Origin of the sequence: Acinetobacter sp. IK40 (assembly GCF_035615075.1) — a bacterium.
In the GTDB taxonomy this organism is placed as follows: domain Bacteria; phylum Pseudomonadota; class Gammaproteobacteria; order Pseudomonadales; family Moraxellaceae; genus Acinetobacter; species Acinetobacter courvalinii.
Genome location: NZ_JANBOE010000006.1, coordinates 57,672 through 173,014, shown reverse-complemented (window position 1 = coordinate 173,014; position 115,343 = coordinate 57,672). Strand labels below are relative to the sequence as shown.

Here is a 115,343-nt window from a genome sequence, read left to right as displayed (position 1 = left end):
CTAAGTGTCTGTAACATATCCATAATTATTCTTCTGATTGATCGTCTACAAGTGGAAGTACAAAAATTTCAGTTTTAAATAAGTTATCTAACTCTTGCTCAAACTTCATTTCTAATGCTGACTCCAATGGATTTCTGTCATCACCATATTCGATAACAGCACGTCCATTTTTTTGATCAGCGTAAAATGCCATACCATTTGAATCCGTTTTACCTTGTTGCGTAGTTCCATCAGGCAAATGAATTGTATAAGGGATGTTAGGGCTAGGTGTCCCATCTGCATATACCTTTCTAAATTCAAGCAGATTCTTAGGCATTGAAAGAGCTGGAAAAATTGGCAAATTCTGTTTTACTGTACCTCCACCCATAAACAAATGCTGCCCCGCTTTCACCTCAAACTTGCCACCTGTAGTCGGGAAAATCCCTGAACCATTCAGCTTGAGTTGCGAACCTTGCGCAGTAAATACAATTTCTTTAGGGCTGGTAATTTCAATGCGGTCTTCGGTGGAAATAATCTGAATCCCTTGCTTGGCAAGCAAGTCCATACCATCCGATTGAGCATGTACCTCAAATTTACCTTTGGCGGCGACCTGCTTGATGCCATTCTGCGCTGCAAACAGGCTAATCCTGTTCTGAACATGAGCAACCAGATTCTTTTGCGTACTCAGGTTAATACTATCGCCCGCAATCTGATTGATCTGCCCATCTGCTGAAAGATGAATATCTTCATTAGTGCTGAGGCCAATTCTGGCAGGTGAATTTAACAGCAATAACGCTTTTTCAAATTTCGCAATCTTGTCCTGAATCTGATCAGCAAAGTCTTTTAGCTGATCAAGTGATTCAATTTCATCGGTTTGCTGGTTCTTGGCAACTTCGCTTAAGGCTTTGGCATTGCTTTGGTTGCCTTCGATCTGTTGCTTGGCTGGCTGCGCATCGAGATGTTCGCCTTGGGCCTGATCCTGTTTCTGCGTACTCAGCAACAAACCCTGACCTGCACGCACCGCACCCCACTGATCAGTACGCAATTCAAAACCTTCACCTCGGTCTTCACTTTCAGCCTTGTCTTTGGGATGGCTGAGTTTACCGAGATTCAGTTGGCTAGCAGCATGGCTACTTTGCAGTTGTGCACTGATCTGTCCAGTGGTGTCATCAAAACGTAACTGGTTAAACCCTTCGCCTTGAACTTCCTTGGATTTGATCCCTGCCAGTTTTTTGGTATCAGGCAGCTTGCCAGCATTGTCAAACCTGGTTGGGCTACGTTGTGCTTCATGAATTCGCCCCACCACATAAGGACGGTCAATATTACCGTCAAAGAAATCAATCACCACGATCTCACCAATTCTTGGCAAGAAACGTGCGCCGTAGCCTTCGCCCGCCCATGGGGTCAACACATCGATCCAAGCTGAATCAGTATCATTGTCATTGGCACCTGCGCCACCATCATGACTATGATCATCTGCCCGGGTAAACAGGAATCTAACTTTAATGCGTCCCCATTCATCGACATGAATTTCTTCACCACTTGGCCCGACCACTTTTGCCCGTTGCGGATGAGCTTCGGGACGATGCTGCTGTGGATTATATGCTGGAACGATCTTGATCTGACGGCGTTGTAAGGTAAGTTGATTGGCTTGGCGTTCTTGGGTATTGCCTGTATTGAACTGTTTAGGTTGCCACTGACTCTGTGCCAATAACTGATCAATTTGCTGATGTAAATCTTTAGGCAGATTGTTTTGATTATAGAAATGCTTGGCTGTAATCAGGAATTCCTTGTCTGCACCATCATGCTGATCAATTTCAGGATGGTCATGCAACTCAAACCAGTAACCCACTTGTGCGTCACGTAGAGTCGACTGGGCAATAAACTGCTTGGCCTGTGCATTATGGTAATGACTGAGATTTTGATTAAAACGTTCAACCTGTTGATTACCTGAAGGTGTTGCGCCATCTTCCTTGTTCAGGTCTTGCATCCATGCAGGCGTAAAGTGCCATGCATCTTCCAGCGCCAAGCGGGTTGCATCATGCTGTTCTGAATGTTGCTGGGTGGTAAGGACCGAACCGGTGCCTTCATCCATATCTAAGGCATCAGGCTGCCAACGGTTCACATACACCGAAGTCGGCTGTAAGGAACGGTTGCCGATAAAACTGGTAATCGAGTCAAATTGTTCCGTTGCACTGCTACGATGATACTGCACCTTGCGGCGATCCAGCGCCTGATACTGGGCATTGTCATCAATCAGTCTTAATCGCTGCGGCTGAATGCTGCTATTTGAATTCGGTACTGTCAGTTGCGCTTCATCAATCAGCCAGTTGATCCCTTCGCTCCGCATCAGGCGAGTCAGAAAATCATAGTCGCTTTCATTCTGTGACATGATAAATGGGCGAATATCGTAGTCTTGACTCAGCCCGCTTAAATCTAATGTCAGACTGGCGGCAAAGAGCGGGCTTTTCTGTTGCCACTCCTTAAACACCAGTTCAACAACGTCCCGCACACTTTTATTCATGAATACACGGGAGTTGCGGCGTTTATGCCACAGTGCGGTCGGATCTTGCAAAGTCAGTTTATAGACCGTCAGGCTACCATCCGATTGTCCTTGCAATGCTTGAGTAATAATGCCGGTGGTACGGAATAGTTGGCCTGTATCTGTGACCTGATCAACGGCAACCTGACTGCCAATAAATTGTTTGAGTGGAATGGTCGCATTGGTCGACAGACAGATGAGTTCAGCTTCAACCCCGGCATTGATTTGGTGCTGCCCATCAATACGCTGCAAAAAGACTTGCGTATTTAAATCCTGATTTGAAAATAAAATATGTAAGGCACGTTTTTGTGCAGTAAGCCCTAAGCTGTCTAAGGCTCGAAATATATTGTTCAACATCTTGTTATAGGCTTACGCTTAAATTTAGTGCATTTTACAAAGTATCGCGTTGCTCTGTCTATACGGTTCTGTCTATTTGTGACAATTTACGTCACTGAATTGATTATGCCTGAGTCGCTCCAATCAAGATCAAGCTTAAAAATAAACAAGCCCACCATGAGATGAGCTTATTCATCCGATAAAATAAACTAACAGTTGCCCTTTTTGGCTTGTCCCGGAGGACAGAAACGACCATTGCCATGCCCATCATAATAACGGCCATCATTGAGTCGTCCTTCCGGATCCACCACAATACTTCCTTCACGGGTATGTACAGCACAGGCAGTCAGTCCCACGCTGCCGAACAAAGTCAAGACTAATAAAAAATATTTCATAATCCCCTCCCTTTTTAATAAAAAAATAAAATTATTTTGTCCACTTTTCAATCCAGATTTTGTTATCAATATTTTTTGTATGATCTGTCATTCAAGTGCCTGTACAGGATACTGCTATTGATTTAAAAGGGCGTAAGGACGAGACGCTAAGCATGGTATGTATGTCATCCAGCTGAGATATAAGGCTAACTTACGCGATAAAAAAGTAGATTCTCATCGTGCATTGCCATATTCCTGATTGATGAATATCGGCTTGATTCGCTCTAGACCGGAACTCAGCGGCAACACGCATGCTGCAGCCAAGCGAATGATTTACATCTGGCGTTAAATTTCAATCTGGCTTCCCAACTCGACCACACGGTTGGTTGGAATATGATAAAAATCACTGACAGCACTGGTATTACGTTGCATGGAAATAAATAAACGCTCACGCCAAGGTGACATGCCTTCCCCCACGCTATGTACAATACGGTCACGTGAAATAAAGAAGCTGATTTGCATCACATCATATTCAAACTCTAATTGTTGATAGGCCTGAACCAAAGCTTGCGGTACATCCGGCTCATCTTTAAAACCATAGAAAATCCTGATGCGATAAAAATGCTCATCCAGGGTTTCAACGCTGATCCGTTGCTGTTGGGCAACGAAGGGTACATCTTCAACCACGACCGTTACCAGAATGTTGCGTTCATGCAAAACCTTATTATGTTTAAGATTATGCAGCATTGAATGCGGAACCACATTAGGCGTTCCGGTCAGAAACACCGCATCGCCCGGTACACGAGGGACACTATTCCCGATACTTTTCACAAATAATTCCAGTGATAAGGTATCGTGCTCAAGCTTGGCAAAAGTAAGCTCCCGACCTCGCTTCCAGGTCATGAGAATGATCATTGCGACAGCACCAATTAATAACGGTACCCAACCACCTGAGAATATTTTTAAAGAAGCCGCAGCAACCAGAACCGACTCAAGAATGAAAAATGGAATGATCAGCAGAAATACTTTAGGTAAGCTCCATTTCCATCCATAGTAAATAAAGACTGCCACCAAAATGGTGTCACACAGCATGGTCAGGGTAACCGCAAGCCCATAGGCGCTAGCCAGATTTGAACTGGTTTTAAAAATCAAAATCAGCACCACGATGGCAACCAGCAGCAACCAGTTCAGAAAAGGTACATAGATCTGGCCCGCCTCCTGATCAGAAGTGTGCTTGATACTTAACCGAGGTAAATAACCCAACTGGATTGCCTGACGTGCCAGAGAAAATACACCGGAAATAACCGCCTGCGACGCAATCACAGCTGCCATGGTGGCGAGTATGATCATCGGATACAAGGCCCAGCCCGGAACCAGCAGATAAAAAGGATTTTCGATTGCAGCAGGATTACGCAACAGCAAGGCACCTTGTCCTGCATAGTTTAAAACCAGACATGGAAGAACCACACTAAACCATCCAAAACGGATGGGTTGAGCACCGAAGTGTCCCATATCTGCATACAGCGCCTCGCCCCCTGTCACGGTTAAGACTACGGCGCCCATAATAAAAAATGACTGTACCGGATGGGTAAAGATAAACTGTATCGCCCAGTGCGGGCTAACCATCCCAAGCACCAAAGGCGTCTGTATCACGCTGACAATCCCGAGAATACCCAGTGACAGGAACCACAACAGTGTAATCGGGCCAAAGAACTTACCCACAAAAGCAGTGCCCTGTTTCTGCATTAAAAATAATGTCAGCACGATGACCAGCGCGATCGGCACAATAAAAGGATCCAGCACATTCGTGGCAATAGATAAGCCTTCAACGGCCGAAAGTACGGAGATGGCCGGGGTAATGATCCCGTCGCCAAAAAATAAAGAGGCGCCGATAAAACCAATCGCAATCAGATAAATCTTTTTATGATCGGAGATTCTGGCCTTGCGAAGGTTCAAGGCCAGTAAAGCCATGATGCCACCCTCGCCATTGTTGTCAGCACGCATCACGATGGCAATATATTTAATGCTGATAATCAGCATCAAGCACCAGAAGATAATTGAAAGAATCCCCAAGACATTGCCGGGCTGAATCGCCAGTCCATGCGCGGCATGAAAAGACTCTTTTAAGGCATATAAAGGACTGGTCCCAATATCCCCGAAAACCACGCCTAATGCAGCTAATGCCGTGGCAGGCAATGCTGTCTTTTTTACAGTACTTTGCATAATCAATGTTCTATATCAGGTTATGGCAGGCAATATTTTTAATGACGCGTGTTGTAACTAAGCTCGGTTTATATGGATTTTGCCAGTGCTCAACTTTATTGCTTAAGCATCTGCTGGATTTCGATCGAGCTATAGCCTCTTTCTTTTAGAATCTGAACCATCATTCGTTGTATTTCAACAGGTTCTTCAGGATACTTTTCAACCAAAGCCTCGGTTGTATAACCCGTAAAGACACTTTTTTGATTAAGAAGCATGTTATGCAGGTGATTACTTTGACTGTCGGTATTAAATAAACCCATTAACCTACCTATAGGAACGATCTTCAAAATGATATTTTAGTAATCTTCAAAACTCGGCGGCGTAAAATTTGCGTAAATTTTTTATTCTATTGACCCTATTCTTAAATAAGCAGCATCTATTTATTATTGCAGCCAGACGACTCTAGGTTTTCATTGACCGACTTAAATTTAACGCTTGTTCGGGACTTCTCAATTCAGCAAAGCCAAACTCATTTAAAGCATGCGTTAAACTCAATCAGCCCAGAAAACGTAAGCCAACCCCTGCAATGGTATAAATATATTTGGGACTGAGGGCTGAATCGCCAATTTTTGTTCTGAGTTTTTTCACCAGGATCCTCAGATAATGAGTGTCTTCTTCATGAGTAATGCCCCATAACTCGGTCATGATCTGTTTTTGCGTCACAATCTTGCCTTGATGACGAATCAGCAGCGCCAAGAGCTGAAATTCTTTTTTGGTCAAGGTAATTTCCTGACCTGCCAATTGCACCGTATGCTCGGCGACATCGACCCAAAGCTGGCCATCGTTAAAGATAATATTTTGTTCTAAGTGCTGCGGTTTATTGCGGAACATCACCCGGATACGGGCACACAGCTCCTGAATACTAAAAGGTTTGGTCACATAATCATTGGCACCGGCATCCAGTAACCTGATTTTTTGATTTTCATCCGGTCGCGCAGATAAGACGATCACGGGAATATCCGACCATTGCCGTAACTCTGTCAACACCTCTTGTCCTTCCATATCGGGCAAACCCAGATCAAGAATCAGCAGATCTGCACCACGGCTCGCCAGACTTTCCAGTCCTTTTACCCCATTCTCAGCGACATGGACCGAATAGCCTTGCGCGCGTAAAGCAATATCCAGAAATTTTCGAATTTGCGGCTCATCATCAATGATGAGAATAGAGGCATGCTGATTGAATGTGTGTGGCATAAAGAATGATTTTAATCCTGATGAAGTGGTAGGCGTATTCTAATTAAAGTCCCTTGAGCATGAACTCCCGCTAAAGCTTCTATACTGCCCATATGCGCCCCGATAATCGCTTTTACAATGGCAAGCCCTAAACCTGTTCCTGTTTTACCACGATCTCCACGTTGCATGGTATAGAACATATCAAAGATTTGTTCGCGTTCTTCTTCAGGAATGCCCGTCCCTTGATCCATAATATCAATCTGAAGCGCGTTTTCCTCCTGCCGAATCCGTATTTCCACTGGCACATGATCTGGTGAAAACTTGGCTGCATTTTCCAGCACATTAAAAATGGCCTGTTCGATCAAGGCAGGATGTACATACAGTTGCGGCAAGTCTTCCGGAATCTGAACATCAATACTGACCTGGGGTTGATAGCGTTTCAGTCGCTGGGTCGCTGAACCGATCAGTTCTTCCACCGCAATCCAGTCGCGACTCAAACTTAATCCCTGGTGACCGAGCCGGGTCATATCCAGCAGGTTCTGAATATAGCGGTCCAGTCGTTCCCCTTCGACATGAATGGTGTCCAGTAAACTTTCACGATCTTCTGCCGACATCTGCCCGGCATAGTATTTCAGGCTATCCGCCGAACCGATCATCGCTGCTAAAGGCGAACGCAGGTCATGCGAGACCGACGACAATAATGCCGAACGCAATTTTTCAGTTTCGGCGACAATGCGGGAGTTTTCCAACTGCAAAGACAACTGCACCCGCGACGTGGTTTGGGCAATATCATCAATCATCAGTTCAGCCAGCCGCTGCTGCTCAAAACTGATGGTGTCTGTGTTTTGACTAAACCGCAGTGCAATCACACCATAACCTCCGACCAGATTCAGCGGATTAAACCACCAGTCAGATTGGGTTAAGGTATTGGTAAACCGTCCACAGGCTTTGGCATTTTTCTGGGTCCAGTTTGCTGCAATCTGGTCTTTTTCATTTAATACACTGCTATCGCCTAATTCCTGCTCTCCGATTCTAAGCCAGACCGTCGCTGTTAAACAGCTCTCTAAATGTTGCTTGGCAACATTCATCACTTGCTCAATATCAACACAGCTAGACAGTTTCCGTTCCAATTCCTGCATTTGTAAGGAAACCGAATTGGCTGCACGTAAACTCAGCACCTGCGCACGTAATTGATTGGCTAAACGCCCAACCAGCAAGGCTGAAATAATGAAGATAATGATGGTCATGACCCCACGCTCGGCACTAATTCGAAGCGTAAACCGTGGTTCAATAAATAAATAGTTATATAACAAGAAGCAAGTCAGTACACTCAGAATGGTGATGAACATTCTGGCGCGCATCGCAACGATCAGCACGGTGACCACAAAGATTAAAGCCAGCTCGCTATAACCGATAAAATGATCACTCACGGTTGCCGCAATCAAGCCAAGTAAAACAATCAAAATACTTTCGATCATCTCGCGCGGATTGAAAGCCAGCCCCTGTTCAAACCAGGATGAGCGGACATGATCGCCCTGTGACTTGGCCTGATGATTTTGAGTTTTTAATGGTTGAACAAAGGTAATCTCAAAGGGATGCTGCTTTTCTAACAGCTGATCGGCAATATGGTCAGAAAACAGACGTTGCCAGAGCGACTTGCTTGGACTTTTCCCCAACAAAATATTGGATGCACCATAATCATAGGCTGCCTGCAAAATGGTCGATGCAATATGATTGCTATACAGCAAATAGGTATCGGCCCCCAGTTTTCTGGCTAAATTAAAGGCTTTAGTCACGGCAAAGGCTTGGGTATTGGCATTTTGGCTCTTTTGGATCGAGATTACGCTCCAGCTTGCATTGCGTCGTTCTGCAATACGATGCGCGCGCCGTACCAAATCTTCAGAAAATGCTGAACCGTCAATCGCCAACATGACATGATTTTGAATCGGGATGATCTGTCCCTGCGCAACAAACTTTTCCCGATAATCAATCTCAACCTGCCCTGCAACAGTCTGAATCGCCAAATCACGTAAAGCGGTTAAATGGGCAGGCTTAAAAAACCCCTGTAATGCATGGGGGGCAACATCGGCTAAATAAATCTTGCCGTGGTTCATCCGCTCTAATAGCTCAGGTACCGGCAAATCGACCAGACGAATGTCTTTCAATCGCTTGAATAATGCGTCGGGAACGGTCTCAGCCACCCGAATGCCCGTAATCTGGTACACCACATCATTCAGGCTTTCCAGATGCTGAATGTTTAAAGTGCTATAAACATCAATTCCTGCATCCAGCAATTCATTAACATCTTGCCACCGAAATTCATGCCGGCTGTTCGGTACATTGCGATGTGCGAGCTCATCCACCAGCACGATTTCAGGCTTTATTTTGAGGATCTGGTCAAGATCCATCTCTTCCAATCGGCGGCCTTGATATTCTAGCGCCTTTCTTGGAATCACATTGAGACCTTGAATCAGGCGCTCGGTATCAGACCGACCGTGGGTTTCAACCACGCCCACCACCACCTGCTGCCCTTGTTGCATCAGTTCATGGGCCCGGGTCAGCATGGCATAGGTCTTGCCTACACCTGGCGCAGCCCCCAGGAAAATGGTCAAACGTCCAGACTGTTCACGTTGACTATGCGCCAACCATGCATCTGCTTTGTTATTGCGGTCAATCTGCATAAATGTGACTCTATCAACGAGATGTAGATGACAATTGATCTAAGGCCAGATTGAGCTGTAACACATTGACCCGCGCTTGCCCATAGACACCGAACTGGGCCGGCTGAATCTGTTGTTGCACCAAATCCCGCAATTGTTGCTCTGCCAAATGGCGTTGCCCTGCTACGCGTTTCACCTGTAACAAGGCACTTTCAGGTGAAATGTCCGGATCAATCCCGCTGCCTGATGCAGTGATCATCTCATTCGGCACCTGTTGCTCTGAAATATGATGACGATGAGCAAATTGCACGGTTCTTTGCTTAATCTGTTTTTGTAACTCTGGATTGGAAATTGCCAAATTACTGCCTGCCATTGCATCGACATTGTAACTTACCGCACTGGGCCGGCCATGAAAATATTGTTCACTGCTAAAAGGTTGTCCAACTAAACGCGAACCTACAATTGTTCCATTTAACTCAATCAAACTACCATTGGCCTGCGTAGGAAAAATCAGTTGCGCGATAGAAACACTGGCCGTAGTGTACAAAAGTCCAGCCATTAAAAATCCCACCAAAACAAGCCCCATACCCGGACGTAGCATTGATTGAGCTTCGGTTGATAAGGGCAGATTTTCTAATGTATTCATTTTCATCTCCTAAATCCACAATGACACAACAAGGTCAATCAACTTGATCGCAATAAACGGAAAGATCACGCCGCCTACACCATAAATCAGCATATTACGGCGCAACAGTTGCAAGGCACTGGCAGGTTTAAACTGTACCCCTCTTAATGCCAAAGGAATTAACATCGGAATAATCAAGGCATTAAAAATCAAGGCTGAAATCACCGCACTGCTCGGACTGCCAAGTTGCAGAATATTCAGCACCGCAAGTTGTGGAATGGCTACCGCAAACAAGGCAGGCAGGATCACAAAATACTTGGAAACATCATTGGCCAAAGAAAAGGTGGTTAAGGCACCCCGGGTAATCAATTGCTGCTTGCCAATTTCCACCACATCGAGCAGTTTGGTCGGATCGGAATCCAGATCCACCATATTGCCCGCCTCTTTCGCGGCCTGCGTGCCCGAGTTCATGGCAAGACCAATATCCGCCTGCGCCAAGGCAGGTGCGTCATTGGTCCCATCACCCACCATCGCCACCAGTTTACCCGCTGCCTGTTGTTTACGGATACATGCCAGTTTATCTTCAGGTTTGGCCTCTGCAATATAGTCATCCACGCCCGCTTCTGCTGCAATCGCGGCGGCAGTCAACGGATTATCACCTGTCACCATGATGGTTTTGATGCCCATCTCACGTAACAGTGCGAAGCGTTGTTTAATCCCTGATTTAATCACATCCGAAAGCTCAATCACGCCCAGAATGCTATGGTTTGAAGCCACCACAAGCGGTGTTGCCCCTTTAGAAGCCACTTGTTCGACCCGGGTTTTAAGCTCGACGTTGTCTTTGATCTGTTGATGGGTAAAGTTCAGAATGGCATCGACAGCACCTTTTCGAATCTTTTGCCCATTGACCAAGTCAACCCCAGATAAACGCGTCGAGGCACTAAACTGGATAAATTCGGCATCTTTTGGCTCCTGAATGCTTTCCCCCAGTTCTTTCCCTAGGCTGATGACCGATTTGCCTTCAGGGGTGGGATCAGCAAAAGAGGTCAGCATGGCTGCTTGACGCAACTCGGTGGCTGTCACGCCCGCCAATGGATAAAAGGCGGTAGCCTGACGGTCACCATAGGTGATTGTTCCCGTTTTATCCAGCAACAGCACATCAATATCACCCGCAACTTCAACGGCTTTCCCTGACTTGGCCAAGACATTGGCTTTTAAAGCGCGATTCATTCCTGCAATCCCGATTGCAGGCAACAAGCCTCCGATCGTGGTTGGAATCAGACATACCAGTAATGCGATCAGCAATACCATGCTGATTTTGATCCCGACCATAGACCCAATAAAAGGTAAGGTGATGACCACCACAATAAAGGTGATGGTCATGATGTTGAGCAAGATACTCAGTGCAATCTCATTCGGTGTTTTCTGGCGATTGGCCCCTTCAACCAAGGCAATCATACGATCCAGAAAGCTATGACCAGCTTCATTGCTGACACGAATAATAATCTCATCGGACAGAACCTTGGTGCCACCAATTACCCCTGAACGATCGGTATGGGCTTCACGCAATACCGGCGCAGACTCACCGGTAACAGCCGATTCATTGATGGTGGCAAAACCCTGAATAATCTCACCATCCGCAGGGACAATTTCACCGGCTTTCACGATAACGAGATCATCTTTTTTGAGTAGATTGGCAGCAATGGTATTCGGTACCGCATTTAAATCGAGGATACGATTTGCGGTTAAGTTTTCACGGGCTTGACGCAATGATGCTGCTTGTCCACGCCCTTTGGCTTCTGCAACCGCTTCTGCATAATTGGCAAATAACACCGTGACCAGTAAAATCAGACTGAGGATCAAGCCAAAACCAAGACCGGCATGACCCAGCAAAGTCGCAACAATCGTTAGAATAGTTCCTATCCAGACACAGGCCATCACCGGGTTTTTAAAAGCATATTGTGGCAACAACTTATGAAAGGTCTGTTGAATAATTTCTTTATTCAAAATATCCATTTGTTGTGTCGCATAAGAATGTTTCATTGTGCTTGCTCCACGCTTAAACTTTTAGGGATAAATAATCTGCAATTGGCCCGATCACCAACACGGGCATGAATTGCAATACGGTCAGAATCAGCACGATCCCGATTAAAGTTAAAGCGAAGGTTGGGGATTCGATCTGTAAAGAACCTTTACTTTCAGCAGCTTGCGCTTTAGTTGCCAAACTGACTGCTATCAGTACAGGAATAATCAGTACGCTATAACGACCTGCCAATAACGCCACACTAGCACTCAGATTCCACCACAGCGTGTTATCGCCCAGACCTTCAAAACCTGAACCGTTATTGGCATAGGCCGAGACATATTCATAGAACACTTGGCTAATGCCGTGGAAAGCTGGATTTGAATTCCCTGTCATGGATGGAAAGGCAAGCGCGATTGCGGTCAAGCCCAGGATCACCACAGGTTGTAATAGAATTACCCATGCTAAAAGTTTGATTTCCCTGACTTCAATCTTGCGACCAAATAATTCAGGGGTACGCCCTGTCATCAAGCCTGCGATAAATACGGCAAGGAACAGATAAATAAAGAACTGTAATAGACCACAGCCGATCCCGCCCCAAATGGCATTGATCAGCATATTGCACAGTTCTACCAGTCCCGTTAGTGGTGAAGCCGAGTCATGCATCATATTGACTGAGCCATTATTCACTTGCGTGGTCAAACTTCCCCACAATGCCGATGCTTCGGCCCCGAAACGAACTTCCTTGCCTTCCATTAAGGCAGTATCTGGAATTAAGGAAGATTTTTCAGTCCACAGCATCAACAAGGTTGAGGCCAGCGACATCAGTAACATGCTGCCAAAAATCATCCACATTAATTTCTTACGTTGGATAAAGCGTCCAAGCATGAACACCACGGACAATGGAATCAGTAAAATCGCAATCATCTCGATCACATTAGACAACGGCGTTGGATTTTCTAATGGCACACTGCTGTTCGGTCCATACCAGCCTCCACCGTTACTGCCTAATTGTTTAATTGCCACCATCGGAGCAACAGGTCCCAGTGGAAGATGCTGGGTTTTAACGTCTGCCGTTTGTTCCAGAACCTGTGCGGTTGGACCAGCAGATAAAGTTGCTGGAACACCCTGAAATGTCAGCAATAAAGAAAAAATCAAGCCGAGTGGAATAAAGAACCGAAACAACGGGCGGATGATATCCATCCAGTAATTTCCTAGATTGATCGTCTGCCAGTCTTTTTTATGTGCTCCGTCCTTAAGCCCCGATTGCAGAAACAGAGCCCTCAACATGGCGACCAGTAAGGCCAGTCCAATTATGGGCGATAAATACTGCAATCCCACAATCACGGTCATTTGCGATAGGTAAGACAGTTGCGCCTGCCCTGAATAATGTTGCTGGTTGGTATTGGTCAGGAATGAAATGCTGGTATGTAACGCCAGATCCCAATTCATATTCGGAATATGATCCGGATTTAGCGGTAACCATGCTTGAGTCATCAAGATGGCGAGACTGGCTCCTAGCAGTAAAGCATTGCTGAGCACAAAAGCACCCAGATATTGCTGCCAGTTCATGCCGTTACGCTTGACACCGAGCACAGCATAAATCGGCTGTTCAATCCAGTTAAACAGCGCATCACTTTTCATTGGCTTGGCCTGCATCACATCGGCAAGATAAGTCCCGAGCGGATAAGCCAGCAGTAATGAAAGGACAAATACAGAGATAAATTCCCACATAGCAGATGCCATTTAATAATAGGTCAGCTTTAGTATGGAAATTGAAGGCGTAAATTCTCTATATTGAAAAAAGCCGAACTCGTAAATTTTGCGTAAATAAAAATCCCCCTCTACAATCTGCTTGGCGAAACTAATCGCGTCCAGCAAGTTGATGTTATTATTTTTGAGATACTTCAATTTCCATGTGGAGGAGCCTCCTCTATTGGACATGTTGTTTTATAAAGAGCAAATTAAATGAAAATTCTTATTGGATTCATTTTATCAATAATACTGAGTACGTCTTGTCTTGCAGAAACTTCCGACAGAATCTATACCGTGCAAAATTTAGAAGTTCACTATAAAGAATTCCAAGCATCTAAAGATAAATATCAGGCATTAGACTCTTTATTTAAGATGAACAATGCCATACTTGATCTGATGGAGTTTTTGCCAGCTCCTTTAAATCAATTACAGGAAAATGATCCAAAGGTTATTGAATATCAAGATGTCATGGGTAAATTACTCACGGAAATAAACGAAATAAAAAAATTATTTATCGCTGGAAAATTCGTGGAAGGTAAAAAGGCTACGAAAGACATGAATAAACTGATGACAATCGTCCAGGAAAAATATCGTCAGAAATAGTGAGTAAAGTAATTTTCTTTTGCTGCTTATTTCTGCATTCTGCTTGGCAATCCTTTTTGTGAATTTCGATGGATTTGTTAAGATGAGCTATGTGCACATTCAATCTCATCTTATTGCGTTTAACGTCATGTGACATAAAAAAGCTATACTTTTTTAAGCAATTCGGTCAGATTTGCACAGAATAATGAGGATGAATGATCACGCTCACCATCCAGAACAGATTTAACTAATTTTTAAGTTTCAAGGATTTAAAACGAATGAACAGCGCTGAAATCATGGCTGACCTAGATTCTCATACACCTATGATGCAGCAGTACCTCAAAGTCAAAACCGACTATCAACATGCTTTGCTGTTCTATCGTATGGGAGATTTCTACGAGCTTTTCTTTGAAGATGCTCACTTGGCCGCCAAACTGTTAGGAATTACCTTAACTCATCGTGGTAAGGCCAGCGGACAACCGATTCCGATGGCGGGGGTTCCGTATCATTCAGCGGAAGGTTATCTAGCACGTTTAGTCAAAGCTGGCCGTACAGTTGCGATATGCGAACAAGTCGGTGAGGTCACAGGTAAAGGCCCTGTTGAGCGTAAAGTTGTCCGTATTTTGACGCCTGGAACTTTGACCGATGATGCCTTGCTGGGCAGTTATCAATCTTCAAATCTGGTGGCGCTGTGCATTCAGCAAAATCAGATTGGTCTGGCTTTACTTGATCTCAGTGCTGGTATTTTTAAAGTCCAGCAGCAAGACTATAAGCCAGAGCAACTGGCAATTGAACTGGCACGTTTAATGCCGAGCGAAATCCTGATTGATGAAGATCTGATTGACCAAAATATTATTGAACAGATCAAGAAAAATCTGGACTGCCCAATTGCCAAACGTCCGAATGTCGACTTCAATTTAAATAATGCGCAAAAAACCTTATGTGATCAATTTTCAGTGTCGACCTTGTCAGGGTTTGGTCTTGATCCATTCCCGCTTGCCAGAGCTGCCGCTGCTGCCCTGATTCATTACGCAAAAGAAACCCAAAAAACCGCGTTACCGCATATCCGCTCCATCCAGATTGAGCAAAGTACTGACTTTATTGCACTTGATCCGATTACGCGCCGCAATCTGGAGATCATTGAGCCGTTATTTGAACATGGCACTTCACTGTTTCAGCTCATCAATGATTGCCAAACCGCGATGGGCGGACGTTTGCTGAGCCGAACCTTAATGCAACCGATCCGTGACACAGCCATATTGGATGCACGTCTTGATGCGACTGAACAGTTATTAAAAGGCTTTCATGAAGCCCCTGTTCGGCTGGTATTGAAAGAAATTGGTGATATTGAACGTGTGCTCAGCCGTGTTGCTTTAGGCAGTGCTCGTCCCCGTGATCTGGTACAACTCCGTCATGCCTGTGCACAGATTCCGTTCTTGCGTCATGCTTTAGCACCAGTATTAAAAACCCAGCAATCTAAATTACTTACACAGCTTGACCAAGAGCTGGGTGATTTTAAGAGTCTACATCAGCACTTGATGGCTGCGATTGTTGAAAATCCACCAGTGCTATTACGTGATGGTAATGTTATTGCTGAAGGCTATGATGATGAACTGGATGAATTACGAAAAATTCGTGATCATGCAGGTCAGTTCCTGATTGATTTAGAAATTAAAGAACGTGAACGTACCGGCATCAATACCCTGAAAATCGGTTATAACCGGGTCAGCGGCTATTATATCGAATTGACACGTGCGCAAGCTGAACAGGCGCCTGCCGATTATATTCGTCGTCAAACCCTGAAAAATGCGGAACGTTACATCACACCAGAACTGAAAGGCTTTGAAGATAAAGTACTTTCCAGTGAGTCACGCGCCCTTGCCCGTGAAAAGCTTTTATTTGAATCATTGCTCGATGAATTGCGTCAGAATATTGCGCATTTGCAAATGATGAGTGCCGCGATTGCGCATATCGATGTATTGGCAAACTTTGCCCATCAAGCGCGATTAAACAGTTGGGCAAGACCAGAATTTACCGCTGAAACCTGCATCAAGATTCAGGCAGGCCGTCATCCTGTGGTCGAAGCATTGAATAAAGCCCCGTTTACGCCGAATGATACTTTCCTTGATCCACAGCATCGTATGGCGATCATTACCGGTCCAAACATGGGCGGTAAATCGACCTTTATGCGTCAGACGGCCTTGATTAGCCTGCTTGCTTACTGTGGCAGCTTTGTCCCGGCCAAAGCTGCAAAACTGGGTTCGATTGACCGTATCTTTACCCGTATCGGCTCAGCGGATGATTTATCGACAGGCAAATCGACCTTTATGGTTGAAATGACCGAAACCTCACAGATCCTGCATCATGCCACCAGCCAGTCTTTGGTGCTGATGGATGAAGTCGGCCGTGGAACCAGTACCTATGATGGCCTTTCTCTGGCTTGGGCCTGTGTGGTTGACTTAACCAAACGGGTTAAATGCTTATGCCTATTTGCCACTCACTATTTTGAGTTGACTGAGCTGGGTGGTGAAGCAGGCATTGATAATTACCATGTCACCGCACAGGAACTAAATGGCAATCTGATTTTGCTGCATAAAGTCCAGCATGGCCCAGCCAGCCAAAGTCATGGTTTACAGGTTGCGAAACTGGCCGGGATTCCTGCAAGCGTAATCAAGGAAGCCCAGAAACGTCTAAAAATTCTGGAAAAGCAACAGCATCAGCATTTGCCTAGTAGCGTTCAGAATGACTTATTCAGTTCCGTTGAGCATGAAATCGAAACGCAGGTGATTGAGAAAATTGTTGAGGTTGAAGCAAAATCACCGGCCTTAGAGTTGTTACAAAATATTGATGTCGATGACCTGACACCACGTCAGGCACTGGAACAGCTTTATCAACTCAAAGCCTTATTCAAAACCAGTCAGACACTTGAAAGTTAACTGTGCCCCAATCAGCTCTGGTGTTTGTACTAGAGCTGATTTACACAGATACTATTTAAACAAACAATCCCTCACCCATTGCCTGATCTGATCATGTTATTTCTAATTCAGATCTATCAGTCTATGGAGGAACATGTCATGTCTCGTGGTGATAAAACTGCCTATACCGCAAAACAGAAACGACAAGCCAAACATATTGAAGAAAGCGAGCTAGACCAAGGCCGCTCTCAGGAAGAGGCTGAACGGATTGCCTGGGCAACAGTGAATAAGCAAGACGGCGGCGGTCTCAAGAAAAAGCATAAATAAGCGAATTACGGCTGTAGTTGAGACTTATTATCAACAAAAGTCATATAAATAAGTCCATTTCATTGATACGAATAATAAATATCAATAAAAGGAATTGTTTCTATCGGTATTTTTTGCCTAAAATACGCTATTCAAAATGAAAACCATATTTTTAGGTAGCTGCCGCCATGACCTTTGTTGTCACCGAAAATTGTATTAAATGTAAATATCAAGATTGTGTGGAAGTTTGTCCAGTAGACTGCTTCTACGAAGGTCCTAACTTCCTGGTGATCAATCCGGATGAGTGTATTGACTGTGCACTATGTGAACCTGAATGTCCGGCAAATGCGATTTTCTCGGAAGATGAGTTACCAGAAGGCCAAGAAGTCTTTATCGAACTCAATGCCGAATTGTCTGAAAAATGGGCGGGCAATAACATCACTCAAATTGGTGAGCAACCTGCTGACCGCGAAGAGTGGAATGGCAAGCCAGACAAGCTGCAATATTTAGAAAAATAATGAAGAAAGGCCAGTTTTACTGGTCTTTTTTATACTTTAATCACACATTTCTTTGCAATTACCTCATTATTCAGGCGCCATTTTGCATTAAAATAATACGCCTATCGATTATGAACTGCGCTTTTTATGATTCGAAATAAATTACAGGGTCTATTATCATTATTTGTCATCCCTGTGATGATGGTGGGTTGCTCGAGTTCAACCCCGAAAGTCAATCAAAACCAAGGTAAAAGAATTTATATTCCTCAAGAACAAGTTACTTTTACCCGCCCTGTTCCCAATAAAGTCGAACCTGCCTCCTATCGCCAATGGCTCGGTCAAGGCGACAATTATGCACGTGTCCGCGAATATGAACAGTTTTTAGCGCGTAATAATGTTGCGCATATTGTGCCAAGTTTTGAATTGTTACGTACGGCACGCGACTGGCAGAAATGTGGCCGTTCTGAATATATGGTGCCAAACCGTGAGTTATGGGGAAATGCCCTGCCAACCTTACGCGTCTTTAAATATCTGGTCGCAGCAAAAGTCTTAACCGATTTTGAAGTCACCTCGGTTTATCGCGATTTACCATTAAACCAGTGTGCAGGCGGTGCAGGTTCATCCAAACATCTGTTTAACTCGGCTATTGATTTCCGCATCGGGCCTGAATATCCGCAGCCTCAAGACTATGCCTTTATTGAACAGACCAAATTCAAGTTATGCCAGTTCTGGGCACAGCATGGACAAAGTCTGGACATCGGCGTTGGTTTATATAGTTCCGGACAGATTCATATTGATACGCAAGGTTATCGTACCTGGGGCCCTGACCTGACCCGTAATAGCTCGATGTGTAATTTCTAACAAACCTATAACCACTTAAAAAGAGATCAAATTGATCTCTTTTTTATTTCATTACACCAGATTAATTAAGCAATCAAATTGCACTCTGGTCATAAACGTTTAAAATGCAGCTAACAGATTCATAGGTAAATTTGATTATGCAACAGATGTGGACCGAGATTGATGACTATATCAATTCACATTTAATTCCCACAGACCCAAGACTTCAACATGCATTAGACAATACCGATACCCAGGGTTTTTCTAATCATTTGGCTGTTGCACCTAATCAAGGCATGTTTTTGCAGATGCTGATCCAGATGAACCAATGCAAACGTGTATTGGAATTAGGCACCTTTGGGGCTTACAGTACCATTTGGCTCGCCAAGGCATTGCCGGAAGATGGTTATTTGCTCACTGTTGAAGGACGCGATACCCATGTTGTTATCGCACAGGAAAATATTGATTTTGCCAATATGCCCACCACCATCGAGCTAAAAAAAGGCCGTGGTGCAGATATCATGAATCAGTTGATTGCTGAAGGCAGCCAACCCTTTGATTTGATTTTTATTGATGCGGACAAGCAAAGTTATCCTGAGTATTTTGAGTTAAGTTTAAAATTAGCCCATTCGGGCACCATTATCGTGCTGGATAACGTGATTCGTGCCGGGGATATTCTTGATCCGAATAACAAGAAACCGAGTATTGAAGGGATTCGTGAGGCATTCACGGCATTGAAAGACCATCCTCAGCTTTTATCTTGCACCGCATTACAAACGGTCGGCTCAAAAGGTCATGATGGCTTTGCAATTGCCATCGTAAAATAGAGATTAAAAAACAACCTATTTAATTTAGTTGTGTAATATCAACCAATTATATTTATCTCTTATGCTTTTCCATACAGTTATCCACAGGAATTGCGGATAACTATATGGAAAGAAATGAATCACTTAGCGACAAGTAACGGCACATTGGCATTCCGGAAGATCGTGGTGGTAATACTTCCCAGAAAAAACTGATGAATTTTACTATGGCTAAATGCCCCCAGTACAATCAGCTGAATATCGTGTTCCTTTTGATATTCAAGAATATTTTGCGCAACATCACCATAACGGTACACCGATACCACCTCTAAACCGGCATCGGTTAAGTACTTCTCAGGCTCTGCCAGCATCTCCGGATGATCACCGACGTAAAGCAGATGACATTGCAATAGTTTTAACAGGTCACTTTTTGCAATCCGTTGCAGCATTTTCTGACAGGTTGGGGAATATTCATAGGCAAAGATAAACCGTTTCGGTGGCTGAAAATGCTCGCCTACCGTTATGACGGTACAGTTTGCGCCACGGATAAAGTTTTCAACATTACTTCCAATCGGTTTGTTTTTCTCAGCAGCGCGCTCACCCACCCGACCAATAATCACGATATCGTTTTCATCAAGCAGATTAAAACTTTGTTCAAGAAAATCACCTTTTTCCTGAATCTTGGTACTGGTCAGACCATACTGTTTCTCGATCAGCTCCGAGATATGTTTTAGTAAATTATTACTATAATCCAGGGCCAGCTCACTTTGCTTCTGTTCGAGCTCAGCCAGTTCTTTCAGTAACATGGCATTACTTTCAAAACCAATTACCCCACTGATTTCACCTAAATGATAGCTCGCTGGGTAATAGTCCAGAATTTGCAACAGTACCAATTCTCTTTGTGTCTGTTTAGCTACCCATACGGCCGCTTCAGCCACAGCATCAATGCAGGGTGAAGAATCGATACATGCAATTACACGGTTCATTTTCGCCTCTCTTTAGGTACATACCTTAGGTCTTCTACTTGTTTTTAACTTAACATAGATAAAAGTGAGGAAGGTTAAATTTATGTATCGAATCTCAGATGCTTTTTAATAAACTTTTACTTATTGCGATAACGGATTATTTTTGCTGGATTCCCTGCCACAATTGCGTAATCGTCTACATTTTTAGTGACCATACTGTTCATGCCGACTACCGCATGATCTCCGATTTTAATCCCGTCCTTGATGCCCACATGTGCGCCGAGCCAGACATCACGTCCAACTTCAATTCCTTTAGAGCGAACAGGCTGTTGGTAAATGGCACGATCCATTTCCATACCATGGTCAAAGGCATATAAATGACTATAGGCTGCGATTCTAACCTGATCATGTAATTTGATCCCTGCACGTCCCCCATCCAGAATACTGTGATGGTTAATCGCGACTTCATTGCCGATCTCTAACGGGCCATGCAAGGTACAATCCGCTGCGATAAAAGTATTATCTCCAATCGAAATCTTGCGACCGCGTTCAGCAAAAATATGTGCCAATGGAGAAATGAAGCAGTTCTTGCCGATTTCCACCGTCTCCATCTCCATGAGATAGGCCTGATACTCAGCTTGCCATGCTTCTGCCCATTCACGATGTTTCGGCTTGAGTGTCCAATACAGCCACGGCATATAATTAAGGCGCTGTTTATGCTGCTCTCGGTATTTTAATAAAGGATCATTCATTGTCTTGCTCCTCAACCAATACCAATTGCTCTCGACCTCTAGTGACATCTTGGAGTTTTAACCTTAATGGCTCAAGCTGATGCACTTGCAGTCGGGCCTGAACCGTAACACCGGTATCGGTATAAGCTTCCTGATACTCAATCTGTTGCTGCATCAACTCATACTGCATAATGGCCCATTCATTGAACAGACATGCAAACTGGATTTCTTTCTTTTCAATCAGTTCAATTTTTTCTGCCAACAATAAGCACTGGCCTGCGCAACCGCCATAGGCGCGTACCAAGCCACCCGTCCCCAGTTTTATACCGCCATACCAGCGATTGACCAGTACAATCACATTGGTGAGTTCATTACCTTCAATGGTTGCAAGTATTGGGCGACCTGCCGTACCCGAAGGTTCGCCGTCATCATTAAAACGGACATGATGCCCAATTTTCCATGCCCAGCATTGATGTGTGGTTGAAGTATCTTTGTACTGTTCCAGAAAATCTTTAACCTGCTGTTCATTTTCAACAACAGCCGCAATCGCCTGGAAACAACTTTTTTTAATGTCTTCTTCAAAAGTTACCGTACTGGCAATGGTAAATGGCATAAAAAACAAGATAAAAACTGAAAAACAGATTATAGCTGCTTCACTGGCAAATAAAAAACCTCGCCTGAAGCGAGGTTTTCTCAATCCGCATCCCTTAGCGTTCGCGTAATGCTTCCTTGGCTTTATTAAACGGTTTCAACAGATAATCCATAATGGTTTTTTGACCGGTACGAATATCCACTGTCGCCACCATACCTGGGGTAATACTGAAGGCCTTGCCCGCCTTGTTATAGAGGCGATCCGAATCGGTCCGGATATAAACACGATAATAGAACTGATCCTGCTTGACTTCATCACGAATGGTATCTGGAGAAATAATGGTAACTTTGCCATCCAGACCACCGTAAATCGAATAATCATAGGCCGTAATCTTGACCAGTGCCTCTTGCCCTGGACGAATAAAAGCAATATCTCGCGGTGAAATACGTGCTTCGATCAGTAATTTATCCTCCAGCGGCACAATGGTCATCAATTTACCATTTTGTGGAATCACCCCGCCTAAAGTCGTGACATCAATTTCTTTGACCACACCACGCACTGGCGCTTTAAATACCGCACGTTGCAAGCTGTCAGCACGTCCATTCACCACCTGTTGTTGGGTCTGGATGTCAGTATTGGCCTTGGAAAGCTCTTCACGCGCTTTGACATAATATTCGTTACGGGTGTCATTGATCTTGTTATTCAAGTCATTGGCTTCACGTTTTAAACGCAACACTTCAACTTCACTGGCTGCACCTTTGGCTACTAATGGCTCAGTCATGGCAAGCTCTTGTCGTACCAGCTTGGCCGCCTGTTCATAACCTGCGATGGATTGCTCCAGATTCTCACGGCGTGAATAATAAAGTGCGGTTTCCTCTTGAACCAGTTTAGGACTTTTCTTGACTTCCTCAGGAAAGGTCAGTGGCGTACCATTCACTTCGGCACGTAAACGTGCTGCGGTGGCCTGTGCCGAAATCAGTAAAGACTGCGACTCGCCCACATTCGACGCTAACCGTGTCGGATCAAGTTGAGCCAGAATCTGCCCCTTTTCCACCACATCCCCTTCATTCACATCAAGCTTGGTTAGGATACCCCCTTCAAGTGACTGAATGATCTGTTCTTTTGAAGATGGAATAACTTTACCGGTCCCCGTAGAAACTTCTTCTAAATTAAACAACCATGCCCAGATCAAGAGTACAAGTAAACCAATCCCAATCATCCAAACAACGAGTGTCGAACGAGGTAACTTAGGTTCCTTGTAAGTTACATTCATCGGACGACTACCCGTTTTTTGTTCTTCACTCATAAATTTGCCTCTATGCTCTAAGTATTAAACTATTTTTTGTTTTATTGCTGATTGTTGTAAAACTTGTTCCACTGGTCCATCCATTACGATCTTGCCTTCATTCATGACAATAATCCGGTCCACCAGTTCCAGAACGGCACGGCGATGGGTTGCTACCACCAAAGTCCGATAACCGAGCCAGCTTCTTAAATGGTCAATCAGCTGCTTCTCGGCGACATCATCAATGGCTGCCGTTGGCTCATCCAGCAACAGGATATTCGGTTGGCGAATCAAGAGACGTGCCAACAATAACGCTTGACGTTGCCCCCCGGAAAAACCGACCCCACCTTCTAACACCAGATGATCCAGTCCTTCTTTCTTCTCATGCACAAAGCTCAATGCACCAGTTACTTTCAGTGCTTTTAGAATATCTTCATCGCGTGCCAATGGTGCCCCTAACGTCAGGTTTTCACGAATGGTGCCATAGAATAAGTGTGCATTCTGATTGAGTAATCCCATATCACGACGGACATCTGACGGATCAATCAGGCTAATATCCAGATCATCTAAATGCACCGAACCTGCGTTTGGAAATTGCATGGCAGATAAAATCTGGAGCAGTGTTGACTTGCCTGCACCATTACGCCCAAGAATGGCAATACGCTCACCAGCACGAATCTTCAAATGTGGAATAGACAGACTTGGACGTGGATCATCTTCGGAATACTGGAACACGACTTTCTTCAGCTCATAGTCGCCATGTAGCACTTCTTTATGCACCAGATGAGCCTGATCTGCCTGATCCACCGGCTTTTTCATTAATTCATCCAGACCTTTTTTCGCTACTTTAGCTTGTTGTAAACGCCCGAGAATCCCGGTGATTTGCGAAATCGGTGCCAGCATACGCGAAGACAAAATCGAACAGGCCACCAGTGCACCCGTCGTCATATCACCTTTCATCACCGCAAAACAGCCCACCAGAATTACCGCGGCATAGGTCAGACCCTGAATTTTTTGTGTCCATGCCGTCAGCACACCAACAATTTTACGTTGCTGCATACTAATATCGGCAGACACCTCATTCATGTGGTTCCACTGGTTCTGGAAACGCGACTCTGCACGTAATAGCTTGATATCTTCAATACCTTGCACGGCTTCAACCAGAATCGCATTACGAATGGAGGATTCGCGCATCCCTTCTTGAGCCAGTTGCGCCAGTTTCTTTTGTGCCAAGATCGCAGGCAAAATCATTAAAGGTACGACCAGTAGCATGACCCAGAATAAATTTCCGCCAATCAGCGCAAAAATAACCAGGAATAAGAAGAAAAATGGTAAATCTGCAATCGCGCCCATTGTGGTCGAAGTGACCAGCTCACGTACGCCTTCCAGCTCCCGAATCTGGGAAATAAAAGTACCGGTAGATTTAGAGCGCTCACTATTTTTGATACGCAGTGCATGACCAAATACACGGTCAGACACTCGTAAATCGGCCCGTTTCCCAATAATGTCTGAAATGTAAATACGTGAAAGACGCAGCACAAATTCGAAAATTGCGGCGATGAGTACGCCAGCTGCCAGCACCCACAGCGTCGGAATGGATTGCGAAGGAACGACCCGATCATAGACCTGCATGGAGAAAATAATGGTCGCCAATGCCAGAATGTTGGCGATCATGGAGGCCAGCATGATATCGATATAGCGCTTCCAGTCTTGTAAGGCAATCGACCAGAACCAGCTCGGTTGATAAGGCTTGATATATTCATCAACACGCGCATCAGGAACCGACTGTTCAGGACGCAGTACATAGACATTTTTAATGATGTGTCTCAATGCACCTACAGCAAATTTCTGTGACAGGCCCTGATCACCACTGAGCTGAATGCTGACATGTCCGGTACCATCCGCCTTATCAATCACACCAACCTGCCCGTCGGCCAGTTCGACCAATACCGGTAGGCGCCAAGGGTTAATCACATCATTGCTAAAGGCAACTTTGCGTAAGTTCAGGCCAATCTGGCGGCTGATCAGGATCAAAACCTCATCCAGGTTCTGGTTCTGGTTCCAGTCCAGTTGTAAGCGAATCCGTTCTTCAGATGGTTCAATCCGGTAATGTTTGGCGATGGTTAATATTGCCTGTAACCATGGCTGATAATTTATTTTTGTAGTAATCATGGTTGTACCTCAAACCCTTGTATATTTAAATTATTGAGGTCATAGGCCTGACGAGAACGTCCTGTCGCAGCAATGTATTGTGCAATGCTGCTGTAAATATCATAACGTGCTGTTTCAGCCTCTGAGTTCGCACTATGAATCGCTTGTTCTGCATTGAGCAAATCGACTAGAGTCCGTGTTCCCAATTTATATTGTTCTTGATAAAGTTCTCTTGTACGTATTGTTGTTGCTTGTTGTCCTGCCAAAACCTGCATCTGGCGTTGTTTATTTTCAATCTGTTCACGACTGGTACGGATCTGGTCCAGCACCTTGAGATAAACCGCATTCACTTGCGCTCTTGCTGCCTCTTCAGCATAACTGGCGGCGCGTGTTCTGGAAGAAGTCGCTCCCCCTTGGTAGAACTGGCTGCTGGCTTCCAGCATGATGGCGCTATCAAAGCCGCCTTCTTTATCATTTCCCGGGTTGCGTCCGTGTAAAGCCTGACTCAGTTCTCCTTTTACCGATAGTGTCGGATAATTACTCACCTGTGTCTGTAATTTTTGATTACGCGCCACTTCAATGCCCGCCTGTGCAGCAATCATTTGTGGAATGGTGTTGAACTGTGGCGTTGCGTATAAATCTGATTGTTTTACAAAATCGTCAGGAATAGTCCATTGCACGTTGCGGGTATCAAAACCGAGCAAGGTATAAAGATGTTGCTGGTACTGACTGAGTAAAGATTGCTGGGCAATCATCGCCGACTGTGCAGATTGTAAATAAGACTGGGCCTGGATCGGGTCAGCCTGACTACTGATCCCGGCATTGGCACGCAGATTAGCCATTTCCTGAATTCGCTTAATCCCGGCAATCTGCTGATTGGCAATCCGGATAAGCGTCTGATAACGCTGAATATTGATAATAGTTTGTGCCACATCCAAGGAGATATCGTCAATTTTGACCAGCACATTGGCCTGTCCAACCAACACCTTGGCTTTTTCTACATTGACACCCGATTTAACCTTGCCGAAATCATAAAGCATCTGGGTTGCACTCAAGGTCAGTAATTGCTGTCCCCGTGTACTTTTCTTCCCCAGATCTCCTGTGCTGACGCCACCGCCAATCTGTGGATAGTAGCCTGATTTTGCCACGTCGATATTGGCATTTTGCGATGCCAGTGCCGCGATTCCTTGTGCAATATCCGGATTACGCTGTACCGCTACCTGCACGGCATCTCTCAATACCTTACGCTGATTCTGCCAAAATGCATTTGCGACCGCCGTCTCTTGTGGACGTCCTGATCCAACAACAGGTAAATCATTGCCTAGTGAGGAATCGACCGAAAAGTTGCTCAACTTTTGCATTTGCGCAACTTTAAACTCATCACTACTTTGCGGAACAAACAGTCGAGACAAATTGTTCTTTAAAGTGTGATACTGTTCACTTGGTGTGGTTGCATGTGTCATTGGTACAGATAGCGTTGCTGCATAAAGTAACCACTTAAAACTCATACTTCTTTTCCATGATCCATTATTCACTTTTATATCGTTCTTTAAGTTCATATTTTTTCGTATTGTTATCATTTCAGCATTTTCATTTTAATCATTTTTTTACATAAAACACTATGTTCTAAACACGTTTTCACACATTTATAAGTGTTTATTTTTGTAAAACAGTTCTCATTTTTATAAAATATGCCAAACTAATTAAAAAAATAAAATAAATATTTATCAGCTAATTAGAATAAAATTCTCGCTATTCCCCACTAAATGAGTTGGGATTGAGCAATCTGATTTATATGCAGCCATAAAAAAAGAACCTTTCGGTTCTTTCTTCACATAACCAGTTGATTCGAGGTTAAACGACGAAATCATCACCTAAATAGACTTTACGTACCTGTTCATTGTCCAGAATTTCTTGCGGTGTTCCCTCCGCAATGACTGAACCTTCACTAACGATATAGGCTTTTTCACAAATCGCCAGCGTTTCACGCACGTTATGATCGGTAATAAGCACCCCGATACCACGATCTTTCAGCGTCTGGATAATATCTTTAATATCACCGACAGAGATTGGGTCGACCCCGGCAAACGGTTCATCCAGCAGCATAAATTTCGGATCAGCGGCCAAAGCACGGGCAATTTCAGCACGGCGGCGCTCACCACCAGAAACACTCATACCCAGTGAGTCTTTAATATGGGTAATTTTAAAATCACTTAACAATTCATTCAGACGTTGCTGGCGTTGCTGTTTGTTCAAATCTTTACGCGTTTCTAAAATCGCCATAATATTTTCAGAAATGGTTAATTTCCTGAAAATGGAAGCTTCTTGCGGTAAATAGCCGATACCTTTACGCGCACGTTCATGCATCGCAAGGTCAGACATGTCGAGGTCATCTAAATGAATCTCGCCTTTATCCATCCGTACAAGTCCAACAACCATATAGAAGCTGGTGGTTTTACCTGCACCATTCGGGCCAAGCAGACCCACGATCTGCCCACTTTGCATGGTAAAAGATACATCTTTGACCACCCAACGTTTACTATAGTTTTTCGCTAAATGCTTAATACATAAAGTCTGGGGTTGTTGCACTGCCTGTTCCATTAATCACGTGCCCCTGGGAAGCTTTTAGAGCTTGATGGTGGAATAATGATTTGTACACGGTTACTCGATGAGCCCTGCGCCTCGACATCGCCTTTATTCATACTATATTTCAGGCTATTACCACGGATACTTGATCCATCCTGATACAGATAAGCATTACCTGTTAGCGTAATAATCCCGGTATCTGCGTTATATACGATATTTTGCGCTTCACCACGTGCCAGACCTTTGTTGGCATCCATTTGTTGCTGGAACTTTGCAGGTCGTCCCTTTGCCGTAATGGTTTGAATTTCTTTCTTGCTATTCAGGTTGGCCACCAGTGAATCTGCTTGCAGTTTCATGGTGCCCTGCTCGATCACGACATTACCGGTGTAAGTAGTTACACCAGATTTATCATTATAGGTTGCGCGATCAGCAACCAGTGAAAGCTGTTGATTGCGGTCTGAAGGCAAGGCAAAGCTGGTGCTTGCAGCTAATACAACCACAGCCACACAGCCGACTTGTTTTAGGAAAGTGAGACGAGATTTAGAATTAAGAGCTTGGCGCATACTTTCCTCGAATTTTGTAAAATTCATATTGACCATTATTCATATTAGCCTTGAGACCTTGACTCACAAACTCGGCAGTCGGTGATTGAACCGTGACCTGATGTTGTGTTTCGAGTTCTCTTGTTTTCGGGTAACCCGTGAGCTCATCGGTATGAAACTCCATTTTACCCTGATCGGACAATTTCGTCGCAACGACATTACCAAGCAAGACAACTTTAGTGTTGTCGTCATAGCCATTTGCCTGTTTTGCGTAAAAGGTTGCGTCTGCTTTGCCCTGTTTGTACATCACTGCATTCAGTTGATCAAGCTGAGAGGTTTTCAGTTGCATATTCTGTTGCAACTGTTTCACTTCAGCACGAATATATAAATTACCCTGCTCATCAGTTTGTGTTAAGTGAACACCCTGTGCGGAATAGGTCATATTCTTGGCTGAATCAACATCCAGCTTTTTTGCCTTGCCACTGTAATAATAATAGCCACCGCTCACCGCAGCGACTGCAACAGCAACAACATATAAAACTTTGGTATCCATAAACTGGGTTACCTAACCTTTGAGCAAATCAACACTATATTAATGTGGTACCGCAAGATATTTTTCAAGCAGTTCTTGGTAAACACCTTTTGCCATCAACAACATATCACAGACTTCCCGAACAGCCCCACGACCGCCCATCGCCTGTGTCACCAGATTGGCACGACGACGCACTTCTTCATGACCATTGGGAACAGTGACTTTCATTCCGGCAATTGCAAATGCAGATAAATCCGGCCAGTCATCCCCCATATAGATGCATTCTTCAGGCAATAAACCGAGTTGGGCGCATGCTTCACGTAAGGCCGTGCCCTTATCTTCACGTCCCTGATAAACCAGATCGACACCAAGATCAGACATGCGTTTTTCAACGATATGGCTTTTCCGGCCTGTGATAATAATCACCTTCATCCCCGCTTGCTGGACCAGTTTCATGCCCAGACCATCACGAATATCAAATGACTTAATCTCATCACCCGAATTGGTTAAGGTCACAAAGCCATCGCTTAAAATCCCATCCACATCAAGCACAAGTGCCTGTAAATGACGTGCTTGTTCTTGTAAAGCATAAGATGCCATGGCTTAATTTACTCCCGCCTGAATAAGGTCATGCATACTGATCACACCGATCACTTTTTTGCTGTCATCCACCACCACAAACTGGTTAATTTTTCTCTCATGCATTTTTTCCAATGCTTCTACCGCACGGGCTTCCTGAGAAATGGTGAACGGATTTTTAGTCATCACCTCAGAAACCGCAAGATTGACATCAAAACCTTGTTGCTGGTCAATCATGCGACGTAAGTCACCATCAGTGAAAATACCCAATAAGGTGTCATGCTCATCAACAATCGTGGTTAAACCAAGACGTTTATCCGAGATTTCATAGAGCACTTTATTCATCGGTGTATCTGGACGTACTTTTGGTAATTCCGAACCTGTATGCATCAAATGCTTCACATGCAACAGCAAACGTTTCCCCAATGCGCCTGCCGGGTGCGAACGCGCAAAGTCATCTGCGGTAAAGCCACGTGCTTCCAGTAGCGCAACCGCCAAAGCATCACCAAGCACCAGTGTTGCAGTTGTACTTGAGGTTGGCGCCAATCCGAGAGGGCACGCTTCGTCAGCAGCACCCAGTGTTAATGCCACATCCGCATTTTGTGGCATTGGCCCTTTATCATCACGACTAATCGTGATTAATGGCACACCTAAATGCTTGATCAGTGGCATCAACATCATGATTTCATCACTCTTGCCCGAGTTTGAAATCGCAATAAGTACATCGCCACGCACCAGCATGCCCAGATCGCCATGCCCCGCTTCACCTGGATGCATAAAAAATGAAGGTGTACCTGTCGATGCAAATGTAGCTGCCATTTTACGACCGATATGACCCGATTTCCCCATCCCCGTGATGACCACACGACCTTGGCACTGCAATAATATTTCACATGCACGATCAAAATGTTGATTAATCTGGGTGGCAAGCACTTCAATGGCTTGCTGTTCAATACGCAGGGTTTCGAGTGCGCTTTTCTGGAAATTTATGGCGTGTGACATATGAGTTTGACTCAAAATAATACTCTATCTACCAATCGGCAGATGATTTTAATCAAAAGAATGAAGGCGATTCTAACATAACTGTGAATTCTACACGTTTCTAAATGTATAAGTTTTCATGAAAAATGGAGAGAAATAACTCAAAACCATGAGTCAACTCAGTGATCACAGATAGTGCCATAAAGCGAAGGAAAATATATTTCAATCGCTTATTTTACCGTGATTACCAACTTACCGGAACATTCCGAATTTCCTTATCTGAATATGCAACTACATTTGCCTGCCCTGAATTTTCAGAAAAAGAAATACTAGAAACATAGTACTGGAAACCAGAGCCAAGTTGTTGCTGAGCCAATTTCTTAGCTTTCTTCTCTGACTCACTACCTTGTAAGAAAATAAGCATTCCGATCATAAAGATAAACAGGAAGGTTGCAGACAGATAAGCTGACAAAGGTCTATCCGTTGCATAGCCTGCTTGAGCTAATCGTCTCAATGCATGGGGAGAGGAAAGCTGACGATAAATCCAGATCAAAAAGTAGAGAAAGAACATCATGAACAGGAAAAAGACTATCGCAGACCACGTATTCAATTTTATTTGTAGTTTTAACAGGTCAAAAGGCATCAATAGGCTTGCACCTATAATAATCCCAATAAACATGATAAAGAAGAATATACTCAACCATCGTGCTATACGTGCTGTCTTGACACTGCCCTTTAGAAGAAGAATACCAACAATCACAGCGAATATATTAAAACTGGATGAGTAACCAATTTGATTGATAATGCAATAAATCATCAAAATAATATCAAGAACACCGATGACTAGAAGTACAACACCTACTTTTTTGAAAGGGTGCCCTGTAAAAACATATCGTTCTTAGCCACTGAAATTTCTAAACATCTTGACTCGTATTAAATTCATTTTCAAATAAATTTGCTTCTCTACAATGCCTTGCTTTCAGCTTGATTCAACGAATGATCCTCTATTGAAATTTATTAAGCTCTAAAACAGAATTTAGTCATTCCAATCCACATCCAGCTAATCATCTTTTTTTCTGCTGATAACTTTATGAAATATGGTGCATACGTTATGATGAATAACGATTTTTGTAGAGTGTTTGAAAACCCTTATGCAACCTTTTGTTCTATATAACTCTGAGCAACGTAAAAAAGTTGAATTTGTCCCACGCAAAGAAGGTCAAATCGATATGTATGTCTGTGGTATGACGGTTTACGATTACTGTCATATCGGGCACGCTCGGGTTATGGTTGCATTTGACTACATCATTCGCTTCTTGCGTAGCCAAGGCTGGAAAGTTCGCTATATTCGCAACATTACCGACATTGATGACAAGATCATTGCCCGTGCCAACGAAAATGGTGAAAGCATTCAACAGCTCACGGCACGTTTTATCGATGCCATGAATGAAGATGCAGCCAACCTGGGCTGTGCGGCACCGGATGAAGCACCCAAAGCAACTGAATATATTGATCAGATGCAAAGCATGATTAACACCTTGGTTGATAAAGGTGCTGCTTACCCTTCCAGCAATGGCGATGTTTATTTTGAAGTAAGCAAATTCGATAAATACGGTCGTCTATCTGGCCGTAAACTGGACGACATGCAAGCGGGTGCATCTGAACGCGTTGATGTCGAAGTGGAAAAGAAACATCCCTTTGACTTTGTGCTGTGGAAACATGCCAAAGAAAATGAACCTGCATGGGCTTCACCTTGGGGTAATGGCCGTCCAGGCTGGCATATTGAATGTTCTGCAATGTCGACTTGCTGCCTAGGCAATCATTTCGATATTCATGGTGGGGGTTCAGATCTGATGTTCCCACATCATGAAAATGAAATCGCACAAAGTGAAGCCTCAACTGGCGAACAATATGTCAATTACTGGATGCATGTCGGTTTCATCAATGTCGATGGCGAGAAAATGTCTAAGTCTTTAGGCAACTTCTTTACCATCCGCGATGTGATGGAGAAGTTTCATCCGGAAGTGATTCGCTACTTCATTGTGTCGTCGCATTATCGCAGTCCAGTTAACTTTTCTGATGTGGCCTTAAAAGAAGCAAAAACCGCGCTCAGCCGTTTCTATCATTCTTTCAAAGCCTATCAGCAAGTCTATGGTCAAAAAACGATTGAGACTTTAGAACAAAACTTTGTTGAACGCTTTAACAATGCAATGTGCGATGATTTCAATACTGCTGAAGCCATGGCAGTACTATTTGAACTCAATAAAGAACTCAATCGTGCGGTGAAAGAAGAGCAAGCAGAGCAGGCAACGGCTCTTTACTCTACCCTACGTCATTTAACCCATATTCTGGGTCTAGTTCAGCATGATGTAGATGAGTTCTTGAAATCGGATATTGGTCAGGAAGCCTTAAGCCTCTCTGATGCTGAGATTGAAGACTTCATTCAGCAACGCGTTGACGCGAAAAAAGCCAAAGATTTTGCCAAAGCTGACGGCATCCGCCAGTCTTTACTTGATCAGGGTGTAGTTTTGGAAGATACACGTCAAGGTACGATCTGGCGACGTGCTGATTAATTCAACACTTAGCACTATAGAGAGTTGACACTTGAATGAAACTCTCTATAATGCGTCCTATTGCGGGAATAGCTCAGTTGGTAGAGCATAACCTTGCCAAGGTTGGGGTCGCGAGTTCGAGTCTCGTTTCCCGCTCCAAATTCAAAAAAGCCTTTATCGAAAGATAAGGGCTTTTTTATTGAGTTTAAATAAATTTATTTTTAATCAGAGCAGTTGTACTTGGTATAAAATATAAAGCAATGCACCATCTCACTAAAGCTTAGAACCCTACTCAGTCCTACTTAACCTAGAATGCACAATCAATGAGTAAAACGCTTTAAAATGACCATGCTCTATAAGCATGGTCATTCCCCTCTTAAGACTTTTTCACTTGCAAACGTGCGCGATGTAACAATGGTTCAGTATAGCCCGCAGGCTGCTTTGCCCCTTCAAAAATCAAATCTGAGGCAGTTTGAAAAGCAATACTATTGCCCCAATCAGCAGACATTGGACTATAAAGTGGATCATGTTCATTTTGTGCATCCACAATTTTCGCCATACGCTGTAGCACTTCCTCAACCTCATTGTATGAAACAATACCATGACGCAACCAATTCGCGACATGTTGAGAAGAAATACGTAACGTGGCTCTATCTTCCATTAATCCAACATTATGAATATCTAAAACTTTAGAACAGCCAATACCTAAATCAACCCAACGCACTACATAGCCCAAAATGCCTTGGCAATTGTTTTCCAGTTCTTTGGTTATTTCTTCTTTTGACCAGTTCGTGTCCTTAGCCAAAGCTGGTGTTAAAAGTTCATCTAAACTCAGTGCTTCAGTTCTTAATAATTCCTGTTGACGATGAGCGACATTGACTTGATGGTAATGTAGTGCATGAATCACAGCTCCTGTAGGTGAAGGAACCCATGCACAGCTTGCCCCAGCTTCAGGATGTTCAGATTTGCTTTGATACATCGCACCCAACATATCTGTTTTAGCCCACATCCCTTTACCAATTTGTGCTTTACCTTGTAAGCCTGCTTTCAAACCAATCATGACATTTCTATTTTCATAGGCCTCAAACCAGACTTGATTCTTGATTTCAGCTTTTGGCACAAAAGGACCTGCTTCCATAAGAGTATGAATTTCATCACCCGTCCGATCCATAAAGCCAGTATTAATGAAAATCACACGATCTTTGGCTGCTGCAATACAATTTTTTAGATTTAAAGAGGTGCGACGCTCTTCATCCATAATCCCAATTTTTAACGTTTTGTTGGGCAAACCCAGTGCTTGTTCTACCCGCTCAAACAGCTCAACTGTAAATGCGACTTCTTCAGGACCATGCATTTTCGGTTTTACGATATACATCGAACCTCTACGAGAATTTGGCAAAGAATTCTGACCACGCAAGTCACTCAAAGAAAGTAATGGTGTGATTAAAGCATCCATAATACCTTCATAAATTTCTTCCCCATCTACAAGAATAGCTGGATTTGTCATTAAGTGCCCGACATTGCGTAATAACATCAATGAACGACCATGCAAACTCTGTTTTTCACCTTGGAGATTGTTAAAATGCAGATCCTGATTCAGTTTACGCGTAAATAGCTTCCCATTTTTTTCAATTTCTTCGACTAGGGTGCCACGCATGAGACCCAGCCAATTACGATAGGCTTCTACTTTATCCTTGGCATCAACAGCAGATACAGAGTCTTCTAGATCTTGAATAGTGGTTACTGCTGCTTCCAGAATGATGTCTTTAATACCAGCAGCATCTTGCTGACCTACCACGTGTATAGGATCAAATTGTACAATCACATGTAAGCCATTATTTTTTAATATAACTTCAGTTGGTAGAGCAGCATTTCCATTAAAACCGACACATTGACTGGTATCTTTTAATGTGGTGACTTCGCCATTTTGAAGACCAATCACCAGAGCTCCATCTTTAATCTGCCATTGGCTCACATCATGATGAGAGCCTTGTAGCAGAGGAAAGGCTTGATCCAAAAAGTCTTTCGCAAAAGTAATAACTTTTGCTCCGCGAACAGAATTATATCCTTTGGTTTTCTCTGCTCCTTCATGTTCAGGAATCACATCTGAACCATATAAAGCATCATACAATGAACCCCAGCGTGCATTGGCTGCATTTAGGCTATAACGGGCATTGCGTACTGGCACCACCAATTGAGGACCAGCTAAAAGAGCAATTTCTTCATCGACATTTTCAGTACTTACTTGAAAGTCTTCGACTTCAGGCAGTAAATAGCCAATTTCAGTTAAGAATGTTTTATAGGCATTTAGTTCAAAAAGATGGTTACGATGCCATTGATCAATTTGTTGCTGTAAATCATCTCGCTTCTGTAATAAAGCCTTATTTTGGGGCGTTAAATCTAACACCACATTTTCAAAGTTTTCCCAATAGGTTTCGCTGTCTATTCCCGTTCCAATCAAGGCTTCATTTTCAATAAAGTCATAGAGTTCAGTGGAAATCGATAAATGTCCGTATGTCGTAAATAATTTCATTTTAATTTAACCTAATTTTAGTGCGCTCTAGATGGCTTTGGCATCTTTTTGAATAAATTGAGCGGCTGTATTTCCAAGATAGGCTGTGCTGTATTCTGGTTTTTATGATCCTGCACCGCTACATTACCGAGTATGATAAGTATTTGTAATACAAACATTAAACCAAATATCAACCAGCCAAGTTTTTTATCGCGGTACTGAAATTTAGAGACAAAATTTTTCATTTCACCCCCTCTACAGTAGCTTTAAGCCACTAAAGCACGTTGAATTTCGTGACTGATCATGACTGCCGTCGCAGCAGATAAAGTGAAGCCAAGATGACCATGACCAGTGTTATAGAACACCCGCGCTTGTTTGCTGCGTTGTACTCTTGGCATCATGTCTGGCATCATCGGTCTGAGGCCAGCCCAAGACACTACACTGTCGGTAGCGATATCAAAGTTTTTGTTAACCCAATCAATCAATGGCTGAATTCGATCATTACGAATATCTTTATTATAACCATTAAATTCTGCTGTGCCGGCAACACGGAAACGGTCTACTCCTAATCGAGAAGTCACAATTTTTGCACTTTCATCCAGTAGGCTCACCCATGGGGCATTTTTTACACTACGTTCATCTTTTAGATTCACGGTAATCGAATAACCTTTCACAGGATAAATATTAATCTTATCCCCAAGTTGATCACCTAAATGGTAACTATTTACGCCACCACAAATCACAACGCCATCAAAAACAGATGTCTCTGCCGCTTGTTCGATTTGGTGTTTAGGGTTCTGTTGGTTATATAAAATTTCAACTCGATCCAGCGCAGGATTAATTTTTAGTACATTTGCACCAAAACAGAATTTAACACCTCGCTTTTCACAGACTGTGGCCAAGCCACGAGTAAATTTGTGAATATCACCTGTCGCATCATCTGGGGTAAAGAATCCGCCAAAATAGTCACCGGTTAAAGTTGGTTCAATTGCTTTAATTTCTTCAGGAGTAACTCCATAACGCTCTAAACCACCGCGGTTAAGCAATGCGTTGACATTTTTAGCAACTTCAAAATCTTTAGCTGTATGATAAAAATGTAAAATGCCTTTTTTTTCCAGATTGAAGTCAAATCCTTCTTGATCCGCAATCGCAAACATGTGCTTACGCGAATCCAGGGCTAAACGTACTGTTTCAATGGTATTTTTTTCGTAATTTTTAATGTTGTTTAAAAATGCGACCAACCATGTGTATTTATGCATATTAAAGGATGGATTAAGTAATAATGGCGCATTTTTTTGTGACATCCACTTTATGCCTTTGACAATTGTGGATTTTTGATTCCACACTTCTGCATTACACGCAGAAAGTTGTCCACCATTCGCAAAGGAAGTTTCCATTGCTGGATATAAATTTTTTTCAAAAACAGTAACGCTAAAACCTTGTTTTATTAATTCGTAAGCAGTGGTCACTCCCGTGATCCCAGCACCGATAATCGCAATATGTGGCATATGATCCTCACCAGTTCATGTGATGCCCCATCTGTCCTGTGACCTGAGAGTTTCGGGTTTTCCCCTTCTTCCTTCGGTGTGCTGTTTAAGCACTCTCCAGATTTTTGATTGATTACAGTCCTTTTGCCTGAGAGTTTCCGGGATGTTGCACCTTCGGCGAATCATTGAAGATTTCTCTCCTGTAACACTCTCTTATAACACTAGAAATTATGTTCTTAAAATACCCATATTCACATTAGCCCGAAATGAATAATAAAAATGATTTAAATGTTAAAATAAAAGCATTTAATCCTATTTTTAAATCTAGTATGGCTTTTTCGCACACAGATTATAAGGTTAAAACTAGCCTAATCTGCACAAATTTAAATTACAACTTGGGTGATTCATGAGTTTAAATAATACGACTATACGTGTATAAATCTCATTGACCTAAATTTCAAAGTCTATGGTATTCAGTTTATCTACTAGCAATATGTTCAAATCATCGTTTAATCTGATGTCATTTAACTCAAACCACAAAGATTAATTAGACTTTGTGTAAAAAACCATAAGCATACGTAGAGACAAACGAAAGAAAGAAAGAAAGAAAGAAAGAAAGAAAGAAAGAAAGAAAGAAAGATTTAATCATTAAATAGTATTGAACCACAGTATCTGAGTAGACTTGATTTATCCCTTTTTTGCCTTTTGATTCGGCATCCTAGTGAGTATTGGAATCAAACCAAATCGTGATATTTCCACGTTTGATTAAAGCTTGGTTGTAACAAAACCAATTCGTTAGACGATATATTTTAGATGCAGGCTTATGCAGCCAAAAATTATATTGCTGAATAAGCCTTTAGGGATAGGTCTATATAACAAAGCCGTTTATCTTTAGGCATTTGAAAGTTGACTTTTAACCTCCTCTGTCTTTTGACTTTTGATCCAAAAACTCATTAATAAAGAGAAAATTACCGAGCAAATTAAGAACATGAACACAGCTTGATAGCCTGACCAACTGACCAATGCGCCAATAAGCACTGGTGCCACAAAACCAGCGGCCATACCTCCAGTATTAATAACTCCCAGTCCGCGACCAATTTGTTCTTGCGGTAGTTTTTTTGCTGGTAAAGCAATTACCAGGGCAAAGATCAAAGATTTAAAAAGATAAACAACACCTTGTGCAATAATCACTTGAGCAATAGTAGCTGCCGAATACATTTCATATAAACCTAGGCACATTAAAATACAGCAAGGAATAATCAGCAGTCGTTCTTTGCCATCAAAGAATTTATTTACAAACCAACCACCTGCTGCTGTTGTTAAACCTGCAATCAAAAATGGAATCGGTAACAACCAGCCGACTGATTTCAAGTCAAGTCCACGCTCTGTCATGAGGTAAATTGGCATCCATGTATCCAAGCCTTTATTGACAATACTAATGCCAAACCACATCGCGCATATAGCCCATAAATACTTGTTTTTAAATACAAGACTTGAAGCTGTTTTAGTTACATCTATTGTCTTCTGGGTCTCTTTACTAGAAGGTGTTAAGACGGCATAAAGCACAATATAAATAAAACCTACAACACCGATGATCATGAAGGTATTACGCCAATCAAATGCGATGATCAAAGGTGCAATAATTAAGGGTGCAATCATACTACCGATATAATTTGAGGACATCATCGCACTAGATGCATTGGAACGAGATATACCTTTAAAATTTTCCGCAATACTTTTAAAAGATGCAGGCGGAAAACCTCCTTCCCCTAAACCAAATAAAAGTCGAATCACGAGCAATCCCATTAAGGATTCAACCATGCCTGTCAACATGGTAAAAATCGACCATAGCCCAACCGCGACTAGAATAACTTTTTTTGATCCGATTTTATCGGCCAGCCATCCTCCAGGAATCTGCATGATAGTGTAGCCAATATAAAACATACTTAGCACCGCCCCCATCTGTACAGGGGAAATAGATAAATCCTTAATAATATGTGTAGCACTTATACTAATTGCTGTACGATCAATAAAAGAAATGCACCAACCTAAATACAGCAGTAAAAAAACCAGATATTTACGTACGCCTATTTTCTCTATCCATGCAGCCATTGCCAATTTCTCCATTATTTAAAATCTTGTTGTTTTCAATAATCAAAATAAATAGCACCTTGGCTTTACTCAAGCGCATTTTTCGCAATCTATCTTTGCCCAAATGGCAATGCTTGAGCACATTGACTCGTATTCAAAGTTCAGTAATTTCAAAAATTATATGTATAAATATTGCCAATTCAGCAATGAAGTATTCTATTTATTCTAATTGTGTGAAGTATAGAAATGACTAATATCTTTAAATATCGATAAATAAAACATAGGATTTTCATATGTCTCATACTTCAGAGCTAGCGTCATTTAGTGCAGTAAAACTAAAGCAAATGATTCAAAAGAAACAAATCTCACCAGTTGAACTCACACAAATCTATATATTTCGCATCATCAAAATCGACCCCAAAATCAACTCCTTTTGTGCTAAAAACTATGAACAAGCCCTGGCTGATGCCAAATCTCAAGAACAGCAACTCATGGCTGGTCAGGCACGCGGCTTATTATTCGGTTTACCTATCGGTATCAAGGACTTAGAAGACACTCAAAATTTAAATACCACTTATGGTTCGCTAGCCTATCAGCATTATGTTCCGAAAGCAGACAATGAACTGGTGCAACGGGTACGTCATGCAGGTGCGATCATTTTAGGTAAGACCAATGTGCCTGATATGGGTGCAGGTGCTAACACTCGTAATCCTGTCTGGGGTGCAACAGGCAACCCATTTAATCCAAGTTTAAATGCTGGTGGTTCATCAGGTGGGTCTGCCGCAGCTTTAGCTGCAAGTCTTGCACCCCTATGTACAGGTTCGGATACAGGCGGATCGCTACGTATTCCTGCAGCCCTGTGCGGGATTTATGGCCTACGTCCTTCAGCAGGTTTAGTGCCAAGCCAGCGTAAACCATTGGGCTGGACTCCAATTTCTGTGGTCGGCCCAATGGGGCGTAATGTCGAAGATACTTGGCTGCAATTGGCTGCAACGATTGGTTTATCTAAAAATGATCCTCTCAGTTACGATACACAAATGTCTGCCGATATCCGGGACCTACCTCCAGTTGACCTATCTAAACTGCGTGTAGCCTACACCGAAGACTTTGGCTGCTGTGAAGTCGATAACGATATTCGTCAGGTATTTCGCAATAAAATTCAGAAAATAAGTAAGCTTTTTCAAAGCTGTGAAGAAATCCAATTCAATCTAGACGATGCACACCGCTGCTTCGATGTGCTGCGTGCCGAAGCTTTTGTTGCCGGTCTGCAAAACACTTATGAGAAGAACCCTGAGCTTCTAGGTCCGAATCCACGTATGAACTATGAAATGGGTGCCAATATGAAGTTGACTGACTGCATATGGGCGCAAAAAACTCAAACCCAGTATTTTAAAGATTTTCAAAAACTGTTCGATCAATATGACTTAATCTTGTCTCCTGTCACACCTGTCAGTCCATTCTCATGGCAAAACCTGTATTTGAGCGAAGTGAATGGTAGACCACTAGAAAATTACTATCGCTGGTTATCGCTAACCTATGTAGTAACATTGATGACCAATCCTGCACTTTCATTTCCACTTGGACGTGATCATCTTAATATGCCGTTTGGACTGCAAATGATCGCAGGCTTCCGCGAAGATACTACGCTCCTACGCATGGCAGATGCTTTAGCTCAGCACTGCGAACACGATCCTGATCTGGCCCAGCCACAACTAGATCTTAGTGCTTTAATGCAGACGCAAACTGACTTTAAAACAGGTATTGTAGATACTAGTCAGATTAGCAAGATTGAGTATGATCACACGGCATCTGCGGTTTAATACATAGCTAGAGTTGATGAATTAAGGAGTTTAAAAAAACTCCTTAATTTCTTTATATAGACTCATGAGAGAGCCTTATCAATAAATCTAATCATTGGAGCTTATCCCAATTTTTGTTGAGGCAAATGAAAAGTGGAGTTTGGCTTCTCCTCACAAAAATCGTAAACAAACCTCAATAATCAAATTTTCGCAGAAACAATTATTTTTGTACAGTTGCGAATGATATATTCGCGTATCAAGTACAGTAAGGAAATTTAATCTCTTAACTTGATTTTACCTCCATCAAAAAACATGCTTTGTTACTATCTGTCTTATTAATCAATCCTGGTTTCCGGCACAGCCAATTCATCATATAAATATTCTAAAAACACGCGTACCACATCAGGCAAGATCCGCCCACTTAACTTACACACTTCTATCGACAGCGCATTATTTAAAATATTGTCTTGTAATGGAATGGCTTTAATAATATTTTGGCTTAAATAAGATTTTAGTACCAGCTCTGACGAAAGTGTAACCCCACCTGCTAACACATACGATACAATCGAGCTGATGGTATTAGAAGTGAAAATAGGCTTAATCACCCCACCCTGATGGCTACAACGCACATCAAATACATCCCGTAATACAATCCCGCATGGAGGCAATGCTAAACGTACTGTTTCAAGAAGCGGTAAAGTAATACTTTTACGATTTGCCAGTTCATGCTGTGGGGTAACAAAACAGTAAATCGGAGCATTGACAGAATACAACACAGAAATATCCGACTGGGACACATGATTAAAGGTCACACCAATATCAGCAGTACCATCTTTAAGTTGTTTAATGACATTTTTACCACTATCAGCATGTAAAAAAACTTGCACATCAGGATAATAGGACTGAAATTTAGCGATAATTGAAGGTAAAAAATCGAGTGAGAAACCTGTCGAGCAGGCAATTTTAATACTACCTTTACTTAAACCTTTTAGAGCATTGATTTCATTAAAGACCCGATCACTTTCCAATTGTAATTTTAACGCATAAGCTGCTAAAATTTCTCCTGCCGAAGTAGGTTTCATGCCATGAGTTTTACGCTCGAACAGCAATACATTCAAATTCGATTCCAAATGGGCAATTTTCCGACTAATTGCAGATGAAGCAACATTTAGTTTGAGCGATGCTTCTGCAATTGAGCCACACCGTACCACTTCCAAAAAATAACGTAGCGAAGTTTCCTGAAGAATTTTAGAACTCATTATCCACACTCAAGGCAATCCATGGCAATTTTTCCATCATATTTCTCATCTAACCTATAGCCAGTCAGTTGGCTGACATTAAACTGGCAGACAAGTCTGACAAGGTTGGTTTAATCTTTTTAACTACTCACTCAGTTTGTGCTTTAATACCATCAGGTATCGTGTCATCAATATTTAAAAGAATTTCACATTTCATCTAATAAAAAATAAATCCGTTACTTTCAACTAATGTAGAAAATGGAGGTAGCATATTTTTCTCCTATTTTAAATGAAAAAAATTTATTTCATCACGAGAGTCTGCTCGACTCCTCAATTTAAACTAGAACAGAATAAAGCTTGTCACAGCCGAAAAGCTAAATCCTTAACTTAACCCGGTAAATTGCCCTGTATAAGCCGTTGTTATATCAAGTTTCTTTTTTTATTTGGTATCATTATTTTAAATTTGTCACATATATAAAAATATAACACTTAGTTAAAATATTGTATGTATTAAATATTTTATATTCATAATTATTGTTGGCTAACTGCAACCTAGTGGTGTTTAATTTTCATGTACTTTAAATTACAAGCATACACCTTAAGTTTTTGATTTAAATTAATATTAACCATATCCTAACTATAACCAAGTTGGCGTCACGAGTTGGAGTTTCATTTTCTGCCCCACATTCAAACATGCTCTTATTAAAAGATAAGGACTTTTTATTTCCCCCCTTCATTTACACTTTCGACAACGAGACGAACTTTACAACACAAATTTAATGTAATATTATAACATTACATTAAATATAGAGAACCACAATGAAAGTCTGCTCATCCCTCAAAAGTGCCAAACGCCGTAGTGCTGATTGCCAGATTGTAAAGCGTCGTGGCAAGTTATTTGTGATCTGCAAATCAAATCCACGCTTCAAGGCAAGACAAGGTTAAACTTGTCTTGCTTTACCAAAGGTTAAACAACCCTTACATTCCCTTACTTCCATTTCTTTTTAAAATCTAATAACTTGGATATCAATACTTTCCAATAAGGTTCTATCCAAGATGAAAAAATCAATTATTGCCATTTCTCTAGCGTCGGTTTTCCTAGTAGCGTGTAACAAGGCAGAAACACCAAAAACGGACGAGCAAACCCCTCCAGCAGCAACCACAACAGAAACAACGCATGAAGCTGTTGACAGTGCGCACACAGCGGAAAATTCACTCGACTGGAATGGTACTTATAAAGGTGTCCTTCCATGCGCTGACTGCGAAGGTATTGAGACTGAGCTTGAACTAAATCTAGATAAGACTTATGAATTAAAAGAAAAATATTTAGGCAAAGGTGATGGTAAAACCTTCGAAAGCAAAGGTAGCTTCGCCTTTGATAGTAAAAATACCTCAGTCATTACCTTGGATAAAGCCGGTGACGGTCGTAAATATTTCGTTGCTGAAGGTTACCTGAAAGCTTTAGATACCGAAGGTAAAGAAATTACAGGTGAATTGGCAAGCAAATATGAGCTAAAAAAAGAAGCTGAATAAGCCTTAAATGATATTAAAAAGCCCATTTGATGAAGTGGGCTTTTAATAGGCAATAAAAAACCCAGTCAAAATGACCGGGTTTTTTTAGAAGATACGAATTACTTCGCAGCAGCTTGAGCAGCAGCAACTTCTTCTGCAAAGCTCATTTCAGCTTTCTTCTCAATACCTTCACCCACTTCGAAACGAACGAATTGAGCGACAACAGTACCAGTCGCTTTCAATACATCAGCAACTTTCTTGTCATTGTCGATAACATACATTTGACGATCAAGAGCAACTTCGTTCAAGTATTTTTCAACTGAACCAGTTACCATTTTCTCAACGATGTTCGCTGGTTTACCAGATTCTAATGCTTTCGCTTCAGCAATTTCTTTCTCTTTAGCGATCAAGTCAGCTGGAACAGCTTCTGCATTTACCGCAACTGGGTTGAACGCAGCAACGTGCATTGCAATACCTTTACCAGTGTCAGCATCACCTGTGTAAGAAACAACAACACCGATTTTTAAACCGTGCTTGTAAACAGCCAAGTTTTCGCCTTCAACGATTTGAGCACGACGAACCTGAATGTTTTCACCGATTTTTTGAACAAGTGCAACACGCGCTTCTTCTACAGTTGAACCGTCTTCAAGTTTAAGTTCAGCAATTTTTGCAGCATCAGTTTCGTTTGCAGCAAGTGCAGCAGCAGCAACTTTATCAGAGAAGTTTTTGAAGTTTTCGTCTTTTGCAACGAAGTCAGTTTGACAGTTAACTTCAACAAGAATCGCTTTGTTGCCTTCCTGGATGATTGTGATCGCGCCATCAGCTGCAATGTTACCTGCTTTTTTAGCAGCTTTTGCTTGACCTGATTTACGAAGGTTGTCAATCGCAAGTTCGACGTCACCACCAGCTTCTGTTAATGCTTTTTTGCATTCCATCATTGCAAGACCAGTACGGTCACGTAATTCTTTTACCATGCTTGCAGTAATTGCAGTCATGTTGTTCTCCTAAAATCGGTAGAAAATAAATCTGTTCAACAAAAACGGCCCAAAGAATCTCTGGGCCGTTTGCAATCTCGACGCTTTAATTTGCCACCATTACATGTCGCAAAAATGACAAGCTTGCGTCAAAACGCATTAAGCCTCAGAAGCGTCTTTAGCAGCGTCGTCGCCTTTTGCTTGTGCATTTGCTTGTGATTGAGCATATTCTTTACCAGCAAGAATCGCATCAGCCATAGCAGAAGCATACAAAGTTACTGCACGGATCGCATCGTCGTTACCCGGAATAACGTAATCAACGTTGTCTGGGTTAGAGTTTGTATCAACGATACCGATTACAGGAATACCTAAGTTTTTCGCTTCTTTGATTGCAATCGCTTCGTGATCTACGTCGATTACAAATAATGCGTCAGGTAAACCACCCATGTTCTTAACGCCGCCTAAAGCACGTTCAAGTTTTTCCATCTCACGAGTACGCTCTAAAGCTTCACGTTTAGTAAGCTTAGCAAAAGTACCGTCTTGAGATTGAGTTTGAAGATCTTTTAAACGGTTGATAGATTGGCGAAGTGTTTTCCAGTTCGTCAACATACCACCTAACCAACGGTGATCTACATATGGTTGACCAGCGCGTTGAGCTTGTTCACGGATGATGTTAGAAGCAGCTCGTTTTGTACCAACGAATAATACTTTGTTCTTTTTGCTCGCTAGGTTGTTAACGAAGTTCAAAGCATCATTTAACGCAGGAACAGTGTGCTCAAGGTTGATGATGTGAATTTTGTTACGCGCGCCAAAAATGTATTGACGCATTTTTGGGTTCCAGAAACGAGTTTGGTGACCAAAGTGTGCGCCTGCTTGAAGAAGGTCGCGCATGCTTACGTTGTAATCTGCCATTTTCTTTACCTTAAAGTTTGGGTTAGGCCTCCATATATCCGCATTCTCCACCTATTGCTAGGCACCCAGAGTAATGTGTCGATATATGTGCGGATTTTTTACGACTATAATTATCAGATAATTTCGTAAAATATATTCACGAAAAGCATTTGATAAAATAGGCGGCTATTTATACCATAGACGCTTGCAAATTACCAAAAGTTTTTAGAGATCATGAATACAACTTATACAGCCCCTCGTCGATTAATCAAAACACCTGAAGAAATTGAAAAGATGCGTGTTGCTGGCAAATTGGCGGCTGAAGTTCTAGACATGATTAAACCGCATATTAAAGCGGGCGTGAGCACACTAGAACTCGATACCATCTGTCGCAATCACATTGAAAATGTTCAGCAAGCAATTCCAGCCTGTGTCGGCTATGGCGCAGCACCAGGTCGCCCTGCGTTCCAGCATTCTATTTGTACCTCGGTCAACCATGTGGTTTGTCACGGTATTCCGTCTGAAAATAAAATCTTAAAGAACGGTGATATTCTTAATATCGATGTAACAGTCATTAAAGATGGTTATCACGGCGATACCAACATGATGTATATCGTGGGCGGTGAAACCTCTATTCTTGCAAACCGCTTGTGTTCAGTGGCCCAAGAAGCCATGTATCGCGGCATGGCCACGGTAAAAGATGGCTCATACTTAGGTGACGTTGGCTATGCCATTCAACAATATGTGGAATCTGAGCGTTTCAGTGTCGTGCGTGAATATTGTGGTCATGGTATCGGCAATGTGTTCCATGATGAACCACAAGTTTTACATTATGGGCAAAAAGGAACAGGGATGCGTCTGGAAGCAGGCATGACCTTTACCATTGAACCAATGGTCAACGCAGGTGTTTGGCAAACCAAGCTTTTAGGTGATAAGTGGACCGTTGTCACAAAAGATCACAAATTGTCGGCCCAATATGAACATACGATTTTGGTAACCAAAACTGGTATTGAAGTATTAACCGCGCGTCCTGAAGAAGATTTATCTCGTTTTATGTAATTTATTTTCTTTAATTTTTTTAGTAAAAAGTCACTTCGGTGGCTTTTTTTGTATCTTCATAATTTCTTCATCAATTTATCTAAATCAAACAATTTTTTTCATAAGCATAACAATTATAAATTTTAACTAAACAAAGTAGGTCAAAAAAAGAGTTATCGTGGGCGCAAGAAAAATCCTTACAAACTTTAGGACATGGAGTCCCAAGATGATGAAGAAGTCATTTGCTTGCCTGCTTACAGGCTTATGTGCCCTACCAACAATTACTTTCGCAGACTCACCTTATTTCAGTCTAAAAGATGGTGATGGCTTTAAACGCTTTTCAGTTTCTGCTGGTTGGTTGCATGCCATGCCACAAGGAAAAGGCAATCCGATTAATATCAATACCGGTGTTGCTGAAGGAACAAAATCGAAAGTCGGTTCAGTTACAGCGGATTCAGTATTAAATGCAATTGATCGCTCTACCAAAGAAGGTCAAACCAAACATGATACTTTAGCAACTCTGCTTAAAACACCAATTATCTCGTCACTTATTTCAGAAAAAAAAGATGGTGTAACTTATTTAAAAAGCAATATTTCGGGTGAAGCTACTATTAATGGGTTATCTAACTGGCAGGCTCAAGGAACAGGACTGGAAGCAGGTGATGTAGATACTCTTGGTATCATGGCCAACTATCATTTTACTGATAACATTTCTTTAGAAGTTAAGGCGGGTATTCCTCCTAAAGTTGATATTAAAGGGAAAGGCCAAATTTATGCACCTTTATCAGGAGTGGATAAGCCATCAGGCTTAGGTTCAGTGCTGGGTGACATTCCTCTAAAAAAGGATATTTTTATTACTGATTTATCACAGAGCAAAAAAGCGGCCTCCGCAACTGCATGGTTACCCGCTGCAGAAATTCATTACCAATTTGGTAAAACAGGCGTTAATAAATTCAGACCTTACGTTGGTGTAGGTGTCATGTATGCTCATTTCACCCATTTAAAACTCGATGATAATGTAAGCAATGATTTAATTGCTGCTGGTCATATGATTCAGAATGTTCTCGATAATAAAGCAGGCGCTGCACTTGATGGCAAAACCTCCTCAGCCAATCCTAAAATTAAAGTTGAAGCAGATGATGCATGGGCTCCTATGGCAACACTAGGCGCAACTTATGATTTTAATCCAAACTGGTTTGCTGTCGGCTCTGTTACATACGCACCAATGAGTAGTGATGCAAAAATTACTATCTCGGACTCTAATACCGGTAAAGAACTCATTCGTGCCAATACCAAAATTGATATCGATCCACTAATCACTTATGTTGGTGTCGGCTATCGTTTCTAAGTGTATTAGCTCATCAAAAAGCAGCTTTAGCTGCTTTTTTTTATTTCCTGATATTTCTAATAGTAAGGAAATTACTCAAACAAATAGAACGCTAATCATTTTTTAGAATCGAAATATAGACAGAAGTATTTTAAAATACTTTTCACTTATTCCTTGATCATAACAACAATGTCAAAGCCACAATTCTCAAAACAGTTGATCTATATGCTGATAGGAAGTGCACTTATTCTTGCACTTTCGCTGGGCGTACGTCATGGCTTCGGTTTATATCTGGTCCCGATGAGCGACGCATTTGGCTGGGGACACCATATTTTTAGTTTTGCCATTGCCTTACAAAACTTGATCTGGGGTGCGGCCCAACCTTTCACAGGTGCAATTGCCGATAAATATGGCACCAAGAAAGTGGTTGCAGCAGGCGGCGTGCTCTATGCGATTGGCTTGGTGATGATGGCATTTAGCTCGACCGGAGTTCTGCTAAATCTTAGTTTAGGGCTTGTCATTGGACTGGCTTTATCTGCGACCTCATTTACAGTGCTGCTTTCAGCCGTTGGTCGTGCAGCTCCGCCAGAAAAACGCAGTATGGTGATGGGGATTGCCAGTGCAGCAGGATCATTCGGTCAATTTATCATGTTGCCATCCACCCTACTGTTACTCAAAAGTATAGGCTGGTCCTCCGCACTACTCGTCAGTGCATTCGCGATTGCATTCATTGTCCCGTTGGCATGGTTATTAAAATCCCCTACTTCGACCGCACCGAAGGCACTGAATCAACCCAGTCTCGGCTTTAAACAGGTTCTTAACATTGCCAGCAAACATAAACCGTTCTGGTGGTTATCCTTAGGTTTTCTGGTCTGCGGCTTTCAGGTGGTATTCTTAGGAGTGCATTTACCGGGTTATTTGATCGATCATGGCTTTGATGCCACCACAGGCACCATATTTTTAGCACTGGTAGGCCTGTTCAATATTGTGGGGACCTATGGGGCTGGCTGGTTAGGCGATCGTTATTCAAAACCGAAACTGCTGATGTTACTGTACGGTTTACGTGGCATCGCAATCATTGCCTTCCTGTTATTACCCCTGAGTATATTTACCGTTTATAGTTTTGGGATCATCATGGGATTACTCTGGCTTTCAACGGTGCCATTAACCAATGGTATTGTTGCCAATATGTTTGGCGTAAAATATTTATCGATGTTGAGTGGCATTGTGTTTTTTACTCACCAAATCGGTTCATTTTTTGGAGGCTGGTTAGGGGGTATCAACCACGACATGACCGGCAACTACAATATGATCTGGCTTGCCTGCTTGCTATTAAGTGCTTTTGGTGTGGTGATTCATCTGTTCGTCAATGAAGAGGCCATTATTCATGACTAATCTTGAACGAAATTTTAAAATTTTACTGATGGGCTTTATTCTTGGTTTAATTAGCCTTTCAATTTTGATCTGGTTTCAAACGCCTGATCTATTTGAATATTTCAATCAGGCATTTTGTGCCCACTAATTACGTATTTCCAAGTTTCACACTTGTCATTGAATCATCAAAAATTTGTCATAAAACGATAAAATTTGCATGATTTAATGAAAAATAAAAACACCTATAAAATGCAAAAAAGCTTGTTGACCTTAGCGTCAACAAGCTTTTTTATTGTAGCCATAAAAAGGGCCGCTTTAAGCGACCCTCTCTGCTAAAACCATCTTGATTAAGGATGTTTCGGTAAAGGTATATATTGAGATTGGGTATTTTGCTGTACTTTACGCTCTCCCACCTTCACTTGGAGCGTTTGCTGCTTGCCTTCTCGCTCCACAATCACATCAATCAGACTACCCGGCGCTTGCAATGCCACATAATTAATTAAATGCGAAGCGGAAGAAATCTGTTCGTTATTGACCTGGATAATCTTGTCACCACGTTTAATCCCAGCCGTATCCGAAGGTCCGTCACGCAATACATCAGCCACGGTAACCCCAATCGGTTTTGTTGCCAGAACATCCTCTTCAATGGTATTTGGAATCAGGCTAATACCCAACCAGCCTCGTACCACACGGCCATCTTTCAGGATGGAATTAAGCACTTGCTGACAAACCTTGGCAGGAATAGCGAAACCAATTCCCAAGGAACCGCCAGATTGAGAGAAAATTGCAGTATTGACACCGATCAGGTTGCCCGCAACATCAATCAATGCACCACCCGAGTTACCCGGATTAATGGCAGCATCGGTTTGAATAAAGTCTTCGTAGGTATTGATTCCCAAGTCAGAACGACCTGTGGCAGAAATAATCCCTTGGGTTACAGTTTGACCGACACCAAATGGATTACCAATCGCAAGTACCACATCACCCACTTCGTTACCACTCAGCTTAAATGGCAGCACTGGCAGATTATCTAATTCGATCTTGATTACAGCCAGATCTGTATCTGGATCAGTACCAATTACTTTGGCTTCAGCACGACGGCCATCATGCAATGCCACCACAATATGTTCAGCCTGAGCAATCACATGATTATTGGTGAGAATATAACCGTCTGCACGCACAATCACCCCTGAACCCAGACTGTTTTCATTTTGAGGCTGTTGCGGCATTTGATTGCCAAAGAACTCGCGAAATACAGGATCATTCAATAATGGATGATTCATCTGTTTGACTTTCTGCGTGGTAAAAATGTTCACCACAGCAGGTGCAGCCACTTTGACTGCAGCACTATAGGAAACCACCCCACCGGCACGTGATGTATCAATGAGAGGCTCAACCTTTTCTGCCGGCATTTTCACCCCATCAGCCGCAACAGTCGGTTTCGGTTGATGTGATTTCTGCCAAGCCAGAAAACTAACGATAACAAGAATGAGTAATACCCAAGGTAACCATGTAAATGCACGGCGCACGTCTATTATCCTCTAGGCGAAATTATGTGATGTACGTAATTTATTGAAGAACTGGAAGTTTCCACTATTGTAAAGTAAATTGCTTAAAATCAATGCAAAAGTTAAAAAAGTTTTGTCTAGCTTTAGTTACATTTAAAAATATGTTTTTATTGAGCTCTAACAAGCTGTTAATCATTTGAGGAATCGCATGGCAAATGTGCAAGATATTGTGCACTGGTGTAATCAGACTTTAAAAGCAACCGAGTTTAAAGACTACGCACCAAATGGCTTACAAATTGAAGGCAAAGCTGAAGTCAATAAAATTTTATGCGCCGTGACCGCTTCTGAAGATGCAATTGATGCCGCGATTGCTCAACAGGCGGACGCCTTACTGGTGCATCATGGCTACTTCTGGAAAGGCGAACCCTATCCGATTACAGGGATGCGTGGCAACCGTATCAAAAAACTGATTCAGAATAATATTTCCCTGATTGCCTATCACCTGCCACTAGATGCGCATCCGACTTTAGGCAATAACGTCGCCATTGCCGATTTGTTGGAGCTAAACGATATGGAAGCATTAGATCCAAGTGAAAAGCATCCTATCGGCAATATTGGCTATTTAGACCATGCACTGAGTCCTGAGCAATTTAAAGCAAAGTTACAAGCTGTCTTTGATTTTAATGTGATTCATTTACCGAGCGCTAAAACTGTAATCAAAAAGGTTGGCTTCTGTACAGGCGGCGCACAAGACTTTATTGCCAAAGCTGCTCAAGCAGAGTGCGATGCTTATATTTCAGGTGAAGTCAGTGAACGCACCTTCTATGAGGCTAAAGAGTTAGGAGTTCACTATTTTGCTTGCGGCCATCATGCCACTGAACGTTATGGCGTACAGCGCTTGGCACAAGCCATTGCAACTCAGTTTGCCATTGAATCTGAGTATCTTGAGCTCAACAATCCAATTTAAGCCGATGCACGAATAAAGGAGTGAAATTCATTTCATTCCTTTACCTGATTTTTATTTTCCAATTTTCCACTCCCATCGATTCATTTCTGGTCGCTTAATGATGCTGGGTACTCATTGCCTAGCTGCTCATCTCTATAGTGATAATTTTAAATGCCTAACTACATCTAGACTCTCCCTCTTAATCGACTGATAAATAAAATTTATTTTTTAGCTCATATCACATAGATAAAAGCAAATTAAAAGATATTGATTCTCATTTGCTTTTAAAACAATAATGAAAGCGCTTTAATCTATCGTTATAAAACCACATTGATTAGAAAAGGAATCAAACACATGGCTTATTCTTTACCTGCACTGCCTTATGCCTATGATGCACTTGAACCCAATATCGATACCAAAACCATGGAAATTCATCATACTAAGCATCATCAGACCTATATCAATAATATTAATGGCGCAATTCAAGGCACGGTATGGGAAAAATTTCCTGTAGAGGAGCTAGTCGCCAAAGTGAATGAAGTTCCAGCAGACCTTAAACCTATGGTGATCAATAATGCTGGCGGACATGCCAACCATTCACTGTTCTGGACCGTTATGAGTCCACACGGTGGTGGCGAACCGACAGGTGATATTGCAAAAGCCATTGACCAGCAACTCGGTGGTTTTGATGCATTTAAAGAGGCCTTTACCAAAGCAGCGATTAGCCGTTTCGGAAGTGGCTGGGCATGGCTGAGTGTCACACCTGCAGGCAAAATTATGGTGGAAAGCAGTGCCAATCAGGACTCGCCACTAATGCATGGTCATACCCCTATTTTAGGACTGGATGTATGGGAACATGCCTATTATTTAAAATATCAAAACCGTCGACCTGAATATATTGCGGCTTTTTATAATGTGGTGGACTGGGATGAGGTCAATCGCCGCTACCATGCGGCTTTAACAGAAATAAAAAATTGATTTTAAATAATAAAGTTAAAAACTTCTACTTGATCAATGTAGATTAGAGCCAGCTCAAAGATAATCTAAAATAATCATTGGCTCTAATTCTATCTTGTGTATGGTATATGTCTCAGATGGAAATTTTTTGCATATTTTGTGTATTAAAAGACTGCCCTATTGCATGCAGAATCATTTACAATAAAAACACTTAATGTAAAACCCAGCAAATTTGCAAGGAATGAAACATGACAACCATTACTTTACCTGCACTTCCATATGGCTATGATGATCTAGCGCCACATATCACTCGCGAAACTTTAGAATACCATCACGACAAACACCACAATACTTATGTTGTTAACTTAAACAACTTAATCAAAGGTACTGATCTTGAAGGTAAAACTTTAGAAGAAATCATCAAGGCTTCTGCTGGTGATGCATCTAAAGCTGGTATCTTCAACAATGCTGCTCAAGTATGGAACCACACATTCTACTGGAACAGCATGAAGCCAAACGGTGGTGGTAAACCTACAGGCGCGATTGCAGCGAAAATTGACGAAGCGTTCGGTAGCTACGAAAAATTTGCAGAAGAATTCACTGCTGCTGCAACAACTCAATTCGGTTCAGGTTGGGCTTGGTTAGTTGCTGACGAAGTAAACGGTAAATTATCAATTACTAAAACTTCAAATGCAGACACGCCGCTTGCGCACGGTCAAATCGCTATATTAACAATTGATGTTTGGGAACACGCTTACTACATCGACTTCCGTAACTTACGTCCAAAATACATCGCGACTTTCTTAGAAAGCCTGGTTAACTGGGACTATGCAAATGCAAAACTTGCAGGTCAACCAGCAGGTGTTGAGAAATAATAAATTATTTCTGCAATAAAAAAACTGCCCTTATAGGGCAGTTTTTTTATATCTGTTGATTGAATGATCGGTCTGCTGAACAGTTGATGTTAAAGAGTTCTATCTGAGACTTGAGTCTGCTGAAGAGAGGTTCATCAACCATGCAAATAATAGAAATGGTTAAATAGATCCTACTCAACATAATTAAAAATAGAACAATTTATTTTTTAGAGAGCCGAACATTCATCTGGCCTTAAGCAATGATTTAAACAATAAAAAAACCCTGCTTGCGCAGGGTTTCTTTTTGAATCAGTTCAGTGCTTAGTGAGCAGCGAATTGGTTCATTGTGTTTTTAGCATCATCATGTGCTTTAAGCGCATTGTCACCAGAGAAGATTTCTTTGTGATCATCACCGATGTCAGAACCCGCCATTGCTTGGTGTTTAACACAAGCGATACCGCCACGGATTTCTTTACGTTGTACGCCAGCAACATAAGCCAACATACCTTCAGAACCGAAGTAACCTTGTGCAAGCTCATGTGTAGAAAGAGCAGCAGTATGGTAAGTCGGAAGTGTGATCAAGTGATGGAACACACCCGCTTCACGAGAAGCATCTGCTTGGAAAGTACGGATCTTAGCGTCAGCATCAGCAGCTAATTCAGTATTGTCATACTCAGCGCTCATTAATTTAGCACGGTCGTATGCAGAAACGTCTTTACCTTCAGCAACCCAACGGTCATAAGCTTGTTGACGGAAGTTTAAAGTCCAGTTGAATGATGGGCTGTTGTTATAAACAAGCTTAGCATTTGGCACAACTTCTTTAACACGGTTAACCATGTGAGCGATTTCTTCTACGTTTGGAGTCGCAGTTTCGATCCAAAGAAGGTCAGCACCATTTTGAAGGCTAGATACACAGTCAAGTACAACACGGTCAATTTGAGTGTCAGGACGGAACTGATATAAGCCAGAAGCTAAACGCTTAGGACGGTGTAATTTACCATCACGCTTGATCAGGATTTCATCTTCTTGAGCATCAGCGATGTCAATTTCAGTTGTATCCAAGTAGCTGATGTATTGAGAAGCGATGTCGCCTGGCTCTTTAACCACTGGGATTTTTTGAGTCAAGTCAGCGCCTTCAGAGTCAGTACGTGCAACGATGATACCGTCATCAAGACCCATTTCTAAGAATGCATAACGTAATGCGTGGATTTTAGCGATGAAGTCTTCGTGTGGAACAGTTACTTTACCCGCTTGGTGACCACATTGTTTTGCGTCAGATACTTGGTTTTCGATTTGAAGTGCACAGGCACCCGCTTCGATCATTTTCTTAGCAAGTAAGTAAGTCGCTTCTTCGTTACCGAAACCAGCATCGATGTCCGCAATAATTGGCACAACGTGAGTTTCAAAGTTGTCGATTTGAGCAGTGATTTCAGCTGCTTTAGCAGTATCACCCGCTTCTTGTGCTTTCTTAAGTGCACGGAATAAATCGTTTAATTCTTTTGCGTCAGCTTGACGTAAGAAAGTGTAGATTTCTTCGATCAACGCAGGAACAGAAGTTTTTTCATGCATTGATTGGTCAGGAAGTGGACCAAATTCTGAACGAAGTGCAGCAACCATCCAACCAGAAAGGTAGATATAGCGACGCTCAGTTGTACCGAAGTATTTTTTGTTCGCGATCATTTTTTGTTGAGCGATGAAACCGTGCCAGCAACCTAATGATTGAGTATATTTGCTAGAATCGGCATCATAAGCAGCCATATCACGACGCATAATCGCAGCTGTGTATTTCGCAATGTCTAAACCAGTTTTGAAACGGTTTTGTAGTTGCATGCGAGCAGCATCTTCAGGACTAATATCTGCCCAAGTGTTGCCAAATTTTGCTTTTAATTCGCGGATTGCATCAATCGCTGTTTGATATGTAGTCATGATCTATTCCTTTGAGGATTGGCATCGAACGGGGGCTAAAAATCCTGATTTTATTTAGTCTAGATTTCAAGCACCTCATCAACATGTCTCAAAGCTTAGTCTTTGGCAAGCGATTTAGCCAATATTCTAGCTTAATCTTCGGTATTTTCTTAGAAAATGTATGTATAGGCTTTTATCAAAAACTTCAAAAATAAAACATAAGCAATTGTTTTTAATTAATTTTCAAAATACACTGAAATGCGTAAAAACCCTATTTCAGGCCATTTTTCTAGACTGGTCAGTTCAAAAAACACGGTAAAACAAGTGTTCAAATCCTAAAAATATTTAAATTTTCAGCGCATTTTACTGGTGTTACAAACAACAATTGTATCAAAGTTGAGCATGACCCGATCAATAAGTGCACCCGATATTTCAAGCGATGTTATGTGCCTTGGCGCTGTTGCTTTTATGTAGGATTAAGTTACACAAAAGGCTTTAGATATGTCATAATTCAACACAATTTAAGGATTTTATTTTCGGTATTTTTTTTATGAATCTGGAGCGGGTCGATCTTAATTTATTAATTTATCTTGACGTACTTCTTCGTGAAAAAAATGTCACACGCGCTGCAGAGCAACTCGGTGTTACCCAGCCTGCGATGAGTAATATTTTACGTCGTTTACGTAATCTGTTTAATGATCCCCTCCTGATTCGCTCTTCTGAAGGCATGACGCCGACTGAGCGTGCATTAGAATTACAACCGCGTATTCGCGATGCGCTCTCAGATCTTTCCATGATTCTGGAGCCACGTACCGAATTCCGTCCTTATACCAGTACGCGCGTGTTCCGTATCATGACCTCGGATTATGCCGAAGCAACCTTAGTGCCTCGCCTGGTCAAAGCATTGCGTTCAGAAGCACCCAATGTGGTACTGGATTTCTTGACGCCGAGTGATGTGTCTTATCGGGATATGGAGCAAGGTAAAGTAGATCTTGCCATTAACCGCTTCAATGAAATTCCACAAAGCTTCCATCAGGTTCTGGTTTGGCGTGATAGCTTTAGCTGTATTTTAAATGACAAACACCCTGCTGTAACCCACTTAAACCTGAAAAGCTATTTAGATGCGCAGCATATCTGGGTCTCAAAAACCGGCATGGGGGTGGGTTTCGGTGTGAATCCGGATAAACAGGCGGGACTCGGCTGGATCGATCAAGCGTTGGAGCGTATTGGTCAACGTCGTAAAATTTCAGTGTTTACGCGTCATTATCAGATGCCAGCATTGTTAGCGCAAAATGTAGATTTGATTGCTACCCTGCCAACCCGTATGGCGCGTTTGCAAACCCAAAATCCAAAGCTGGTTATAAAGGATCCTCCATTTTATATTCCTGAGTTTGAATTAAAAATGGCATGGTGTCCGTTATTACATCATCATCCTGCCCACCGCTGGTTAAGACAGCTGATCCTGTTTGTGGCACGACAAATGATTGAAGAAGAGAATCGTGAATTTCTCTTAAATAACTCACAATTTTCACAATACTAAAAATATTGCTCTATAATCATATTTAATTCCTAATGGATATGCTTGTTTGCTCAGCAAAACTGTTATTACGAGGTAATGATTTGATTACCTCTGTTCTTTTTTGTGTTACAACATATTCATAATAATATGCAACACAGGTGATGTGTGAGTCTCTTCCAGAATATTATTGTTATCGCCCTGCTGATTTCAGCAGCAGGCTTTTTATCACTCACAGAAATTGCTCTCGCTGGCGCTAGAAAAGTTAAATTAAAAATTTTGGCCGAATCTGGCGAAACCCGCGCTCAAAAAGTTTTAGATCTACAAGAACAATCCGCTGATTTCTTCGCAGCCTCGCAAATCGGTTTAAATGCCGTTGCAATCCTCGGCGGTATTCTCGGTGAAGCTGCCTTCCGACCATTCTTTGTTGATCTGATTGTGAAGTTTTATGCAGGTCCTTGGCTAGAAACCATTGGTTTTGCCCTCTCCTTTACCATGGTCACCTCTTTGTTCATTCTGTTTGCCGATCTGATGCCAAAACGTTTGGCCATGATTGCGCCAGAAAAAATTGCCATTAGCGTCATCGAGCCGATTCAGATTTTTATTAAAATCTGCAAACCTCTGGCTTGGGGCATCAATGCAATTGCCAATCTGTTATTCCGCTTATTCAAAGTCAATACCATCCGTGACGACAATATTACCTTTGATGATATTTCAGCAGTCATGGATGCAGGCGCACAAGCCGGAGTGCTACAAAAGCAGGAACATCATTTCATTGAAAACGTATTTGAACTGGAGGAACGTACTGTTCCTTCAAGTATGACCACCCGTGAAAATGTGGTGTTTTTTACCCTGACAGAACCTGAAGACAGTATTCGCCAAAAACTGGGTGAATATCCGTATTCAAAGTTTCTGGTCTGTAATGAACATATTGATCAGGTGATTGGCTATGTCGACGCCAAAGATATTCTGGTCCGTATTCTGAATAAACAATCTTTCACACAACTGAATGAATCGACCATTCGTAATGTGTTAATGATTCCAGATACTCTGACCCTGTCAGAATTGCTCGACCGCTTCCGCTCGACCAAAGAGAAATTTGCGGTCGTGATTAATGAATATGCGCTGGTAGTCGGGGTGATTACGCTAAGCGACATCATGATCACCGTCATGGGTGACTGGGTAACGCCAATGGATGAAGAACAGCAGATCATTAAGCGCGATAATCATTCCTGGCTTATTGATGGGGGCACACCGATTGAAGACGTCAAGCATGTTCTGGAAATTGAAGAATTTCCTGAAAATGAGAATTATGAAACCATTGCCGGCTTTATCATGTATCGCCTACGCAAGATCCCGCGTCCTGCAGATGCCGTAGAATATGCGGGCTTCAAGTTTGAAGTGGTCGATATTGACCATTATAAAATTGACCAGTTATTGGTGACACAAGTTTTACCGAGTCAGGAAAATGATGCGATTATCCAGTCTGAAGACTAAGTAAAAGTCAAAAAAAAAGCCCGTTTGACGGGCTTTTTTTATTTCATGATCCACCAGATCAGAATGATCAGTAACGCCACAATAAAGACCACAACCTTTACGCCACCACGGCTACGCTGTGCCACCTGTTCCTGCACACGTGCCTGTTCTTGTGGATGGGCTTGCAAATACTGGTCAATTAAATCCTTTGATTCCTTTAACCCCAACCCGGTTTTCTCACGAGTAATCTTGATGGCCTCAATCAGTTGCCCTTCACGTAACACATCTAATGCTTCAGGTGGAATATGAGGTAATGAACTCATAAACTAACATTCCTTGTTATGTTTGATTGATGAGTAGAACTGGCGATTATCCGCGCTTAGTTTCCACCAAGTTGTGCCAATAAGGTATCCAATGTCGCCTGATAATGAATGCTAATATCTTCGGCTAGAATCTTGTATGCATTGTCGAATTGAACCATTGGCCAGCCCTCTTTCCAAAATGGAAAAATATTGTGCAAGTCATGGGTTACTGTTGCATCTTCACGACCAATGGCCTGTGCAACCTGAGCCAATACCTGTGCGGTTTCTGCACCATCAATCGCTAAATAATCAATGCCACGGGCTTTTAAAATACGGATGCGGTCTTTTTTATAACGAATTTTTTTAGCCTGACCTGAATTCAGACCCAATGCCAAAGTCACAGCTTCGACAAACTTGTCCTCAAAGCTGGCATTCAGTGCCACCAAAGCCTGTTTATGTGCTTCTTGACGCCCAGCTTTCCCCCCATTACGGATCATCTCATTTGCTTCCGTATCCAGCTTATCTTTTTTCATAGACTGTAAAATGTCTAAAATTTCGATATCGCTTAAAGATTCAGGAGATTGCTCAATCATGGGAGTCCTAATACACAAAAATAAAAAAACATTGTCTCATAAAAGCGCGATCAACGCAGAATAAAAATGAAAATTGGCATTCTATCTGCATTATTTTTTAAATCGGTTTTCCAGAATTTAGCCTAACTGGCTTAAATCCCTTTGCGAAGATGGATCAATGTGATTGCTAATTTATTTTTACCCTGGTAATATTGTTTTACCCGTATAAAAATATGTGAATAAAATGAATACTCAACCGACCTATACTGCTTTTTCAGGCTATACACTGATTGCTCAAGCGCAACTTGCTGACATTGCATTAAAGCTCAAACAACTTGGTGAAACTGCCGAGACGATCCTGATTTTTAATGATCAAACAGGTCGACAAATCGACCTTGACCTTTCAGGTGCTGAGCAACAGATTCAGCAGCGCTACAGCGAACCTGAACCGGAAAAGAAAGTTGGCCGCCCAAAACTCGGTGTGATCTCTCGCGAAATTACCTTACAGAAAAAACACTGGGACTGGTTAGATCAACAGAGTGCCAGTGCATCTGCAGTGATTCGCAAACTGATTGATAAGGAGCTGAATGATCCAACATCTGAAAGTAATATCATGCTGGCTAAACAAGCCACTGATCGCGTTATGTCGGCAATGTTAGGCAATATGCCCAACCACGAAGAAGCAACTCGCGCGTTATATCAAGGTGATCAGGCGGTTTTCTTAAAGTTAATTAAAGACTATCCTTTAGATCCGCAGCAATATATCCGTAGATTATCCATGCATGCCTTTTAAAAAAGCAGCCTTGATGTATTGAGAAGCCTCTATTGCAGGGGCTTTTTTTAAACTAGGTTTTTCTTTTCTTTATATTCTTTTACCTTGCGATCACTGACATCTTCCGGATAACAATAAGGTGTGTATCCGCCAGCACGGTTATAAGCACTACGTTTTCCACAGCGACTACCATTACGTGCAGTGTTATAGGGACACGGACAGTTACCTGGATAGCTTTCAATAGATTCTTGAATAATTTTTCTTTTAATTGCTGCTGTACTATTCTCTACCTGTCTGGCCTCAACATTAAAAGCCAGACATAACCCCATTAAAAATAATATTTTTTTCATATATACCTCTCTAAGGGAGGCATTGTATAGTGAAATATTTTATGTGAAATATCACATATATTTTAAATGCTTTATTATTATGCGATTAAATCTGTAAGCATAAACAGGATAGGTGAACTATTACTTAAGGAAAGGTGAACTATTGCTTTTCTTCTTGAGAATAGTTCATTCATACCTAAAGATTTATTCATATTGAAGTACTCAGATCATTATTCGCTATTATAAGAGTAATCTGTAAATCCTTAACATAAGTTGGGATTAATAGTTTGTATCCAATCATATTGTTCTTTGCTATTGGAATGAGTGGATAAGTTCTACTGATGCCGAACTCGAATACCTATTAATTTTAGTGTAAATTTTTACTCTATTTTTAGACTAGATTTGATATGCTTGTATCAATTTAGTGAATCTTATCAAAGTTGATGAACAGAAAAAATGATGGTCAAATCTTACCAGAACTTGATGAGCTAACAGCATTAGAATATTTGGTTGATGATAAGATTACTAAACGTGAATTGTTTCATGATGAATATACATTCTACCAATTGTTGAAAAGTAATCCTATGCTAGAACATGACATAGATGAACGTGTATTGATTTCTATGGCAGTAGAACTAACAGACAAGCTAAAAAAATCTATAATTCCTGATTGGCAAAATAATCAGACATATAAGGCAAGAATCATTTTAATGGTACAAATTATTTTAAAAAACTATCATTACCCTGTCAGTGAAAATAATTTTATTATTGATCAAATTATAAACTTAGCGGATGTGTTTACCAATAGTTGGCAATCAAGGCTTTTTTAAAATGTCTTTATTGAATTATAAAATATTAGAAGTTTTTGAACCTAATCCATCAAGTACGACTGATTCCAGACAAGGTTCATTATCAGTATTGATCAAAAGTGATCATGAGATCGCTCAGGCACAAGTATATTCCGAAATTGTAGCAAATAGATTAGCAAATATTTTAGGGATACCTGTTGCTTTAGGCGTTCCTGCAAAACATAATTCAACCCAAGATACCATCAATTTTGTTGCTTTGATGGCTTATGAAGAGGATCGAAAGATTTATGATTTTACTTCACTAGATAATAGGAGTTATGAACAACCCAATAAATTAAAAAAAGGTATAATGGCAGATATTGATCACCTTCCAGAATTACTTAAATTAATAAAATTTTATCCAAAGCAAATTTCTTACATAGCAGTTTTTGATTATTGGATTGGGAATCAGGATAGACCATTAAACTTTAAAGCTGAATTGCAGAAAGATGGACGAGGTTTGATTTTTGCTTTAGATCAAGGTTCATCGCTACTTGCTTGTAAAAGCACCATAGATGCATCATTTGAAGCATTAAAAAATACTGAATATCCTAGTATTCATCCCTTTCAAAAGTTACTTAGTCCTCTTTTTGTTGGAGAAATGATTGAACGTATTAATGGAATCCCAGATTGGGCATTAGAGTCAGCCACAATCTTTGATGAAAACATTGGAAATGTAACAATAGCTGATCAGTATGCATTGTTTGAAAGTTTAAGGTATCGAAGAAAATTTTTGCGAGAAAAAATAAAAAATTTTATTTAAAAATATTTATTTACACCCTAAATATATAAATATTTTCAATGGTTATCCATTTTATAAGCCTATTGGAAGTGCTAACCACATTTATTTCCATGCAAAAATAGCTTGCAGCCCACTAACATGGACTGTCACACCGCCACTAGTGGCTTGACCACAGTGCTACATTTTGTTGACTCAGTTCGAGTGAAAATGTGATTTCAATAAAGAGATTATGTGTATTAGAATTTAATTCTATTGTTAAGAAACTCTGTGAGATGCAGCATGGTTAAACGTCTTAAAGACTTTATGACTGAAAATCGCAAGCCTCGTCCTCCTTCGATGAGTCAGGTTATGCCAATGCAATCTGGAGATGATGAAGCTTCAATGCGTGTAATGATGCATGCCGCTAATCGTGTAATAAGTAAGCATCTAGTTGAACTTAAAAAGCTTGCCTACAAATGACATCAACTTTTGTCGTTACTGCCCATGATGTAATCTTATACATGGCTCAGGCGGTAAAATGTACAGTCTAAAGCCTAGATAATATGTGTATTTAATAATTCTTCTTTTTCACATACTGTTCTTATTTTTATTAGTAAAAAAATTCAAAAACCTTATATTTCCTAATGCCTTTTTTATAAATATGTTAAATTTCACATCAATATATTTTTTAAATTTTAGTGTAAAAAACACTTAAAATTTTTGGAGCTTATTCAGAATGTCAGCTTTAACTAATTTACTTCAATCTATCGAAAAAATTACACTTACAAATAGAGATAAAGGCACTTCATTTGAAAATTTGATGGTTCAATATTTTTTGAATGAGCCTAAATATGCTGAACTTTACACAGAAGTTTTGTCTTATGCAGATTGGGTGGAAAAGTACGGTGAAAAATTAAATATTACGGATAAACGAGACTATGGTATTGACCTAGTTGCGGTAACGATGGATGGCGAATTTCATCCAATCCAGTGTAAAAATTACAACACTACAAAAATTCAGAAGAAAGATATTGATAGCTTTTTAGGTGGCTCTGGTAAATCCTATTTTTCATATCGTTATATCGTGGCTTCAACGGATGATTGGACTGATAACGCAAAATCATCTTTATTAGATGCACATCCCCCTGTTGCGACTATTTCCTTATTAGATTTGGAAGGCAGCTTAATTGACTGGACACAGTTTGATTTTGATCCAAATGTGAAGCCTATTTTTCGTGACAAAAAACAATTACGCAAACATCAACGTCCTGCACTTCAAGCTGTTAAACACGGCTTAGCGGCGGCTGATCGTGGCAAGCTCATTATGGCATGTGGTACGGGTAAGACTTTTACTTCTTTGCGTATTGCAGAAGAATTAGCGGGCCGTGGTAAAAATGTCTTATTCCTTGTGCCAAGCCTTGCGTTGTTGAGCCAAACACTTGATGAATGGACACAGGATACCATGATTGGTATTCGTAGCTTTGCAGTGTGTTCTGATAGTGATGTTGGTAAGAAAAAAGATGATGACAATATTGTAGTTGGGATTAGTGACTTAAAATTCCCTGCTACAACCAACCCCCAAAGTTTAGTTAAGGCATTTAAGGCAAGAGATTTATTTAAACCGAATGAAGCCAATGAGGACATGAATGTTGTGTTCTCAACCTATCATTCCATTGATGTCATTGCAGAAGCTCAAAAAGCAGGATTCCCTGAATTTGATTTAATTATTTGTGATGAAGCACACCGTACCACAGGTGCAACTTTTGAGGGAGATGATGAATCCAAGTTTGTGCGGATTCACGATAATAGCTATGTACAAGGTAAGAAGCGTCTATACATGACCGCTACACCTCGTATTTATGGAGATACCGCTAAAGAAACAGAGGGTGTGACCCTTTGCTCTATGGATGATAAATCACTGTATGGTGATGATTTATATGTCATCACATTCTCACAAGCAGTAAAAATGGACATTTTATGTGACTACAAGGTAATTGTACTTGCTGTTGAAGAAAGTCATATTAATCGTCAATTACAGAGCTTATTAAAAGCTGAAAATAACTCTCTAAAAGTTGATGATGCTGCAAAAATTGTTGGCTGTTGGAAAGCACTAGCTAAACAAGGTTTATATAATCCAGATGGTACAGTTGCAAAGCCAATGGAACGTGCAGTTGCTTTCTGTCAGGTCATTGAAAAAGAATACAAAGGTAAAAAACATAAGGTAAGTTCAAAACAAATTACTGAAATGTTTAGTGCTGTTGTTGAAGCCTACCAACAAGCAGAAATGGATCATTTGTACAGAACAGAAGAAGACCCATACATTGACCTATCATTGAAATTGAACTGCCAAGTAAAACATGTTGATGGTGGAATGAATGCAACAGAAAAGAAAGAAAAAATCACTTGGTTAAAAGAACAAGCACCTGAAAACACATGCCGTATTTTATCAAATGTACGCTGTTTATCAGAAGGTGTTGATGTTCCATCACTTGATGCAGTGCTTTTCCTTACACCTCGTAACTCTCAGGTAGATGTCGTTCAGTCTGTGGGTCGTGTCATGCGTAAAGCTCCAAACAAAGAGTTGGGCTATGTAATTTTACCTGTCGTTATCCCTGCGGGTGTAGAGCCTGAACAAGCATTAAATAATAACGAAGCCTATCGTGTAGTGTGGCAAGTATTAAATGCCCTACGAGCGCATGATGACCGCTTTGATGCCATGATTAACAAACTTGAGTTTAATGGCAAAGATGTATCTCGTATGGAAGTCATTGCGGTTGCTGATAAGGTTGTTAAAAAGGCTAAAAAAGCCAAACCCAAAGGTGATGAAGGTGAAACAAACACAACAGGTTTAAGTGAAGGTAAAAAACGAAGGGGTACAGCACAAGCCAGAGGCGGTTCGTCTATTGGAACAGCCGCAACTCCAATACCAGTTCAAGAGGAAATGGTATTTGAAGTCGGCGAGATTGAACGTGCTTTATATGCCAAGATCGTAAAAAAATGCGGTAATCGCCATCATTGGGAAGATTGGGCAAGTGATGTCGCAAAAATTGCCAAAACACATATTGACCGTATTCAAGCCATTCTTGAGAATCCTGCTAATACAAATGAAATTGCAGCATTTAATGAATTTGCTCATGAATTACGAGATGATTTGAATAACAGCGTATCTGATGCTGAAATCATTGAAATGTTGGCACAGCATTTAATTACTAAACCTGTATTTGATGCACTCTTTAAAGACCATAGCTTTGCTGAACACAACCCAATGAGCTTTGCAATGCAAAAGGTACTTGATGCCCTTAATGAGCATCACTTAGAGAAAGAAGCGGATACTCTTAATTCCTTCTATGAATCAGTCCGTATGCGAGCAGAAGGCATTAATACTGCCGAAGGTAAGCAAAGCATTATTTTAACGCTATACGATTCATTCTTTAAAAATGCTTTCCCACGCATGACTGAAAAACTAGGGATTGTTTATACCCCTGTTGAAGTCGTAGATTTTATTATTCATAGTGTGAATGACGTACTCAAAAGTGAGTTTGGTAAAACCTTTGCTGATGACAATGTACATGTACTTGATCCATTTACGGGTACAGGTACGTTTATCAACCGTTTGCTTCAATCAGGTTTAATCCCTGCTGATCGTTTAACGTATAAGTATAAGAATGAAATTCATGCCAATGAGATTGTTTTATTGGCGTATTACATTGCTTCAATCAACATTGAAACCGTATATCACGATCAGATGAAAACAGTTAATCCCGATCTTGAATATGCACCATTCGAAGGGATTTGCTTAACCGACACCTTTGAAATGTACGAAAAAGAGGATTTAGTCAGTAAGGTTTTGGTAGATAACAGTGCAAGACGTAAACGCCAAAAAGAATTGGATATTCGGGTGATAATTGGAAATCCACCATATTCAATTGGGCAATCCAGCGCAAATGATGATAATGCCAATGTAAAATATCCTTTCCTAGATAATCGTATCGAAGAAACTTACGCAAAATATTCAAAAGCAACTTTATCCAAAGGTTTATATGATTCGTATATTCGAGCATTCAGATGGGCAAGTGATCGTATTAAAGACCGTGGTGTAATCGGATTTGTAACCAATGGTGGATTTATTGAAAAATCAGCTATGGATGGTTTTAGAAAAAGTCTAATGAATGAGTTTTCTTCTCTACATATATTTAATTTGAAGGGTGATATTAGAAAAAATATGCTCAGTAAAGGGCTTGCTCAGGAAGGGCAAAATGTTTTTGGTAGTGGAAGTATGGCTGGTATAGCTATTTCAATTCTTGTAAAGAATCCAAATTCTAAGCTGCAAGGTCAAATCTATTATCACAGCATAGGTAATGATCTCACACGGAATGAAAAATTAGAAAAAATTTCCGACCTAGTTAGTATCAATGGTATCTCAACGATTGATGGTTGGGTGACCATTACACCTGATACACATAATGATTGGGTAAACCAACGTGATGATAGTTTTAATGAATTTATTGAAATTGGAAATAAGAAAGTTAAAACAGCAATTAGTTTGTTTAATAATTTTTCACTGGGTGTAGCAACCAATCGTGATGCTTGGGTTTATCAATATTCACAACAAAAATTAGAAGCTAATGTTCATAAATTAATTGAATTTTATAATGCTGAAAACAATCGTATCCAACCACTACTAAAAGCTAATCCTAATAAGGATGTAGGTGAGTTAATCAATATTGATTCAACAAAAATTAGTTGGACTAGAGCTTTAAAAAATGACCTTAAAAAAGATAAAAGATTATCTTTTGAAAGAAAGTCAATTTATAGTGCTACATATAGACCATTTATCAAATCATGGATGTATTTTAATCGTAGATTAAATGAAATGGTTTTACAGATGCCTCAAATTTTTCCAACAGCAGATGCGAATAATTTAATAATTCAACTTTCAGGAATTGGAGCTAGATCAGGATTTTCAACGATAATCAGCAATAATATCTTAAGCTTAGATACAATCGAAAAAGGTCAATGCTTCCCACTCTACCTTTATGAAGAAAACACCGTAAAAGCTAATGATTCTGACTTGTTTAGCCAAGCCGATGCTCAAAACTCAGATGGTCAATATAATCGTAAAGATGCAATTAGTGATGCAGGCTTAAAGCATTTCACAGATGCTTACCCGACTGAAACGATTAGCAAGGAAGATATTTTCTACTATGTGTATGGTTTATTGCACAGTGAAGATTATCGTAGTCGTTATGCTGACAATCTTACTAAAGAATTACCTCGTATCCCTTGTGTGAACAAAGCCGAAGATTTTTGGGCGTTTTCTAAAGCGGGGCGTGACTTAGCACATTGGCATTTAAACTACGAAACTGTTGAGCCGTACAAAGCCAAATTGGACTTGGGTAATAAATCATTGAAGCATTTAGAAGATAAAGACTTCTATGTGACTAAAATGAAATTCCCGAAAAAAGACCAAAAAGATACAGTGGTTTATAACAATGCGATCACTATTCGTGGAATCCCTGTAGAGGCGTATGACTATGTGGTTAATGGTAAGTCAGCACTCGAATGGGTTATGGAGCGTCAAGGTGTTTCTACACACAAAGACAGTGGTATTGTAAACGATGCAAATGATTGGGCAATTGAAACTATGGGTGATGCTAGATACCCATTGGATTTGTTCTTGCGTGTGATTACAGTCAGCTTGGAAACAATGAAAATTGTGAGAAGTTTACCGAAGTTGGATATTTAGAAATATAAAGCCATTTAGATTTATCTAAATGGCTTTTTTACTATTTATTACAGTTGATTGTTTATTGTATGTTGCTGATATACAAATACTCTTATATATTTCAAATATCTAAATGGTCGGTTAAAACCCTACTATTGCTCACACTGTTGTAAACCATTGGTTCGCTCGACAACACAGAAATGTGCATCAGAACAGAACCATGAGGATGGACTGGCTAGTCTTATCACCGATGAGAAGAGCTATTACCATTTGAATGGATGTAACAGTCCCCTTGCTATCATTACTTGGGGGGTACTTGGCTTTTTCAAGATGGTGGGCGTGGGGCTACGGGCGGTTTGGAGAACCGATATTCTCTATATTGTCAAGTGGTTGTTTCAGTTGGTTTTGATATTTTTGTCAAAAAATTATCAGGAAAATCAGGTGGTTATGTTGGTAATTGTGGAGTTTTTCGTGTTGATTCTTGATGTTGTTTTATGTTATACTGATAGTAGCATTTCAAGAAAAAAGATGGCAATAAATTGCTCACACTGTTGTAAACCATTGGTTCGCTCGACAACACAGAAATGTGCATCAGAACAGAACCATGAGGATGGACTGGCTAGTCTTATCACCGATGAGAAGAGCTATTACCATTTGAATGGATGTGTCCCTTTTTAACCGTTGCGAGATAGCTTTACAAGGACGCAATGGAGAAGAAAGAGTTATACAATCATGTTTTTTAAAGACTTTATTAAAGAAAATTTTGATGAAAAATTTAAAATTTTCAAACAAAAAAATATTAAAAATTATGATAAAAAATATCATACCAACTATGTTTCAATTAAAGAATTTGAGAATAATTTAAATGTTCAATTAGAGTCTTTAATAAAATTAATTGAAACTCAAAGCTACAGATTTCAAAAACTGTATCCTGTAATTATAGAGAATAAAAAGAATCCTAGTAAAAAGCCACGTTTAATTTGCATACCAACCGTTAGAGATCGTCTAGTGCAGATGATTTTAATTGATTACATTGCCCAGAACTTAAAACATGAGTTAGCTGTACTTAAATCTAACGATTTTTCTGTTTCAGGTGTAGGTATATTTCGAGCAAGACAAAAGGCAAAAGATTTAAGAAATACAAAGCCCTTTGTTTTAAAAACAGATATTGCATCGTTTTTTGATAATTTAGTTCGGGCAACTTTGCTAAAGGAAATACGAGAAAATATACCAACTGACATACTCTATTTGTTTGAATCCATAATTTGCTGCGATCCAAGTATTCCTCATGAATATGCAAAGACGCATAAAAAGCTAATTGAGTCTAAGATTGGGAAAGGTGTCAGACAAGGGATGCCTCTATCACCTTTACTGGCATCATTTTACTTAAATGATTTTGATAATTGGCTTATTAAGCAAAAATATAAACATGTCCGTTATGCGGATGATCTGATATTTTTTCTTGATTCCGAACAGCAGTGTAAAGAGGTATTTGAATTAGTTTTCCAAGAATTGAGTAACTTAGGTTTAACACTTCCTGAAATTGATGAAAAGTCAAAAACACAGATTATTTCTGAAAATGAAACAGTAAATTTTTTAGGATTAGACTTACGATATGAGAATTCAAAATATGATTGGTATATTCCACCTCATGTTATTGAAAATGTTAGAGATAATCTAAGTCATCTAACGAATATCAATAGTAATATTAAAATGAAGCTAAACTTTAGTAAAACTATAACTAGGATGGAGCAGATAGTTTCAGGCTATCAGCATTGTTATAGTGATGCTGATTCCAAAAATTTAAAAGATTTTAATAATAGACTGCAAAAAGAAAAGGAAGATGCAATTAGTTTACTATTCCAAGGGTTAGGAATAGATATTAAGAAAATACATCCCCAATATATGAAATTCTTGTTAGATAGCAACTAAGAACAATTCTAAGATTTATTCAGTGAGTTATTCAGCGTGACTCGGCTTACTCCAAAATGTTTTGCTACCTCTGTTTTAGTAATTTGAGGATCTCGTAACATAGCTTGGGCCTTTTTAATATCTTTTTCAGACATGGATGGTTTGCGCCCACCTTTACGTCCTCTTGCTCTCGCTGCATCTAAACCTGCTATGGTACGTTCACGAATTAAACTATGCTCAAACTCAGCTAATGCTCCAAAAATATGGAACACTAGCCTGCCAGTAGCAGAGGTGGTATCAATAGCCTCTGTAAGCGATTTAAAGCCTATCTCACGCTGATTTAAGTCAGTAATAATCTCGACTAAATCTTTTAATGAACGGGCAAGGCGATCAAGTTTCCAAACAATCAGAACATCACCTTTTCTTAGGGCTTTCAAGCAACTTATCAGTTCAGGACGATCCTTAGTTTTTCCTGTTATCTTTTCCTGAAAAATTTGTTCACAGTCTGCCTTTTGGAGTGCATCTAATTGTGAATCTAGATTTTGGTCATGTGTACTGACCCGAGCATATCCAATAATCATAATAAAACGTACCTAAACTTTACATAGATTTATTATCTCAATTTCTTTACATTTCATGAAAGGAAAAATGTAATTTTTAGGATGGTTTTATGAGTGTAAAGAAAATGGTCATTTAATTTACATCTACGAAATTTGATGAATTTTTATTCCATTCTTTTACAAGTAGTAGTTTTCCAATTTTAGGCATTTTTTTAACTCGTTGCTCCATGCTTAAAGCATCACTTTTTGATGAAAACGCCTTATAGGCCAATAAAGCTTTTGGTTTATTCAATTTGGTCATTAATGCACCTTTACCCTCATAGTGAAGAAATATTCTATTATTTATATCAGGTGTTACACCTGTATAAATTTTATTATTCTCACATTCTAATAAATATACATACCATATAACCTTTCCAGAAGTAATATCTATGTTTTTCTTATCGACTTCTTTAATTAAAGGCTTAGATTCATTGAATTCACCCTGAATCACTTTATTTCGATCTTTAATAATATGAGGTTGTATTGTCGAATGAAGGTCAACAGAGAATATATTTTCATACTTAGTGATAGAGGGCATAGAAACGCCAATAGATTGATGTAAAGTCACTCGATCAAGAAAGCCACTTTTCATTAAATTTATAATAGCAGTAGTTCGTAGTTCTCTGGCTTTCCCTTTTAATAGAACCTTACTTGCTCTACTAGCATCAGTAAATAGAGAATGAAAAGGTTTCAAAAAAATTAATTTTTCTTGATCATAGCTTCTCCAATCTGGAAAAGTTTGATCAAATATCTCATAAAAAAGGTCGCCTATATTCTTAGGTAGTTTTAACCATACTTGATAAGGCTTAAAAATATATTTATTTTCTTTATTTAAAACAATTTGTGACATATTTAAGTTGTAAGAAAATTCCACGGTAAGCCCTAACTTGCAGACTAACCATGCAATCAAATATTCAGCATGACTATGTTTTGCATATATTTCTTCCAAAAAACTATCAATAGTTGACTCTGTATAAGTTTTTACTTTTACAGATGATTTTAAGGCAGAGCCAGATCTTTTTTTATCTAACCTAGTTTTTTTAAATGGTTTTCGATCATTATTGGCATAATTAATAAATCTTTTTAATTCTATATGAAGATTTTTTCTTGTACTTTCTAGATAACTCACAATATGTTTATCTTTTACTTGATACCAGTCTGTCATTCCAATTGAACTAAGATAACGAATTAATGATATAGATTTTGTTAGATTTCTCCTCATATATTGCGGAGTTCTATAATGATTTTTACTCATCAAAACATTATATCTTCGTATAAAAAAATGCTTATAACTTTCTAGTAATAAAATAAAGTCATCTGGTAAATCTTCAGGAATTTTTAAATCAATTAAATCTTGCTTAATAACCAAATTATACTTGTTAAATATTTCAGCCATAAGAAGTTTAATTTCACCATTTGCATATTGCATTAAAAAATGGCGTTCATTATCAGAAAGATCAATTACAAATTTTTCTAAGGAAGCTTCACCTTTCTCGGATTTTTCAACCAATGATTTAAGGAGTTCTCCAAGTTTAATAAATTTTGGAGGATGTAATCTAGAATTTTTTTTCAGCAGATCAGAGCATGACTTTTTTAGTCCATGACTATCGGCCCAACATATCTCATCGCTTTTAATTTTTCTCTTCGAAATTTTAGCTTTAGAACAATGTGTCCCTATCAAACCACTTTTTGCTTTACAAAGGATTTGATTGCACAGAACACATGATCCCATTGCTTTGTCAACCATTGTCAATCTTACCTTTATGTAGATGGCTTACATTTGGGCCAAGAACATCTTCTAAAACGGTAGTATCAACTTTATGCTTTCTTTTTTGTTGTGGTGATACCACTATTTTATTCTCATGCCCAACCTCTTTGCTAGGTAGTTTTTTCACTTGACCATAACGAAACGGTAATACTCTATTTTGTAGGTCACTTATATCTTCTTCACTAGCATCTGAAATCTCTATCTCAAATAGATCATTAGGTAGACACTGTAATTCATTACAGATGGCTGCAATAATTTCAAGTGTCAAAGGGGGGTTAGGATTTCTAAACTTTCGACTCAGAGCTGAACGAGTAATTTCCCAATTTTGGTTATTAGTCATACGTTCTGCCATTTCTTCAAATGTAGAAACACCATTATCTTTCATCAAGACTTCTAAACGGTTTCTCAACTTAACTTTCATACAATGTTCCTTTAATCATCCTCACTAGGATTCATCGCCAAATAAATCAATAGGAAGATTAGGCTGTGTAGCTGCATCTAAAACAGTAGGATGATAATACCCTAAAGTGGTAAATAGATTTTTATGTCGCATGTATTTTTGTGCTATATCTGGCGAATATAATGGTAGCATCAATGTACAGCCTGTATGACGTAACGTATGAGGTGTGGGTTTAAATCCAACATTTCCAGAAAGAAGAGCAACTTGCTCTAATCTCTTTCTAAAAGTATTTGGAGTAATCACACCACCACGTTCACTTGGAAAAACCAAATTAGAGATTAAATATTCTGTTCCCTCAAAAAGACATACCCCATCTTTTTGGTCTTTTCGTCTCATCAAAATTTTGGGACGAATATTTTCCAAATACCAAATGAGTAAATTATAAATTTCAGGTTCTCTCATTGGAACTGTACCAGTCACACTGTTTTTACCTGTGATAGTAAGTAATGCATGATTATGAAAATGTTTCATACGTTGATCATGGTGAGCTGAAAATTGTTGCTTTTGCAAGCTAACTAACTCCGATATACGCAATGCAAAATGTATTGCTATATGAAACATCACACGGTCTCTTTGCAAAGGGAGTAATGATTTACTCCTTGATTTATAAGCTTCCAAAATAAGTGCTTTAAATGTTTCATCCATTGATGAAATTTCTTCAGGAGTTAATGCCTGAGCTTTAGGACAATTGTTAGCTTTAGATCTTTTTACTGCAATACTATTCTCATCGTTAACAAACTTCGATGGACGTATATTGAACACTCTCTGAATTTCATTTGCACGTTCAGGATCACACATGTAACCCTGAAATGAACGCCATGATGAACAATAAGCTGCATATGTGCTTGGTGAAATTGATGAGCCTGTTTTTTCATCAAATTTAGATTCAAAAAAAGCGACTACATGATGAGGCTTCAACTTCCAAGGAGCAACTTGGCTAAAGTTAAATAATCGGATCAAATTATCTCTATGATTATTTATTGTATTCTGTTTCAAACCTTGAATATGTTTTACTTGAGCAATCCAATCTTTGAACAAATTAATAGCATAAGTCTGTTCATCTCCTCTTAAGTAAGAAAAGTTATAGACCTTCACTTTGGTAGAATCTACCGAATGTGAACTATTGGTCGTTCTCTGAATGCTCAATACGTTCTTCATATGCACGATTTTACTATTTAATATGTAAACGTGCAATATAGGAACGTTAAAATATTTATTAGTTCACTTGTACTATGATAGCAAGGCATCAAACTTGCTAAACGTGCAAAATTGGAACGATAATAGTTATAATAGTTCACATAAAAAAAAACCCGCTTAAGCGGGTTTTTTCAAATCAGTTCTGCCTATTAAAGACGAACCAATTCCACAACCTTCTCAGCCGCTTCTTCAACCGTTTCAGCCGTGATTTCAGTATCCGTGCCTTCAACAGTTGTGGTAATAACCACCACACCTGTTTCACGTAACAATGTAATTTGCTCAGCCGTTAAATTAGCTTTTGCAATCGCAACCACACCTTGCTGAATCAATAGACTCTCTAAAGCTTGAGCTTTCTCAATCAACGGTGCAGACACACCAATCACCGCAGGCTTTTGACCTAAACGCGCTGCGCGATCTTCCGCAGTCACAGGATTGCTATGCGCAGTCCATTCAACTGCCGCTTCAACCATACCGGCACCAACCGTGACATTGCTTAAACGGTCAATAAAGATGAATGAACCTGTATAACGGCTGTCTTGATATTGGTCAAAGACCACGGGTGCATCAAACTCAACCACTACATCTGCAATGGCGTTCAGCTCAAGTTCTTCAACTTGCGTATGTTCCAAGGTATTGACATTGACACGGAAGTTAATTGCAGTGACTTTGGCAGGAACCGTCTGTGTACCAATTTTGACGTTGTACAGCTTGCCTTTCACCAACGGATGTTCATTCATCCATACCACTGAAGCACGTACACTACGCGAAATCAAAGGCTGCTCGCCCGCACGGACTAAAACGTTACCACGAGAAATATCAATTTCATCGTTTAGAGTTAAAGTCACGGCCTGACCTGCAACGGCCTGCTCAAGATTGCCATCAAAAGTGACAATCTCTTTCACTGTTGATTTCTTGCCTGATGGCAATGCAACAATCTGATCCCCCACATTAATTGCACCCAATGCAACCGTTCCGGCAAAACCACGGAAATCAAGGTTTGGACGGTTTACATACTGAACCGGGAAACGGAATTCTTGTTTATTTGATTCGCGTTTAATTTCCACAGACTCAAGAATGCTCATCAAGGTTTGACCCTTGTACCATGGCGTACTTGCAGAAGGGTTCACCACGTTATCGCCATTCAATGCCGAGATTGGCACGAACAGAATATTTTCAGGGCGACGATCACCGAGTTGATTGACAAAAGCATCATATTCAACCTGAATTTCGTTGAAACGTGCTTCCGAGAACTCGACCAAGTCCATTTTATTGATCGCAACAACGATATTTTTAATCCCGAGCAAGCTTGCAATAAATGAATGACGGCGGGTTTGGGTTTGCACACCATAACGCGCATCAATCAAAATAATCGCAAGATCGGCAGTGGAAGCACCCGTCGCCATGTTACGTGTGTATTGTTCATGTCCCGGTGTATCGGCAATGATGAACTTACGCTTTTCTGTCGAGAAATAACGGTAAGCGACATCAATGGTAATCCCCTGCTCACGCTCAGCCTGTAGACCATCGACCAGCAAAGCAAGGTCAGGTGCCTCACCTGTCGTTCCGACTTTCTTACTATCACGTGTTACGGCTTGCAACTGATCTTCATAAATCAATTTTGAATCGTAAAGTAAACGACCAATTAAGGTACTTTTACCATCATCGACGTTACCGCAAGTCAAAAAACGCAATAAGTCTTTTTGTTCATGTTGTTTTAAATAACCCAAGATATCTTGGCTAATAAGATCTGATTGATGAGACATTGCTCAAAACTCCACATATTCTTTAGAAATCGCTTTTAATCTCCTTAAATCCCTCTTTAAAAAGAGGGACTTGCTTAAGAAAATTAGAAATAACCTTCTTGCTTTTTCTTTTCCATCGAGCCCGCTTCATCGTGATCGATCATACGACCCTGACGCTCAGAACTGGTCGCTAAAAGCATTTCCTGAATAATTTCAGGCAAGGTATCTGCTTCAGACTCAACTGCACCTGTTAACGGATAACAGCCCAGCGTACGGAAACGTACCGATTTCATTTGTGGAACTTCGCCCTCTTTTAAGCGCATACGTTCATCATCCACCATGATCAACGTACCACTGCGTTCAACCACAGGACGAACTGCAGAGAAATAAAGAGGAACAATCTGGATATTTTCCAGATAGATATATTGCCAGATATCCAGCTCGGTCCAGTTCGATAACGGGAAGACACGAATACTTTCGCCTTTGTTCACTTTACCATTGTAAAGGTTCCAAAGTTCTGGACGCTGATTTTTAGGATCCCAACGGTGCTTACTATCACGGAACGAATAGACACGTTCTTTGGCACGTGATTTTTCTTCGTCACGGCGCGCACCACCAAAAGCGGCATCAAACTGGTATTTATCCAAAGCCTGTTTTAGACCTTGGGTTTTCATGATGTCGGTATATTTTGAACTACCGTGATCAAACGGATTAATCCCCGCATCGCGGCCCTCTACATTTTGATGCACGATCAAATCGAAGCCGTGGGTTTTTGCCATGTTGTCACGGAACGCAATCATGTCTTTAAACTTCCACCCAGTATCGACATGCAATAGCGGAAATGGAAGTTTTGCCGGATAGAATGCTTTAAGTGCCAGATGCAGCATCACGGCTGAGTCTTTACCAATCGAGTAAAGCATTACCGGGTTTTCAAATTCAGCTGCAACTTCACGAATAATATGAATACTTTCTGCCTCAAGTTGCTTGAGGTGCGTTAATCTATTTTCAGTCATGTACAATTCCTCCTTTATCCATGCTATCCATAAAATCTATAAGTGGTTTCACACCACCACTTTGAAGACTGTGTGGAGGAACGAGTGCCATAACAACTCCAATTTTTCATGATATCGAGATTCTTACTCGTGTTACTTTCACGATCGAGTAAAGGATATTCATTATAATAATTTAGATGCAGTTCTTTAGCTTGTTTTTTCATATTGATATGCAAAATTATGATATGAAAATAACAATCTGGAATATCAAAACAATTCATTTCACATGAATAAATAAAAAAGAAGCCCATCAGGACTTCTTTTTTTCACAGCTCAGCTCTGTTTAGAAGCGGAACATTTTGGTTTCCAATGGAATTTCAACGCCTACAGAAACACCACCATCACGTCCATCACGATCTGAGTCGCTAACCCAGCCATTCACTTTCAATGGAATGGTTGGTTTTAGGTAGTGGGTCCAAGTTAAATCCAACCCTTTTACAGTATCATCTTTTGCAAATGCAGCATTGATTGCCAAGTTCGATTGATTTACTTTTGCATAAATCATACGACCATTTAAACGGTTCATCACATCAAATCGGATATCACCACCCACCGAATACATTTGACCATCGCCTCCCATGGCATGACCTAATGGAAAACCATGCTGATAGTAGCCATCTCGGTAAATATGATGATTATAAGAAATACGTTTTACTTCGCCATTGGTACGGGTATCAGCCCATTCAGCGTAGAGTTGGTACGGCATATTTTTATAGCTAGATGAAAAATCAGCACCACCGAGGTACATATATTTTGCAGGTAGACCACCCGCTTCATCCTCACCTACAAATTGTGTATATAAACTGACTGGCACATTAAATAAGGGTTGCAAGAATAAGCGGCCATCAAAACCAGCTATCTGATTCGCTGGATCAGGTTTCCCACGACCTCCATTATCTCTTGTCCCTAACATTGCATCCCATAATGAGCTAAAGCTTTCAGGACGTCCGTCACCACCCCATTGAATCGCACGTGATGCACCAATTTCTAATGCCTGAAATGGGCGTGCTGTAAAACGAAGACCAATCAATTTTGTGTCTGGAACGGCTTTGTAGTCATCTAACTGCCCAGCAAAAGCCTGGTACTGCCACGGTCCGATCCAAGAGAGCCACTTGGTCTCAAATGCATTTTGTACTGCACGTTGCACGGTCACGCCATACACGGGACGACTGGCATCACCACGAATCAAGCTACCATCATGCCCAGGGCCCCAATACGTTGGAATCTGACCGGCAATCACCCATTGGTTCCACAGTTTACCTGCGATATATGAACCTTCGACATTGGCATCATGACCATTATCAATCAATGGGTCTTTCTCACCATTAACACGTAGTTTGGCATCCCAGTTCTCGCCACCCGCATTAAATTCAGCAGCAATTTGATATTGGGATTTTTGATTATCACCAAAAGCTTGAGGAACCGTTTTAAGATCAGTACCTGCATGCAAACCGACTTTGACGGTGGCATTATCTGCCTGTAATGCATTCAATACAGAGTTAATTACTTTCTGCTGCGTATTATTGCTTACTTTTGCTTGGGATAATGCACGTTGAATCTCATCACCGCTCATTGGCCAAGTCGATGTGCTGATTTGAATGACACCTTGCTGGTTCAACCAGTTTAAATCTGTTCTTAAATTTTCATCGTTGAGTACAAGACCCTGAGCAAATACCGGGGAAGAAAGAGCAGCAAATAATGCGATACAAAGCGATTTTTTTAAAAACATGTCCAGACTGTTCTCAAATTTATTTATGGACACATGATCGTTGGTTTATGAGCACATTTCAATCGTCAAACGAAACAATTACATTTTTTAACATGCAGGATAAAATTGACAATAATTGATGCCTGTCAGTAACATTTATTTCACCTATAACACGACTGAAATCAAATAATGAAAATTATTGCGACATTTATTACTGCGGTAGCAATCTCAATTCCTGCGTTTGCTCAGCCAGCGTCAAACCAATCTGTAAAAGAGTTATTAAAGATAACCAAGTCTGAACAATTTCTTGGTCAAATGAGTCAGCAGATGAATAGCATGATGCATTCAAATCTGGATAAGATCACTCAAGGCAAAAAATTAACTACAAAACAAGAACTTGCCATGGTTAATTATTCTCAGGAACTCGGCAAAATTATGCAAGAGGAATTGACATGGGCAAAGTTAGAACCAGAAATGATTAAAATCTATGCTGAAGAATTTACCCAAGAGGAAATTGATGGCATGATCCAATTCTATAAAACGCCTGTAGGGCAATCGACTATTGATAAAATGCCAATCGTGATGCAAAAAAGCATGCAAGTGGGCTATAAACGAATGGATACCGTTACACCAAAAATTATGCAAGCCGCAGAAAAGTTAGCAAAAGAAATGCAAGCGGAATAATTCATTCAAGCATAAAAAAAGCCACGCTAAACGTGGCTTTTTTTAAGACAAAGAATATTAATCTTTACGGCGCATATGCGGGAATAAAAGTACATCACGGATACTTGGCGCATTCGCAAATAACATCACCAAACGGTCAATACCAATCCCCTGACCTGCTGTCGGTGGCAAGCCATATTCCAACGCTTCAATAAAGTCAGCATCGTAATGCATGGCTTCATCATCACCGGCATCTTTTTCAGCAACCTGTGCCTGGAAACGCTCAGCCTGATCAATCGGGTCATTTAACTCCGAGAAGCCATTGGCTAACTCACGACCACCGATAAAGAATTCGAAACGATCCGTAATATGCGGATTGTCGTCATTACGGCGCGCAAGCGGTGAGGTTTCAGCTGGATATTCAGTAATGAATGTTGGCTGACGTAACTTGGTTTCTACCGTTTCTTCAAACACGATGGTTTGCAACTTGCCTAAACCGAAACCAGGTTTCACCTGTTCTTTTAACACGTCCTGAGTGAATTTCGCCAAGAACTCACGGTCGTTGACATTTTCAGGGGTGAAGTCCGGGTTATGTTCAAGAATTGCATCAAACATTGAAATTTTCTTGAATGGGCCTTTGAAGCTATACACTTCATCACCATACGGCACATCAGTAGTACCTAAAATATCAATTGCCAGCTTTTCAAGCATGTTCTCAGTCAATACCATCAAGTCTTTATAGTCAGCATAAGCTTGATAGAATTCGATCATGGTGAATTCTGGGTTATGACGTGTTGAAACACCTTCGTTACGGAAGTTACGGTTAATTTCAAACACACGCTCGAAACCACCCACAACCAAACGTTTCAAATAAAGTTCTGGTGCGATACGGAGATAAAGCTCCATATCCAATGCATTATGATGGGTTACGAATGGTTTTGCAGATGCACCACCTGGAATCACATGCATCATTGGCGTTTCAACTTCCATGAAACGTTCATTGGTTAAGAATGCACGGATACCCGCGACTACTTTGGCACGAATCTCAAAGGTCTTACGGGTTTCTTCGTTGACAATCAGGTCGAGATAACGCTTACGATATTTCGCTTCAGTATCAGTTAAACCATGGAATTTGTCTGGTAGTGGACGTAGTGATTTGGTCAGTAATTCAAATCCTTCAAGGTGTACATATAAGTCACCTTTACCAGAACGACCGATATAACCTTCAGCCGCAATAATATCGCCAAGATCCAGACTCTTGATCGTTTCTAAAACATCTGTCGGTAAACCTTTACGGTCAACATATAGCTGGATACGGCCGGTCATGTCCTGAATCACAATAAATGATCCACGGTTCAACATCACACGACCCGCAACCTTGACATAAACTTTTTCAGCACCTTCGATTTGTGCTTTATCTTGATCTTTAAATTGTTCTTGCAAATCAGCTGTATAGTGTTCACGTTTAAACGTGTTTGGCCACGGGCTCTTACCCGTTTGTTTTGCAGTCTCTTGGATTTGCTTTAACTTGGCATGACGCTGTGCGATTAAATCGTTTTCGGAAAGTGTTTGTTCAGAAGTCGATTGAGCGTTTTGTTGCGTCATCTCTGCCTCGATTAAGTAAAAAATGAAGTGACATAGAATAGCAGATCACAACACATTTTCGTATTATTTCAATCAGACAATTCAAAAAAATCAAGATTTATCAATTTTGAACCGAGATTACGCAACAGTTGACCTTGTTAAATCAACCTCCTCGGGGCTTATTTTTCAGCCAGATGCTTGACCATTGCCAATCCCTGATCAAAGCCTTTATTCATGAATTCGGCATGCTCTGGCTGAATATCCACTTCAACATGTAACTGGGTTTCGCCGTTAAAATCAAACAGCATATATTTTTCCAAGGCACCCGCCCAGGTCTTGATCTCTTCACTTTCCAGATCTTCCTGACCATTCTGGATCATTCCCAGATGCTTAAATACAACTTGTTTCGGTTCTTCCAGACTTTCAATGGTAGAGACCATGCCATTGCCCTTGCCATCGCCAAAATAGGTTTTACCCCCCACTTTCCAGTCAGTTTGCATGGTGGAGTCGCAGGCAAAGAATTTTGTCCATTCCGGATAGCTTTCAGGGGACCAAAGAACCTGCCAGACTTTTTCAGGGGTCGCATAAATTTTAATATTATAAGATAAGGTTTCCATGCGTTATTCTCCTTCTATCGTTGTTTTCTTCATCATAACTTGATTTTGAATGTTTGTTTTTTATACATACTATTTTTATACGATTGGCTTTTTTCTTTATATAAGTCCTGAACTTTCGATAAAATTTTAGAGCAATTGCTCAAATAACAAGACTTTCAGATAGAATTGCCATATCGCTTTTTGAATAAATGATTAAACTCTTGCATTTACTTTACTTAAATGTCGTTCTGCGTAAAAATCTAATTCCCGATTAACATAAGTTAGTTCCTCTTGCAGCGATCATAGCGACATTACGGAATAGTTTTACTGAAAGGCAACTTGAGCATACCGATCAGTTTGGAGAGTCACATGAAAAAATATCAATGTATCGTTTGTGGTTGGATTTACGACGAAGCAGAAGGTTGGCCACAAGACGGCATTGCAGCAGGGACCAAATGGGAAGATATTCCTGATGACTGGACTTGCCCAGATTGCGGCGTTTCAAAAGCTGATTTTGAAATGGTTGAAATCTAAAGATTAAAGAAAAAAAGACTATGAAAATCATGGTCTTTTTTTCTGAGCATTCATTTTTAAATAAGAAAATACTGGAGAATATAATGCACCCTATCGTCATCATCGGATCAGGTATGGCTGGATATACCGTTGCACGAGAATTTCGCAAATTAAGCCCAGAGCAAGAGCTGGTCATGATCTGCGCGGACGATGCGGTAAATTATGCAAAACCAACCTTATCCAATGCCTTTGCAGGTAAAAAAGCACCGGAACAGATCGCACTCGGTGATGCGGCAAAAATGGCCACCCAACTCAATATGCGTATTGAAGCGGAAACCTGGGTTAAAGAAATCCATGCCGAAAAACATGAAATTATTTTAGAAAAAAATGGCGAAAGCATTGCCCAGCCTTATTCAAAATTGGTCCTCGCAGTCGGTGCCAATCCTATCCGTTTAGCCATCGCTGGCGATGGTAGTGAAGACATTCATGTGGTGAATTCACTGATTGACTATCGTACTTTCCGCGAAAATCTGTCGAAACGTAAAGACAAACGTGTGGTGATTCTGGGCGCAGGTCTGATTGGCTGTGAATTTGCCAATGACTTACTGCACAGTGATTATGAAGTGACGGTGATTGACCTTGCGCCACAGCCTTTAGGTCGCTTACTCCCTAATCATGTCGCAGATGCATTCAGAACCAATCTGGAACAGGCAGGGATTAAATTTGCGCTATCAACTACGGTTGAAAAAGTCACGAAAATTAATGATGGCGAAGACTATGCAGTCACTTTAGCCAATGGCCAAACCTTAGTCGCAGATATTGTGCTTTCTGCCATCGGTTTACAGCCAAATATTGCTTTAGCGAAAGCTGCAGACATCCAAACTAGTCGTGGCATTATTACCAATACCTTGTTAGAAACCAGTCAGGCGGATATTTATGCCGTGGGTGACTGTGCTGAAGTGAATGGTACCTTGCTCCCATTCGTCATGCCTATTATGCAACAAGCCCGTGCCTTAGCAAAAACCTTGAGTGGTCAAAGTACTGCTGTTCACTACCCTGCCATGCCAGTCGCAGTGAAAACCCCTGCCGCACCATTAACCGTATTACCAGCGCCACTGGATGTGGAAGTGAACTGGGAAACTGAAGAATTTGAAGATGGGATGCTCGCGAAAGCTGCGGATGGCGAAGGTACCTTAAGAGGATTTGTGCTGTTAGGTGCAACTGCGGGCAAACAGCGTTTGACCTTGACTAAACTGGTTCCGGACTTGATTCCAGCACAGGTTTAGGGTTTAAATACGAGAGCTTGCTGAGAAAAGAATGTCCGGCAAGCCCTTAAGTTATAAAAAGAATTCAATTCGGAACCAAGATCATGAACAGTGCCCTCCAGTTTAATGTGTCGCCTTATGCTGCCTTTATGCAAGAAACCAAAGTCACTTTGGGCAATGGCATTGAATTGCATGTTGAAATTGGTGGCAACCCTGAACATCCAACAATTCTGTTAGTCATGGGTTTAGGTGCTCAAATGTTATTCTGGCCTGACTTTTTCTGTAAGGCTCTGATTGATCAAGGCTTCCGGGTCATCCGTTTTGATAACCGTGACATCGGCTTATCTTCTAAAATCCGCAATAAAGGCAAACGGCTCAATACCATGAAATTGATGAGTCGCTTTATGTTTGGTCTGGGAAATGAAGGTGCACCCTACACGCTGTATGATATGGCGGATGATGTCGCGATGCTGATGGATCAGCTTGGCTTGGAGAAAACCTATATTCTGGGTGCTTCCATGGGCGGCATGATTTCACAGATTGTTGCGGCAAAATATCCCGAAAAAGTAGAAAAGGTCGGATTATTATTTACCAGCAATAATCAACCGCTTTTGCCACCGCCCTACCCGAAACAACTTTTCAGCCTGCTCGGCAAGCCTGCCGCACACGATGAAGAAACTATTATTAATCACAGCCTGAATGTTTTCCGTATTATTGGTTCGCCAGGTTATGTCAATCCGGTTGAATCAATTCAAACCATTCGCAAATTATATCGTCGTAGTTTTTATCCAGCGGGTGTACTTCAACAGTTTTTAGCAATATTATGTACGGGTTCTCTGTTACCATTGAACAAAACGATGACTCAGCCGACGCTGGTTGTACACGGATCAAAAGATCGACTGTTACCGCCAAGTCACGGGAAAGCTGTTGCAAAAGCAATTTCTGGTGCTAAGTTTGAATTAATCCAAGGAATGGGGCATGATATTCCTGCACATTTCATTCCGCAACTTAGTGGTTTGTTTGCTCACCACTTTAGATCATCACACTAGGACTCTATGGCTGCATTACCCTCATTAAGACAGCTATCATATTTAGTTACGTTGTCAGAAACTTTACATTTTACTGAAGCAGCGCGTCGTTCCTTTGTCACCCAGTCGACGCTGTCTGGCGGCATCATGGAATTAGAGCGCTTATTAGGTGGCGTCTTAGTTGAGCGTGATCGTCAAAACGTCCGTTTAACACCGTTAGGTGAACAGGTGGTAGCGCGTGCGCGTGTACTGCTTGCCGATGCTCAGGATTTGATGCGCTTAAGTCGTGAAATGAGCGAACCGCTCACAGGTGATTTGCATCTTGGTATTATTCCAACCATTGCACCCTTTATCCTGACGCAGCTATTGGAAGAAGTACACCAGCAACTGCCAAAAATTCAGCTGCATTTGCATGAAGCGCAAAGCGAGAAGATTGTAGAAAAGCTGGAACATGGCAATCTGGACATGATTGTACTGGCGCTTCCTTTCGACACACGCAGCCTTAAAGTTGCCGAAATCGCGAAAGAACATTTGTTCCTGGTGTACAACAAGAAAGATACCAATGCGGCAAATGCAAACTCTCTCGATGATCTGGATTTGTCGCGCCTGATGTTGCTTGAAGAAGGACACTGTTTACGTGACCATGCCTTAAGTGCCTGCCCTGTCGGTGAGCGTAAAAATGATCACCGCTTAAAAGCAAGCTCATTGCCAACACTAGTAGAAATGGTATCGTCGGATCTCGGCTTTACCCTATTACCTGAGATTGCCTTGAAAAACAGCATGATTCACTTTAATGAAGACATTGATGTGAAATCGATTGAAGCTGCCCCAAGCCGTACCTTGGCTTTAGTGACTCGTAAAAGTACGCCGTTACAAAGTGAATTTGATGTGATTCTGCAAATTCTGCAAAAAATCACGGCTCACTTAGAATAATCCAATAAAAAGCCTGTAATTGAATTACAGGCTTTTTATATCAACAAGAATAATTATTTGATATCCAGTAAATTGACCTGTTCAACCTGCACATCACTCATTCGCTGCCCCTGATCCAGTAATTGATCAAAATAGCTTTCAACGACTTTTGCCTGATCCGCGGTATTTTCCACTTTGTACATGTTCTGGCGGAAGTCGTTACTTGAACGTAATCCTTTGGTGTACCAGGCAATATGCTTACGTGCAATACGACAACCCGAATATTCACCATAGAATGCATACAGTTCAGTCAGATGTCCCAATAACACTGCTTTGACTTCTGCAATATCTGGCGCAGCCAGATGCTCACCGGTTTTGAGGTAATGGGCAATTTCCCGAAAGATCCATGGTCGGCCTTGAGCAGCACGCCCGATCATAATGGCATCTGCACCGGTGTAATCCAGCACATATTTGGCTTTTTCAGGACTATCAATATCACCATTGGCAATCAATGGAATATTAATCAGCTGTTTCACCTGCTTGATCAGTTCATAACGTGCCGTATTTAAATACATATCTTCACGGGTACGACCATGTAAGGCTAAGGCAGCAATTCCCGATTCTTCGGCACGTTTGGCCACACGTAAAATATTTTCATGACCATTTAAAAAGCCCAAGCGGGTTTTCAAGGTTACAGGCACATCAACGGCTGCAACCACGGCATCCAGAATACGGGCGACCAGATCTTCATCTTGCAATAAGGCCGAACCGGCCAGTTTATTGCAGACTTTTTTGGCCGGACAACCCATATTGATATCAACAATTTGCGCCCCATTTGCCACCTGATAACGTGCCGCTTCCGCCAGTTGTTCAGGATCAGAACCTGCGATTTGTGCAGAGATTGGCGCAAGCTCACCGTCGAAATTCGCCCGATAAAGGCTCTTCTTGCTCATGCGCAAAGTCTTGTCTGCGGTCATCATTTCACTAACCGCATGTCCTGCACCAAAGTATTTACAGAGTGTTCTAAATGGTCGGTCTGTGACGCCGGCCATTGGGGCAACGATCAAATTATTTGACAGTTGATATGAACCAATATACATATATTTTCTTACAATTTCTGACCAACATAGTATACTTCATTCGCCCGTTCGGCTCATCTTTTTGTGCGGTGTTGTCTTCATTATGAACAAATCTGTTTCGACTCGTCCTCTACTCAAAACATTTAGCCTATTGGCAATCAGCATAAGTTTAACCGCTTGTGGCGATAGTTCATGGTGGTCAAATAATAAAGAGCCTGAAATGAAGGTAGAACAGATTAAAAAAGTTCTTCCGCCGCGTGTAAATAACCGTGAATCCTGGTCGCAAGATATTTTTGATATCATGCAACAATTAAGCATTCCGAAATCCAAGCAAAATGTATGTAGCATTGTGGCGGTCGTTGATCAGGAATCTAACTTTGTTGCTGACCCTGCTGTCCCGGGTTTAGGGCAAAAAGCAGTTCAGGAAATCAACACCCGACTTAAAGAGAAATTTGAAGCCAAATTAGGTGAAACCATTGGTGGCACGGTGGCAGGTTATTTTGAAGATGTGTTGAAAAATCAGCCCTCTCCTGAAAATAATTATATGAGCCAGATGCGCAGGGTAAAAACCGAACGTGAGCTGGATTTGCTTTATCGTGAAATCTTTGACTACATGTCAAAGCATTATCATGTCAGCGCCTTAACTGGTGCTGCTAAATTAATTGGCCAGGATATTGGCGAAAAAATGAATCCGATCACCACACTGGGTTCGATGCAGGTACACATTAACTATGCCAAAGAGCATAAGCGTCAAAGTGGCAATATTGCAGAATTACGTGATGACCTGTATACCCAATACGGCGGCTTATATTATGGGATTCATCGCCTGATGGAATATTCGGCGGATTATGACAAAGCCATTTACCGCTTTGCAGACTATAACTCGGGCATGTATTCCAGCCGTAATGCTGCTTTCCAAAAGATGCTTGAAGTGATACAAGATAAAGATCTTGATTTAGATGGTGACTTATTACTTTATAATAAAGATGGTAATCCGCAATCCGCCCTGAGCCAGTCAGAAAAAGAAATTATTGCTGCATTTACCAGCAATCGGGTGCTGGTCACGCCACGTCAGATCCGTGCGGATTTAAAGAAAGAAAAAGAGAGAAAATTTGAAGATACACAGACTTACCTAGCGGTTCAAAAACTCTATCAAACTAAAACCAATAAAGAACCAATTTATGCAATTATGCCAGAGGTGGTTATTTCAGGACCTAAACTCAGCCGTGATTACAATACCAATTGGTTCGCAAGTCGTGTAAATGGAAGATATGAAGCATGCATGCAAAGAGCGAAACGTATAAAACTATAAATCTTGCCTTATTTGATTTTGATGGAACCCTTTATCCCAAAGACAGTTTTACGGGATTTATTTTCTTTGCGCTATCAAAACGCCATATTTTAAAACGAGGCCTGAAAATCCTGCCGTGGATTCAGGCCTACTATTTGCGTCTCTACCCTGCGCATGCCATGCGGCCACGTCTATTCGAAACCATGTTTAAGGATACGCCGATCGACGTTGTGGAAAAATTAGCACAGGAATACACTCAAAAATTATTCAAAAAATTAGATCCGGATTTACTTAATCAACTTCGGCAGCATCAACAACGCGGTGATCATGTGGTACTGGTCTCCGCTTCGGTTGATCTTTATCTGACTCCAATCTGCGATATGCTCAAGATTGACTTAATCTGCACCCAGACCGAAACCAAAGATGGTCTGTTAACAGGAAAATATCGCTCCGAAGACTGTAGTTGCGAACAGAAGAAAATCCGCATTTTAGAAAAGTATGATTTAAATGATTATCATGCGGTTTATGCTTATGGCAACAGTGAAGAAGATGTAGAGATGCTTTCACTGGCAGACTACCCTTATATGATGGGCGAACAAAAAGGATTACCCGTCCTGGATGCCAAATATGCAAAATCAGTCGACATAAAAAAGCCCGCCTAAAGCGAGCTTTTTTTATCGATGGCCATTTAATAAATGGCCATATGGTCCCGATGAATCATTTCTAGCGAACGTGCTTCACCTAACACCTGATAGACTTTTTCTGATGATAAACCTTTGATCATTTCTGCCGAACGTGAACTGAAATTGACACGTCCAACCGCAATACGAGCACCGTTTTTATCAACACATTCCACCACATCGCCACGATCAAAATGTCCTTCAATCGCTTTTACGCCGACCGGTAATAGACTACGGTGCTTGCGCTTGATCGCTTCAACCGCGCCATCATCAATCACTAAACGTCCAGCCGTTTGCAAATGCGCTGCCAGCCATTGCTGATGTGCCGTGACACGGTCATTGTCTGTGGTAAATAACGTGCCCAACATCTCGCCCGCCATTAAGCGTGCCAGTACATTGTCACTTTCACCACTGGCAATTAACGTTGGGCAACCTGATCTCGCTGCAAGACGCGCTGCACGAACCTTGGTGACCATACCGCCACGACCCAGCACACCACCGCCACCTGCCATCTCGAACAGGCTATCATCAAGTGCGCGAACGGCTGAAAACAGTTTCGCATCTGGATTGCTACGTGGATCAGAATCAAACATCCCCTGCTGATCTGTCAGGATAATGAGTAACTCTGCATGTACCTGACCCGCAACCATGGCAGCCAAGGTGTCATTATCTCCAAAACGGATTTCATCCGTAGAGACGGTGTCATTTTCATTAATGACTGGAATCACATGCCAATCAATCAGGTTCTGCAATGCATCACATGAGTTGAGGTAACGACGACGATCAGCAAGATCATCATGTGTGAGTAAAACCTGTGCGGTCTGGATGCCATGTTGATCAAGCACACTTGACCAGGTATGGATCAGGCCCATTTGGCCAATCGCCGCACAAGCTTGCAAACTGGGTAGATCGGTGGGTCGACTCGCAAGTTTCATGCGTACCATCCCTTCTGCAACTGCACCTGAAGACACCAGAATAATCTCATGTCCGGCATTGTGTAGATCTGCAATCTGTTTCGCCCAGTGCGAAATTGCATTTAAATCTAGACCTTGCCCATTTGCAGTGAGTAAAGATGATCCGATTTTAACAACGATTCGTTTACACGCATTGAGCTGACGTTGCCCATCGACCACTTCTATCATTTTTCCCTCGGTTTACTAGTCACGAATGTAGATACTTTCTACATCGCCTTCATCCTCATCGTCATCAAAGTCTTCGTCATCGTCCAGACCAGCTTCACGCTGAGCTTTACGCATGGCACGATAGGCTTCTTTAGCTGCGATGGTTTGTTCACGTGTTTCAGCTTCAAGCTGCTCACGGAATGCTTTAACTTCTGCTGCGTATTCTGGATCTTCAACTTCGCGTTCACGTTGTTGTTCGATTTGATCCATTAAATAGTACACCACCTCTTTGGTGCCTTCAGACATCAAACCAGAGGTTTTAAATACAGGGCCTTGCCATTGCAATTCATCCAGAATGTGCTGACACCACTCTTCTTTAGATTCTTCTGGAAGCTGGTCAAGTTTGTTTAGAACCAATACCACTGGAAGTTTCGCCAAGGTTGGTGAGAATTTAACTAACTCACCCAGAATCGCTTTGGCATTATGTGCAGGATCTGAACCATCAATCGGTTGAACATCGACGATATGCAACAGGATACGGGTACGTGCCAAATGCTTAAGGAAGCGAATCCCTAGACCTGCACCTTCTGCCGCGCCTTCGATCAGTCCTGGAATATCCGCCATCACAAACGAACGGTGACGGTCGGCATCGACCACACCTAGGTTAGGTACCATTGTAGTAAACGGATAATCGGCAACTTTTGGTTTTGCCGCACTGACTGCACGGATAAATGTCGATTTACCTGCATTCGGCATACCCAACAAGCCAACGTCTGCGAGTACTTTTAACTCTAGACGGACTTCACGATATTCACCTTTAATCCCGTGTGTACATTTACGCGGGGAACGGTTGGTTGACGATTTAAAGTGAGTATTGCCTAAACCACCATCACCGCCTTGGGCAACTTTGACACGTTGACCATCAGCAATCAGGTCACCAATAATGTCGCCAGACTCAGTATCAACAATGGTTGTACCGACTGGTACTTTTAAAATAACGTCTTCACCGCCACGGCCTGAACAGTTTGCACCCGAACCATTTTTACCGCGTTCTGCGCGATAACGACGGGTATAACGGTAATCTACAAGTGTGCTGGTATCATCATCTGCCTGGATGTAAATACTTCCGCCACGTCCCCCATCACCACCATCCGGGCCACCAAAAGGGACAAATTTTTCACGGCGAAAACTGGCTACGCCATTGCCACCGTCGCCAGCCTCTACGGTAATGACTGCTTCATCAACAAAGCGCATGTGCCAATCCTCTGAATTCTTTAAAACGGGGTATTTTGCCACATTTTAAGAAAATTCTCGAATAGAAAAATCAGCAAATTGATTTTTTTAAATTTATTCTGGGTTGAATATTCAAATTGAACAATTCAGCACCGAAAAATATCAATTTAGGCAGAAGATTTACCGCCTGATTTTTTAACAACTGGAAAATATCGATTACGGTTTTACATTTTTTAAAGGTAAGGCCATTTGCATATCCAGATTGGCTTTAGTCTGCTGTACCGAGTTATACATGATGGCATCAAAAGACGAAATTTTACTCATATTAATCGCATCATTCATATAGAAGCTGGGTTTAAACTGATGTTTGACCGGTAAGTTAATTGTTTCATCAAAGGCAAAATGCACCGGACCATCGAATACGATTTTTACCGGTACGGTATAGGTGCGTTTCAATTGAAACGGGATGTCCAGCTTTACTGGAATATTCAGGCTCAAAGGAAATTTCGGCAATAATTTATTTTGATAGATCAGATCGGTATTGGTCTCAATCGGTACCACATCATCAACTTTCAGAACGGTTTCATAGTTAATATCGACGGTAATCGGCGTTTCAACTTCAAAACTAAGATCAGCCAGATATTTACCTGATAAAGGCAAGCTTAAACTGCGATCAATATCCAGCACAGTATCCAGTTGGCCTTGTGACTTGGCGCTTAAATGATCCCCGACCTGAATTTTAGTAGCTAATGATTCAGGCAAGCGAATATCCGCCTGCTGGGCAGATACAATTAATGAAGCCTGAATATTCAGATAAAACCAGAATAAGATCGCCACCAAGGTGGTCACGATCACAAAACTGATCAGCATACTTTTTACTGACTTGGTGATATCCATCACTCACCTACCTTGACGTCAGTTGGCGTTGCGGGTTCATCAACCGCTTGCGTTTTTACACGTCCCAGATACATGCTGGATAGAGGGATCTTGAGTTCTCCCTGCGCAATTTTGACAGGCAAAGTATTTTTTACATCCACAGAAGCATTCAGCTCCGAGGTAATCGGTACATTTAAATTACCTTGAATGGGAATATTGGCATTCAGTTGTGCTTTTAACGGAATATTTAAATTTTCCTTGAGCACCGTGCGCACTGGCGCATCAAACTTCAAATGTACTTTTTGTTGTAATGGCACCTGAATATCAATCGGCACGTCCAGTTGCAAAGGAATCGAGCCTTTTAAAGGCAACGTCACGTCCTTACCCAGAATTTTAACCTGTACCTTGGTATCGATCGGCAAACTTTGATTCACCTTGATGGTTTCTTTGACAGGAATGGTGGTACTGATCGGAACCTGACTATCGAAATATACACGTGGCGTCAGGGTTTGGGTCAGCGGTACATTCAGTTGCTCGTTAATTGGAATCTTGGCATTCACTCGCCCATTCACATCGACATTAAGCGCATCTTTCACTTTGACGCGAACTTGCAGCGGTTCTTGCAGATCAATCGCCACATCCTGATTCTTTAAGGGGATATAAATATTAAAATGCTTGAACACCCACATTGCGATATACACACCACACAAGTTGGCCACCACAATCAGAGCAAATACCACGAATAAACGTCTAAACTGCAACAATGATCTATCCTTTGTTTAATTATGTCCCTTTTCCTGCATTCTCATCGATTTTTATGTTTTATTCAGCATATATTCTGTACAGTCATTAAAAAAGCCCAGTTTAAAACCGGGCTTTTTTTATTGCGATGCAAACAAATTATGCATTTGTTTCAGCAGGAACTTTGGTATAGCTTACGCCACACATTTGTTCAGCAATACGTAATACCTGACAGCTATAACCGACTTCGTTATCGTACCAAACATAAGCAGTTAAGCGTGTACCAGAAGCGATGGTTGCTTGCGCATCAAACACACCTGCTGTACGTGAACCGATAAAGTCACTTGATACCACTTCAGTTGAGTTGGTATAACCAATTTGACCTTGTAACTTCGAGTTGATCGAGATTTGACGAATGTATTCATTCACTTCTTCACGATCAATTTCTTTCTCTAAGTTTAAGTTCAAGATAGCAAGCGAAACGTTTGGTGTAGGAACACGAACAGAGTTACCTGTTAACTTGCCTTTTAAGCCAGGTAAAGCTTTCGCAACCGCTTTCGCAGCACCAGTTTCAGTGATGACCATGTTCAACGTTGCAGCACGGCCACGACGGTCAGCTTTATGATAGTTATCAATTAAGTTCTGGTCGTTTGTGAAAGAGTGAACGGTTTCAACGTGACCATTCAATACTTTGTATTTGTCGTCTAAAACTTTTAATACAGGGGTAATTGCGTTGGTTGTGCAGCTTGCAGCAGAGATGATTTTGTCTTCATCCAGGATATCGCCGTTGTTCACACCAAATACAACGTTCTTCATTTCGCCTTTACTTGGTGCTGTTAATACAACACGCGCAACGCCTGCACATTGCAAGTGTTGGCTCAGGCCTTCAGCATCACGCCATTTACCGGTATTGTCGATCAAAAGTGCATTTTCGATACCATACGCTGTGTAGTCCACTTCGCTTGGGCTTGATGCATAAATCACTTTGATGAACTGACCATTGGCAATGATTGCTTCGTTTTCTTCGTCTACAGAAATCGTACCGTCAAAAGTACCATGAATAGAGTCACGACGTAATAATGAAGCACGTTTCGCCAAGTCACCATCAGATGATTTACGCACAACGATAGCTTTAAGGCTTAAACCACGTCCTAAACCAGACTGGCTAATGATTAAACGAGCCAAGATACGACCGATACGACCAAAACCGTAAAGTACAACATCTTTAGGCGCGCCAGCAGTTGGGTTACCTTGAATTGAAGCAACAGCGTTAGCAACAAAAGCGTCTACATCACCGCCTGCATTTTTATATTCAACCGCAAGTTTACCGATATCTACTTCAGCAGAACCGATGTTTTCAACTTTCATTAACGCTTCCAGAATCGGGAAGGTATTCACCACAGAAAGTTCAACATCAAGCATACGCGTACGACGATGCGTTTTTAAAATCTGGATCACTGAACGGTTAATTAAAGAACGGCCGTAAACAGAAACAACAATATTTTTCTCACGGTATAATTGACCGATTAAGGTAATCATACGTTCCGCGATTTCTTCACGGTTTTTCCAACGACCTTGGTGTTCTGCGTGTAGGGCAATGATAGTGTCTTTGCTCACTGTTACGTCCTCTAATTTATATATACTGGGCGTGAATTTTTAAAACGCCATAATTGTAATAGAATTATCATCAAGATTGAATCAAAAGCTGCTCAACGAGCTAAGATTTTGTCCTAATTGACTATAAATTCATAAAATACCTATAATTATTTTTGTGAATTTAGGTAAAAATCTTTTTCTTTCATCATAATAGCTGTGATTTACATCACAACCATAACAGTTTTACTGATAATTCCTGTCGTATTCGCGGATTTTTCTAGCTTTTATCTTTCAAATCGACGCGTTTCGAATACTGCTGCAGATTGAGTGCCAACTGTTTTTTACGCTGATTTTGCTGATAAAGATGGACTGCTCCCTCAATCACCAATACCAGCACCGCTAACCAGATGGGGATATAAGTCAGCCACTCTTCTGCGCCAATTTTCTCTCCCATGACCAAAGATGCCAGCGCCAGCAGCACCGGTTCCAGATAGCCCAGCAAACCAAAAATAATCAGTGGCAAATAACGGCTGGCCAGAATGTAGCTGCCCAGACCAATGGCACTTAATAATCCCAGACCAATCACAACAAGAATCAGACTGGGATGTTCGAGAAACTTGGCAAAAGAAGCATCGCCAGTTTGGGTCAAGAAGATGGCGACTGGAAGAATAATCAACAGATCCCACCAGAAGCCGCCTAGGTTATCTGTCTGGATTTTTTTACGCAGAATGAAATAGGCTGCATAACCCAGCGCAACAAGTGCAGTTTCCCAGGCCATGCTGCCTAGACGCCAGATCTCATGCCCCACTCCAAATACCGCAAAAGATACAGCGACATACTGGAATTTAGAAAGTTTCTCTCCGTACAGGAAACTTCCAGCAAGGACCAACACCAGCGGTAAAAGAAAATAACCTAATGACACCTGCAAACCCCGTCCATGCATCGGTGCCCACAGGAACAGCCATAACTGCGCTGAGGTCAGGACTGAAGTGGTCATTAGAAAAAGTAATAAAATCGGCTTTTTTAAAATTCTTTTAAAGATGGTTTTGATATGGATCAAATCGCCAGTCAACCACATAAACAGGGTTAAAACCGGCAAGGTCGCAATAATCCGCCAGCCAAAGGTCTGCTCACTGTCCAGTGCGCCCAGCAGTTGGGTATAAAAATATAACACCCCAAATGTAATAGAAGCCAAAACTGAATAAGCGATACCTTTAACCACTTTGAACCTCTATATGGGGAAATTAAAAAAATACGTGACTTATCCACTATCTAAAAATAAAAAAACCATGCATGCATGGTTTTTAAACAAGTCTATCTTATTCTAACGATGTTCAGGATAAATCACATCACTAATATTATAGCCCAGTGATTTCGCGTAATTTAAATATTCATGAATGGTGTCTTTATGGGGGTTCGGTGTTCGCGACAATACCCATAAATATTTACGGCGCGGCTCTCCTACCAGTACGGTTTGATAATCATTATCCAGTTTCAAAATCCAGTAATCGCCACGTGCCATAGGCACCCAGCGCACCACCTCAGGTAAAAAACTGACCCGTAACTTGGTATTAAATGGTGCATTGGCAACAAAAGCTTCACCTACACTTTGCTGTAGATTTCCTTCACTGTCATAGCATTTATTATCAACCACAATATTGCCATTTTCATTGAGGGTATAAGTGGCAGTAATGTTATAGACACACTTTCGTTCGAAGAACATCGGTTTTCGGGCGACTTCATACCAGACACCCAGATATTTATCCAGTTCTACTTTTTCAACAGTCGGTAAAGGTTTTGCCTGTGCATAAGCAATGGTCCCAACCGCTAACCCAGTTAAAACCACCCCACCCACTGCAATCTTTGTTAAACGCCAACTGGCTTTCGGGAAATTCTTAATCAATGGCATGAGAAATCCTCAAAACAAAATTTGTTATCAATAGTCATATACTTAGCACTTCAAAATAGCCTATTTAATAAACAAAAACTGTTGCGATATGTATCACTTTTGAGGGTTTCTCTGCGCAATTAAGATTGCAACATGTGTGCTTTTAAACGCACGATTTCATCACGCAATCGTGCTGCCTGCTCAAACTGTAGTTCTTTCGAGGCTTTCAGCATTTCCTTTTCCAGTTTGCTGATATGTTTTGCAAACAGTTTTGGATCAGACAATAAATGCCGTTCATCCGCACTGATCGCTTGCGCCTGCTCAAGTACATTTTCATCAATTTCTTCATCAGTCAGCACTTCACCGGTATCAATTTCCTTAATCGCCTGACGGACTGCACTACGCGGGGTAATGCCATGTGCTTCATTAAACTCGATCTGCTTGTTCCGACGACGTTCGGTTTCATCCATGGCCTTACGCATGGAGTCGGTAATCCGGTCTGCATATAAAATCGCTTTACCCTTCACATTACGTGCAGCACGCCCAATGGTCTGGATCAATGAACGCTCTGAACGCAGGAAACCTTCCTTATCGGCATCCAGAATCGCCACCAGAGAAACTTCGGGCATATCCAGACCTTCACGCAACAAGTTAATCCCGACCAGTACATCATGCACGCCAGTACGTAATTCATGGATAATCTTGACCCGTTCCACCGTATCAATATCCGAATGCAGATAAGCGACTTTAATCCCATACTCTTTGAGATAGGAGGTTAGATCCTCTGCCATACGTTTGGTCAAGGTGGTCACAAGCACACGTTCATTCAGCTGTTTACGAATATTGATCTCGGACAAGACATCATCGACCTGGGTCAACACCGGACGTACTTCAATCTCGGGATCAATCAGCCCCGTCGGACGAACCACCTGCTCCACAATTTGCTCAGATTTTTCCAGTTCATAATGTGCTGGCGTTGCGCTCACAAACACTGTGGTCGGAACGATCCGCTCCCACTCTTCAAATTTCATTGGGCGGTTATCCAAGGCGCTCGGCAAACGGAAACCATAATTGACCAGATTTTCTTTCCGTGAACGGTCACCTTTATACATTGCGCCAATCTGAGGTACCGTCACATGCGACTCATCAATAATCAGCAATGCGTCTTCGGGTACATAATCAAATAAGGTTGGCGGTGCTTCGCCTGCGGTACGACCTGACAAATGGCGTGAATAGTTCTCGATCCCGTTGGTATAACCGAGCTGTTGCATCATTTCCAGATCATAACGGGTCCGCTGTTCGATACGTTGCGCTTCCAGTAATTTGTCGTGATCCTTGAAAAATTTGAGCTGGTCTTTCAATTCATCTTTGATGGTATCAATGGCACGGGTTAAATGGTCTTTTGGCGTAACATAGTGACTTTTTGGATAAATCGTTACCCGCGGAACTTTACGTACCAGTTTTCCTGTCAATGGATCAAACCAGCGAATCGAATCGACCTCATCATCAAATAATTCGACCCGAATTGCATCCTTATCCGATTCGGCAGGGAAAATATCAATAATTTCACCGCGAATACGATATGTACCGCGCAAGAATTCCAGCTCATTGCGGGTATATTGCATTTCCACCAGACGACGAATAATGTCATCGCGACTGACCCGATCACCTTGCACGATATGCAACAGCATTTGCATATAGGCATTTGGATCGCCCAGACCATAAATCGCAGAAACCGAAGCCACGATAATCGCATCACGGCGCTCTAACAAGGCACGTGTCGCAGACAAGCGCATCTGGTCAATGTGATCATTGATCGCCGAATCTTTTTCAATAAAAGTATCTGAGGATGGCACATACGCTTCAGGCTGGTAGTAATCATAGTAACTGACGAAATACTCTACCGCATTGTTCGGAAAGAAGGCCTTGAACTCACCATACAGCTGGGCTGCAAGGGTTTTGTTATGTGCCATCACAATCGTTGGACGTTGGGTTTGGGCAATCACATTGGCCATGGTATAGGTTTTACCTGAACCGGTTACCCCAAGCAGCAACTGATTACGAAAACCCTGGTTAATACCACTGACCAATTTTTCAATGGCCTGAGGTTGATCGCCCGCAGGTTGATAATTGGTGACTAACTCAAAAGGCTGGTTTTCGCTCACAAGCTCATTCCTACACTAAAACTTAATCTCTATTTATGGGGGAAAATGTTATTGATTTAAAGTGTTGCATCGATGATTTTATGAAATCTTTTGTGCCATGCAATTTGGTAGATTTTACTTGACCATCTGCCTAATCAACTGCAACATGAAGTTATACTCGATTCCAATGGTAAAAATATGTCTTACCAATACCACGACGAAACAATTGTAACGGAACTCCCAGAAGATACTGTTTTTGTTTTTGGCAGTAATCTGGCGGGTATACACGATAGCGGCGCCGCCCGCGTTGCAGCACAACACTTTGCAGCAGTCACAGGGGTTGGTCGTGGTTGGGCTGGACAAAGCTTTGCAATACCCACCCTGAATGAACATTTACAACAAATGCCACTCGCCCAGATCGAGCATTATGTCGATGATTTCAAAATCTATGCCAAGAACCATGCAAAAATGAAATACTTTTTGACGGCTTTAGGTTGTGGTATCGCCGGTTATAAAGTCTCTGAAATCGCACCATTATTTAAAGGCATCCATTCCAATGTGATTTTTCCCGAATCATTCCGCCCTTATATTGAAGAAGATGCGGTTTCCCAGTTCCCCAACCTCACCGCAGCCACAGTGCAGGCCTTTATTAATGATGAAGTAATTTTCTACTTCAATCATGGTTATGAATCTTTTGAAGAAGCACTGGGTAAAACCAGTTTAACAGCAGCTGAAAAAGCCATTGCACTGGTGGTTTTAAATGAAGAGCTTTATCCACGTGACCGTTATGGACGTGGCCGTGAACATGAAATCAGCGATATTCTCGGCAAGCTCAACGGCAAGATTTTTAATTTCCATGACAAGTCGGAAGGTGCAATGATTTTTGTCAGTGTGATTATTGCCTTGATGGAGCTTTACGATATTGATGAATATGATTTTATCAAGCTGTGGCGTGGTGAACTAGAAATACAACATCCATTAAATCGCCATTAAAAAACAAAAAAGCCAATCAGATTGATTGGCTTTTCTCTTAACGCTTCCCCATCGAACGGCGTGTGCCGCGTGGTGGCATCCAGGTACGATCTGCGTATTGCTCAGGTTTTGGACGAACCTGATTATGCGCCGCATCCTCAGAATCATCCTGAGCAGATGGCATCGGGAAGGGTAATTTCACTAAAGCTTTTTTTGCTTTAGGTTGCTGGGTACTCATTGAAATTCTCTCGAAATCTAGATTTCTAGCCGCTATTGTAATGGATTTTTATGCATTTGATAAAAATAAAATATGTAAAAAAATAGAAAGCCTGCAAGAACTAAATTTTGGTAACTTTTTATGCGATTAAGGCAAGTTTCGGCCACAATGAAGTCTAATTAGGCTAAGATAAGCTGCTTTTTATTTTTTAATCCCATAAGAAGGAATAATGCCGTGGACGTACGTCTCTCTGATCGTGTCAATGCTATCAAACCGTCCCCTACACTTGCAGTAACCAACAAGGCTGCTGAGTTAAAAGCTGCAGGTAAAAACGTGATTGGTTTAGGCGCAGGCGAACCAGACTTCGATACACCTCAACACATTAAAGATGCTGCCATTGAAGCCATTAATAAAGGTTTCACCAAATATACAGCGGTAGACGGTACTCCAAGCTTAAAAAAAGCAATTATTGCAAAACTTAAACGCGATAATAATCTCGATTATCAAGCCAACCAGATTCTGGTGTCTTGTGGTGGTAAACAAAGTTTCTTTAATCTTGCACTGGCTTTGTTAAACAAAGGCGATGAAGTGATTATTCCTGCGCCGTTCTGGGTCAGCTATCCAGATATGGTGATCATTGCGGAAGGTACGCCTGTCATCGTGAAATGTGGTGAAGAACAACGTTTCAAAATCACCCCAGAACAACTGGAAGCGGCAATTACTCCAAATACACGTTTAGTGGTCTTAAACAGCCCATCGAACCCGACAGGCATGATCTATACCAAAGCTGAACTTGAAGCTTTGGCTGAAGTATTACGTCGTCACCCACAAGTATTCGTTGCATCTGATGACATGTACGAACCAATCCGCTGGGAAGATGAGTTCTACAACATCGCAACGGTTGCCCCAGACTTATATGATCGCACCATCGTTTTAAATGGTGTGTCTAAAGCTTATGCAATGACAGGCTGGCGTATTGGTTATGCAGCGGGCCCTGCAAAAATCATTGGCGCAATGAAAAAAATCCAGTCTCAATCAACGTCTAACCCAACTTCAATTTCACAAGTTGCGGCTGAAGCAGCATTGAATGGTCCACAAGACGTTTTAAAACCGATGATTGAAGCATTCAAACGCCGTCATGACTTAGTCGTAAATGGCTTAAATGAGATCAAAGGTATTTCTTGCTTACCTGCTGATGGTGCGTTTTATGCCTACGCCAACATTCGTCCATTGATTCGTGCCAAAGGTTTAAAATCTTGTACAGAATTCTCTGAATGGTTACTTGAAGAAACTGGTGTTGCCGTAGTTCCTGGTGATGCATTCGGTTTAGGCGGTTTTATGCGTATCTCTTACGCAACTGCGGATGAAGTGCTGGTTAATGCTTTAGCGCGTATCAAAAAAGCAGCTGATTCAATTGAGGGCGTAGACGCTGCCATTGCCTCAATCGAAGCAGAAAAAGCGGCAAAATAAGTTCTGCAATAAAAAAAAGCTTCCAGATGGAAGCTTTTTTTTATTGCTAGATTATCTATTTTTTAAGATTATAAATTTAATGTGAGCTTTTAAAGGATGAGTAATTATTTAAGTTCGTTTGGTCTTACTCTAGTATTAAAACAATAGTAAATGTATTATTCTTTTCATAAATTTTTCTTCATTAAATGTACATTGAGTATAAAAAATGACAGCTTGGCAACGATTAGGAATTGAACCAACAGACAATCATCGAGAAATAAAAAGAGCATATGCCAAACAGCTTAAGTTAATAGATCAAGATAATCAGCCAGAAGAATTTATCCGTCTCAGAGAAGCATTAGAAATTGCCCAATTCGAAGCAGACCATTTAACTAATAATTATGATGATCAAGATTCAGAATCAATATTTGAGTCAATAGAGACAGAATCTGAAAAGAACACTCAGTCCGAAAATTCAAATCAGCCATCTTTTGAACTAAGTTTAAAAAAAATACAGCATCATATTATAACTCAGGACATTTATTTCGATATCCGTCACGAATTAATTCATTTTAAAAATGAACTCAAAGCATTTAATGATATAAATATAGAAAAACAATTCACAAATCAAGCTATTGATATATTAAAAGAAAATGATTTATCTGATTTTCTTTATATTTTCTCAGAAAGTGATATCCATTTTTTAGATTCGTCCAATTATGCTGAAGATGAGAAAACTATATATGCAGCAGACGTTATTGAAACAAGCCAGAACAATGTAAACCCTTTAATTACAGTTCTTGATGAGGTCGTAGAACAACTTTGGAATAAAGATATTAGCGATACAACATTTGAAAAATTTAGTTATCTACTTAATCAACAATTTGATATTCCTCTAAGTCAACAGATTCAGATCAAGGATCAGCTCCAAGCCCCTTTAGCTGAAATTGAAACATCTTATTTACAATCAGAATATTTCAGATTCCTAGAATTATGGCAAGCAACCTATCCTGAAGATATTCATCAATATAACCAGTCCTATTATTCAGCTTTATTACATGAAAAACTAAATAATTATCTTTCTAGACGCCAATTTTTGACAAAACTACCTGTTGAAAAGCTTGAACTTCTGAGAGATCTTTCAGGAGAACAACAGCTTAACTTCTTTAAAATGCTAAAATTAAAAAAAGATTTCAGCAAATTTTCTCCAAATCATTCCGCTTTTGAAATTATTGATAGCTTACAAATTTTCAATACTCAAAATAACATAAATTTGATGTTTATTAAGAGCTTATGTGAAATTAAAAAATTTAATATTATTAATGTATTATTTGCTCTCGTCACTTTCGTGCTTTTTAACTTTTTCATTAACCCTAATAGTCATTTCTTAATCAATTCTTTAATTACTTCTATTCTTAGCTTTATATTTATATTTGTATTACAACCCACTATCAATGCCAAAATCTTAAGCCATTCTAATTATGAAAAAATATTAGCACAATATTTAAAATATTGGTGTTTAAGTGGATTTCTACTTTGTTGTTTTACCCCGGTATTCCCAGAACTTATACATCAACTCCTAAGCTATAGTTGGTTTCTCTGCTCGATTGGATTACTGGGTGTCTTGTTATTAGATGCAACACCATTTATGAATAAAATAGAACAAAGTGCTTTTATACATTTTGATACATGGATGATCAATATTGGCTTAATATCGCTTAGCCTTTTCTTTATTTCCTTCTTTTTTATCATTGGAGAACCTGATCATATTTGGTTAATGGTTTACAGTCTTATTCCAATAAGTTTTTTATTTTTTCCAGAATCATTCCGCCCTCTCTTTCATATTTTTGGATATAACAAAGAAGATTCCAGCATCACCGAGAATCAAGTTATCTATAAAAGTATTGGTATTATTTTTTTTAGATTACTATGGATTTTGGGATTTAGTTATTTTTTACTCAATTCATCATCACAACCTTTCATATATGCAGCTTGTCTAATTTTAGCGAGTATCATAATTACAGGATTTAGTGCTAAACATCTTTCTTCTACACTTAAATATTTAACTTATACTTCTTTATTTATAGGAACCTTATATTCAATTATTATACCAGTTGCTTTGATTTACTTTTTATACCAAAGTTTTCAAGCAAAAAAACTTATTGCCTCCAGCCTATAAAATACCCCCTTGCATTAATTCAATATAGAAGTAATACAAGGGGAATGGCTTAATATTCTTCAAATAAACTTAAATCTTCAATCTCATTGAGAAAAGCCTCAAAATGTTGTTGGGCTTCGCGTATTTGCCTATCATCTTGTTGATTTAGGATATGATTAAAATGCTGGGTGCGATCTCCAATCTGTAAACGAAGATCCCCCGTATATTCACTATATAAACGCTCAGCTCGTAACAATAAGCTCTTATTCATTAATGTATCACGGGGATGTATTTTTAGCTCTTGCAGTTGTTTACGTGCATTTTCAATTTGCTCTGCAGTCATTACGTTTTGATGATTGACAACAACTTTCTGGAGCTTCTCCCCTGTGATTGGAACATCTATGTCAACTTCCAGAATACCATTGGGATTATATGAGAAGCGCACATCAATAGATAAGTAATCATTATTTTGAGGTAATAAAACTTTAAGCTCACCTAAAAAAATATTTTCCTTACACAGACGATGCTCACCCTGATAAATCTTAACGTAAATCTCTCTCTGTCCTTTTTGCATCGCGGTATAAGTATTTACTTTACTGGCAGGGATCACAATATTGCGTTCTAAAATAGGCGAAAACTGCTCATCATTTCCAACTGCGATCCCCAAGCTAAATGGACATACATCTGTCAGCACCACTTCTTTCAAGGATAAATCTTTCGCTTTTAACCCTGCTTGAACGCACGCCCCTCTGACAATTGCCTCATCTGGTTGAATACTAGTTGATGGAAAACGTCCAAACAATTTTGTCACAAGCTTCCTTACAGCAGGAATACGAGTAGCTCCCCCCACCATAATAATTTGGTCAACCTGTTGAGGTAAAACTCTAGCATCTCTCAAAGCACGTTCTAAGGGACGGCGTAAGCGTAGCAATAATGGTTCTGCCCAAGTAGCAAATTGATCTTGAGTAATTTCAAGTGTTGCTTCTTTATCTTTCCATTTAAATGATAACTGTGTTCTTGCTTCTTTACTTAAAACGTGGAGGCTATGTTGTGCTCTTGCTTTTAAAGCTGTTTCTATATCAAATGGAATGGTATTTTCAGTGAAACCAAAAATAGATGCATGCTGTTTCCAAAATTGTTTCATCAACAGTTGAACAAAGTCATCTCCCCCTAGATAATTATCCCCTGCACTCGCCCTGACCTCAGTTATACCGTCAAACAATTCAACGATAGAAACATCAAATGTGCCTCCCCCTAAATCAAAAATTAAGAAGCAACTATCTTCTGTTTGACCTAAACCATATGCTAGTGCTGCGGCAGTAGGTTCATTGATAAGTCGGCTAACTTTTAACCCTGCAAGTGCAGCAGCAGATATCGTTGCTTGTCGTTGAATATCGTTAAAATAAGCTGGAACTGTGATGACTGCTTCTTCAACCTCACATTGCAACGCTTGCTCTACATCCTGTTTAAGCGATTTTAGAATTAACGAAGATAATTCAACTGCTGAAAAGTTTTGTTGGCCTAGTTTTAATTTTTTTGAAGTTCCCATCAGACGTTTAAAACTAGTCAACACTTCCCTTCCACTACCTCTTAACTCTAATGCTGCTTGTCCAATCAGGATTTGTCCCTGATCATCCATTGCAATAGCTGAAGGAGTAATTTTCATCCCATAAGGATTTTCAATAAGTCTTGACTGGCCATTTTCAAAAATACCAACAAGAGAGTTACTGGTTCCAAGATCGATTGCTATAAGAGGTTTAGTCTGTGTCATTTTCTATCAATAATTTAAGGCTATTAGTTTTTAGATGATTTTAATCAATCTCATTAAAATTAGCGAGTTTTAATCTTGTTCTACAATGGCCAACTTAATCTAACGCTATCAGCAAAAAAGTTTAAAATTAAAAAATAAAATTATTATTAAACAATTACATAAATCAAATAAATATAAAGAAGAACAATTCATCTCCTTTATTAGTTATGAATCGTTAATATAAATTAAAAAAGGAATATTAATAAAATAAAATCATTTTAATCCATTAAATTTTATTGAGCTAATTTTCTAGAAAGATAAAAAAATCTCAAAGTATTAAATATTAATGAAATTATTTATCCGAATTAAAGAGTGCAATGACCTCTGCCTCTGTCATCTTCTTGGTCTGATTCTGAAACGTATAAAAATCCGGTTTGCAATCAATATAAATTTCCAGATCCAAATTCAGATCTTGTGGTGGTTCATTCAGAGAAAATGCATTGATATTACAATAGTTCTGATCTTTAGTGCGCCAAAACAAATTTGTTCCACACGCATTACAAAAACCACGCTCTCCCCATGCCGATGAGTTATAGATAGAGAGATAGTCTTGTTTTAAAAATTTTAAACTGCCCTGTTCGACATCAAGCGTCATAATCACGCCACTGGTCTGTCTACGACAAATGGAGCAATGGCAGGCATGCACATCATGATTACTTAATTCAACTTCAAAAGTGGTTTCGCCACATACACATTGTCCGTTCATTATAAATTTACCTTTTATTCAAAATTTTTATAAAGACATTTATAAACATCATAAAACAAAGCATTTCGCGAGTAACTTAGAATTTACAAAATACTCAGCGAATAGATGCGCAATATTGACAGCCTGATCTCTCGAGGCTATGTTATCAACAAGTTCTATTTTAGAACTAAAAAAGGAAATATAAGATGAAACATCCAAAAGAAATGAATGGACTTGAATTTTTAACTGCCATGTGTGAAGGGAAAATTCCACCCGCCAGTATTAGCGAGACCATTCCCATGCAACCCATTGAAGTTGCGGAAGGCTATATCAAATTTGAAGTAGAGGCCGATGAACGACACCTGAATCCTCTCGGAGGTGTGCATGGAGGTTTTGCTGCAACGGTACTGGACTCGGTAACCGGTTGTGCTGTGCATACCCTTTTGGAAGCTGGTGTAGGTTACGGCACCATTGATCTTAATATTAAAATGTGCCGCCCTGTTCCAAGAAATCAGAAGCTCATCGCCACTGGAAATATAATTAATATCAGTAAAAATTTAGGCATTTCCGAAGGCAAAATTGTTGATGCAGAAGGCAAGCTCTATGCACATGCGACTGCAACCTGCATGATTATTCGCCCATAAACCGAAATAAAAGCCAATGGGCTATTTCATCATAGCCCTATGCAATGGCTTTGTTTTGTTTGAACAGCTTTGGTCGAATGCACAAATGGCTAAACACCGCATATTGCCAGATACTTTTAACCTGTACTGTGACCACCTTCTGTTCTGCAACAGACCATGCCAATGCAGTATTTGCGCCTAAAAAGAGTTCGCCACCCAGTTGAAATAAATACAGGGGGGAATCCTGATCAAGAGTTAAGGTATTTTTTTGGGCTAGCAGGTTATTAGCATTCTGAATTTTCCATTTATTACCAAACCATAATTGCAATAAATCACCCAAATACAAGGCCTGTTGCTTAAAAGGAAAGGTATTTAAGAATGCATGTTCCACTGGCGTATAATATTGCGCCGGATCCTGAATGATTTGAAGATAATGGTCTTGATAAAAAGAAAAGTTTGAAAAAATAGATTGAATATTAAGAATAGTCATTTCGACCTCCGGTTTAGCCATTTTAGTGCTGGCAAGTAGGGTTAAATCCACACTGTTTAGATGAATATCTAAACGTTCTTTCTAATTCGAATCTAGCAACAGCCTGATCAAAGTTCAAGTTATTTTTCCTACTTTCGCGTAATTGTGCAAATAAAAAGCATACGACACAAAAATGAAGGAAACATGACATTTTTAGCTTGACCGATTTTAAAAGCTGCCTATAATGGCACTCAGATTCTCCCATAGCTCAGTCGGTAGAGCGACGGACTGTTAATCCGCAGGTCCCTGGTTCGAGCCCAGGTGGGAGAGCCAAGATTCTAAAAGCCCAGATCATTGATCTGGGCTTTTTATTTTTAAGTCTATAAAAAATAATGCTTCATTTGAATTACGGTGAATCTGTTCATTTCATGTTGAATATCGTACAAATTTAAACCACAGTTCTTTTTATCATCTAAAATAAAATTTCATTATTATATTAGGGATAGCAAATAATGAAAAAAATCCTGTTGTGTGCAATATTTTTCTGTAGCCCGGCGATGGCAGCTCAAACCACCTGGTATGCTGGTTCCAGCTACAAAGGTACCGTAACCGTTTCGATTGAGAATGGCCCCAATGTGGTCTGGAAGTGTAATGGAAAGGTATGTAGCATGTCTGGCCCTTGGGGCAATGCTTTATCGGTAGATTCTTGTCAAAGCCTTGTGCTGCGTATTGGCAAGATTAGTTATTATAAAAACTCGGCAGGCGCCAGCTGGGATGCACGCTCTCCTGAACTGGCACAATGTAATCAGGTTGCTCGCTAACCCACAATATTTTTGTTAAGCGATTATTATTCATACTCATTTTACTTGACGGACCTGCATTTAAGCCCTAGAATTCGTTCCAGATTCTCCCATAGCTCAGTCGGTAGAGCGACGGACTGTTAATCCGCAGGTCCCTGGTTCGAGCCCAGGTGGGAGAGCCAAGATTCTAAAAAACCCACTCTTATCGAGTGGGTTTTTTCTTTGTACGCTATTAAATCTATGTTTCAATCGAATCATCTCCTGTTTCTGACTATTGGCTTGATCAGCACAGCTTGGCTGCTTTATAGCTGCCTACGCCCCTTCTTTCCCAAACAGAAATTTTTTGCACGTCCTGTCATTACAAATTTCGAATCACGGATGTTTATTCGTCTGCAACAAGCCTTTCCACAGCATCACATACTTGCTCAGGTGGCCTTTAGTGCCCTGATTACCAGCGATCATTATAAAATTCGCAGTAAGTTCAATCGTAAGGTCACCGACTTTGTGGTTTTAGATCAGGACATGAAAGTACTGGCGATTATTGAACTAGATGACCCGAGCCATATAGGAAAGGAATCCGAAGATAAAAAACGTGATCAGATGTTGCAAGAGGCTGGTTATCAGGTTCAACGTTATACCCAGATCCCATCTGTAAAACAGTTACAGATGGATATTCGATAACAAAATATCTGGAAAGAAATTATTCAGCTTTTTCTGCTTGCTCAGCACTTTTCTGCTGTTCAAACTTTTTGGCGATTTCTGCATGTTGCTGATCATATTTCTTTTTGGTCTGCGCATCACTTTTTGCTGCCAGGAAAGCCATACCTACAATAAAAATAGGGATCAATAATCCTAACCCCATCAATAACCAAGGGACTGATTTTTTTTCAACAGGTTGCTGGCTCATAGCGACTTTAAACTCAAACGACATCAATTTTAAGAATGCAACAATATAACAAAAAAGAGCCTCGATAAAGAGACTCTTTTTCATCCTAATTTTTATTGCGCTGGCATATTTTGCTTAATAAATTGTACCAATTCTCCACTCTCATTTGCTGCAAGAATCGCTCCCGTGTGTGAACCATTGACTATTGGGTTAGTCGCGCTCGGAACAATATCAATTGGGATGATCTTCACATCCGTTCCAGCCTTATACATAGCTTGGTACATTGCATTAGTAATCACATAAGGTACATTCGTATCATACACACCCTGCACGATTAAAATCGGTTTATCCAGCTTCTTGGTTGTTGGTTGACTATAATCAGTTAAGAATTTTTGAATCGTTGCATCATTCTTGAACTCCACCTTATCAATACCATCATACTCCGAAACTTTAGCAGTAGGATTATTCACAATATAGTTTTGAATATCTTGCTTATAAGCCTCTACAATTTGGCCTAAGCATTCAGTTTTTGCCAAAGTGGATATTTCTTTTGCTTTCGCACTTCCAAACATTCGTTGATAGTTGAATGTAGGTTCATAGGAAGTAATCCCGACCCCTGTTAATGCAGCATACGATAACAAAGTTGCATATGTATCGATTGCTGCTGGCTGTGGTAAGGTATCAATCGCCTGAGGAGCCACTTCTAAAATAATTTTATCTAAACTAGATGCTGGAGCGCCTGCAATGGCCCCTTTAAATGTCAGGTCATTATTCGCATATTCAGCAATTCCTAATGAGGCTTGCCCACCTTGTGATTGACCAACAGACATCCATGAACCATGTAATTGATCAGCATAATGTTCTTTTGCCGCTTTAACAGCATACTGTGCAGAACGCGCCTCACTTGGAATATGCAAGTAAGGGTGTTCACCTTCTCCACCTAGTCCTTCATAATCTGGAGCGACAATCACATACCCCTGTTCTAACAAATTTTTTGCAGTATAATTCTTAAAATTAGAATTTAATGGGGTATTCGTCGGAGCACATTTATCCGCCACTCCCAATGTACCATGCGCCCAAACAACCACACGATAGCCATCTTTTGGTTTTGCGATTTTCGGAAAAAATACCAAAGCAGAAGTTTCAACCATTTTGCCAAGTACATTTGGCATTTTATAGTTCATGACTTTGATTGAGCTAGCAGCACTTAAATCAGCCAAGCCTTCCGACTCATAAGTATACGAGCTCTCCGAAACAAAAGATCTATTATCCTGATCAACTTTGTGATTTGAACCTTTATCATCATCATTACATGCGGTTAAAAATAATGCAGAAATTGAGAACGTCATCGCCAATGCAATCTTGGACCGTTTCATAAAATATCCTTTTAGTGTTGGTGTTATTTTTGTGCATGAAACTACATGCCAGCTTATTAAGGCATAAAAAAAGTGCCCTGCATAGGACACTTTTCAACTATACAGTCAGATTAAGCTATTAATTCTAAAAAAATTCCAATAAAGATAATCAACCCGACCCAACGATTGTGACGGAATGCCCAAAAACAGATTTGTGGATCACGATCTTTGGTTTTCATCGCCTGATAAATAAAATCAACGGCAACAATACCCAAGGCAATCAAGCCAAAAGGCAACAAAAGATTTTCGAGATATAAGGCACTGCCAATCAAGATCAGACTCATTAACTGAAGCAGACCGATCATCTGGATATCATAGCGACCAAATAAAATGGCCGTCGATTTCACCCCAATCTTTAGATCATATTCACGATCGGTAATCGCATATTGGGTATCGTAGGCCACTGTCCAGGCCAGATTACCAAAATAAAGCAGCCAGCAAGTTAAATCAGGCGTTTGCCCAACAGCCGTATACGCCATTGGAATTGACCACGAGAATGCTGCACCTAAAAATACTTGCGGTAAATTGGTATAGCGCTTCATAAAAGGATAGATAAACGCTAAGAATAAAGCCCCAAAAGACCAGTAAAATGATTCAATCGGCAGAAAAAATAACAAGGCAGCACTTGCCAGCACCAAAGCCAGAAAAACAAAGACAGCCTCTCTAGCACGGATCACTCCTGTTGCTAAAGGACGCGTTTTGGTTCGCTCCACATGAGCATCTACCTTACGGTCAGCAAAATCATTAATGGCACAGCCAGCGGCACGCATAAAAATGACACCTAAAATCATCACAAGCAGGATTTTAAGGTCAGGAATTCCTTTAGATGCAATCCATAATGCCCACATGGTTGGCCAAAATACCAGCTCTGTGCCAATTGGTTTATCAAAACGACAAAGGTAGTAATAAGCCTCTAAACGTTGTCGCCAAGTCGTATGCTGCACTGTTTCCATGATAATCCTTAGCGTCAATGCTGTTGAATAAACTGTTCAAATGCGGGTAAAAAGGTTTCCTGCACGATAAATTTACAACCATGCCAAGTATAACAACTCTGACGTGTCCACCCCTCGTCAAGATAGATAACGCGTCTTTCACAAGCTGGACTGGTTCTGTGAAACAGGAACCAGCCAATCGGTTTGTTACCAATATGCTGAAATAATCTGGCCTTTTTTTGCAGGCTTAAGATGGGGAAAATACTTTTGGCTTTTACCCAGGCCTGCTCTTCGCTGCCATAAAGATGGGTTTCTCGCACCCATGCCACATGCTGGAGCGGCATTTTCATCCACTGACTATCATTCAAAGTCATTCGCTGATAATGCTCTTTAATCCGTTCAACATGAAATTGACCTTGCCCTAAATCGGTCAATTGTTGGGTCAGTGATCCCGATGCATACAACCATTTTTTTAATACTGCAGGAAGCTCTTTTCCTTTTATTCTGTTTGGTCGTAAATTTCGCATGCTTGGCTCACTAAAAACATCGCGATTAGTTTACATGAATTTCTTACGAAAAAGAGTACGACTTTCAATCGAACCAAAAACATAAAAAAGCTCGCCGAAGCGAGCTTTTCTGAATCAGGGATGTATTACAGGCTGTAGTACATATCAAATTCAACTGGGTGAGTTGTCGTGTTAAGACGACGAACTTCTTCAGTTTTAAGTTCGATATATGCATCAAGCATTTCTTTAGTGAACACGCCACCTTTCAACAGGAACTCATGGTCATTTTGAAGTGCTTCAAGTGCCATATCCAAGCTGTGAGCAACGGTTGGGATTTTTGCTTCTTCTTCAGGAGGAAGGTCATATAAGTTCTTATCAGCAGCTTCACCTGGGTGGATCTTGTTTTGGATACCGTCAAGACCAGCCATTAACAATGCCGCGAAACCTAAGTACGGGTTCATCATTGGATCTGGGAAACGTGCTTCAATACGCTTGCCTTTCGGGCTAGAAACGTAAGGAATACGGATCGAAGCAGAACGGTTACGTGCTGAGTAAGCAAGCATGATTGGTGCTTCGAAATGTGGAACCAAACGCTTATACGAGTTTGTAGAAGGGTTGGTAATTGCATTCAATGCACGAGCGTGCTTGATTACACCACCAATGAAGAATAATGCCATTTCTGATAAACCAGCATATTCATCACCAGCAAACAGGTTCTTGCCATCTTTAGAGATTGACATATGCACGTGCATACCAGAACCGTTATCACCTACCATTGGTTTAGGCATAAAGGTTGCTGTTTTTGCATATTGGTGTGCAACGTTCCAAACTGCATATTTGAACTGTTGTACTTCGTCCGCTTTACGAACTAAAGTGTTGAAGCTTACACCAATTTCTAACTGGCAAGATGCAACTTCGTGGTGATGTACTTCTACACGACCTGGGCCCATGATGTCTTCGATTTTTGCACACATGTCAGCACGCATGTCTTGTGAAGAATCAACAGGAGGAACTGGGAAGTAACCACCTTTCACACGTGGACGGTGACCAGAGTTACCTGCTTCATAATCTTTACCAGTCGACCAAGCCGCTTCTTCAGCGATCAATGTGTGGCGCGCGCCAGACATGTCGATGTCCCATTTCACTTCGTCAAAAACGAAGAATTCTGGTTCTGGGCCAAAGAATGCAGTATCACCGATACCTGTAGATTTTAAGTATTCTTCAGCGCGACGAGCAATTGAACGTGGGTCACGCTCGTAACCTTGACCAGTTGATGGCTCGATAACGTCACAAGTCACAACAACAGTCGGTTCAGCAAAGAACGGGTCAATAAAACCAGTTTCAGCATCTGGACGTAAGATCATGTCCGAAGCTTCAATGCCTTTCCAGCCAGCAATTGAAGAACCATCAAACATTTTACCGTCTTCAAAAGTATCTTCATCAATGGTATCAGCTGGGTAAGTTACGTGCTGCTCTTTACCCTTAGTATCAGTAAAGCGAAAATCGACCCATTTTGCGCCACTTTCTTTGATGAGTTGAAGGACCTTGTTCGCCATGCTCATTTGCTCCAATGAAATTTTTATGCACTTGTTAAGTGCGTGTTAGGTGTTGATGTATAATTAGCAATTATCATACCAACAATTTTAAATCCTACCTAAAATATTGAATTACTTATAAGTAATCATGATTTAGGTTCCTTGACTTGAACGCATTATACTGTTTGCTTATGTAAATGCACCATATTCACACATTTTCAAATTATGGCATATTTAAATAGTTCATTACCGCCCCAAATTGGTGCAAAATTGTTGCACTGATATAACGCACTGCATCAATTTCAAACAGCTGTTCATGATCATAATACTTTCTTATATAGAATGCTGAGATTCTTATCGGATGACCTGAAAGTAATCATATCTTTGATAATGACTTACTCAATAAATTTTCGGGGTTGATTTGCACAACTGTAATCTGTTTCCAAACCTATTTATCAGTAGGCATTATGCTTCATTTAAAAAGCCCATCTATATATTTAATTTTTATGAATTTTTCTAAATAGATGCCCGATTTAAATACTGTCTGGCCAGCCGATCAGAGCTATTAGACTTAGATCGGCCCCTCTTGGATACTCAACAAATTTTACTATTCATGTTCTTTTTCATTCACTTTTTTTATACAGGCCAAACTTGCTTTTACGATTAAAAAAACTAAAAATCGTATACATAAATTTTTATTATTAATAAACAAACCCAAAGTTATGTTTATAAAAACTTAAAATCATTCAAGGATTTGATTAATGAAATATGACTTTGAACGAGCAGATAAGGCTTTTTTTGGCCATCCCAAACCGTTACAAACGCTTTTTTTCACAGAGCTTTGGGAAAGATTTTCCTATTATGGCATCCGGCCTTTACTGATCCTTTATATGATTGCTATGGTCAATCAAGGTGGTCTGGGCCTTGATCGACCCACTGCTGCCGCGATTGTCGGATTGTTTGCAGGTTCGATGTATTTAATGACCGTTTTTGGTGGCTGGATTGCAGATAACTGGTTAGGTCAAGCGCGCGCTGTCTGGTATGGTTCTATTATTATTGCCTTGGGTCATCTTTCCATTGCCCTTACCCCTGTATTAGATCAGTCTTTCTTTTATTTAGGTTTAGTACTGATTGTTTTAGGTTCCGGCCTATTTAAAACATGTATTTCGGTGATTGTTGGAACCTTATATAAAGCCCAAGATGCAAGACGTGATGCAGGCTTTTCCATTTTCTATATGGGCATTAATATGGGCTCATTTATAGCCCCGCTGATTACAGGACTATTGGTCAGAGATCATGGCTGGCATTTAGGCTTTGGTATTGGTGGCCTCGGGATGCTGCTTGCCTTATTAATTTTCCGTTTTAGGGCAATTCCCCAGCTCGAAACTTTTAACGCGCTACGTCAAGAAAACAATAGCTGTAGCAAACCGGTGGTAGAAAATAAAAATGCACCTAAAATTGTATTTGGCTTTTTATTCACAGTTGCAGTCGTTATTGCACTAACGTTCTTGGGCATCATTCACATCAACCCTGTCGCTGTCGCCGCCTATTTAACCGTAGGAATTGGGATTGGAATTATTGCCTATTTTTCTTATTTATTGCTTTTCCTTAATTTAGATCAAAATGAAAAGTTCAAAGTTATTATTTGTTTTGTGCTGTTGATTACTTCTGCCCTGTTCTGGTCAGCCTTTGAGCAGAATCCTACCTCCTTCAATTTATTTGCACAAGATCATACCAACCGTAATGTTTTAGGTTTTGAGATTCCAACGGTATGGTTTCAATCTATTAACGCGATTTTTATTATTATTTTTGCGCCAATTGCAGCCTGGCTGTGGGCAAGACTAGGCAAAGCGAACAAAGACCCAAGTTATATTTCAAAATTTATTATTGCACTTTTACTGGCAGCAGGCGGATTTTTACTGATGTCGTTGGCGAGTCATTTTGCCATTAGCGATGGTCTGGTTTCTCCCTTCTGGTTAGTTGGAGCTTTATTTCTGCTGACTTTAGGAGAACTCTGCCTCAGCCCGATTGGGTTATCGACCATGACCAAACTTGCACCAAATGTTATTCGTGGACAAATTATGGGTCTATGGTTCACGGGTTCGGCTTTAGGTAACCTCATGGCAGGCTTGATTGGTGGTCAAATCGCCGCAGATGCTATCGAAAATTTACCCACCCTGTTTATGCGCTGCGTATTGGCCTTGGTTATTGGGGCAATCGTGTTATTTTTATTAAAGAAACCAATGAACAAATTAATGGGCAAAAGTACCAGCAAAGTTCAACCTGATTTGGAAACCATATGAACGACTTAACTGTTCCAGAAAAACTAGTTCAACTTCGTGAACTCATGAACAATCAACATGTTGATGCTTTGGTTGTCATGAGTGCAGATCCGCATATGTCAGAATATTTACCTGACCACTGGAAAGCAAGGCAGTGGTTAAGCGGTTTTAATGGCTCGGTTGGCACGTTAGTTGTGACCCAAAACTTTGCAGGACTCTGGGCTGATGGGCGTTATTGGGTACAAGCCGAACAACAACTCGCTGCAACTGGCTTTCAATTACAAAAACTGACCAGTGATGAATCTTCGACACATCTTGCCTGGATGGAGAAAAATCTACAGTCTGGTTCGGTCATTTCAGTGAATGGACAAACGCTTTCAATTCAGCAGTTTAAGGCATTGCAAAATACGGCAAAACAACGCGACTTTAAACTTGAAACACAGCAAGATTTAATTGGCTTAATCTGGTCTAATCGTCCAGAACTGCCCTCAGAAAAAATCCATTTAATGCCTGAAGGCTTAAATGCTCTATCCCGTAAAGAAAAAATCCAGGCAATACGGGAAACTTTAGATACTAAGGCGATTGAAGGACATTTTATTTCATCTTTAGATGATATTGCCTGGGTCTTAAATGCACGTGGTCAAGATGTAGAGTACAACCCCGTATTCCTTTCACACTTATATATCAGTGCTCAACAGGCTGTTGTATTTGTTGATCGCAATAAGATAGATCTAAGCACACAAGAGGCATTCAAAGCTGATGGTGTTGAGATTCGGAACTACCAGGACACAGCTCAGTTTTTAGCCAATATTTCTGATACATCTGTCCTGTTAGATCCAGCCAAAGTATCGATTCACCATGAACAAGCGATCGCAAAGGATATTCAGGTTGTCTACGACATCAACCCAAGTACACTTTTTAAATCGCGTAAGCATGAAAGCGAAATTGCGCATATCCGCCATGCCATGCTTAAAGATGGGGTTGCCCTCTGCCATTTCTTCCACTGGTTAGCAAAAGCACTTGATCATCAGGAGAACATTTCAGAACTGACCATTGATGAGAAAATTACCGCCTTCCGTGCTCAACAAGACGGTTTTATAGGTCCAAGTTTT

General features: G+C 40.8%; 100 protein-coding genes, 3 tRNA genes, 1 pseudogene and 1 riboswitch (2 of these 105 cut by a window edge). Of the genes and pseudogenes, 42 read left to right on the top strand and 62 right to left on the bottom strand.

All coding sequences use genetic code 11. The annotated features are described in order from the left end of the window. The 10 genes from MSG93_RS12325 to kdpA all read right to left on the bottom strand — a co-directional run. Positions 1–23, bottom strand: the 5' end (the start) of a protein-coding gene (locus tag MSG93_RS12325; RefSeq protein ID WP_324622039.1) for a polymorphic toxin type 15 domain-containing protein. 1,663 nt of this gene lie to the left of the window's left edge; 23 of the gene's 1,686 nt are visible here — the first part of the coding sequence; it begins with the start codon at positions 21–23; its stop codon lies off the left edge, out of view. 2 nt (positions 24–25) lie between these two features. Next, positions 26–2,878: a type VI secretion system Vgr family protein gene (locus MSG93_RS12320; protein ID WP_324622038.1), complete on the bottom strand. Its 2,853-nt coding sequence runs from the start codon at positions 2,876–2,878 to the stop codon at positions 26–28. Between the two features lie 188 nt (positions 2,879–3,066). Next, positions 3,067–3,252, bottom strand: coding sequence for a hypothetical protein (locus tag MSG93_RS12315; protein ID WP_324622037.1), 186 nt, complete (start codon positions 3,250–3,252; stop codon positions 3,067–3,069). Positions 3,253–3,576: 324 nt separating this feature from the next. After that, positions 3,577–5,454 carry a potassium transporter Kup gene (locus MSG93_RS12310; protein ID WP_324622036.1) on the bottom strand — a complete coding sequence of 626 codons (1,878 nt, stop codon included), beginning with the start codon at positions 5,452–5,454 and terminating at the stop codon, positions 3,577–3,579. Between the two features lie 95 nt (positions 5,455–5,549). Further along, complete coding sequence (locus MSG93_RS12305) at positions 5,550–5,753, bottom strand: hypothetical protein (RefSeq protein ID WP_005287500.1); 204 nt, start codon at positions 5,751–5,753, stop codon at positions 5,550–5,552. A gap of 235 nt (positions 5,754–5,988) precedes the next feature. Next, entirely contained in the window at positions 5,989–6,687 is a 699-nt protein-coding gene (locus MSG93_RS12300) for a response regulator (protein WP_262754240.1), read from the bottom strand. A gap of 11 nt (positions 6,688–6,698) precedes the next feature. Next, positions 6,699–9,347: a sensor histidine kinase KdpD gene (locus MSG93_RS12295; RefSeq protein WP_324622035.1), complete on the bottom strand. Its 2,649-nt coding sequence runs from the start codon at positions 9,345–9,347 to the stop codon at positions 6,699–6,701. Positions 9,348–9,360: 13 nt separating this feature from the next. Next, positions 9,361–9,972, bottom strand: a complete 612-nt coding sequence (gene kdpC, locus MSG93_RS12290; RefSeq protein WP_324622034.1) for a potassium-transporting ATPase subunit KdpC — start codon at positions 9,970–9,972, stop codon at positions 9,361–9,363. Between the two features lie 9 nt (positions 9,973–9,981). Then, the gene (kdpB, locus tag MSG93_RS12285) at positions 9,982–11,994 is read right to left on the bottom strand and encodes a potassium-transporting ATPase subunit KdpB (protein WP_324622033.1); all 2,013 of its coding nucleotides are present in this window, start codon (positions 11,992–11,994) and stop codon (positions 9,982–9,984) included. Between the two features lie 16 nt (positions 11,995–12,010). Then, positions 12,011–13,708 carry a potassium-transporting ATPase subunit KdpA gene (gene kdpA, locus MSG93_RS12280; protein WP_324622032.1) on the bottom strand — a complete coding sequence of 566 codons (1,698 nt, stop codon included), beginning with the start codon at positions 13,706–13,708 and terminating at the stop codon, positions 12,011–12,013. A gap of 234 nt (positions 13,709–13,942) precedes the next feature. Here kdpA and MSG93_RS12275 point away from each other — a divergent pair, with 234 nt between their 5' ends. From MSG93_RS12275 to MSG93_RS12250, 6 genes are all read left to right on the top strand, one after another. Next, positions 13,943–14,332, top strand: a complete 390-nt coding sequence (locus MSG93_RS12275; RefSeq protein ID WP_324622031.1) for a cytochrome b562 — start codon at positions 13,943–13,945, stop codon at positions 14,330–14,332. 257 nt (positions 14,333–14,589) lie between these two features. Then, positions 14,590–17,247 (top strand): DNA mismatch repair protein MutS, encoded by a 2,658-nt coding sequence (mutS, locus tag MSG93_RS12270; RefSeq protein ID WP_324622030.1) that lies wholly within the window; start codon positions 14,590–14,592, stop codon positions 17,245–17,247. Between the two features lie 138 nt (positions 17,248–17,385). Next, positions 17,386–17,553, top strand: coding sequence for a hypothetical protein (locus MSG93_RS12265; protein ID WP_032866431.1), 168 nt, complete (start codon positions 17,386–17,388; stop codon positions 17,551–17,553). 167 nt (positions 17,554–17,720) lie between these two features. Next, the gene (gene fdxA / locus MSG93_RS12260; RefSeq protein WP_004652744.1) at positions 17,721–18,050 is read left to right on the top strand and encodes a ferredoxin FdxA; all 330 of its coding nucleotides are present in this window, start codon (positions 17,721–17,723) and stop codon (positions 18,048–18,050) included. A 126-nt stretch (positions 18,051–18,176) separates the two neighbouring features. Then, the gene (locus tag MSG93_RS12255) at positions 18,177–18,890 is read left to right on the top strand and encodes a D-Ala-D-Ala carboxypeptidase family metallohydrolase (RefSeq protein ID WP_005231517.1); all 714 of its coding nucleotides are present in this window, start codon (positions 18,177–18,179) and stop codon (positions 18,888–18,890) included. A 137-nt stretch (positions 18,891–19,027) separates the two neighbouring features. Beyond that, positions 19,028–19,696, top strand: a complete 669-nt coding sequence (locus MSG93_RS12250; protein WP_005231518.1) for an O-methyltransferase — start codon at positions 19,028–19,030, stop codon at positions 19,694–19,696. A gap of 119 nt (positions 19,697–19,815) precedes the next feature. Here MSG93_RS12250 and MSG93_RS12245 read toward each other — a convergent pair whose 3' ends face one another. From MSG93_RS12245 to MSG93_RS12190, 12 genes are all read right to left on the bottom strand, one after another. Continuing rightward, positions 19,816–20,658, bottom strand: a complete 843-nt coding sequence (locus tag MSG93_RS12245) for a universal stress protein (protein ID WP_005231519.1) — start codon at positions 20,656–20,658, stop codon at positions 19,816–19,818. Between the two features lie 116 nt (positions 20,659–20,774). Then, entirely contained in the window at positions 20,775–21,389 is a 615-nt protein-coding gene (locus MSG93_RS12240) for an acyltransferase (protein WP_324622029.1), read from the bottom strand. Next, positions 21,382–21,981 carry a YigZ family protein gene (locus MSG93_RS12235; RefSeq protein WP_324622028.1) on the bottom strand — a complete coding sequence of 200 codons (600 nt, stop codon included), beginning with the start codon at positions 21,979–21,981 and terminating at the stop codon, positions 21,382–21,384. Before MSG93_RS12235 ends, MSG93_RS12240 begins: the two co-directional genes overlap by 8 nt. Positions 21,982–22,075: 94 nt before the next feature. Beyond that, on the bottom strand, positions 22,076–23,266 hold the full coding sequence (locus MSG93_RS12230; RefSeq protein WP_005231522.1) for an HlyD family type I secretion periplasmic adaptor subunit: 1,191 nt from the start codon (positions 23,264–23,266) through the stop codon (positions 22,076–22,078). Between the two features lie 24 nt (positions 23,267–23,290). Continuing rightward, entirely contained in the window at positions 23,291–25,414 is a 2,124-nt protein-coding gene (locus tag MSG93_RS12225) for a type I secretion system permease/ATPase (protein WP_032868162.1), read from the bottom strand. Beyond that, positions 25,414–26,904 carry a TolC family outer membrane protein gene (locus tag MSG93_RS12220; RefSeq protein ID WP_005231524.1) on the bottom strand — a complete coding sequence of 497 codons (1,491 nt, stop codon included), beginning with the start codon at positions 26,902–26,904 and terminating at the stop codon, positions 25,414–25,416. Before MSG93_RS12220 ends, MSG93_RS12225 begins: the two co-directional genes overlap by 1 nt. A 346-nt stretch (positions 26,905–27,250) precedes the next feature. Then, a complete protein-coding gene (lptB, locus tag MSG93_RS12215; protein ID WP_004773613.1) occupies positions 27,251–27,997 on the bottom strand; it encodes an LPS export ABC transporter ATP-binding protein in 747 nt (248 codons plus the stop codon). Then, positions 27,997–28,545 carry a lipopolysaccharide transport periplasmic protein LptA gene (gene lptA / locus MSG93_RS12210; protein WP_324622027.1) on the bottom strand — a complete coding sequence of 183 codons (549 nt, stop codon included), beginning with the start codon at positions 28,543–28,545 and terminating at the stop codon, positions 27,997–27,999. The genes lptB and lptA overlap by 1 nt, the downstream gene beginning before the upstream one ends. Continuing rightward, a complete protein-coding gene (gene lptC / locus MSG93_RS12205) occupies positions 28,529–29,077 on the bottom strand; it encodes an LPS export ABC transporter periplasmic protein LptC (RefSeq protein ID WP_005231526.1) in 549 nt (182 codons plus the stop codon). The genes lptA and lptC overlap by 17 nt, the downstream gene beginning before the upstream one ends. 39 nt (positions 29,078–29,116) lie before the next feature. Further along, complete coding sequence (locus tag MSG93_RS12200) at positions 29,117–29,656, bottom strand: HAD-IIIA family hydrolase (RefSeq protein ID WP_324622026.1); 540 nt, start codon at positions 29,654–29,656, stop codon at positions 29,117–29,119. Positions 29,657–29,659: 3 nt separating this feature from the next. After that, positions 29,660–30,637, bottom strand: coding sequence for a KpsF/GutQ family sugar-phosphate isomerase (locus MSG93_RS12195; protein ID WP_005287734.1), 978 nt, complete (start codon positions 30,635–30,637; stop codon positions 29,660–29,662). Positions 30,638–30,860: 223 nt separating this feature from the next. Beyond that, positions 30,861–31,433 (bottom strand): hypothetical protein, encoded by a 573-nt coding sequence (locus MSG93_RS12190; RefSeq protein WP_324622025.1) that lies wholly within the window; start codon positions 31,431–31,433, stop codon positions 30,861–30,863. 334 nt (positions 31,434–31,767) lie between these two features. Here MSG93_RS12190 and cysS point away from each other — a divergent pair, with 334 nt between their 5' ends. Further along, positions 31,768–33,189, top strand: a complete 1,422-nt coding sequence (gene cysS / locus MSG93_RS12185; RefSeq protein WP_324622024.1) for a cysteine--tRNA ligase — start codon at positions 31,768–31,770, stop codon at positions 33,187–33,189. 62 nt (positions 33,190–33,251) lie between these two features. After that, positions 33,252–33,327, top strand: a tRNA-Gly gene (locus MSG93_RS12180). A 217-nt stretch (positions 33,328–33,544) separates the two neighbouring features. Here the strand turns inward: MSG93_RS12180 and MSG93_RS12175 are convergent. The 5 genes and pseudogenes from MSG93_RS12175 to MSG93_RS12155 form a co-directional block, all read right to left on the bottom strand. After that, positions 33,545–35,701, bottom strand: a complete 2,157-nt coding sequence (locus MSG93_RS12175; protein WP_324622023.1) for a malate synthase G — start codon at positions 35,699–35,701, stop codon at positions 33,545–33,547. A 17-nt stretch (positions 35,702–35,718) separates the two neighbouring features. Beyond that, positions 35,719–35,925, bottom strand: coding sequence for a KGW motif small protein (locus tag MSG93_RS12170; protein ID WP_005287796.1), 207 nt, complete (start codon positions 35,923–35,925; stop codon positions 35,719–35,721). A 21-nt stretch (positions 35,926–35,946) separates the two neighbouring features. Further along, positions 35,947–37,188, bottom strand: coding sequence for a D-amino acid dehydrogenase (locus MSG93_RS12165; RefSeq protein WP_324622022.1), 1,242 nt, complete (start codon positions 37,186–37,188; stop codon positions 35,947–35,949). A 105-nt stretch (positions 37,189–37,293) separates the two neighbouring features. Continuing rightward, positions 37,294–37,380: riboswitch (glycine riboswitch) on the bottom strand. A 314-nt stretch (positions 37,381–37,694) separates the two neighbouring features. Beyond that, positions 37,695–37,996 (bottom strand): annotated as a pseudogene (locus tag MSG93_RS12160) (transposase); the annotation flags it as partial. A 62-nt stretch (positions 37,997–38,058) separates the two neighbouring features. Continuing rightward, positions 38,059–39,279, bottom strand: a complete 1,221-nt coding sequence (locus tag MSG93_RS12155) for an MFS transporter (RefSeq protein ID WP_005287801.1) — start codon at positions 39,277–39,279, stop codon at positions 38,059–38,061. A 272-nt stretch (positions 39,280–39,551) separates the two neighbouring features. Between MSG93_RS12155 and MSG93_RS12150 the strand changes: the two genes are divergently transcribed. Continuing rightward, positions 39,552–41,078, top strand: coding sequence for an amidase (locus MSG93_RS12150; protein WP_324622021.1), 1,527 nt, complete (start codon positions 39,552–39,554; stop codon positions 41,076–41,078). Between the two features lie 314 nt (positions 41,079–41,392). Here the strand turns inward: MSG93_RS12150 and MSG93_RS12145 are convergent, their stop codons facing one another. Then, complete coding sequence (locus MSG93_RS12145; protein ID WP_005287808.1) at positions 41,393–42,316, bottom strand: LysR family transcriptional regulator; 924 nt, start codon at positions 42,314–42,316, stop codon at positions 41,393–41,395. A 798-nt stretch (positions 42,317–43,114) separates the two neighbouring features. Here MSG93_RS12145 and ykgO point away from each other — a divergent pair. Next, positions 43,115–43,240 (top strand): type B 50S ribosomal protein L36, encoded by a 126-nt coding sequence (gene ykgO, locus MSG93_RS12140; protein WP_005231541.1) that lies wholly within the window; start codon positions 43,115–43,117, stop codon positions 43,238–43,240. Between the two features lie 111 nt (positions 43,241–43,351). Then, positions 43,352–43,828: a copper resistance protein NlpE gene (locus tag MSG93_RS12135; RefSeq protein WP_279694052.1), complete on the top strand. Its 477-nt coding sequence runs from the start codon at positions 43,352–43,354 to the stop codon at positions 43,826–43,828. A gap of 98 nt (positions 43,829–43,926) precedes the next feature. Here the strand turns inward: MSG93_RS12135 and tsf are convergent, their stop codons facing one another. Next, positions 43,927–44,802, bottom strand: a complete 876-nt coding sequence (tsf, locus tag MSG93_RS12130) for a translation elongation factor Ts (protein ID WP_005287814.1) — start codon at positions 44,800–44,802, stop codon at positions 43,927–43,929. Between the two features lie 138 nt (positions 44,803–44,940). After that, positions 44,941–45,693, bottom strand: coding sequence for a 30S ribosomal protein S2 (gene rpsB / locus MSG93_RS12125; RefSeq protein WP_004652723.1), 753 nt, complete (start codon positions 45,691–45,693; stop codon positions 44,941–44,943). A gap of 213 nt (positions 45,694–45,906) precedes the next feature. On the opposite strand from rpsB, the gene map reads away from it, so the two are divergent. The 3 genes from map to MSG93_RS12110 all read left to right on the top strand — a co-directional run bounded on the left by map (position 45,907) and on the right by MSG93_RS12110 (position 49,432). After that, on the top strand, positions 45,907–46,731 hold the full coding sequence (map, locus tag MSG93_RS12120; RefSeq protein WP_004773623.1) for a type I methionyl aminopeptidase: 825 nt from the start codon (positions 45,907–45,909) through the stop codon (positions 46,729–46,731). Positions 46,732–46,936: 205 nt separating this feature from the next. Beyond that, positions 46,937–48,058, top strand: coding sequence for an OmpW/AlkL family protein (locus MSG93_RS12115; RefSeq protein WP_324622020.1), 1,122 nt, complete (start codon positions 46,937–46,939; stop codon positions 48,056–48,058). Positions 48,059–48,226: 168 nt separating this feature from the next. Further along, entirely contained in the window at positions 48,227–49,432 is a 1,206-nt protein-coding gene (locus MSG93_RS12110) for an MFS transporter (protein ID WP_005287820.1), read from the top strand. Between the two features lie 326 nt (positions 49,433–49,758). On the opposite strand, the gene MSG93_RS12105 is transcribed toward MSG93_RS12110, so the two are convergent. Continuing rightward, entirely contained in the window at positions 49,759–50,940 is a 1,182-nt protein-coding gene (locus MSG93_RS12105) for a trypsin-like peptidase domain-containing protein (protein ID WP_005231547.1), read from the bottom strand. Between the two features lie 187 nt (positions 50,941–51,127). On the opposite strand from MSG93_RS12105, the gene MSG93_RS12100 reads away from it, so the two are divergent. The 3 genes from MSG93_RS12100 (at position 51,128) to MSG93_RS12090 (ending at position 53,697) form a co-directional block, all read left to right on the top strand. Beyond that, positions 51,128–51,886 (top strand): Nif3-like dinuclear metal center hexameric protein, encoded by a 759-nt coding sequence (locus MSG93_RS12100; RefSeq protein WP_324622019.1) that lies wholly within the window; start codon positions 51,128–51,130, stop codon positions 51,884–51,886. A gap of 333 nt (positions 51,887–52,219) precedes the next feature. Then, complete coding sequence (locus MSG93_RS12095) at positions 52,220–52,843, top strand: superoxide dismutase (protein WP_324622018.1); 624 nt, start codon at positions 52,220–52,222, stop codon at positions 52,841–52,843. Between the two features lie 227 nt (positions 52,844–53,070). Beyond that, on the top strand, positions 53,071–53,697 hold the full coding sequence (locus MSG93_RS12090; protein ID WP_324622017.1) for a superoxide dismutase: 627 nt from the start codon (positions 53,071–53,073) through the stop codon (positions 53,695–53,697). 300 nt (positions 53,698–53,997) lie between these two features. Here the strand turns inward: MSG93_RS12090 and MSG93_RS12085 are convergent, their stop codons facing one another. Then, positions 53,998–55,602, bottom strand: coding sequence for an isocitrate lyase (locus MSG93_RS12085; protein WP_005231551.1), 1,605 nt, complete (start codon positions 55,600–55,602; stop codon positions 53,998–54,000). Between the two features lie 529 nt (positions 55,603–56,131). Here MSG93_RS12085 and MSG93_RS12080 point away from each other — a divergent pair. Together MSG93_RS12080 and MSG93_RS12075 are read left to right on the top strand one after the other, a co-directional pair. After that, on the top strand, positions 56,132–57,121 hold the full coding sequence (locus MSG93_RS12080) for a LysR family transcriptional regulator (protein ID WP_004773639.1): 990 nt from the start codon (positions 56,132–56,134) through the stop codon (positions 57,119–57,121). 144 nt (positions 57,122–57,265) lie between these two features. After that, a complete protein-coding gene (locus tag MSG93_RS12075; RefSeq protein WP_005287830.1) occupies positions 57,266–58,594 on the top strand; it encodes a hemolysin family protein in 1,329 nt (442 codons plus the stop codon). A gap of 38 nt (positions 58,595–58,632) precedes the next feature. On the opposite strand, the gene MSG93_RS12070 is transcribed toward MSG93_RS12075, so the two are convergent. Next, a complete protein-coding gene (locus MSG93_RS12070) occupies positions 58,633–58,896 on the bottom strand; it encodes a ribosomal protein L7/L12 (RefSeq protein ID WP_324622016.1) in 264 nt (87 codons plus the stop codon). 56 nt (positions 58,897–58,952) lie between these two features. Continuing rightward, positions 58,953–59,468, bottom strand: coding sequence for a hypothetical protein (locus MSG93_RS12065; protein ID WP_312057126.1), 516 nt, complete (start codon positions 59,466–59,468; stop codon positions 58,953–58,955). Between the two features lie 223 nt (positions 59,469–59,691). On the opposite strand from MSG93_RS12065, the gene MSG93_RS12060 reads away from it, so the two are divergent. After that, on the top strand, positions 59,692–60,240 hold the full coding sequence (locus tag MSG93_RS12060; protein ID WP_420714312.1) for a DUF2239 family protein: 549 nt from the start codon (positions 59,692–59,694) through the stop codon (positions 60,238–60,240). Between the two features lie 47 nt (positions 60,241–60,287). Here MSG93_RS12060 and MSG93_RS12055 read toward each other — a convergent pair whose 3' ends face one another. Continuing rightward, positions 60,288–60,569, bottom strand: coding sequence for a hypothetical protein (locus tag MSG93_RS12055; RefSeq protein ID WP_324622014.1), 282 nt, complete (start codon positions 60,567–60,569; stop codon positions 60,288–60,290). A 422-nt stretch (positions 60,570–60,991) separates the two neighbouring features. On the opposite strand from MSG93_RS12055, the gene MSG93_RS12050 reads away from it, so the two are divergent. The 5 genes from MSG93_RS12050 to MSG93_RS12030 all read left to right on the top strand — a co-directional run bounded on the left by MSG93_RS12050 (position 60,992) and on the right by MSG93_RS12030 (position 69,774). Further along, positions 60,992–61,378: a type I restriction enzyme endonuclease domain-containing protein gene (locus tag MSG93_RS12050; RefSeq protein ID WP_005204752.1), complete on the top strand. Its 387-nt coding sequence runs from the start codon at positions 60,992–60,994 to the stop codon at positions 61,376–61,378. Between the two features lies 1 nt (position 61,379). Continuing rightward, on the top strand, positions 61,380–62,159 hold the full coding sequence (locus MSG93_RS12045; RefSeq protein WP_005204751.1) for a hypothetical protein: 780 nt from the start codon (positions 61,380–61,382) through the stop codon (positions 62,157–62,159). A 258-nt stretch (positions 62,160–62,417) separates the two neighbouring features. After that, positions 62,418–62,597 carry a hypothetical protein gene (locus MSG93_RS12040; protein ID WP_005204749.1) on the top strand — a complete coding sequence of 60 codons (180 nt, stop codon included), beginning with the start codon at positions 62,418–62,420 and terminating at the stop codon, positions 62,595–62,597. A 256-nt stretch (positions 62,598–62,853) separates the two neighbouring features. Beyond that, the gene (locus MSG93_RS12035; protein ID WP_005204747.1) at positions 62,854–67,863 is read left to right on the top strand and encodes a DEAD/DEAH box helicase; all 5,010 of its coding nucleotides are present in this window, start codon (positions 62,854–62,856) and stop codon (positions 67,861–67,863) included. A 711-nt stretch (positions 67,864–68,574) separates the two neighbouring features. Next, positions 68,575–69,774 (top strand): reverse transcriptase domain-containing protein, encoded by a 1,200-nt coding sequence (locus MSG93_RS12030; RefSeq protein WP_005204745.1) that lies wholly within the window; start codon positions 68,575–68,577, stop codon positions 69,772–69,774. An 8-nt stretch (positions 69,775–69,782) separates the two neighbouring features. Here MSG93_RS12030 and MSG93_RS12025 read toward each other — a convergent pair whose 3' ends face one another. The 7 genes from MSG93_RS12025 to MSG93_RS11995 all read right to left on the bottom strand — a co-directional run bounded on the left by MSG93_RS12025 (position 69,783) and on the right by MSG93_RS11995 (position 78,303). Next, positions 69,783–70,334, bottom strand: a complete 552-nt coding sequence (locus MSG93_RS12025; RefSeq protein WP_005204743.1) for a recombinase family protein — start codon at positions 70,332–70,334, stop codon at positions 69,783–69,785. Positions 70,335–70,446: 112 nt separating this feature from the next. Next, positions 70,447–72,102: a GIY-YIG nuclease family protein gene (locus MSG93_RS12020; protein ID WP_005204740.1), complete on the bottom strand. Its 1,656-nt coding sequence runs from the start codon at positions 72,100–72,102 to the stop codon at positions 70,447–70,449. Continuing rightward, positions 72,095–72,544 carry a helix-turn-helix domain-containing protein gene (locus MSG93_RS12015; protein ID WP_005204738.1) on the bottom strand — a complete coding sequence of 150 codons (450 nt, stop codon included), beginning with the start codon at positions 72,542–72,544 and terminating at the stop codon, positions 72,095–72,097. Before MSG93_RS12015 ends, MSG93_RS12020 begins: the two co-directional genes overlap by 8 nt. Positions 72,545–72,568: 24 nt before the next feature. Beyond that, on the bottom strand, positions 72,569–73,678 hold the full coding sequence (locus MSG93_RS12010; RefSeq protein WP_228129741.1) for a tyrosine-type recombinase/integrase: 1,110 nt from the start codon (positions 73,676–73,678) through the stop codon (positions 72,569–72,571). 251 nt (positions 73,679–73,929) lie between these two features. After that, positions 73,930–75,543: a sulfate adenylyltransferase subunit CysN gene (cysN, locus tag MSG93_RS12005; RefSeq protein ID WP_324622013.1), complete on the bottom strand. Its 1,614-nt coding sequence runs from the start codon at positions 75,541–75,543 to the stop codon at positions 73,930–73,932. 83 nt (positions 75,544–75,626) lie between these two features. Beyond that, positions 75,627–76,535: a sulfate adenylyltransferase subunit CysD gene (cysD, locus tag MSG93_RS12000; protein WP_005231558.1), complete on the bottom strand. Its 909-nt coding sequence runs from the start codon at positions 76,533–76,535 to the stop codon at positions 75,627–75,629. A gap of 322 nt (positions 76,536–76,857) precedes the next feature. Next, complete coding sequence (locus MSG93_RS11995; RefSeq protein ID WP_324622010.1) at positions 76,858–78,303, bottom strand: capsule assembly Wzi family protein; 1,446 nt, start codon at positions 78,301–78,303, stop codon at positions 76,858–76,860. Positions 78,304–78,471: 168 nt separating this feature from the next. On the opposite strand from MSG93_RS11995, the gene MSG93_RS11990 reads away from it, so the two are divergent. Beyond that, on the top strand, positions 78,472–78,966 hold the full coding sequence (locus MSG93_RS11990; RefSeq protein WP_005287860.1) for a DUF2059 domain-containing protein: 495 nt from the start codon (positions 78,472–78,474) through the stop codon (positions 78,964–78,966). A gap of 57 nt (positions 78,967–79,023) precedes the next feature. Here MSG93_RS11990 and lysS read toward each other — a convergent pair whose 3' ends face one another. Beyond that, on the bottom strand, positions 79,024–80,550 hold the full coding sequence (gene lysS, locus MSG93_RS11985; protein ID WP_005231562.1) for a lysine--tRNA ligase: 1,527 nt from the start codon (positions 80,548–80,550) through the stop codon (positions 79,024–79,026). Positions 80,551–80,708: 158 nt separating this feature from the next. Then, on the bottom strand, positions 80,709–81,146 hold the full coding sequence (locus tag MSG93_RS11980) for an SRPBCC family protein (RefSeq protein WP_202740692.1): 438 nt from the start codon (positions 81,144–81,146) through the stop codon (positions 80,709–80,711). 348 nt (positions 81,147–81,494) lie between these two features. Between MSG93_RS11980 and rubA the strand changes: the two genes are divergently transcribed. The 4 genes from rubA to oxyR all read left to right on the top strand — a co-directional run bounded on the left by rubA (position 81,495) and on the right by oxyR (position 84,864). Next, complete coding sequence (rubA, locus tag MSG93_RS11975; RefSeq protein WP_004678010.1) at positions 81,495–81,659, top strand: rubredoxin RubA; 165 nt, start codon at positions 81,495–81,497, stop codon at positions 81,657–81,659. Positions 81,660–81,742: 83 nt separating this feature from the next. Then, positions 81,743–82,924, top strand: a complete 1,182-nt coding sequence (rubB, locus tag MSG93_RS11970) for a rubredoxin reductase RubB (protein WP_324622008.1) — start codon at positions 81,743–81,745, stop codon at positions 82,922–82,924. A gap of 83 nt (positions 82,925–83,007) precedes the next feature. Next, positions 83,008–83,952, top strand: coding sequence for an alpha/beta fold hydrolase (locus MSG93_RS11965; protein ID WP_199950089.1), 945 nt, complete (start codon positions 83,008–83,010; stop codon positions 83,950–83,952). Between the two features lie 6 nt (positions 83,953–83,958). After that, positions 83,959–84,864: a LysR family transcriptional regulator OxyR gene (gene oxyR / locus MSG93_RS11960; protein ID WP_004773664.1), complete on the top strand. Its 906-nt coding sequence runs from the start codon at positions 83,959–83,961 to the stop codon at positions 84,862–84,864. A 53-nt stretch (positions 84,865–84,917) separates the two neighbouring features. Here the strand turns inward: oxyR and dusB are convergent, their stop codons facing one another. Continuing rightward, positions 84,918–85,943, bottom strand: a complete 1,026-nt coding sequence (gene dusB / locus MSG93_RS11955) for a tRNA dihydrouridine synthase DusB (RefSeq protein WP_324622007.1) — start codon at positions 85,941–85,943, stop codon at positions 84,918–84,920. 82 nt (positions 85,944–86,025) lie between these two features. Here dusB and MSG93_RS11950 point away from each other — a divergent pair, with 82 nt between their 5' ends. Together MSG93_RS11950 and MSG93_RS11945 are read left to right on the top strand one after the other, a co-directional pair. Next, complete coding sequence (locus MSG93_RS11950) at positions 86,026–87,234, top strand: DUF1615 family protein (protein ID WP_324622006.1); 1,209 nt, start codon at positions 86,026–86,028, stop codon at positions 87,232–87,234. Then, entirely contained in the window at positions 87,201–87,875 is a 675-nt protein-coding gene (locus MSG93_RS11945) for an HAD family hydrolase (RefSeq protein ID WP_324622005.1), read from the top strand. The genes MSG93_RS11950 and MSG93_RS11945 overlap by 34 nt, the downstream gene beginning before the upstream one ends. 26 nt (positions 87,876–87,901) lie before the next feature. Here the strand turns inward: MSG93_RS11945 and proB are convergent, their stop codons facing one another. From proB to uvrB, 8 genes are all read right to left on the bottom strand, one after another. After that, positions 87,902–89,035 (bottom strand): glutamate 5-kinase, encoded by a 1,134-nt coding sequence (proB, locus tag MSG93_RS11940; RefSeq protein ID WP_324622004.1) that lies wholly within the window; start codon positions 89,033–89,035, stop codon positions 87,902–87,904. A gap of 15 nt (positions 89,036–89,050) precedes the next feature. Then, positions 89,051–90,268, bottom strand: coding sequence for an Obg family GTPase CgtA (cgtA, locus tag MSG93_RS11935; protein ID WP_324622003.1), 1,218 nt, complete (start codon positions 90,266–90,268; stop codon positions 89,051–89,053). A 195-nt stretch (positions 90,269–90,463) separates the two neighbouring features. Beyond that, on the bottom strand, positions 90,464–91,144 hold the full coding sequence (locus MSG93_RS11930; RefSeq protein ID WP_005231636.1) for a hypothetical protein: 681 nt from the start codon (positions 91,142–91,144) through the stop codon (positions 90,464–90,466). Beyond that, positions 91,144–91,887, bottom strand: coding sequence for a hypothetical protein (locus MSG93_RS11925; RefSeq protein WP_005231637.1), 744 nt, complete (start codon positions 91,885–91,887; stop codon positions 91,144–91,146). Before MSG93_RS11925 ends, MSG93_RS11930 begins: the two co-directional genes overlap by 1 nt. A 136-nt stretch (positions 91,888–92,023) precedes the next feature. After that, positions 92,024–93,481, bottom strand: a complete 1,458-nt coding sequence (locus MSG93_RS11920; protein ID WP_005231638.1) for a glyceraldehyde-3-phosphate dehydrogenase — start codon at positions 93,479–93,481, stop codon at positions 92,024–92,026. 256 nt (positions 93,482–93,737) lie between these two features. Continuing rightward, entirely contained in the window at positions 93,738–94,682 is a 945-nt protein-coding gene (rarD, locus tag MSG93_RS11915; protein WP_324622002.1) for an EamA family transporter RarD, read from the bottom strand. Between the two features lie 102 nt (positions 94,683–94,784). Next, positions 94,785–95,369 carry a lipocalin family protein gene (locus tag MSG93_RS11910; RefSeq protein WP_005231640.1) on the bottom strand — a complete coding sequence of 195 codons (585 nt, stop codon included), beginning with the start codon at positions 95,367–95,369 and terminating at the stop codon, positions 94,785–94,787. 119 nt (positions 95,370–95,488) lie between these two features. Further along, positions 95,489–97,513 (bottom strand): excinuclease ABC subunit UvrB, encoded by a 2,025-nt coding sequence (gene uvrB, locus MSG93_RS11905; protein ID WP_005231641.1) that lies wholly within the window; start codon positions 97,511–97,513, stop codon positions 95,489–95,491. A 177-nt stretch (positions 97,514–97,690) separates the two neighbouring features. On the opposite strand from uvrB, the gene MSG93_RS11900 reads away from it, so the two are divergent. Then, positions 97,691–98,485: a hypothetical protein gene (locus MSG93_RS11900; protein WP_324622001.1), complete on the top strand. Its 795-nt coding sequence runs from the start codon at positions 97,691–97,693 to the stop codon at positions 98,483–98,485. A 37-nt stretch (positions 98,486–98,522) separates the two neighbouring features. Here the strand turns inward: MSG93_RS11900 and MSG93_RS11895 are convergent, their stop codons facing one another. Beyond that, positions 98,523–98,702, bottom strand: a complete 180-nt coding sequence (locus tag MSG93_RS11895; protein ID WP_005231643.1) for a hypothetical protein — start codon at positions 98,700–98,702, stop codon at positions 98,523–98,525. Between the two features lie 213 nt (positions 98,703–98,915). Here MSG93_RS11895 and MSG93_RS11890 point away from each other — a divergent pair, with 213 nt between their 5' ends. Then, positions 98,916–100,151, top strand: a complete 1,236-nt coding sequence (locus MSG93_RS11890) for a pyridoxal phosphate-dependent aminotransferase (RefSeq protein ID WP_324622000.1) — start codon at positions 98,916–98,918, stop codon at positions 100,149–100,151. 205 nt (positions 100,152–100,356) lie between these two features. Continuing rightward, the gene (locus tag MSG93_RS11885; protein ID WP_324621999.1) at positions 100,357–102,309 is read left to right on the top strand and encodes a molecular chaperone; all 1,953 of its coding nucleotides are present in this window, start codon (positions 100,357–100,359) and stop codon (positions 102,307–102,309) included. Positions 102,310–102,358: 49 nt separating this feature from the next. Here the strand turns inward: MSG93_RS11885 and MSG93_RS11880 are convergent, their stop codons facing one another. After that, positions 102,359–104,059: an Hsp70 family protein gene (locus tag MSG93_RS11880; protein WP_324621998.1), complete on the bottom strand. Its 1,701-nt coding sequence runs from the start codon at positions 104,057–104,059 to the stop codon at positions 102,359–102,361. A gap of 331 nt (positions 104,060–104,390) precedes the next feature. Continuing rightward, positions 104,391–104,804: a GFA family protein gene (locus tag MSG93_RS11875; RefSeq protein WP_324621997.1), complete on the bottom strand. Its 414-nt coding sequence runs from the start codon at positions 104,802–104,804 to the stop codon at positions 104,391–104,393. Between the two features lie 185 nt (positions 104,805–104,989). On the opposite strand from MSG93_RS11875, the gene MSG93_RS11870 reads away from it, so the two are divergent. Beyond that, positions 104,990–105,427: a PaaI family thioesterase gene (locus MSG93_RS11870; protein WP_324621995.1), complete on the top strand. Its 438-nt coding sequence runs from the start codon at positions 104,990–104,992 to the stop codon at positions 105,425–105,427. Positions 105,428–105,464: 37 nt separating this feature from the next. On the opposite strand, the gene MSG93_RS11865 is transcribed toward MSG93_RS11870, so the two are convergent. Beyond that, a complete protein-coding gene (locus tag MSG93_RS11865) occupies positions 105,465–105,896 on the bottom strand; it encodes a hypothetical protein (protein WP_324621994.1) in 432 nt (143 codons plus the stop codon). Between the two features lie 236 nt (positions 105,897–106,132). On the opposite strand from MSG93_RS11865, the gene MSG93_RS11860 reads away from it, so the two are divergent. The 4 genes from MSG93_RS11860 to MSG93_RS11845 all read left to right on the top strand — a co-directional run bounded on the left by MSG93_RS11860 (position 106,133) and on the right by MSG93_RS11845 (position 107,356). Next, a tRNA-Asn gene (locus MSG93_RS11860) sits at positions 106,133–106,208 on the top strand. A gap of 179 nt (positions 106,209–106,387) precedes the next feature. Next, on the top strand, positions 106,388–106,696 hold the full coding sequence (locus MSG93_RS11855) for a hypothetical protein (protein ID WP_005287919.1): 309 nt from the start codon (positions 106,388–106,390) through the stop codon (positions 106,694–106,696). An 85-nt stretch (positions 106,697–106,781) separates the two neighbouring features. After that, positions 106,782–106,857, top strand: a tRNA-Asn gene (locus MSG93_RS11850). A 58-nt stretch (positions 106,858–106,915) separates the two neighbouring features. Continuing rightward, entirely contained in the window at positions 106,916–107,356 is a 441-nt protein-coding gene (locus tag MSG93_RS11845) for a DUF2726 domain-containing protein (protein WP_324621992.1), read from the top strand. 19 nt (positions 107,357–107,375) lie between these two features. Here the strand turns inward: MSG93_RS11845 and MSG93_RS11840 are convergent, their stop codons facing one another. The 5 genes from MSG93_RS11840 to glnA all read right to left on the bottom strand — a co-directional run bounded on the left by MSG93_RS11840 (position 107,376) and on the right by glnA (position 111,976). Continuing rightward, the gene (locus tag MSG93_RS11840) at positions 107,376–107,582 is read right to left on the bottom strand and encodes a hypothetical protein (RefSeq protein WP_005287925.1); all 207 of its coding nucleotides are present in this window, start codon (positions 107,580–107,582) and stop codon (positions 107,376–107,378) included. Positions 107,583–107,674: 92 nt separating this feature from the next. Beyond that, complete coding sequence (locus MSG93_RS11835) at positions 107,675–108,937, bottom strand: alpha/beta hydrolase family protein (protein WP_324621991.1); 1,263 nt, start codon at positions 108,935–108,937, stop codon at positions 107,675–107,677. 110 nt (positions 108,938–109,047) lie between these two features. Next, complete coding sequence (gene ubiA, locus MSG93_RS11830; protein ID WP_199973500.1) at positions 109,048–109,929, bottom strand: 4-hydroxybenzoate octaprenyltransferase; 882 nt, start codon at positions 109,927–109,929, stop codon at positions 109,048–109,050. Positions 109,930–109,943: 14 nt separating this feature from the next. Beyond that, complete coding sequence (locus MSG93_RS11825; protein ID WP_005287932.1) at positions 109,944–110,435, bottom strand: chorismate--pyruvate lyase family protein; 492 nt, start codon at positions 110,433–110,435, stop codon at positions 109,944–109,946. A 125-nt stretch (positions 110,436–110,560) separates the two neighbouring features. Further along, positions 110,561–111,976 carry a type I glutamate--ammonia ligase gene (glnA, locus tag MSG93_RS11820; protein WP_171062179.1) on the bottom strand — a complete coding sequence of 472 codons (1,416 nt, stop codon included), beginning with the start codon at positions 111,974–111,976 and terminating at the stop codon, positions 110,561–110,563. 734 nt (positions 111,977–112,710) lie between these two features. Here glnA and MSG93_RS11815 point away from each other — a divergent pair. Next, entirely contained in the window at positions 112,711–114,252 is a 1,542-nt protein-coding gene (locus tag MSG93_RS11815; protein WP_324621988.1) for a peptide MFS transporter, read from the top strand. Continuing rightward, a protein-coding gene (locus tag MSG93_RS11810) for an aminopeptidase P family protein (RefSeq protein ID WP_324621987.1) crosses the window boundary here: on the top strand, positions 114,249–115,343 show its 5' portion. It continues 708 nt past the right edge of the window; 1,095 of the gene's 1,803 nt are visible here — the first part of the coding sequence; it begins with the start codon at positions 114,249–114,251; its stop codon lies beyond the right edge, outside the window. The genes MSG93_RS11815 and MSG93_RS11810 overlap by 4 nt, the downstream gene beginning before the upstream one ends.

Excerpts from the sequence above, each read along its gene's own strand:
- MSG93_RS11840 (WP_005287925.1), bottom strand. The coding sequence starts at position 107,582 with ATGAGCCAGCAACCTGTTGAAAAAAAATCAGTCCCTTGGTTATTGATG.
- MSG93_RS11885 (WP_324621999.1), top strand. The coding sequence starts at position 100,357 with ATGACAGCTTGGCAACGATTAGGAATTGAACCAACAGACAATCATCGA.
- cysS (WP_324622024.1), top strand. The coding sequence starts at position 31,768 with ATGCAACCTTTTGTTCTATATAACTCTGAGCAACGTAAAAAAGTTGAA.
- MSG93_RS12265 (WP_032866431.1), top strand. The coding sequence starts at position 17,386 with ATGTCTCGTGGTGATAAAACTGCCTATACCGCAAAACAGAAACGACAA.
- MSG93_RS11990 (WP_005287860.1), top strand. The coding sequence starts at position 78,472 with ATGAAAATTATTGCGACATTTATTACTGCGGTAGCAATCTCAATTCCT.
- cysN (WP_324622013.1), bottom strand. The coding sequence starts at position 75,543 with ATGTCTCATCAATCAGATCTTATTAGCCAAGATATCTTGGGTTATTTA.
- MSG93_RS11865 (WP_324621994.1), bottom strand. The coding sequence starts at position 105,896 with ATGACTATTCTTAATATTCAATCTATTTTTTCAAACTTTTCTTTTTAT.
- tsf (WP_005287814.1), bottom strand. The coding sequence starts at position 44,802 with ATGACTGCAATTACTGCAAGCATGGTAAAAGAATTACGTGACCGTACT.
- MSG93_RS11910 (WP_005231640.1), bottom strand. The coding sequence starts at position 95,369 with ATGCCATTGATTAAGAATTTCCCGAAAGCCAGTTGGCGTTTAACAAAG.
- MSG93_RS12100 (WP_324622019.1), top strand. The coding sequence starts at position 51,128 with ATGGCAAATGTGCAAGATATTGTGCACTGGTGTAATCAGACTTTAAAA.
- MSG93_RS12110 (WP_005287820.1), top strand. The coding sequence starts at position 48,227 with ATGTCAAAGCCACAATTCTCAAAACAGTTGATCTATATGCTGATAGGA.
- MSG93_RS12080 (WP_004773639.1), top strand. The coding sequence starts at position 56,132 with ATGAATCTGGAGCGGGTCGATCTTAATTTATTAATTTATCTTGACGTA.
- MSG93_RS12095 (WP_324622018.1), top strand. The coding sequence starts at position 52,220 with ATGGCTTATTCTTTACCTGCACTGCCTTATGCCTATGATGCACTTGAA.
- MSG93_RS12295 (WP_324622035.1), bottom strand. The coding sequence starts at position 9,347 with ATGCAGATTGACCGCAATAACAAAGCAGATGCATGGTTGGCGCATAGT.
- MSG93_RS12085 (WP_005231551.1), bottom strand. The coding sequence starts at position 55,602 with ATGACTACATATCAAACAGCGATTGATGCAATCCGCGAATTAAAAGCA.
- MSG93_RS11815 (WP_324621988.1), top strand. The coding sequence starts at position 112,711 with ATGAAATATGACTTTGAACGAGCAGATAAGGCTTTTTTTGGCCATCCC.
- MSG93_RS12060 (WP_420714312.1), top strand. The coding sequence starts at position 59,692 with ATGAATACTCAACCGACCTATACTGCTTTTTCAGGCTATACACTGATT.
- MSG93_RS12200 (WP_324622026.1), bottom strand. The coding sequence starts at position 29,656 with ATGGCATCTTATGCTTTACAAGAACAAGCACGTCATTTACAGGCACTT.
- rubA (WP_004678010.1), top strand. The coding sequence starts at position 81,495 with ATGAAAAAATATCAATGTATCGTTTGTGGTTGGATTTACGACGAAGCA.
- cysD (WP_005231558.1), bottom strand. The coding sequence starts at position 76,535 with ATGACTGAAAATAGATTAACGCACCTCAAGCAACTTGAGGCAGAAAGT.
- MSG93_RS12165 (WP_324622022.1), bottom strand. The coding sequence starts at position 37,188 with ATGCCACATATTGCGATTATCGGTGCTGGGATCACGGGAGTGACCACT.
- MSG93_RS12245 (WP_005231519.1), bottom strand. The coding sequence starts at position 20,658 with ATGAACCGTGTAATTGCATGTATCGATTCTTCACCCTGCATTGATGCT.
- MSG93_RS11995 (WP_324622010.1), bottom strand. The coding sequence starts at position 78,303 with ATGTTTTTAAAAAAATCGCTTTGTATCGCATTATTTGCTGCTCTTTCT.
- rpsB (WP_004652723.1), bottom strand. The coding sequence starts at position 45,693 with ATGGCAGATTACAACGTAAGCATGCGCGACCTTCTTCAAGCAGGCGCA.
- dusB (WP_324622007.1), bottom strand. The coding sequence starts at position 85,943 with ATGTATATTGGTTCATATCAACTGTCAAATAATTTGATCGTTGCCCCA.
- MSG93_RS12145 (WP_005287808.1), bottom strand. The coding sequence starts at position 42,316 with ATGAGTTCTAAAATTCTTCAGGAAACTTCGCTACGTTATTTTTTGGAA.
- MSG93_RS12305 (WP_005287500.1), bottom strand. The coding sequence starts at position 5,753 with ATGGGTTTATTTAATACCGACAGTCAAAGTAATCACCTGCATAACATG.
- MSG93_RS12020 (WP_005204740.1), bottom strand. The coding sequence starts at position 72,102 with ATGGTTGACAAAGCAATGGGATCATGTGTTCTGTGCAATCAAATCCTT.
- MSG93_RS12315 (WP_324622037.1), bottom strand. The coding sequence starts at position 3,252 with ATGAAATATTTTTTATTAGTCTTGACTTTGTTCGGCAGCGTGGGACTG.
- MSG93_RS11980 (WP_202740692.1), bottom strand. The coding sequence starts at position 81,146 with ATGGAAACCTTATCTTATAATATTAAAATTTATGCGACCCCTGAAAAA.
- rubB (WP_324622008.1), top strand. The coding sequence starts at position 81,743 with ATGCACCCTATCGTCATCATCGGATCAGGTATGGCTGGATATACCGTT.
- oxyR (WP_004773664.1), top strand. The coding sequence starts at position 83,959 with ATGGCTGCATTACCCTCATTAAGACAGCTATCATATTTAGTTACGTTG.
- lptC (WP_005231526.1), bottom strand. The coding sequence starts at position 29,077 with ATGGATACCAAAGTTTTATATGTTGTTGCTGTTGCAGTCGCTGCGGTG.
- MSG93_RS12275 (WP_324622031.1), top strand. The coding sequence starts at position 13,943 with ATGAAAATTCTTATTGGATTCATTTTATCAATAATACTGAGTACGTCT.
- MSG93_RS12175 (WP_324622023.1), bottom strand. The coding sequence starts at position 35,701 with ATGAAATTATTTACGACATACGGACATTTATCGATTTCCACTGAACTC.
- MSG93_RS11895 (WP_005231643.1), bottom strand. The coding sequence starts at position 98,702 with ATGAGTACCCAGCAACCTAAAGCAAAAAAAGCTTTAGTGAAATTACCC.
- MSG93_RS12310 (WP_324622036.1), bottom strand. The coding sequence starts at position 5,454 with ATGCAAAGTACTGTAAAAAAGACAGCATTGCCTGCCACGGCATTAGCT.
- MSG93_RS12220 (WP_005231524.1), bottom strand. The coding sequence starts at position 26,904 with ATGAGTTTTAAGTGGTTACTTTATGCAGCAACGCTATCTGTACCAATG.
- ubiA (WP_199973500.1), bottom strand. The coding sequence starts at position 109,929 with ATGGAAACAGTGCAGCATACGACTTGGCGACAACGTTTAGAGGCTTAT.
- MSG93_RS11855 (WP_005287919.1), top strand. The coding sequence starts at position 106,388 with ATGAAAAAAATCCTGTTGTGTGCAATATTTTTCTGTAGCCCGGCGATG.
- MSG93_RS11965 (WP_199950089.1), top strand. The coding sequence starts at position 83,008 with ATGAACAGTGCCCTCCAGTTTAATGTGTCGCCTTATGCTGCCTTTATG.
- MSG93_RS11825 (WP_005287932.1), bottom strand. The coding sequence starts at position 110,435 with ATGCGAAATTTACGACCAAACAGAATAAAAGGAAAAGAGCTTCCTGCA.
- MSG93_RS11875 (WP_324621997.1), bottom strand. The coding sequence starts at position 104,804 with ATGAACGGACAATGTGTATGTGGCGAAACCACTTTTGAAGTTGAATTA.
- MSG93_RS11870 (WP_324621995.1), top strand. The coding sequence starts at position 104,990 with ATGAAACATCCAAAAGAAATGAATGGACTTGAATTTTTAACTGCCATG.
- MSG93_RS12090 (WP_324622017.1), top strand. The coding sequence starts at position 53,071 with ATGACAACCATTACTTTACCTGCACTTCCATATGGCTATGATGATCTA.
- MSG93_RS12235 (WP_324622028.1), bottom strand. The coding sequence starts at position 21,981 with ATGCCATTTACCATTGCCAGTACGGTAACTTTTGAAGAAGACATTAAA.
- MSG93_RS12070 (WP_324622016.1), bottom strand. The coding sequence starts at position 58,896 with ATGAGTTCATTACCTCATATTCCACCTGAAGCATTAGATGTGTTACGT.
- MSG93_RS12035 (WP_005204747.1), top strand. The coding sequence starts at position 62,854 with ATGTCAGCTTTAACTAATTTACTTCAATCTATCGAAAAAATTACACTT.
- kdpA (WP_324622032.1), bottom strand. The coding sequence starts at position 13,708 with ATGTGGGAATTTATCTCTGTATTTGTCCTTTCATTACTGCTGGCTTAT.
- lptB (WP_004773613.1), bottom strand. The coding sequence starts at position 27,997 with ATGGAACAGGCAGTGCAACAACCCCAGACTTTATGTATTAAGCATTTA.
- MSG93_RS12190 (WP_324622025.1), bottom strand. The coding sequence starts at position 31,433 with ATGATTTATTGCATTATCAATCAAATTGGTTACTCATCCAGTTTTAAT.
- MSG93_RS11900 (WP_324622001.1), top strand. The coding sequence starts at position 97,691 with ATGTCTTACCAATACCACGACGAAACAATTGTAACGGAACTCCCAGAA.
- map (WP_004773623.1), top strand. The coding sequence starts at position 45,907 with ATGAATACAACTTATACAGCCCCTCGTCGATTAATCAAAACACCTGAA.
- MSG93_RS12240 (WP_324622029.1), bottom strand. The coding sequence starts at position 21,389 with ATGAATGATCCTTTATTAAAATACCGAGAGCAGCATAAACAGCGCCTT.
- MSG93_RS11845 (WP_324621992.1), top strand. The coding sequence starts at position 106,916 with ATGTTTCAATCGAATCATCTCCTGTTTCTGACTATTGGCTTGATCAGC.
- glnA (WP_171062179.1), bottom strand. The coding sequence starts at position 111,976 with ATGAGCATGGCGAACAAGGTCCTTCAACTCATCAAAGAAAGTGGCGCA.
- MSG93_RS12320 (WP_324622038.1), bottom strand. The coding sequence starts at position 2,878 with ATGTTGAACAATATATTTCGAGCCTTAGACAGCTTAGGGCTTACTGCA.
- MSG93_RS12050 (WP_005204752.1), top strand. The coding sequence starts at position 60,992 with ATGAACAGAAAAAATGATGGTCAAATCTTACCAGAACTTGATGAGCTA.
- mutS (WP_324622030.1), top strand. The coding sequence starts at position 14,590 with ATGAACAGCGCTGAAATCATGGCTGACCTAGATTCTCATACACCTATG.
- lptA (WP_324622027.1), bottom strand. The coding sequence starts at position 28,545 with ATGCGCCAAGCTCTTAATTCTAAATCTCGTCTCACTTTCCTAAAACAA.
- kdpB (WP_324622033.1), bottom strand. The coding sequence starts at position 11,994 with ATGAAACATTCTTATGCGACACAACAAATGGATATTTTGAATAAAGAA.
- MSG93_RS12255 (WP_005231517.1), top strand. The coding sequence starts at position 18,177 with ATGATTCGAAATAAATTACAGGGTCTATTATCATTATTTGTCATCCCT.
- fdxA (WP_004652744.1), top strand. The coding sequence starts at position 17,721 with ATGACCTTTGTTGTCACCGAAAATTGTATTAAATGTAAATATCAAGAT.
- ykgO (WP_005231541.1), top strand. The coding sequence starts at position 43,115 with ATGAAAGTCTGCTCATCCCTCAAAAGTGCCAAACGCCGTAGTGCTGAT.
- lysS (WP_005231562.1), bottom strand. The coding sequence starts at position 80,550 with ATGACGCAACAAAACGCTCAATCGACTTCTGAACAAACACTTTCCGAA.
- MSG93_RS12155 (WP_005287801.1), bottom strand. The coding sequence starts at position 39,279 with ATGGCTGCATGGATAGAGAAAATAGGCGTACGTAAATATCTGGTTTTT.
- MSG93_RS12135 (WP_279694052.1), top strand. The coding sequence starts at position 43,352 with ATGAAAAAATCAATTATTGCCATTTCTCTAGCGTCGGTTTTCCTAGTA.
- MSG93_RS11950 (WP_324622006.1), top strand. The coding sequence starts at position 86,026 with ATGAACAAATCTGTTTCGACTCGTCCTCTACTCAAAACATTTAGCCTA.
- MSG93_RS12195 (WP_005287734.1), bottom strand. The coding sequence starts at position 30,637 with ATGTCACACGCCATAAATTTCCAGAAAAGCGCACTCGAAACCCTGCGT.
- MSG93_RS12040 (WP_005204749.1), top strand. The coding sequence starts at position 62,418 with ATGGTTAAACGTCTTAAAGACTTTATGACTGAAAATCGCAAGCCTCGT.
- MSG93_RS11835 (WP_324621991.1), bottom strand. The coding sequence starts at position 108,937 with ATGAAACGGTCCAAGATTGCATTGGCGATGACGTTCTCAATTTCTGCA.
- MSG93_RS12230 (WP_005231522.1), bottom strand. The coding sequence starts at position 23,266 with ATGAGTGAAGAACAAAAAACGGGTAGTCGTCCGATGAATGTAACTTAC.
- MSG93_RS12115 (WP_324622020.1), top strand. The coding sequence starts at position 46,937 with ATGATGAAGAAGTCATTTGCTTGCCTGCTTACAGGCTTATGTGCCCTA.
- MSG93_RS12300 (WP_262754240.1), bottom strand. The coding sequence starts at position 6,687 with ATGCCACACACATTCAATCAGCATGCCTCTATTCTCATCATTGATGAT.
- MSG93_RS12030 (WP_005204745.1), top strand. The coding sequence starts at position 68,575 with ATGTTTTTTAAAGACTTTATTAAAGAAAATTTTGATGAAAAATTTAAA.
- MSG93_RS11945 (WP_324622005.1), top strand. The coding sequence starts at position 87,201 with ATGCATGCAAAGAGCGAAACGTATAAAACTATAAATCTTGCCTTATTT.
- MSG93_RS11930 (WP_005231636.1), bottom strand. The coding sequence starts at position 91,144 with ATGGATATCACCAAGTCAGTAAAAAGTATGCTGATCAGTTTTGTGATC.
- MSG93_RS12250 (WP_005231518.1), top strand. The coding sequence starts at position 19,028 with ATGCAACAGATGTGGACCGAGATTGATGACTATATCAATTCACATTTA.
- MSG93_RS12015 (WP_005204738.1), bottom strand. The coding sequence starts at position 72,544 with ATGAAAGTTAAGTTGAGAAACCGTTTAGAAGTCTTGATGAAAGATAAT.
- cgtA (WP_324622003.1), bottom strand. The coding sequence starts at position 90,268 with ATGCGCTTTGTTGATGAAGCAGTCATTACCGTAGAGGCTGGCGACGGT.
- proB (WP_324622004.1), bottom strand. The coding sequence starts at position 89,035 with ATGATAGAAGTGGTCGATGGGCAACGTCAGCTCAATGCGTGTAAACGA.
- MSG93_RS11880 (WP_324621998.1), bottom strand. The coding sequence starts at position 104,059 with ATGACACAGACTAAACCTCTTATAGCAATCGATCTTGGAACCAGTAAC.
- MSG93_RS12170 (WP_005287796.1), bottom strand. The coding sequence starts at position 35,925 with ATGAAAAATTTTGTCTCTAAATTTCAGTACCGCGATAAAAAACTTGGC.
- MSG93_RS12045 (WP_005204751.1), top strand. The coding sequence starts at position 61,380 with ATGTCTTTATTGAATTATAAAATATTAGAAGTTTTTGAACCTAATCCA.
- MSG93_RS12055 (WP_324622014.1), bottom strand. The coding sequence starts at position 60,569 with ATGAAAAAAATATTATTTTTAATGGGGTTATGTCTGGCTTTTAATGTT.
- MSG93_RS12065 (WP_312057126.1), bottom strand. The coding sequence starts at position 59,468 with ATGATTGAGCAATCTCCTGAATCTTTAAGCGATATCGAAATTTTAGAC.
- MSG93_RS12150 (WP_324622021.1), top strand. The coding sequence starts at position 39,552 with ATGTCTCATACTTCAGAGCTAGCGTCATTTAGTGCAGTAAAACTAAAG.
- MSG93_RS12025 (WP_005204743.1), bottom strand. The coding sequence starts at position 70,334 with ATGATTATTGGATATGCTCGGGTCAGTACACATGACCAAAATCTAGAT.
- kdpC (WP_324622034.1), bottom strand. The coding sequence starts at position 9,972 with ATGAATACATTAGAAAATCTGCCCTTATCAACCGAAGCTCAATCAATG.